At 59.1% G+C, this 107,670-nt stretch carries 130 protein-coding genes and 1 tRNA gene (1 of these 131 cut by a window edge); 66 read left to right on the top strand and 65 right to left on the bottom strand.

Annotation, left to right across the window (positions count from 1 at the left end; genetic code table 11):
- Window positions 1–74: 74 nt before the first annotated feature.
- Together ACR0NZ_RS13410 and ACR0NZ_RS13405 are read left to right on the top strand one after the other, a co-directional pair.
- Complete coding sequence (locus ACR0NZ_RS13410; RefSeq protein ID WP_480473858.1) at window positions 75–461, top strand: hypothetical protein; 387 nt, start codon at window positions 75–77, stop codon at window positions 459–461.
- Between the two features lie 33 nt (window positions 462–494).
- On the top strand, window positions 495–1,040 hold the full coding sequence (locus ACR0NZ_RS13405) for a hypothetical protein (protein ID WP_480473859.1): 546 nt from the start codon (window positions 495–497) through the stop codon (window positions 1,038–1,040).
- A gap of 4 nt (window positions 1,041–1,044) precedes the next feature.
- Here ACR0NZ_RS13405 and ACR0NZ_RS13400 read toward each other — a convergent pair whose 3' ends face one another.
- Window positions 1,045–1,809 (bottom strand): sulfite exporter TauE/SafE family protein, encoded by a 765-nt coding sequence (locus ACR0NZ_RS13400; protein WP_480519491.1) that lies wholly within the window; start codon window positions 1,807–1,809, stop codon window positions 1,045–1,047.
- Between the two features lie 144 nt (window positions 1,810–1,953).
- Here ACR0NZ_RS13400 and ACR0NZ_RS13395 point away from each other — a divergent pair, with 144 nt between their 5' ends.
- The 3 genes from ACR0NZ_RS13395 (at window position 1,954) to ACR0NZ_RS13385 (ending at window position 4,885) form a co-directional block, all read left to right on the top strand.
- Window positions 1,954–3,645: an acyl-CoA dehydrogenase family protein gene (locus ACR0NZ_RS13395; RefSeq protein WP_480519489.1), complete on the top strand. Its 1,692-nt coding sequence runs from the start codon at window positions 1,954–1,956 to the stop codon at window positions 3,643–3,645.
- Between the two features lie 252 nt (window positions 3,646–3,897).
- Window positions 3,898–4,452, top strand: coding sequence for a hypothetical protein (locus tag ACR0NZ_RS13390; protein ID WP_480519487.1), 555 nt, complete (start codon window positions 3,898–3,900; stop codon window positions 4,450–4,452).
- A gap of 40 nt (window positions 4,453–4,492) precedes the next feature.
- Window positions 4,493–4,885: an META domain-containing protein gene (locus tag ACR0NZ_RS13385; protein WP_480507408.1), complete on the top strand. Its 393-nt coding sequence runs from the start codon at window positions 4,493–4,495 to the stop codon at window positions 4,883–4,885.
- On the opposite strand, the gene recO is transcribed toward ACR0NZ_RS13385, so the two are convergent.
- Window positions 4,869–5,594: a DNA repair protein RecO gene (gene recO, locus ACR0NZ_RS13380; RefSeq protein WP_480519485.1), complete on the bottom strand. Its 726-nt coding sequence runs from the start codon at window positions 5,592–5,594 to the stop codon at window positions 4,869–4,871. The genes ACR0NZ_RS13385 and recO overlap by 17 nt on opposite strands.
- Before the next feature lie 231 nt (window positions 5,595–5,825).
- Between recO and ACR0NZ_RS13375 the strand changes: the two genes are divergently transcribed.
- Window positions 5,826–6,149 (top strand): hypothetical protein, encoded by a 324-nt coding sequence (locus tag ACR0NZ_RS13375; RefSeq protein WP_480519483.1) that lies wholly within the window; start codon window positions 5,826–5,828, stop codon window positions 6,147–6,149.
- A 37-nt stretch (window positions 6,150–6,186) separates the two neighbouring features.
- Here ACR0NZ_RS13375 and ACR0NZ_RS13370 read toward each other — a convergent pair whose 3' ends face one another.
- From ACR0NZ_RS13370 to ACR0NZ_RS13360, 3 genes are read right to left on the bottom strand one after another with little or no spacing between them, the layout of a single operon-like run.
- Window positions 6,187–6,516, bottom strand: a complete 330-nt coding sequence (locus tag ACR0NZ_RS13370) for a DUF1491 family protein (protein WP_480519481.1) — start codon at window positions 6,514–6,516, stop codon at window positions 6,187–6,189.
- The gene (era, locus tag ACR0NZ_RS13365) at window positions 6,513–7,421 is read right to left on the bottom strand and encodes a GTPase Era (RefSeq protein ID WP_480519479.1); all 909 of its coding nucleotides are present in this window, start codon (window positions 7,419–7,421) and stop codon (window positions 6,513–6,515) included. The genes ACR0NZ_RS13370 and era overlap by 4 nt, the downstream gene beginning before the upstream one ends.
- Before the next feature lie 33 nt (window positions 7,422–7,454).
- Window positions 7,455–7,583 (bottom strand): hypothetical protein, encoded by a 129-nt coding sequence (locus ACR0NZ_RS13360; RefSeq protein ID WP_480494628.1) that lies wholly within the window; start codon window positions 7,581–7,583, stop codon window positions 7,455–7,457.
- Between ACR0NZ_RS13360 and ACR0NZ_RS13355 the strand changes: the two genes are divergently transcribed.
- Complete coding sequence (locus ACR0NZ_RS13355) at window positions 7,582–8,964, top strand: multicopper oxidase family protein (protein WP_480519477.1); 1,383 nt, start codon at window positions 7,582–7,584, stop codon at window positions 8,962–8,964. The genes ACR0NZ_RS13360 and ACR0NZ_RS13355 overlap by 2 nt on opposite strands.
- Before the next feature lie 51 nt (window positions 8,965–9,015).
- Here ACR0NZ_RS13355 and ACR0NZ_RS13350 read toward each other — a convergent pair whose 3' ends face one another.
- The 4 genes from ACR0NZ_RS13350 to acpS form a co-directional block, all read right to left on the bottom strand.
- Window positions 9,016–9,492, bottom strand: a complete 477-nt coding sequence (locus ACR0NZ_RS13350; protein WP_480473869.1) for a hypothetical protein — start codon at window positions 9,490–9,492, stop codon at window positions 9,016–9,018.
- Between the two features lie 154 nt (window positions 9,493–9,646).
- Entirely contained in the window at window positions 9,647–10,324 is a 678-nt protein-coding gene (rnc, locus tag ACR0NZ_RS13345) for a ribonuclease III (protein WP_480494632.1), read from the bottom strand.
- Window positions 10,321–11,160 (bottom strand): signal peptidase I, encoded by an 840-nt coding sequence (gene lepB / locus ACR0NZ_RS13340; RefSeq protein ID WP_480473873.1) that lies wholly within the window; start codon window positions 11,158–11,160, stop codon window positions 10,321–10,323. The genes rnc and lepB overlap by 4 nt, the downstream gene beginning before the upstream one ends.
- 62 nt (window positions 11,161–11,222) lie before the next feature.
- Window positions 11,223–11,642, bottom strand: a complete 420-nt coding sequence (acpS, locus tag ACR0NZ_RS13335) for a holo-ACP synthase (RefSeq protein ID WP_209506227.1) — start codon at window positions 11,640–11,642, stop codon at window positions 11,223–11,225.
- 126 nt (window positions 11,643–11,768) lie between these two features.
- On the opposite strand from acpS, the gene ACR0NZ_RS13330 reads away from it, so the two are divergent.
- Entirely contained in the window at window positions 11,769–12,617 is an 849-nt protein-coding gene (locus tag ACR0NZ_RS13330) for a CE1 family esterase (protein ID WP_480519475.1), read from the top strand.
- A gap of 38 nt (window positions 12,618–12,655) precedes the next feature.
- Here ACR0NZ_RS13330 and ACR0NZ_RS13325 read toward each other — a convergent pair whose 3' ends face one another.
- From ACR0NZ_RS13325 to folK, 6 genes are all read right to left on the bottom strand, one after another.
- The gene (locus ACR0NZ_RS13325) at window positions 12,656–13,282 is read right to left on the bottom strand and encodes a LysE family translocator (protein WP_480519473.1); all 627 of its coding nucleotides are present in this window, start codon (window positions 13,280–13,282) and stop codon (window positions 12,656–12,658) included.
- Window positions 13,279–14,025 (bottom strand): pyridoxine 5'-phosphate synthase, encoded by a 747-nt coding sequence (locus ACR0NZ_RS13320; protein ID WP_480483761.1) that lies wholly within the window; start codon window positions 14,023–14,025, stop codon window positions 13,279–13,281. Before ACR0NZ_RS13320 ends, ACR0NZ_RS13325 begins: the two co-directional genes overlap by 4 nt.
- Entirely contained in the window at window positions 14,025–14,717 is a 693-nt protein-coding gene (locus ACR0NZ_RS13315) for a DUF2062 domain-containing protein (protein WP_480473877.1), read from the bottom strand. Before ACR0NZ_RS13315 ends, ACR0NZ_RS13320 begins: the two co-directional genes overlap by 1 nt.
- A 16-nt stretch (window positions 14,718–14,733) precedes the next feature.
- A complete protein-coding gene (locus ACR0NZ_RS13310) occupies window positions 14,734–16,866 on the bottom strand; it encodes a RelA/SpoT family protein (RefSeq protein WP_480473878.1) in 2,133 nt (710 codons plus the stop codon).
- Window positions 16,867–16,892: 26 nt separating this feature from the next.
- Window positions 16,893–17,246, bottom strand: coding sequence for a DNA-directed RNA polymerase subunit omega (rpoZ, locus tag ACR0NZ_RS13305; protein ID WP_209506215.1), 354 nt, complete (start codon window positions 17,244–17,246; stop codon window positions 16,893–16,895).
- A 94-nt stretch (window positions 17,247–17,340) separates the two neighbouring features.
- Window positions 17,341–17,910 (bottom strand): 2-amino-4-hydroxy-6-hydroxymethyldihydropteridine diphosphokinase, encoded by a 570-nt coding sequence (folK, locus tag ACR0NZ_RS13300; protein WP_480519471.1) that lies wholly within the window; start codon window positions 17,908–17,910, stop codon window positions 17,341–17,343.
- A 149-nt stretch (window positions 17,911–18,059) separates the two neighbouring features.
- Here folK and ACR0NZ_RS13295 point away from each other — a divergent pair, with 149 nt between their 5' ends.
- From ACR0NZ_RS13295 to ACR0NZ_RS13265, 7 genes are all read left to right on the top strand, one after another.
- Window positions 18,060–18,635, top strand: a complete 576-nt coding sequence (locus ACR0NZ_RS13295) for a LabA-like NYN domain-containing protein (RefSeq protein WP_267364074.1) — start codon at window positions 18,060–18,062, stop codon at window positions 18,633–18,635.
- Between the two features lie 189 nt (window positions 18,636–18,824).
- Window positions 18,825–19,775 (top strand): 4-hydroxy-3-methylbut-2-enyl diphosphate reductase, encoded by a 951-nt coding sequence (ispH, locus tag ACR0NZ_RS13290; protein WP_480494643.1) that lies wholly within the window; start codon window positions 18,825–18,827, stop codon window positions 19,773–19,775.
- Window positions 19,772–20,224: a DUF3429 domain-containing protein gene (locus ACR0NZ_RS13285; protein WP_480519469.1), complete on the top strand. Its 453-nt coding sequence runs from the start codon at window positions 19,772–19,774 to the stop codon at window positions 20,222–20,224. Before ispH ends, ACR0NZ_RS13285 begins: the two co-directional genes overlap by 4 nt.
- The gene (locus tag ACR0NZ_RS13280; RefSeq protein WP_480519467.1) at window positions 20,221–20,808 is read left to right on the top strand and encodes a class I SAM-dependent methyltransferase; all 588 of its coding nucleotides are present in this window, start codon (window positions 20,221–20,223) and stop codon (window positions 20,806–20,808) included. Before ACR0NZ_RS13285 ends, ACR0NZ_RS13280 begins: the two co-directional genes overlap by 4 nt.
- Window positions 20,801–21,268 carry a ribonuclease HI gene (gene rnhA / locus ACR0NZ_RS13275; RefSeq protein ID WP_480519465.1) on the top strand — a complete coding sequence of 156 codons (468 nt, stop codon included), beginning with the start codon at window positions 20,801–20,803 and terminating at the stop codon, window positions 21,266–21,268. Before ACR0NZ_RS13280 ends, rnhA begins: the two co-directional genes overlap by 8 nt.
- Window positions 21,265–21,888 (top strand): trimeric intracellular cation channel family protein, encoded by a 624-nt coding sequence (locus ACR0NZ_RS13270; RefSeq protein WP_267364069.1) that lies wholly within the window; start codon window positions 21,265–21,267, stop codon window positions 21,886–21,888. The genes rnhA and ACR0NZ_RS13270 overlap by 4 nt, the downstream gene beginning before the upstream one ends.
- Window positions 21,889–21,952: 64 nt before the next feature.
- A complete protein-coding gene (locus tag ACR0NZ_RS13265; protein WP_480519463.1) occupies window positions 21,953–22,555 on the top strand; it encodes a COG3904 family protein in 603 nt (200 codons plus the stop codon).
- 61 nt (window positions 22,556–22,616) lie between these two features.
- Here ACR0NZ_RS13265 and ACR0NZ_RS13260 read toward each other — a convergent pair whose 3' ends face one another.
- The 5 genes from ACR0NZ_RS13260 to def (ACR0NZ_RS13240) are packed head-to-tail and all read right to left on the bottom strand — an operon-like array spanning window position 22,617 to window position 25,073.
- Window positions 22,617–22,853: a GlsB/YeaQ/YmgE family stress response membrane protein gene (locus ACR0NZ_RS13260; RefSeq protein WP_480473887.1), complete on the bottom strand. Its 237-nt coding sequence runs from the start codon at window positions 22,851–22,853 to the stop codon at window positions 22,617–22,619.
- Between the two features lies 1 nt (window position 22,854).
- Window positions 22,855–23,091, bottom strand: a complete 237-nt coding sequence (locus ACR0NZ_RS13255; RefSeq protein ID WP_480494652.1) for a hypothetical protein — start codon at window positions 23,089–23,091, stop codon at window positions 22,855–22,857.
- Between the two features lie 10 nt (window positions 23,092–23,101).
- Window positions 23,102–24,010, bottom strand: coding sequence for a methionyl-tRNA formyltransferase (gene fmt, locus ACR0NZ_RS13250; RefSeq protein ID WP_480519461.1), 909 nt, complete (start codon window positions 24,008–24,010; stop codon window positions 23,102–23,104).
- 53 nt (window positions 24,011–24,063) lie between these two features.
- The gene (def, locus tag ACR0NZ_RS13245; RefSeq protein ID WP_480519459.1) at window positions 24,064–24,558 is read right to left on the bottom strand and encodes a peptide deformylase; all 495 of its coding nucleotides are present in this window, start codon (window positions 24,556–24,558) and stop codon (window positions 24,064–24,066) included.
- The gene (gene def / locus ACR0NZ_RS13240; protein ID WP_480494658.1) at window positions 24,555–25,073 is read right to left on the bottom strand and encodes a peptide deformylase; all 519 of its coding nucleotides are present in this window, start codon (window positions 25,071–25,073) and stop codon (window positions 24,555–24,557) included. Before def (ACR0NZ_RS13240) ends, def (ACR0NZ_RS13245) begins: the two co-directional genes overlap by 4 nt.
- Before the next feature lie 94 nt (window positions 25,074–25,167).
- Here def (ACR0NZ_RS13240) and ACR0NZ_RS13235 point away from each other — a divergent pair, with 94 nt between their 5' ends.
- Entirely contained in the window at window positions 25,168–26,340 is a 1,173-nt protein-coding gene (locus tag ACR0NZ_RS13235; protein ID WP_480519457.1) for a MalY/PatB family protein, read from the top strand.
- A gap of 17 nt (window positions 26,341–26,357) precedes the next feature.
- Window positions 26,358–26,492 (top strand): hypothetical protein, encoded by a 135-nt coding sequence (locus ACR0NZ_RS13230; protein ID WP_480519455.1) that lies wholly within the window; start codon window positions 26,358–26,360, stop codon window positions 26,490–26,492.
- Here ACR0NZ_RS13230 and ACR0NZ_RS13225 read toward each other — a convergent pair.
- Window positions 26,489–26,842, bottom strand: coding sequence for a hypothetical protein (locus tag ACR0NZ_RS13225; RefSeq protein WP_480519453.1), 354 nt, complete (start codon window positions 26,840–26,842; stop codon window positions 26,489–26,491). The genes ACR0NZ_RS13230 and ACR0NZ_RS13225 overlap by 4 nt on opposite strands.
- 212 nt (window positions 26,843–27,054) lie before the next feature.
- Between ACR0NZ_RS13225 and ACR0NZ_RS13220 the strand changes: the two genes are divergently transcribed.
- The gene (locus tag ACR0NZ_RS13220; protein WP_480519451.1) at window positions 27,055–28,044 is read left to right on the top strand and encodes a glutathione S-transferase family protein; all 990 of its coding nucleotides are present in this window, start codon (window positions 27,055–27,057) and stop codon (window positions 28,042–28,044) included.
- Here the strand turns inward: ACR0NZ_RS13220 and ACR0NZ_RS13215 are convergent.
- Window positions 28,026–28,388, bottom strand: coding sequence for a response regulator transcription factor (locus ACR0NZ_RS13215; RefSeq protein ID WP_209506176.1), 363 nt, complete (start codon window positions 28,386–28,388; stop codon window positions 28,026–28,028). The genes ACR0NZ_RS13220 and ACR0NZ_RS13215 overlap by 19 nt on opposite strands.
- Before the next feature lie 185 nt (window positions 28,389–28,573).
- Between ACR0NZ_RS13215 and cobD the strand changes: the two genes are divergently transcribed.
- From cobD to ACR0NZ_RS13200, 3 genes are read left to right on the top strand one after another with little or no spacing between them, the layout of a single operon-like run.
- The gene (gene cobD, locus ACR0NZ_RS13210; RefSeq protein ID WP_480519449.1) at window positions 28,574–29,539 is read left to right on the top strand and encodes a threonine-phosphate decarboxylase CobD; all 966 of its coding nucleotides are present in this window, start codon (window positions 28,574–28,576) and stop codon (window positions 29,537–29,539) included.
- Entirely contained in the window at window positions 29,536–30,456 is a 921-nt protein-coding gene (gene cbiB, locus ACR0NZ_RS13205; protein WP_480519447.1) for an adenosylcobinamide-phosphate synthase CbiB, read from the top strand. The genes cobD and cbiB overlap by 4 nt, the downstream gene beginning before the upstream one ends.
- Window positions 30,457–30,467: 11 nt before the next feature.
- Entirely contained in the window at window positions 30,468–31,631 is a 1,164-nt protein-coding gene (locus ACR0NZ_RS13200) for a lytic murein transglycosylase (RefSeq protein WP_480519445.1), read from the top strand.
- Window positions 31,632–31,706: 75 nt separating this feature from the next.
- Here ACR0NZ_RS13200 and ACR0NZ_RS13195 read toward each other — a convergent pair whose 3' ends face one another.
- The 5 genes from ACR0NZ_RS13195 to ACR0NZ_RS13175 form a co-directional block, all read right to left on the bottom strand.
- Window positions 31,707–32,507, bottom strand: a complete 801-nt coding sequence (locus tag ACR0NZ_RS13195) for a glycosyltransferase family 32 protein (protein WP_480519443.1) — start codon at window positions 32,505–32,507, stop codon at window positions 31,707–31,709.
- A gap of 272 nt (window positions 32,508–32,779) precedes the next feature.
- Window positions 32,780–33,130, bottom strand: a complete 351-nt coding sequence (locus ACR0NZ_RS13190; RefSeq protein WP_480494786.1) for a hypothetical protein — start codon at window positions 33,128–33,130, stop codon at window positions 32,780–32,782.
- A gap of 53 nt (window positions 33,131–33,183) precedes the next feature.
- Window positions 33,184–36,639 carry a chromosome segregation SMC family protein gene (locus tag ACR0NZ_RS13185; protein WP_480519441.1) on the bottom strand — a complete coding sequence of 1,152 codons (3,456 nt, stop codon included), beginning with the start codon at window positions 36,637–36,639 and terminating at the stop codon, window positions 33,184–33,186.
- Window positions 36,640–36,779: 140 nt separating this feature from the next.
- Window positions 36,780–37,187 (bottom strand): hypothetical protein, encoded by a 408-nt coding sequence (locus tag ACR0NZ_RS13180; protein ID WP_480483776.1) that lies wholly within the window; start codon window positions 37,185–37,187, stop codon window positions 36,780–36,782.
- 44 nt (window positions 37,188–37,231) lie between these two features.
- Window positions 37,232–38,425, bottom strand: coding sequence for an aminotransferase-like domain-containing protein (locus ACR0NZ_RS13175; RefSeq protein WP_480519439.1), 1,194 nt, complete (start codon window positions 38,423–38,425; stop codon window positions 37,232–37,234).
- A 150-nt stretch (window positions 38,426–38,575) separates the two neighbouring features.
- Here ACR0NZ_RS13175 and ACR0NZ_RS13170 point away from each other — a divergent pair, with 150 nt between their 5' ends.
- Window positions 38,576–39,346 (top strand): FCD domain-containing protein, encoded by a 771-nt coding sequence (locus ACR0NZ_RS13170; protein WP_267365974.1) that lies wholly within the window; start codon window positions 38,576–38,578, stop codon window positions 39,344–39,346.
- Between the two features lie 23 nt (window positions 39,347–39,369).
- On the opposite strand, the gene ACR0NZ_RS13165 is transcribed toward ACR0NZ_RS13170, so the two are convergent.
- From ACR0NZ_RS13165 to ACR0NZ_RS13135, 7 genes are all read right to left on the bottom strand, one after another.
- Complete coding sequence (locus tag ACR0NZ_RS13165) at window positions 39,370–40,224, bottom strand: hypothetical protein (RefSeq protein ID WP_480519437.1); 855 nt, start codon at window positions 40,222–40,224, stop codon at window positions 39,370–39,372.
- A gap of 180 nt (window positions 40,225–40,404) precedes the next feature.
- The gene (locus ACR0NZ_RS13160; RefSeq protein ID WP_480483779.1) at window positions 40,405–40,965 is read right to left on the bottom strand and encodes a F0F1 ATP synthase subunit B; all 561 of its coding nucleotides are present in this window, start codon (window positions 40,963–40,965) and stop codon (window positions 40,405–40,407) included.
- Window positions 40,966–40,970: 5 nt separating this feature from the next.
- Complete coding sequence (locus ACR0NZ_RS13155) at window positions 40,971–41,522, bottom strand: F0F1 ATP synthase subunit B' (protein WP_480494682.1); 552 nt, start codon at window positions 41,520–41,522, stop codon at window positions 40,971–40,973.
- 86 nt (window positions 41,523–41,608) lie between these two features.
- Window positions 41,609–41,833, bottom strand: coding sequence for a F0F1 ATP synthase subunit C (locus ACR0NZ_RS13150; protein ID WP_005981269.1), 225 nt, complete (start codon window positions 41,831–41,833; stop codon window positions 41,609–41,611).
- A gap of 48 nt (window positions 41,834–41,881) precedes the next feature.
- Entirely contained in the window at window positions 41,882–42,667 is a 786-nt protein-coding gene (locus tag ACR0NZ_RS13145) for a F0F1 ATP synthase subunit A (RefSeq protein WP_267366759.1), read from the bottom strand.
- A 2-nt stretch (window positions 42,668–42,669) separates the two neighbouring features.
- Window positions 42,670–43,002 carry an AtpZ/AtpI family protein gene (locus ACR0NZ_RS13140; protein WP_480473911.1) on the bottom strand — a complete coding sequence of 111 codons (333 nt, stop codon included), beginning with the start codon at window positions 43,000–43,002 and terminating at the stop codon, window positions 42,670–42,672.
- Between the two features lie 184 nt (window positions 43,003–43,186).
- Window positions 43,187–44,098: a DMT family transporter gene (locus tag ACR0NZ_RS13135; RefSeq protein WP_480494686.1), complete on the bottom strand. Its 912-nt coding sequence runs from the start codon at window positions 44,096–44,098 to the stop codon at window positions 43,187–43,189.
- Window positions 44,099–44,182: 84 nt separating this feature from the next.
- On the opposite strand from ACR0NZ_RS13135, the gene ACR0NZ_RS13130 reads away from it, so the two are divergent.
- Window positions 44,183–44,518 (top strand): ArsR/SmtB family transcription factor, encoded by a 336-nt coding sequence (locus tag ACR0NZ_RS13130; protein WP_480473915.1) that lies wholly within the window; start codon window positions 44,183–44,185, stop codon window positions 44,516–44,518.
- Here ACR0NZ_RS13130 and ACR0NZ_RS13125 read toward each other — a convergent pair.
- The 3 genes from ACR0NZ_RS13125 to ACR0NZ_RS13115 all read right to left on the bottom strand — a co-directional run bounded on the left by ACR0NZ_RS13125 (window position 44,515) and on the right by ACR0NZ_RS13115 (window position 46,843).
- Window positions 44,515–44,928: a universal stress protein gene (locus ACR0NZ_RS13125; protein ID WP_480473917.1), complete on the bottom strand. Its 414-nt coding sequence runs from the start codon at window positions 44,926–44,928 to the stop codon at window positions 44,515–44,517. The two genes, ACR0NZ_RS13130 and ACR0NZ_RS13125, sit on opposite strands and share 4 nt — an antisense overlap.
- A 125-nt stretch (window positions 44,929–45,053) precedes the next feature.
- Entirely contained in the window at window positions 45,054–45,968 is a 915-nt protein-coding gene (locus ACR0NZ_RS13120) for a DMT family transporter (protein WP_480519435.1), read from the bottom strand.
- Window positions 45,965–46,843, bottom strand: a complete 879-nt coding sequence (locus ACR0NZ_RS13115) for a LysR family transcriptional regulator (protein ID WP_209506137.1) — start codon at window positions 46,841–46,843, stop codon at window positions 45,965–45,967. Before ACR0NZ_RS13115 ends, ACR0NZ_RS13120 begins: the two co-directional genes overlap by 4 nt.
- A 119-nt stretch (window positions 46,844–46,962) precedes the next feature.
- Between ACR0NZ_RS13115 and ACR0NZ_RS13110 the strand changes: the two genes are divergently transcribed.
- Window positions 46,963–47,544 carry an FMN-dependent NADH-azoreductase gene (locus tag ACR0NZ_RS13110; protein ID WP_480519433.1) on the top strand — a complete coding sequence of 194 codons (582 nt, stop codon included), beginning with the start codon at window positions 46,963–46,965 and terminating at the stop codon, window positions 47,542–47,544.
- A gap of 72 nt (window positions 47,545–47,616) precedes the next feature.
- On the top strand, window positions 47,617–48,354 hold the full coding sequence (locus tag ACR0NZ_RS13105) for an aspartate/glutamate racemase family protein (protein ID WP_480519431.1): 738 nt from the start codon (window positions 47,617–47,619) through the stop codon (window positions 48,352–48,354).
- Here the strand turns inward: ACR0NZ_RS13105 and ACR0NZ_RS13100 are convergent, their stop codons facing one another.
- A complete protein-coding gene (locus ACR0NZ_RS13100; protein WP_480519429.1) occupies window positions 48,355–48,885 on the bottom strand; it encodes a prolyl-tRNA synthetase associated domain-containing protein in 531 nt (176 codons plus the stop codon).
- An 87-nt stretch (window positions 48,886–48,972) separates the two neighbouring features.
- Here ACR0NZ_RS13100 and ACR0NZ_RS13095 point away from each other — a divergent pair, with 87 nt between their 5' ends.
- Window positions 48,973–49,488 (top strand): hypothetical protein, encoded by a 516-nt coding sequence (locus tag ACR0NZ_RS13095; RefSeq protein WP_480519427.1) that lies wholly within the window; start codon window positions 48,973–48,975, stop codon window positions 49,486–49,488.
- 3 nt (window positions 49,489–49,491) lie between these two features.
- On the opposite strand, the gene ACR0NZ_RS13090 is transcribed toward ACR0NZ_RS13095, so the two are convergent.
- A complete protein-coding gene (locus ACR0NZ_RS13090; RefSeq protein WP_480519425.1) occupies window positions 49,492–50,379 on the bottom strand; it encodes a sulfotransferase domain-containing protein in 888 nt (295 codons plus the stop codon).
- 258 nt (window positions 50,380–50,637) lie between these two features.
- Here ACR0NZ_RS13090 and ffh point away from each other — a divergent pair, with 258 nt between their 5' ends.
- The 11 genes from ffh to ACR0NZ_RS13035 all read left to right on the top strand — a co-directional run bounded on the left by ffh (window position 50,638) and on the right by ACR0NZ_RS13035 (window position 57,498).
- Window positions 50,638–52,146: a signal recognition particle protein gene (ffh, locus tag ACR0NZ_RS13085; protein ID WP_480519423.1), complete on the top strand. Its 1,509-nt coding sequence runs from the start codon at window positions 50,638–50,640 to the stop codon at window positions 52,144–52,146.
- Entirely contained in the window at window positions 52,146–52,700 is a 555-nt protein-coding gene (locus ACR0NZ_RS13080) for a GNAT family N-acetyltransferase (RefSeq protein WP_480519421.1), read from the top strand. Before ffh ends, ACR0NZ_RS13080 begins: the two co-directional genes overlap by 1 nt.
- On the top strand, window positions 52,697–53,239 hold the full coding sequence (locus ACR0NZ_RS13075; protein WP_480519419.1) for a GNAT family N-acetyltransferase: 543 nt from the start codon (window positions 52,697–52,699) through the stop codon (window positions 53,237–53,239). Before ACR0NZ_RS13080 ends, ACR0NZ_RS13075 begins: the two co-directional genes overlap by 4 nt.
- Window positions 53,236–53,532: a chorismate mutase gene (locus ACR0NZ_RS13070; protein ID WP_209506121.1), complete on the top strand. Its 297-nt coding sequence runs from the start codon at window positions 53,236–53,238 to the stop codon at window positions 53,530–53,532. The genes ACR0NZ_RS13075 and ACR0NZ_RS13070 overlap by 4 nt, the downstream gene beginning before the upstream one ends.
- Window positions 53,533–53,627: 95 nt before the next feature.
- Complete coding sequence (gene rpsP / locus ACR0NZ_RS13065; RefSeq protein WP_209506119.1) at window positions 53,628–54,017, top strand: 30S ribosomal protein S16; 390 nt, start codon at window positions 53,628–53,630, stop codon at window positions 54,015–54,017.
- A gap of 12 nt (window positions 54,018–54,029) precedes the next feature.
- Window positions 54,030–54,665: a 5,6-dimethylbenzimidazole synthase gene (gene bluB, locus ACR0NZ_RS13060; protein ID WP_480519417.1), complete on the top strand. Its 636-nt coding sequence runs from the start codon at window positions 54,030–54,032 to the stop codon at window positions 54,663–54,665.
- A gap of 6 nt (window positions 54,666–54,671) precedes the next feature.
- Window positions 54,672–54,821, top strand: a complete 150-nt coding sequence (locus ACR0NZ_RS13055) for a hypothetical protein (RefSeq protein ID WP_162896811.1) — start codon at window positions 54,672–54,674, stop codon at window positions 54,819–54,821.
- Complete coding sequence (gene rimM / locus ACR0NZ_RS13050; protein ID WP_480519415.1) at window positions 54,814–55,317, top strand: ribosome maturation factor RimM; 504 nt, start codon at window positions 54,814–54,816, stop codon at window positions 55,315–55,317. Before ACR0NZ_RS13055 ends, rimM begins: the two co-directional genes overlap by 8 nt.
- Window positions 55,317–56,132, top strand: a complete 816-nt coding sequence (locus ACR0NZ_RS13045) for a hypothetical protein (RefSeq protein ID WP_480519413.1) — start codon at window positions 55,317–55,319, stop codon at window positions 56,130–56,132. The genes rimM and ACR0NZ_RS13045 overlap by 1 nt, the downstream gene beginning before the upstream one ends.
- Entirely contained in the window at window positions 56,129–56,938 is an 810-nt protein-coding gene (gene trmD / locus ACR0NZ_RS13040) for a tRNA (guanosine(37)-N1)-methyltransferase TrmD (protein WP_480519411.1), read from the top strand. Before ACR0NZ_RS13045 ends, trmD begins: the two co-directional genes overlap by 4 nt.
- 134 nt (window positions 56,939–57,072) lie before the next feature.
- Complete coding sequence (locus ACR0NZ_RS13035; protein WP_480473933.1) at window positions 57,073–57,498, top strand: hypothetical protein; 426 nt, start codon at window positions 57,073–57,075, stop codon at window positions 57,496–57,498.
- Here ACR0NZ_RS13035 and ACR0NZ_RS13030 read toward each other — a convergent pair.
- Window positions 57,495–58,295: a glycoside hydrolase family 25 protein gene (locus ACR0NZ_RS13030; protein WP_480473934.1), complete on the bottom strand. Its 801-nt coding sequence runs from the start codon at window positions 58,293–58,295 to the stop codon at window positions 57,495–57,497. The genes ACR0NZ_RS13035 and ACR0NZ_RS13030 overlap by 4 nt on opposite strands.
- Before the next feature lie 379 nt (window positions 58,296–58,674).
- Here ACR0NZ_RS13030 and rplS point away from each other — a divergent pair, with 379 nt between their 5' ends.
- Entirely contained in the window at window positions 58,675–59,058 is a 384-nt protein-coding gene (rplS, locus tag ACR0NZ_RS13025; RefSeq protein WP_480473935.1) for a 50S ribosomal protein L19, read from the top strand.
- Window positions 59,059–59,069: 11 nt separating this feature from the next.
- On the top strand, window positions 59,070–59,291 hold the full coding sequence (rpmE, locus tag ACR0NZ_RS13020; RefSeq protein ID WP_480473936.1) for a 50S ribosomal protein L31: 222 nt from the start codon (window positions 59,070–59,072) through the stop codon (window positions 59,289–59,291).
- Between the two features lie 54 nt (window positions 59,292–59,345).
- Here rpmE and ACR0NZ_RS13015 read toward each other — a convergent pair whose 3' ends face one another.
- Entirely contained in the window at window positions 59,346–60,956 is a 1,611-nt protein-coding gene (locus tag ACR0NZ_RS13015) for an MFS transporter (RefSeq protein ID WP_480519409.1), read from the bottom strand.
- Window positions 60,957–61,442: 486 nt separating this feature from the next.
- Between ACR0NZ_RS13015 and ACR0NZ_RS13010 the strand changes: the two genes are divergently transcribed.
- Complete coding sequence (locus ACR0NZ_RS13010) at window positions 61,443–62,252, top strand: division plane positioning ATPase MipZ (protein WP_480473938.1); 810 nt, start codon at window positions 61,443–61,445, stop codon at window positions 62,250–62,252.
- A 75-nt stretch (window positions 62,253–62,327) separates the two neighbouring features.
- Here ACR0NZ_RS13010 and ACR0NZ_RS13005 read toward each other — a convergent pair whose 3' ends face one another.
- The 3 genes from ACR0NZ_RS13005 to ACR0NZ_RS12995 form a co-directional block, all read right to left on the bottom strand.
- Window positions 62,328–62,912 carry a hypothetical protein gene (locus ACR0NZ_RS13005; protein ID WP_480519407.1) on the bottom strand — a complete coding sequence of 195 codons (585 nt, stop codon included), beginning with the start codon at window positions 62,910–62,912 and terminating at the stop codon, window positions 62,328–62,330.
- A gap of 210 nt (window positions 62,913–63,122) precedes the next feature.
- On the bottom strand, window positions 63,123–64,394 hold the full coding sequence (locus ACR0NZ_RS13000; protein ID WP_480519405.1) for an adenylate/guanylate cyclase domain-containing protein: 1,272 nt from the start codon (window positions 64,392–64,394) through the stop codon (window positions 63,123–63,125).
- Window positions 64,395–64,433: 39 nt separating this feature from the next.
- Window positions 64,434–64,886 carry a MarR family winged helix-turn-helix transcriptional regulator gene (locus ACR0NZ_RS12995; protein WP_480519403.1) on the bottom strand — a complete coding sequence of 151 codons (453 nt, stop codon included), beginning with the start codon at window positions 64,884–64,886 and terminating at the stop codon, window positions 64,434–64,436.
- A gap of 57 nt (window positions 64,887–64,943) precedes the next feature.
- On the opposite strand from ACR0NZ_RS12995, the gene hmgA reads away from it, so the two are divergent.
- The 8 genes from hmgA (at window position 64,944) to ACR0NZ_RS12955 (ending at window position 71,829) form a co-directional block, all read left to right on the top strand.
- A complete protein-coding gene (hmgA, locus tag ACR0NZ_RS12990) occupies window positions 64,944–66,299 on the top strand; it encodes a homogentisate 1,2-dioxygenase (protein ID WP_267365046.1) in 1,356 nt (451 codons plus the stop codon).
- A gap of 36 nt (window positions 66,300–66,335) precedes the next feature.
- Window positions 66,336–66,470, top strand: a complete 135-nt coding sequence (locus ACR0NZ_RS12985; RefSeq protein WP_480473942.1) for a hypothetical protein — start codon at window positions 66,336–66,338, stop codon at window positions 66,468–66,470.
- A gap of 44 nt (window positions 66,471–66,514) precedes the next feature.
- Window positions 66,515–67,771, top strand: a complete 1,257-nt coding sequence (fahA, locus tag ACR0NZ_RS12980) for a fumarylacetoacetase (protein WP_480519401.1) — start codon at window positions 66,515–66,517, stop codon at window positions 67,769–67,771.
- Between the two features lie 87 nt (window positions 67,772–67,858).
- Window positions 67,859–68,809: an MBL fold metallo-hydrolase gene (locus ACR0NZ_RS12975; RefSeq protein WP_480519399.1), complete on the top strand. Its 951-nt coding sequence runs from the start codon at window positions 67,859–67,861 to the stop codon at window positions 68,807–68,809.
- A 134-nt stretch (window positions 68,810–68,943) separates the two neighbouring features.
- Entirely contained in the window at window positions 68,944–70,554 is a 1,611-nt protein-coding gene (locus ACR0NZ_RS12970) for an FAD-dependent oxidoreductase (RefSeq protein WP_480519397.1), read from the top strand.
- 5 nt (window positions 70,555–70,559) lie between these two features.
- On the top strand, window positions 70,560–70,757 hold the full coding sequence (locus ACR0NZ_RS12965; protein WP_480519396.1) for a DUF2783 domain-containing protein: 198 nt from the start codon (window positions 70,560–70,562) through the stop codon (window positions 70,755–70,757).
- Window positions 70,758–70,768: 11 nt separating this feature from the next.
- On the top strand, window positions 70,769–71,407 hold the full coding sequence (maiA, locus tag ACR0NZ_RS12960) for a maleylacetoacetate isomerase (RefSeq protein WP_480519394.1): 639 nt from the start codon (window positions 70,769–70,771) through the stop codon (window positions 71,405–71,407).
- Window positions 71,408–71,493: 86 nt separating this feature from the next.
- A complete protein-coding gene (locus ACR0NZ_RS12955; RefSeq protein WP_480519392.1) occupies window positions 71,494–71,829 on the top strand; it encodes a DOPA 4,5-dioxygenase family protein in 336 nt (111 codons plus the stop codon).
- Here ACR0NZ_RS12955 and ACR0NZ_RS12950 read toward each other — a convergent pair.
- Window positions 71,826–73,454 carry an acyl-CoA synthetase gene (locus tag ACR0NZ_RS12950; RefSeq protein ID WP_480519390.1) on the bottom strand — a complete coding sequence of 543 codons (1,629 nt, stop codon included), beginning with the start codon at window positions 73,452–73,454 and terminating at the stop codon, window positions 71,826–71,828. The genes ACR0NZ_RS12955 and ACR0NZ_RS12950 overlap by 4 nt on opposite strands.
- A gap of 221 nt (window positions 73,455–73,675) precedes the next feature.
- Between ACR0NZ_RS12950 and ACR0NZ_RS12945 the strand changes: the two genes are divergently transcribed.
- Window positions 73,676–75,067 carry an aminotransferase family protein gene (locus ACR0NZ_RS12945; protein ID WP_480519388.1) on the top strand — a complete coding sequence of 464 codons (1,392 nt, stop codon included), beginning with the start codon at window positions 73,676–73,678 and terminating at the stop codon, window positions 75,065–75,067.
- A gap of 89 nt (window positions 75,068–75,156) precedes the next feature.
- On the opposite strand, the gene ACR0NZ_RS12940 is transcribed toward ACR0NZ_RS12945, so the two are convergent.
- From ACR0NZ_RS12940 to ACR0NZ_RS12920, 5 genes are all read right to left on the bottom strand, one after another.
- Entirely contained in the window at window positions 75,157–75,966 is an 810-nt protein-coding gene (locus tag ACR0NZ_RS12940) for a hypothetical protein (protein WP_480519386.1), read from the bottom strand.
- A gap of 68 nt (window positions 75,967–76,034) precedes the next feature.
- Window positions 76,035–76,400: a 50S ribosomal protein L20 gene (rplT, locus tag ACR0NZ_RS12935; protein WP_039523695.1), complete on the bottom strand. Its 366-nt coding sequence runs from the start codon at window positions 76,398–76,400 to the stop codon at window positions 76,035–76,037.
- Between the two features lie 15 nt (window positions 76,401–76,415).
- The gene (gene rpmI, locus ACR0NZ_RS12930) at window positions 76,416–76,616 is read right to left on the bottom strand and encodes a 50S ribosomal protein L35 (RefSeq protein ID WP_010443552.1); all 201 of its coding nucleotides are present in this window, start codon (window positions 76,614–76,616) and stop codon (window positions 76,416–76,418) included.
- A gap of 183 nt (window positions 76,617–76,799) precedes the next feature.
- Window positions 76,800–78,350 carry an alanine/glycine:cation symporter family protein gene (locus tag ACR0NZ_RS12925; RefSeq protein WP_480519384.1) on the bottom strand — a complete coding sequence of 517 codons (1,551 nt, stop codon included), beginning with the start codon at window positions 78,348–78,350 and terminating at the stop codon, window positions 76,800–76,802.
- A 13-nt stretch (window positions 78,351–78,363) separates the two neighbouring features.
- Window positions 78,364–78,801, bottom strand: coding sequence for a universal stress protein (locus ACR0NZ_RS12920; RefSeq protein ID WP_480473950.1), 438 nt, complete (start codon window positions 78,799–78,801; stop codon window positions 78,364–78,366).
- A 136-nt stretch (window positions 78,802–78,937) separates the two neighbouring features.
- Between ACR0NZ_RS12920 and ACR0NZ_RS12915 the strand changes: the two genes are divergently transcribed.
- Entirely contained in the window at window positions 78,938–79,444 is a 507-nt protein-coding gene (locus ACR0NZ_RS12915) for a winged helix-turn-helix transcriptional regulator (RefSeq protein WP_480519514.1), read from the top strand.
- Between the two features lie 32 nt (window positions 79,445–79,476).
- Here the strand turns inward: ACR0NZ_RS12915 and pyk are convergent, their stop codons facing one another.
- A complete protein-coding gene (pyk, locus tag ACR0NZ_RS12910; protein WP_480519382.1) occupies window positions 79,477–80,922 on the bottom strand; it encodes a pyruvate kinase in 1,446 nt (481 codons plus the stop codon).
- Between the two features lie 143 nt (window positions 80,923–81,065).
- Between pyk and ACR0NZ_RS12905 the strand changes: the two genes are divergently transcribed.
- The 3 genes from ACR0NZ_RS12905 to ACR0NZ_RS12895 all read left to right on the top strand — a co-directional run bounded on the left by ACR0NZ_RS12905 (window position 81,066) and on the right by ACR0NZ_RS12895 (window position 82,532).
- Window positions 81,066–81,803 carry an N-formylglutamate amidohydrolase gene (locus tag ACR0NZ_RS12905; protein WP_480519380.1) on the top strand — a complete coding sequence of 246 codons (738 nt, stop codon included), beginning with the start codon at window positions 81,066–81,068 and terminating at the stop codon, window positions 81,801–81,803.
- An 86-nt stretch (window positions 81,804–81,889) separates the two neighbouring features.
- Entirely contained in the window at window positions 81,890–82,129 is a 240-nt protein-coding gene (locus tag ACR0NZ_RS12900; RefSeq protein ID WP_267365128.1) for a DUF6868 family protein, read from the top strand.
- An 88-nt stretch (window positions 82,130–82,217) separates the two neighbouring features.
- Window positions 82,218–82,532, top strand: coding sequence for a DUF1244 domain-containing protein (locus ACR0NZ_RS12895; RefSeq protein WP_480519378.1), 315 nt, complete (start codon window positions 82,218–82,220; stop codon window positions 82,530–82,532).
- Between the two features lie 43 nt (window positions 82,533–82,575).
- Here the strand turns inward: ACR0NZ_RS12895 and ACR0NZ_RS12890 are convergent, their stop codons facing one another.
- The 3 genes from ACR0NZ_RS12890 to dgcN form a co-directional block, all read right to left on the bottom strand.
- Window positions 82,576–83,436: a D-amino-acid transaminase gene (locus ACR0NZ_RS12890; protein WP_480473955.1), complete on the bottom strand. Its 861-nt coding sequence runs from the start codon at window positions 83,434–83,436 to the stop codon at window positions 82,576–82,578.
- Between the two features lie 10 nt (window positions 83,437–83,446).
- The gene (dgcA, locus tag ACR0NZ_RS12885; RefSeq protein ID WP_480519376.1) at window positions 83,447–84,412 is read right to left on the bottom strand and encodes an N-acetyl-D-Glu racemase DgcA; all 966 of its coding nucleotides are present in this window, start codon (window positions 84,410–84,412) and stop codon (window positions 83,447–83,449) included.
- Between the two features lie 74 nt (window positions 84,413–84,486).
- Window positions 84,487–85,488, bottom strand: a complete 1,002-nt coding sequence (gene dgcN / locus ACR0NZ_RS12880) for an N-acetyltransferase DgcN (RefSeq protein ID WP_480473957.1) — start codon at window positions 85,486–85,488, stop codon at window positions 84,487–84,489.
- A gap of 295 nt (window positions 85,489–85,783) precedes the next feature.
- On the opposite strand from dgcN, the gene ACR0NZ_RS12875 reads away from it, so the two are divergent.
- The gene (locus ACR0NZ_RS12875; protein WP_480473958.1) at window positions 85,784–86,746 is read left to right on the top strand and encodes an L-malyl-CoA/beta-methylmalyl-CoA lyase; all 963 of its coding nucleotides are present in this window, start codon (window positions 85,784–85,786) and stop codon (window positions 86,744–86,746) included.
- A 54-nt stretch (window positions 86,747–86,800) separates the two neighbouring features.
- On the opposite strand, the gene ACR0NZ_RS12870 is transcribed toward ACR0NZ_RS12875, so the two are convergent.
- Window positions 86,801–87,379, bottom strand: a complete 579-nt coding sequence (locus ACR0NZ_RS12870) for a PA14 domain-containing protein (protein WP_480473959.1) — start codon at window positions 87,377–87,379, stop codon at window positions 86,801–86,803.
- Window positions 87,380–87,498: 119 nt separating this feature from the next.
- The gene (locus tag ACR0NZ_RS12865) at window positions 87,499–87,951 is read right to left on the bottom strand and encodes an Lrp/AsnC family transcriptional regulator (protein ID WP_480473960.1); all 453 of its coding nucleotides are present in this window, start codon (window positions 87,949–87,951) and stop codon (window positions 87,499–87,501) included.
- Between the two features lie 73 nt (window positions 87,952–88,024).
- Here ACR0NZ_RS12865 and ACR0NZ_RS12860 point away from each other — a divergent pair, with 73 nt between their 5' ends.
- On the top strand, window positions 88,025–88,621 hold the full coding sequence (locus tag ACR0NZ_RS12860) for a LysE family translocator (protein ID WP_480519374.1): 597 nt from the start codon (window positions 88,025–88,027) through the stop codon (window positions 88,619–88,621).
- 185 nt (window positions 88,622–88,806) lie between these two features.
- The gene (locus tag ACR0NZ_RS12855; protein ID WP_480473962.1) at window positions 88,807–89,769 is read left to right on the top strand and encodes an acetyl-CoA carboxylase carboxyltransferase subunit alpha; all 963 of its coding nucleotides are present in this window, start codon (window positions 88,807–88,809) and stop codon (window positions 89,767–89,769) included.
- Window positions 89,770–89,772: 3 nt separating this feature from the next.
- Here ACR0NZ_RS12855 and ACR0NZ_RS12850 read toward each other — a convergent pair whose 3' ends face one another.
- From ACR0NZ_RS12850 to ACR0NZ_RS12840, 3 genes are all read right to left on the bottom strand, one after another.
- The gene (locus ACR0NZ_RS12850) at window positions 89,773–90,903 is read right to left on the bottom strand and encodes a lytic murein transglycosylase (protein WP_480519372.1); all 1,131 of its coding nucleotides are present in this window, start codon (window positions 90,901–90,903) and stop codon (window positions 89,773–89,775) included.
- Window positions 90,904–91,016: 113 nt separating this feature from the next.
- Window positions 91,017–91,664 carry a GntR family transcriptional regulator gene (locus ACR0NZ_RS12845; protein ID WP_480473964.1) on the bottom strand — a complete coding sequence of 216 codons (648 nt, stop codon included), beginning with the start codon at window positions 91,662–91,664 and terminating at the stop codon, window positions 91,017–91,019.
- Between the two features lie 30 nt (window positions 91,665–91,694).
- A complete protein-coding gene (locus ACR0NZ_RS12840; RefSeq protein ID WP_480473965.1) occupies window positions 91,695–92,390 on the bottom strand; it encodes a M48 family metallopeptidase in 696 nt (231 codons plus the stop codon).
- A gap of 100 nt (window positions 92,391–92,490) precedes the next feature.
- Here ACR0NZ_RS12840 and ACR0NZ_RS12835 point away from each other — a divergent pair, with 100 nt between their 5' ends.
- The 7 genes from ACR0NZ_RS12835 (at window position 92,491) to ACR0NZ_RS12805 (ending at window position 96,371) form a co-directional block, all read left to right on the top strand.
- Window positions 92,491–92,817: a TIGR02300 family protein gene (locus tag ACR0NZ_RS12835; RefSeq protein WP_480473966.1), complete on the top strand. Its 327-nt coding sequence runs from the start codon at window positions 92,491–92,493 to the stop codon at window positions 92,815–92,817.
- Between the two features lie 144 nt (window positions 92,818–92,961).
- Window positions 92,962–93,037 (top strand) — tRNA-Ala (locus tag ACR0NZ_RS12830).
- Between the two features lie 797 nt (window positions 93,038–93,834).
- Window positions 93,835–94,176: a hypothetical protein gene (locus ACR0NZ_RS12825; protein WP_480519370.1), complete on the top strand. Its 342-nt coding sequence runs from the start codon at window positions 93,835–93,837 to the stop codon at window positions 94,174–94,176.
- A gap of 96 nt (window positions 94,177–94,272) precedes the next feature.
- Entirely contained in the window at window positions 94,273–94,704 is a 432-nt protein-coding gene (locus tag ACR0NZ_RS12820) for a c-type cytochrome (RefSeq protein WP_480473968.1), read from the top strand.
- Window positions 94,705–94,714: 10 nt separating this feature from the next.
- Window positions 94,715–95,056, top strand: coding sequence for a copper resistance CopC family protein (locus tag ACR0NZ_RS12815; protein ID WP_480494746.1), 342 nt, complete (start codon window positions 94,715–94,717; stop codon window positions 95,054–95,056).
- 2 nt (window positions 95,057–95,058) lie between these two features.
- Window positions 95,059–95,925 carry a copper resistance D family protein gene (locus ACR0NZ_RS12810; protein WP_480519368.1) on the top strand — a complete coding sequence of 289 codons (867 nt, stop codon included), beginning with the start codon at window positions 95,059–95,061 and terminating at the stop codon, window positions 95,923–95,925.
- An 11-nt stretch (window positions 95,926–95,936) separates the two neighbouring features.
- Window positions 95,937–96,371 carry a c-type cytochrome gene (locus ACR0NZ_RS12805; RefSeq protein ID WP_480519366.1) on the top strand — a complete coding sequence of 145 codons (435 nt, stop codon included), beginning with the start codon at window positions 95,937–95,939 and terminating at the stop codon, window positions 96,369–96,371.
- A gap of 671 nt (window positions 96,372–97,042) precedes the next feature.
- On the opposite strand, the gene ACR0NZ_RS12800 is transcribed toward ACR0NZ_RS12805, so the two are convergent.
- Complete coding sequence (locus ACR0NZ_RS12800; RefSeq protein ID WP_480519364.1) at window positions 97,043–98,779, bottom strand: caspase family protein; 1,737 nt, start codon at window positions 98,777–98,779, stop codon at window positions 97,043–97,045.
- 264 nt (window positions 98,780–99,043) lie between these two features.
- On the opposite strand from ACR0NZ_RS12800, the gene ACR0NZ_RS12795 reads away from it, so the two are divergent.
- Entirely contained in the window at window positions 99,044–99,394 is a 351-nt protein-coding gene (locus tag ACR0NZ_RS12795; RefSeq protein WP_480473974.1) for a hypothetical protein, read from the top strand.
- Window positions 99,395–99,506: 112 nt separating this feature from the next.
- Here the strand turns inward: ACR0NZ_RS12795 and ACR0NZ_RS12790 are convergent, their stop codons facing one another.
- From ACR0NZ_RS12790 to ACR0NZ_RS12775, 4 genes are read right to left on the bottom strand one after another with little or no spacing between them, the layout of a single operon-like run.
- Window positions 99,507–100,058, bottom strand: a complete 552-nt coding sequence (locus ACR0NZ_RS12790; protein WP_209505961.1) for a VOC family protein — start codon at window positions 100,056–100,058, stop codon at window positions 99,507–99,509.
- A 41-nt stretch (window positions 100,059–100,099) separates the two neighbouring features.
- A complete protein-coding gene (locus ACR0NZ_RS12785) occupies window positions 100,100–101,632 on the bottom strand; it encodes a sensor histidine kinase (RefSeq protein WP_480519362.1) in 1,533 nt (510 codons plus the stop codon).
- Window positions 101,617–102,309, bottom strand: coding sequence for a response regulator (locus ACR0NZ_RS12780; RefSeq protein ID WP_480519359.1), 693 nt, complete (start codon window positions 102,307–102,309; stop codon window positions 101,617–101,619). The genes ACR0NZ_RS12785 and ACR0NZ_RS12780 overlap by 16 nt, the downstream gene beginning before the upstream one ends.
- 13 nt (window positions 102,310–102,322) lie before the next feature.
- Window positions 102,323–103,849 carry a DUF4153 domain-containing protein gene (locus ACR0NZ_RS12775; RefSeq protein ID WP_480519357.1) on the bottom strand — a complete coding sequence of 509 codons (1,527 nt, stop codon included), beginning with the start codon at window positions 103,847–103,849 and terminating at the stop codon, window positions 102,323–102,325.
- A 280-nt stretch (window positions 103,850–104,129) separates the two neighbouring features.
- Between ACR0NZ_RS12775 and ACR0NZ_RS12770 the strand changes: the two genes are divergently transcribed.
- Both ACR0NZ_RS12770 and ACR0NZ_RS12765 read left to right on the top strand, forming a co-directional pair.
- Entirely contained in the window at window positions 104,130–105,656 is a 1,527-nt protein-coding gene (locus tag ACR0NZ_RS12770; RefSeq protein ID WP_480519355.1) for a malonate--CoA ligase, read from the top strand.
- Window positions 105,657–105,721: 65 nt separating this feature from the next.
- On the top strand, window positions 105,722–107,407 hold the full coding sequence (locus ACR0NZ_RS12765) for a tryptophan halogenase family protein (protein WP_480473978.1): 1,686 nt from the start codon (window positions 105,722–105,724) through the stop codon (window positions 107,405–107,407).
- A gap of 73 nt (window positions 107,408–107,480) precedes the next feature.
- Here the strand turns inward: ACR0NZ_RS12765 and ACR0NZ_RS12760 are convergent, their stop codons facing one another.
- A protein-coding gene (locus ACR0NZ_RS12760) for a glycerophosphodiester phosphodiesterase family protein (protein WP_480519353.1) crosses the window boundary here: on the bottom strand, window positions 107,481–107,670 show its 3' end. It continues 746 nt past the right edge of the window; the window shows 190 of its 936 coding nt (coding positions 747–936); its start codon lies off the right edge, out of view; the stop codon is at window positions 107,481–107,483.

The following is a 107,670-nucleotide window of genomic DNA, read 5'->3' as shown; positions in this document are numbered from 1 at the left end:
AGCTCATATGCGCACACTCACAACGCTGGATTGAGCAACCTAATCAGGCTTCTAGTCTAAGTAAACGGGGATGAGTGTCAACATGGGACTGGCTGGTTGGTATTGCGATCAGTGTGGTTCAAATGGTCGCGGACAGGCGGCGGTTGGCACAGAAAACTACAGGTAACACCATGACGGAAATCTCGAAACTCACCGAACTACGCAAATTGATGCAAAGCATGGAGCGGACGCTTGGGCTGGAAAAACTATCTCCGGTTGAGCGCGACATCTATTACGCCGCGGAAGAGCTTTCAAAATCCACTCAGGAAGTGCGTACGTTCGGGTTGATCGAGCATACGCTGGTCCAAAGCATTTCGCGCCCAACGTTTTTTCGCGCGCTGAAATCGCTGGTCGAAAAAGGCTATCTTTCACAAAGTGGCAGCGCCAATCGCGGGCGGTACATCGTTCATGCCCCCAGATGACGCGCCCCGTGCGTGCACGGTGATGTGATCGCGATGCGCGGCTGGGCGACTGACACCCTTGCGGCTTCACTGGCTTATGTTCTGGCGTCGATACTGACCTTCGCTGTGCTGATGCCAATGCAGAACGTGTTTTTTCCGGAATACCCAAGCCGGGCGAGCCTGCTGTTTTTGCCGCATGGCGTACGGGTTCTGTCGGCCTGGCTGTTGGGGTGGCGCGCAATATTTGCATTGCTGCCGGGTGTGTTCATCGTCTTTGCCTATCTGGCGGGAACGGATGTTTTCCTGCCCACCCGCCTGCTGGCAATTGCTGTCGCCGTCCTGACGGTTCCTGCGGTTTTCTATCTGCTGAAGGCTGTCGGATGGGACCTGTTCCCCAACCCGAACCGCAAACCCTGCTGGGTTTGCGTTATGGGCGTGGGCATAGCCACATCTTTTCTGGTCTCTGGCCTGACCAATCTGGTCTTTGGCAGTGCAACGGTTGAGTACATCGCGTTCCTGATCGGCGACATTTCGGGCCTGTTCTTTCTGATGCTTGGTCTGTATTTCGCGTTCCGGTTTGCAGACAGGCGACCGGACTAGAGCTTCAGCCCATCAGGCCACGCCGCAGTAGGTTCAAGCCCGCCAACAGCAAAACGAACAGCGTGGCCTTGCGAAAGCTGGCCTGATCGATACGATCCTGCAGTTTCAATCCGACCCACATCCCTAGCATGGCAGGAACGATCAGGATTACTGAAAACGGAACCGTTTGCACGCGCAGAAAACCGGACCAGACATGCGCGGCCAGCAGCATGACCGCCCCCAATCCATAGATGACACCCTGAATTCGGATCTGCTCTTTCTTCGGGGTATTCAAGGCCGTGAGATATGCAACTGTGGGGGGACCCCAAATGCCCGACATGCCACCCACGAACCCGGCGACACCGCCAACAACGGCCTCAACACCGGTTGATGGATGATTTAGCACCAGCCTGACGCCCAGAACCTGCACAAGGGCGAAGAAGGACACGAACGCGCCGATCAGCAGCAGGAAGACCGAGCCGGGCACCAGCGTGACCAGCTGTGCGCTCAGCACCAGAAAAATACCGCCAACCACCAGGAACACCCGAAACCGGCGAATAGAGCTGAGTGCGGCGCTGGCGCCCCCGCGAAAAGCCTGAACGCCATTGGTGACAAGGGTCGGCAGGATCAGCCCCGCCAAGGTCAGATCCGGCGGCAGAAACGAATTCAGGCCAGATACAAACACCATGGGCATGGCAAATCCAACCATGCCCTTGACCCACCCGGCGGCAAAGGCAACGGCGATGGCAAGTAACAGCTCTCGCGGCGACAGAAGGGAAAACAGGTCCATGCCCTCTAGATATCATCTGGATTTTCTTCTGCATTGCAAAAATGTTCAGGTAATTTTTGAACTTTTTAACGGCATAATTAGTATTTTTGTTGCGCTGCACGTGCAGCATGATATGACCAGACGACCGAGGAAAGGACGCGATTCATGGCCCATGACGGACAGGATATGACCCAAATGACAACTGATGCAGTATTGCCCGATCTTCTGGATTTGACGCGAGCCGCCGTGCCTGCTGTGGACGCCGTTTTTGAAAAAGCCCGCGCATCCGTGCGTGGCATGGTGACCGCTGAAGGCCGGGTCTCTGGCGCATTGATCGAAGCAAATCAGACCGCTGCGCATGGTCTGGCCTGGCTGGCGACATATTCGCAGTCGCTGCAACAGATGCAGCGCTGGGCAGAAGCGCTGCAAGCCGATGGCAAATTTGGTGAGATCGAGCAGTTGCTGCACCAGATCGCGTTTGGCGAATATCTGCACCAGGTGGCGGGCGGTATTCCGATGAACCAGGGCGAGGTGGTGCGTCTTCAGGATATGGGCCTTGGCTGGGACGCGCTGTCGGGCTTTCAGTCAACCGAAGTGCAGACCCTGATGGCACGGGCCAATTCTCAGGCCGCACGTAGCCGTCTGGTTGCGCTGATGCAGGATCAGGCCGGAGCTACGATGTTCGGCGCGTCTGGTCTGGATGAAGAGCTTGAGATGATCCGGGACCAGTTCCGCCGCTACGCGCAGGAAAAGGTCGAACCAAACGCGCATGACTGGCACCTGAAGGATGAACTGATTCCGCTGGAAATCATTGAAGAACTGGCGGAAATGGGTGTTTTCGGCCTGACCATCCCCGAGGAATTCGGTGGGTTCGGTCTGTCCAAAGCATCAATGTGCGTGGTGTCCGAGGAACTGTCGCGCGGCTATATCGGCGTTGGTTCGCTGGGTACCCGATCCGAGATTGCGGCCGAGTTGATCATCGCAGGCGGCACCGACGCGCAAAAGGCACAGTGGCTGCCAAAGATTGCCAGCGCCGAGATCCTGCCGACTGCCGTTTTCACGGAACCCAACACCGGTTCAGACCTTGGCAGCCTGCGTACGCGCGCGGTCAAGGACGCGAATGGCGATTACAAGATAACCGGCAACAAGACCTGGATCACCCACGCCGCGCGGACCCATGTGATGACCCTGCTGGCTCGGACCAACCCCGACAGCACCGACCACCGCGGCCTGTCCATGTTCCTGGCGGAAAAGACACCGGGCACTGACGAGAATCCCTTTCCCACCCCCGGCATGACCGGTGGCGAGATCGAGGTTCTGGGCTATCGCGGCATGAAGGAATACGAGCTGGGTTTTGACGGCTTCCATGTCAAGGGTGAGAACCTGCTGGGCGGAGAAGAAGGTAAAGGTTTCAAGCAGTTGATGGAAACCTTCGAAAGTGCGCGCATCCAGACCGCCGCCCGCGCCATCGGCGTGGCACAGTGTGCGCTGGACATCGCCATGCAATATGCGATCGACCGCAAGCAGTTCGGAAAATCCCTGATCAATTTCCCGCGCGTGGCCGGCAAGCTGGCGATGATGGCGGTCGAGATCATGATCGCGCGTCAGCTGACCTATTTCAGCGCATGGGAAAAAGATCACGGCCAGCGCTGTGACCTTGAGGCCGGTATGGCCAAGCTGCTTGGTGCGCGTGTGGCCTGGGCTGCGGCGGACAACGGGTTGCAGATTCATGGCGGCAACGGCTTTGCGCTGGAATACAAGATCAGCCGCGTTCTGTGTGACGCGCGTATCCTTAACATTTTCGAAGGGGCTGCTGAAATTCAGGCACAGGTCATCGCACGACGTCTGCTCGGGTGACCCATTCCGGCAGTCCTGTTTCCCCGACTGGCCCGGCGCTTGCGCCGGGTCTTTTTCCTGTTTTGTACAATCTGTACGCGGTCCGAACCATGCAGAGTACGTTTTGTACAAAGCAAACCATCGCCCCTCGTGGCCCGCGTGACGGTCACAAATGACCCACGTGTTTCAAAACTTCCCCCTTTGATCCCACCCCTTTCACCGGTAGAGCATCAGCCGAACACGAGACGTCGCAATTAACTTTTGGGATAACGCATGACCCGACCTTTCCTTGCTATGTGTGCTGTTCTTGCGGCTCTTGCTCTGGCGGCTTGCACCACCTCGCTGCCGACGGTGAGCCGGAGTGATGTGGACGCGCTGGCGCAATCGATCCGGGGGCTTGGGGCGGAGGTCGATCCGGCCGAGGCACAGCAAGCGGCCACGATTGCCTATGCCTATTCGCAGCAGCTGAAGCAGGACTGGAATGTCACCGACCCGGCGATCATCCACAACGCCAAGATCATCAACGGGTTCCGCGAAAAGGGCCTGTGCAATGACTGGGCCGAAGCGATGACCAAACGCCTGCGGCAGGAGAATTTCCGGACGCTGGATCTGCACTGGGCCACGTCACCGCCGACCCCGTTTCGCATCATCCACCATTCGGCATCGATCAGCGCCAAGGGGGACACGATGTATGATGGCATCATCCTGGACCCCTGGCGCAACAGCGGTGTCTTGTTCTGGGCGCCAGTGCGCGAGGATACACGATACAACTGGGCACCCCGGCTGGAAGTGCGCGAGCGGCTTCTGAACGGGTCTTTGCCCTACTGACCAGGTTCCGCAGTTACGGCTGATACGCTAGAACCCTGCCATGACACGCCTGATCCTGACCCTGCCTTTGATGGCCCTGTTTCAATGCGACAGGGATGAATCCGTTGCCGCCTATGGCGCAGCAGACCGGACATGGGCGCTGCAGGAAATCGACGGACAGCCCTTTGCCGCCAGCGCCCTGCTGCGGTTCCCAGAAGAGGGCAGGATAACCGGAAATGCCCCCTGCAACAGCTATGACGGCACGCTGAACGCGCCCTACCCGTGGTTCGAAATTCAGGACCTGAGAGCAACGCGGGCCGCCTGCGCCGGGCTTGAGGCCGAAGGGGTCTATTTCGCCGCCCTTTTGGCCATGACCCAATCCGAAGTGTCGGGTGATGTGCTGATCTTGCGCAATGAGGACGGGCACGAGATGGTGTTCACAGCCGCCGAGTGACCTGATCCACGAACCGCGCGCGCGCCTCGGGCAGTGGGTTATGCCCCAGCGCGGGGGCGACGCGGTGGTTCAGGAAATATCCGGTTGTGCGCAAAGCTTCGGCAATCTCGGCATCCGGCGCGGTGCCTTCACCCCGCAGACAGGGCGGCAGCGGCAACATCTTGTCTGCCCATTCCCCGACCCCTTTGGCACTGACGGCGCGCCCGGTCTTGGGCGACACATAGACCAGCCCCTCGGTCGTGCCGGTCGCGGCGCAGGCGGTCAGGTCAAGGCCAAAGCCAAGTTCGTCCAGCAACGCCAGTTCCCATCGCAGGTAGGCCAGCGGCCAGATCTCATCCTGTCCCAACAGGTCCATCAACCGCTCGGTTCGGGTATAGAGCGCCGGGTGCGCTTCCCGCTCGGGCAGGCAGGAGGACAAAAGCGACACGACGGCGTTCAGCCCGGACAGGGCCAGCCGCCCGGAAAACGCCGCCGCCGCGCGCGAGCGCAGGGGTTCGACCTGAAAGGTGCCGATATGTTCCTCCAGCCGCGCACGCCACAGCACATCCAGTTGCGCGCCGGGTTGCAGGATGGGTGCGATCTTGCGGCTGGTCCCGCCCCGCACCACACCAGCATGACGCCCGTGGGATTCGGTAAAGACCTCGATAATCGCCGAGGTTTCGCCGTGGCGGCGAGAGGTCAGTAGGATGCCGTGATCGCGCCAGTCCAATTCGGGGTCCTGTCCGTGATAAGTTGTGGTGTTCCCAGAAAATCGTGAAGGGTTCCGTTCTGCAATGGTTTTGCGCATCAAACGCGGAAAGATACGTGAATCGCCTGGTCCGACGGGAGGGGGCTAGGCATCTATGCGGACAAACCTTCCTGTCAAACCAACTTACAAAAGATTGCTCGTCTTTCCTGGTGAAATGTGTTTTTTGAACCTGTATCTGCAAGGTTGGAAGCAATGGATATTGAAACGGTTTACGCAGAAACTAAAGCGGTATTCCAAATTTTGCTGAATTCCAGTTTTTTGAACAGTTGCGATAACTTCAGGGAAAAGCTCGTTGCACTATCGGCTGTTACGTCTGATTTTTTCTTTGTTTGCGAACTTCTCTATGAAAATCAAAGGCTGGCAGGTTCACAGAAATACTCCTTTCAGCATTGTGTTATGTCGCATGCGATTATCGTTGCGATGCACTTATCGGAAACCCTTACACTCGACGAATTGGACAAGCATGCTGTCCTGGCCAGATACGCTGAAGACTGGGAATCTTCCCAAAATCAATAGGTAACTTTGGGCTCAAAGCCGACATTCGCCCGGCCCGCTACTCCAGCCCCTCTTCACCCAGCAGGTGCCGGCCTTGCCGGTCTTCAACCTCGATCACCCAGAGGTCGGGGTCAAAGCTGCGCTGGCGCTGGATGGCATGATCCACATCGCCTTCAAGGCCAGAGGAAAGTTCAACCCATTTCCGTTCACCGCTCATCAGATCAAAGCTGCGTTGGAAGGCGGTGGCCTGCCCGTCGAGCGTGTTGAGCTTGACCAGAACCGCGCCCGCGGTGTCATCGCCATGGGCCACGACAAAGGCGGGGATTTCCTGAAACCGGAGCCGCGCCAGATAGGCGTGCACCCAGAAATCAGCGGTCAGGCGGGTCATGCGTTGCCGTCTTTGAAATCCAGACCCATTTCCGAATAGCGCTCGGATTCCTCAAGCCAGTTGGGCCGGACTTTCACTTGCAGGAACAGGTGGATCTTGCGGTCGAGGAACTCTTCCAGTTCCGCCCGCGCGGCCTGACTGACGGCCTTGATCGTCTCGCCCTTCTTGCCGAGAACGATGCCCTTGTGGCCGTCGCGCATGACATAGATGATCTGATCGATTCTGGCCGAGCCGTCCTTGCGTTCTTCCCAGGTCTCGGTCTCGACCGTCAGTTGGTAGGGCAGTTCCTGATGCAGGCGCAGGGTCAGCTTCTCGCGCGTCATTTCAGCGGCGATCATGCGCAGGGGCAGATCGGCGATCTGATCTTCGGGATACAACCACGGGCCTTCGGGCAATTCGCCCGCCAGCCATTTGCGCAGGTCGTCGACGCCGTGGCCTTTTTCGGCCGAGATCATGAAAGTTTCGGCAAAGGGGTAGCGCGCGTTCAGGTCGCTGGTCAGCGCCAGCAGTTTCTCGGACGGCACCTTGTCGATCTTGTTGATCGCCAGCGCGATGGTGCGGCCCTGCCCGATCTCGGCCAGCCCTTCGAGGATGCGTTCAACCCCTTCGGTGATGCCGCGATGCGCCTCGACCATCAGCACGACGATATCGGCATCGGCGGCCCCGCCCCAGGCGGCAGCGACCATGGCACGGTCCAGACGGCGACGCGGTTTGAACAGGCCCGGCGTGTCCACAAAGACCAGTTGCGCATCGCCTTCCATCGCAACGCCCCGGATACGGGCGCGTGTGGTCTGCACCTTATGGGTCACGATCGAGACCTTTGCCCCGACCATGCGGTTCAGGAGGGTGGATTTGCCTGCGTTGGGCTCTCCGATCAGGGCGATAAATCCGGCGCGTGTGGTCATGTGTCTGGCAATCCTGTCTGCAACTGCGCCCCCCTATAGCAGAAAGGGGCGGCGGGCCAGAGGGATTTGTCGCATTGCGGCCCTGCGTTTGCGGTGGCAGGACAGGCGCAGGTGCCCAGCCAGTTCCAGCCCGGCCGCAAATCCTTTCAATGAGGTTGTCATGAAACGTCGCGAGTTTCTTCTTGGAAGCGGCGCCGCCGCAGGTGCGTTTGGGTTGGGCGGATGGTCGCTGGCGGCAGGTGATGCAGCACAGGAACTGGTGCTGCAACCCGCCAGTTACCGGCTGCGAGAACAGCTTACCGCGGGGATGGTCAGCCTCTCGCCCGATGCGCCGCCGCCGGTTCTGTTTGGGCGACAGGGCGAGCCTATGCGGCTGAGCGTGCGCAACACCTTGCCGGATTATACCTCGATGCACTGGCACGGGTTGCGTATTCGAAACGAGATGGACGGGGTACCCTACCTGACCCAGATGCCCATCGGCGAGGGTGAACGTTTCACCTATGAATTCACACCACCGGATGCGGGGACCTACTGGTATCACCCCCATTGCATGACGATGGAGCAGATGGCGCGCGGGCTGACCGGCGTGATGGTGATTGCCGAGCCGGACGAGTCGGGGTTCGACAGCGAACAGGTGATCAATCTGCGGGATTTCCGTCTGGACGAGGATGACGCGTTCCTGCCTGCCTATACGGCGCGGGGTGCGGCGCGGGCGGGCACGTTTGGTACAGTGCAGACCGCCAACTGGCAGAGCGAGGCGGTCTATGAGCATGCGGCGGGCAGTCTGGTGCGGCTGCGGGTGGTCAACACGGACACGACCCGCATCTACAAGCTGCATCCCGAGGGGGCCGAGACCCGGATCATCGCGTGGGACGGGCATCCGGTCGAGATCGACCTACCGGTGCCAACGGCGGATGAACCGCTGTTGCTGGGCCCCGGTCAGCGGGTGGATTTTGCCGTCCGGATGCCCGAGGGCGAAGGGCAGACGGCGGACCTGATGGCCAAGTTTCCCGGCCAGCCGCACCGCGCCATGGCGCGCTTGCGGGCTACTGGCACATCAGCGGCGCGCGATCTGAGAGAGCTGCGCCCGCTGCGTGCAAATCCCGTTGCGCGCCCCGATCCGGACCGTGCGGAATTGCATGAGTTCGTCTTTGGCTGGACGCCGGAGGGCGGTGCCCCGAATGACGGGTTCTGCGGCACGCTGGGGTATAGTTTCTGGTCGATCAACCGCAAACCCTGGCCGGGCGATGCGGCGCAGGGCACCGGGCCGCTGGCAGTATTGGAACAGGGAAAAAGTTATGTCCTGCGGTTGCGCAACGAGTCGCCGAACCTGCATCCGATCCACCTGCACGGGCTGGCCTTCGTGCCGCTGCGATCCAACCTGCGCATCCTGCCACCACTGATGACGGACACGATGCTGCTGTTGAAGGATGAGGTGGCGGATATAGCGCTGGTGGCGGACAACCCCGGCGACTGGGCGTTTCATTGCCATGTGATCGAACATCAGAAAACCGGGCTGACCGGGTTCATCCGGGTGGTTTGAACGATGAAACCCGTCGGCCCGACACCGAACCGGCGGGTTGAACGGATCAGATCACGGGTGACGGCGCAGGATGGGGTTCAGCACGGCCACAAACACGATGCCGTACAAAACGTGTCCGATCAGCGCGACCCATGTGATGCCGACAAAGTTCAGGAACGGCGGCAGACCTGCAAAGGTCGTGACACCTCCGATAGCAAATACCCACAGACCGAAACCATAGATTGCCGAGGCAACAAACATGTGGACCGGGCCCAGAACCTTGACCCAGATTGGCTGGAAAACAAGGAACCAGCCCAAAGGATAGGCAATCAGGCCGACAATGTAGAAATGCACGAAGAAACCCAGAAAAGCGTTGCTGGGAAGGCCCAGACTGGACAGCAAACTCTGCGCCAGACCTTCGGGTGACAGGTTGGCCCAGCCGATGCCTGGGCTGACGACCTGCCCCCAGAAATCGAAGGCCATGGTTGCCACAAACCCGGCAATGAACAGAAAGCCGATATTGACGAGCGAGAGTTTTGCACGTTGCATTGGATTGCCTTTATCCGTTGTTTCTCAAGTGCTTTGACCTGTCGCAGTCAGACTGATGCCAAAGCAGTTAACACCCAGATACATGTCTCGGGTCGTGGCGGCTATAGTCTTCAAGTTTGATTGAAACTTGTGACAGGCCGGGCGGCAGCACCGATCAGCTGACCCGATCCAGCAACGCCTTGGCGGCCGCCTGTTCGGCCTGGCGCTTGGAGCCTGCGGTGGCTTGTGCCTCGGTTCCGTCCTGAAGGCGGGCGGCGATTGTGAAGACGGGGGCGTGGTCGGGGCCGCTGCGTTTGACCTCGACATAGCTGGGTGGTTTCTGACCGCGCGCCTGCGCCCATTCCTGAAGCGCGGTTTTGGCGTCGCGGGCGTCGGCCTCGACCTTGTAGATACGGTCGCCCCAGAGGGCGAGAATAACATCGCGGGCAGCTTCGAACCCGGCGTCGCGGTAGATGGCGGCAATCACCGCCTCCATCGCGTCGCCCAGCAGCGCCTGTTTGCGGCGCCCACCCGAGAGCATCTCGGACCGGCCCAGTTTCAGCACCGCGCCCAGATCGATCTGGCGGGCGACATCTGCGCAGGCCTCTTTCCGGACCAGAGCGTTGAACCGGGGCGCAAGCTGGCCTTCGGAGGCTTTCTTGTCGGCCTCAAGCAGCGCGGTGGCCATGACAAGACCCAGCACCCGGTCGCCCAGAAATTCAAGCCGCTGATTGTCGGGCCGGGTCGACGATGAGACCGAGCCGTGGGTCAGCGCACGCACCAGCAGCTCGGGGTTGGCAAATTCATACCCCAAACGCTGCTGAAACGCCTTTATCTCGGCTGAGAGCTTCAATTGACCGCCTTGAAGAAGCGATCCCCGCGCCAGGTCCAGAAGAACAGCATCGACCGGCCGGCAGACGAGAACATGATCCGGTCGGCGCGACCGATCAGGTTTTCGTAAGGCACATAGCCAACCCCGCCAGCGGATTGCGGCAGGCGGCTGTCAGCCGAGTTGTCGCGGTTGTCGCCCATGAAGAAATAATGGCCCTCGGGCACAGTATAGATGCCGGTATTGTCCGAGCCCTGATTGCCGATATTCAGCACGTCATAGGTGACGCCGTTGGGCAGGGTTTCGATCAGGCGCGACTTTTCACAGGCGCCGCCAACGCCAACGGGGCCGTTTTCGCAGCGTGGGCGCAGGCGTTGCGGGCCCTGTGGTTCGGCGATTTCGGTGAATATGCCGTCAGGCTGTTGCGGAACCGGTGTGCCGTTGAGGATGATCTGCCCCTCGCGGACCTGAATGCGGTCGCCCGGCAGGCCGATCAGGCGCTTGATATAGTCGCGCCCGCTGACCGGGTGGCGGAAGACAATGACGTCGCCGCGCACGGGATCGCCGCCCCAGATGCGGCTTCCGTCGTCGCCCTGCATCCAGCCACAGAGATCTTCGGCGTCGATATTCAGGCCGACACTGGGGATGATCAGGCTGGGACATGAGGCGTAGGAATAGCCGTAGGCCATCTTGTTGACGAAGAGGAAATCGCCGATCAGCAGCGTCTGCTTCATCGAACCGGACGGAATCCAGAACGGTTGAAAGAAGAGGGTCCGGAACACGCCCGCGATCAGCAGGGCATAGACGATGGTCTTGATCGTTTCCCAGACGCCGCTTCCGGTTTTGGCTTCCTCGGCCATACTGCTCTCTCCAGTTCTCTGTGCTTGGCTTCGCTGCTACATGCGGGGGGGATGGGGTCAAGTCAAGGCTGTGTGACGTGATCTTGCAGGGGACGCGCCTCGATCACGACAAAGGCCTGTGCCCAGGGGTGGTCATCGGTCAGGGTGACGTGGATGATCGCCTCGTGACCTGCGGGGGTCAGCTCGTTCAGGCGTTCGGCGGCCCAGCCGGTGACATGCATCACCGGCTGCCCGGTGCGCAGGTTGGTGACGGCCATGTCTTTCCACGAAATGCCCATGCGCAGGCCGGTGCCGAGCGCCTTGGAACATGCCTCTTTCGCGGCCCAGCGTTTGGCATAAGTGCCTGCGGTATCCGCGCGGCGTTCGGCCTTGCGCTGTTCGGTGTCAGTAAAGACACGGTTGCGGAACCGGTCGCCGAACCGGTCGAGCGTACCCTGAATGCGGTCGATGTTTGCAAGGTCTGTGCCGATGCCGAGGATCATATGGCTCTCATTTCTCTGGTCGGGCCAATCAACGGCAATTGATGACCACACGCAAGCGGTTGGTTGCCGCATTCCGTGATATACTTTACCGGAATGTTCAATTTTTACGTTTGTGCGGGGGACGCAATGTCGAAAATTCCGTTCATGGCGATTGCGGTGGCTGGCATTGTCGTAAGCACCGTTTTACACGCTTTTGCACAGGATTGCGGAACCGGGGAAACCCCCTGTCAGGTTGGAGAGGTGTCCTATCGGGTGGTTCTGCCGGATGCCGCGCCCAAGCCGCCAGCTGTTATCTATCTGCATGGCTATGGGGCAACGGCGAATTCAGCCGTAAATCTTTCCGGCCTCGCGGCGGCCTTTACCGACCGCGGCATCGCCTTTATCGCGCCGAACGGTCAGGTCGACATTGGAAATCCCAAGGCGCTGGATTGGGGGGTGCATGATGGCTATCGCTGGCCGCGGGATGATCTGGCCGCGCTGGAGCAGATCAAGGAAGACGCCATTGCCCGTTTCGACCTGAACGCAGATCGCATTATGCTGGCGGGGTATTCACGCGGCGGATCACTGGTTTGGGACAAGGCCTGCACGGATCATTCCTTTGCCTTTGCCTATGCCTCGGCATCAGGGGCTTTTTGGGAGCCGATGTGGCGACGGTGCAGCGGCCCGGTTCACATGCATCATTCGCACGGCTTTGCAGACCGGACCGTCCCGCTGGAGGGACGTTTTGTGACCTTTGGGGACTATGATTTCGAACAGGGTAGCGTTTTGAAATCCATTGAAATTCTGACCAGAACCAATGGATGCGGGCAGATGGCGAACAGCGTTTCAACAGAAGGTGCATCCTGGCGAAAGAAGTGGACCGAGTGTCAGGACGGCTCTGTCACCCTGTCGCTGGGGCCACATGGTCACGGCAGGCAACCCGGTTGGGCAAATGCTGTTGCGGAATGGTTTCTGGAAATCTCGAGCGCGCCCTAGCGCCTCCACCGGCATTTGCCGAAATCAACTTGCCTGCTTTACGACAACCGCACCGTCAAAATCTTGTAACTCGCCAGGCCAAAAAACCCGGCAAAGGCGAAATCGAACCAGCGGCGGGCGCGGCGGTAGGTGCGGACCATGCGGGCGGATGAGAACAAAAACGCATAGCCGATGAAGATCAGCAGCGATCCTGCGTACAGCATGGCGAAATAGCCCAGCAGCATCGGCAGGTTGGCATCGCTTGGCGCGACGATGGCATAGATCGACCCCCAGCTGAGGATTGCCTTGGGGTTGGTCAGGTGGATCGCCGCGCCTTTGGCAAAAACCGTGGGCAGCGTGCCGGTGACCGGTTTACCCAGGGCGACCTCATCATCCGAGGTCATCGCGCGTTTCAGGGCCTTCAGCGCCAGCCAGCCCAGATAGGCCACGCCGACATAGCGGATCACCTCGAACAGCCAGACATTGGCCAGCATGACCGCCGACAAGCCCAGCGCCGCGGCAATGCCCCAGGCGGCCGATCCAGCGCAGATGCCAAGGGCAAAGGCCAGCCCGGCGGTGCGGCCTTCGGTCATGGCGGTTCCGGCAATGCCCATCGTGGCCGGGCCCGGAGATCCCCCGGCCATGAGCCAGGCGAACCAGATGGCGATAAAGCCGGAGGTGATCACGCGCGCGCCTCGTCCATCAGGCGGCGCATCTCCCGAATGGCGGGGGTGAGACCCAGGAAGATCGCCTCACCAATCAGGAAATGCCCGATGTTCAATTCCATGACCTCGGGGAAAGCGGCAACCGGCTTTACGGAGTCATAGGTCAGGCCATGGCCTGCATGGACCTCGAGCCCCAGCGAATGGGCAAAGGTGGACATCTGGCGCAGCGATTCAAGCTCGCGCGCGGCGGCGTCCATACGTCCTTCGGCATGGGCGTCGCAATAGGCACCGGTGTGCAGTTCGATCACCTCGGCACCGATGCGGTGCGCGGCCTCGATCTGACGCTGATCCGCGGCGATGAAGATCGACACGCGGCACCCGGCCTCGCGCAGGGGGGCGATGAAATGGGCCAGCTTGTTTTCCTCGCGCGCGACTTCGAGCCCGCCTTCGGTGGTGCGTTCCTCGCGCTTTTCGGGAACGATACAGACGGCGTGCGGTTTGTGGCGCAGGGCGATTTTCTGCATCTCTTCGGTGGCGGCCATTTCAAAGTTCAGAGGCACCGACAGAACCTCCATCAGCCCGTCGATATCGGCGTCCGAGATATGGCGGCGGTCTTCGCGCAGATGCGCGGTGATGCCGTCGGCGCCGGCCTCCTCTGCCAGCTTGGCGGCGCGCAGCGGGTCAGGATAGGCCCCGCCGCGCGCGTTGCGCACGGTGGCGACATGATCGATATTCACACCCAGACGCAGACGGCTTTCGGACATCATTTGGTTCCTTTTGCAGATTTTCGCCCCGACCTTAGCGATCTTGGCGCGGGACCGGCAGGTGTTTCTTCGGCCCGGCGTTTGATTTCTTCAAACTTTGCCTTGATCTTGGCGCGGCGGCGCAGCTGGTAGGTCAGGATCAGCGGCAGGCTGAGGTAGTAGCAGATGATGCCCGCCACGATACCGGGAATGATGCCGCCAATCATGTAGGGATAGAAAACGTCATCGTAGAACTGACCCAGCCCGTGCCAGTCGGCCACGCGGTCCGTGAACAGGGCAAGAAGATTGTCCTTGAGGTCGCCGATGGCGTCGGCAAACTTGCCCATCAGCCCCTGCGTGTCGCCTTCTTCATATTCGGTGCCCAGCAGGAAATGCCCGGTTTGCAGGCAGATCACCCCAATCGGGACATAGGTCAGGGGGTTGCCGAAGAACGTACCGCTGAGCGCGGCCAGAATATTGCCCTTGATCAGCCGCGCACCAATTGCGGCGACCAGAAAGTGCAGCCCATAAAACGGCGTGAAGGATGCGAAAACGCCCGCCCCGATGCCGCGGGCAATCCGGTCAGGGGAATCCGGCAGGCGGCGGACACGGTGTTTGACATAGTGGAAGGCGCGGGTCCATCCGCCACGCGGATAGACGAGTTCCGAAGCGACCTGAACAGGAGAGCGTCGGTCTCGGCGCTTGAATACCACCCGTGATCACCCCTTCTCAGCCAGCCGCGGTCGCGGTTTTGGTCCGGTCCCGATAACGCTCGACCGCTGCAACGTCGCTTTCAGCCTCAAGCATCAGCATCAGCGAATGCAACTGTTCAAGGTCGCGCAGTTCGACATTGATCAGCAGGCGGTAAAAATCCGGTTTGCGGTCCACAAATTCCAAGTTTGAGATATTGGCCTTTTTCTCGCCGATCAATGTGCAAATGCGCCCCAGAACCCCGGCATCGTTGCCGATGGTCAGATCCAGTGTCGCCCCATAGACGGCCGGGTGCGTGCCAGAATGCCAATGCAGATCGACCCAGCGTTCCGGCTCGCTTTCATATTGGCTGAGCTTGTCGCAGTCGATGGCGTGCACCACAACACCCTTGCCCCGGTAGGTGATGCCGACGATCCGTTCGCCCGGCAGCGGCTGGCAGCAGGGCGCGCGGTCGAATTTCTGGCCGGGCTCAAGACCGATCACCGCGCGCCGCAGCGGGATGGCATCGCCGTCATCCTGAGCCAGTTCTGGATAAACGGCCTGAACCACCTCATGAGCGGTCAGTTCGGCACTGCCCAGACGGGCCAGCAATTCATGCCGGTCTTTCAGGCGCAGGTGCTTGGCGGCGGTATCAAGCGCCTTGTCGGTGGCCTTGCGACCCACATGGTCAAAGCCCGAGCGCGCCAGTTCCTTGCCCAGCTTGATGAACCGTTCGCGATCCACCTCGCGCAGGGCGCGGCGGATGGCGGTACGGGCCTTGCCGGTGACGGCGATCTCAAGCCACGTGACCTGCGGTGTCTGCCCGTCAGCGGTGATGATATCCACGGACTGGCCGTTCTTCATCCGCGTCCAGAGCGGCACACGAATGCCATCGACCTTGGCCCCCACGCAGGCATGGCCGATCCGGGTGTGGATGGCATAGGCGAAATCGATCGGGGTCGCACCGCGCGGCAGTTTCACCACGTCGCCCTTGGGGGTGAAGCAAAAGACCTGGTCCGAATACATCTCGAGCTTGACGGCTTCGAGGAAATCTTCGTGATCATCCTCGTTGTCAAATTGCTCGGTCAGGTTGGATATCCACTTCGCCGGGTCGACGGCAAAGGGGTTTTCCGTGCGCACCCCGTCCCGGTAGGACCAGTGCGCCGCAACGCCGGTTTCGGCCACATCGTGCATCTGGCGGGTGCGGATCTGAACCTCGACCCGTTTGCCGTCGCGCCCTGAAACCGTGGTATGGATTGAACGGTAGCCGTTCGATTTCGGCTGGCTGATATAGTCCTTGAACCGCCCCGGCACCGCGCGCCAGCGCTGATGGATGGCCCCAAGCGTGCGATAGCAGTCTTCTTCCGTCTGCGTGATGATGCGGAACCCGTAGATGTCCGAGAGGCGCGAGAAGCCCTGATCCTTTTCCTGCATCTTGCGCCAGATCGAATAGGGTTTCTTGGCGCGGCCAAAGACTTCGGCCTCAATGCCTGCCTTTTCCAGCTCGTGGCGCATGTCGCCGGTAATGCGGTGGATCACATCGCCGGTTTCGCGTTGCAGCGTGATAAAGCGACGGATGATCGACTGGCGGCCTTCGGGGTTCAGGACGCGGAACGCGAGGTCTTCAAGCTCCTCGCGCATCCATTGCATCCCCATGCGGCCCGCAAGCGGCGCGTAGATATCCATCGTCTCGCGCGCTTTTTGAACCTGCTTTTCGGGCCGCATCGCCTTGATGGTGCGCATGTTGTGCAGACGGTCGGCCAGCTTGACCAGAATGACCCGCAGGTCCTTGGACATGGCCATGAATAGCTTGCGGAAATTCTCGGCCTGCTTGGTTTCGCGGCTGGACAGTTGCAGGTTGGTCAGCTTGGTGACGCCATCGACCAGTTTGGCGACCTCATCCCCGAACAGGTCGGACACCTTGCCGTAATTGGCCTTAGTGTCTTCGATCGTGTCATGCAGCAAAGCCGTAATGATCGTCGCATCATCCAGACGCTGTTCGGTCAGGATGGCGGCAACGGCAACAGGGTGGGTAAAATAGGGTTCGCCAGAGTGGCGGAATTGCCCTGCGTGCATCTGCTGGCCAAACTCATAGGCCAGCGCGAGACGTTCGGCATTCGTCTTGGGATTGTAGTTGCGGACCAGCGCAATCAGATCGTCAGCAGAAATCATCCGGCCCGCACCTTCGTCTTTGGAGCTTACCCCTGCCCTTGAGCCTCCATCAGAGCGCGCAGGAGCTTTTCTTCGGACATGTCGTCCATCGCAGGCTTGTCCGACTCGGCACCCATCAGCAGCGCCATCTGATCTTCTTCCGGCTCATCAACCTCGATCTGGGTCTGGTTGGCCTCGATCAGGCGTTCGCGCAGGGCGTCCGCGCCTTGGGTCTCGTCGGCGATTTCGCGAAGGGACACGACAGGGTTCTTGTCGTTGTCGCGGTCAACGGTAATCGCGGCACCGGCAGAAATCTCGCGCGCCCGATGGGCGGCCAGCATCACCAGTTCGAACCGGTTTGGAACCTTGTCTACGCAATCTTCAACCGTCACGCGGGCCATTGGGCGCTCTCCGTTTCTGAGTCCATGTCAGGAAGAGGTTTATCTAAGCGCGATTCCGCGCCTTGACAAGCAGGAAATGCTGCATTTGCAGGGATCACAGCGGCGTAACCGCCGCAACCTCGGACGGGGGCAGGTCGGCGACCATCTGGGAAACCGTGCGATCAAGCACAGGGTGGCGCCAGTCGGGCACAATATCCGCCATCGGCACAAGCACAAAAGCGCGGTCCTGAAGGCGCGGATGCGGCAGGATCAACTGTTCCGGTGCTTCTTGCCGCTGTGCCTCGGGCGGCAGAGTCAGCCAGCGGTCGAACAGGGCGCGGTCGGGCAGAATCTGATCGCCATAGCACACAAGATCCAGATCCAGCGTCCGCATTCCCCAGCGCTGCACCCGTTCACGACCGAACTGGTGTTCAACCTCGTGCAGTACGCGCAAAAGCTGGGCCGGGGATTTGTCGGTTTCGATCAGCACAGCCGCATTCACGTAGTCCGGACCAGCGCCAGCGGGGAAGCAGGGTGTCGCAAAAAACCGGCTGACAGAGCGAATCACTACGCCCTGTTGCGAAAGTGCGTCAATTGCGCGCTGTAGCGTTACAGCGGGCCCATTTCCTCTCAGATCGAGATTTGCGCCCAATGCCACAACCGCATTTGGCAAAGAATTGTACATATGCTACCCTATATTCGACACATTGCATACTTGCGATAACCGACAAAAGTTCTAATTATAAGCCCACCAGAGTGCGCCATATTATAACTCACACACCCACTCACTCACGTAACGCGGCGCAATCTGGATTATACCGGAAGGACCTATTTATGTTTTATAAGGACGAACGGCTAGCGCTGTTCATCGACGGCTCGAATCTTTATGCCGCGGCAAAAGCACTCGGTTTTGACATAGACTACAAACTTCTGCGGCAGGAATTCATGCGCCGTGGCAAGTTGCTTCGGGCTTTCTACTATACAGCGCTGCTTGAAAACGACGAGTATTCACCGATCCGCCCATTGGTTGACTGGCTTCATTACAATGGCTTCACCATGGTCACAAAACCGGCCAAGGAATACACCGACAGCATGGGGCGTCGGAAAGTCAAAGGAAACATGGATATCGAGCTGACTGTCGATGCCATGGAACTGGCACCGCGTGTGGATCATATCGTGCTGTTCTCGGGTGACGGGGATTTCCGCCCGCTGATCGCCAGCCTGCAACGTCAGGGCGTTCGCGTGTCGGTCGTGTCAACGATCCGCAGCCAGCCGCCGATGATTTCGGACGAGCTGCGCCGTCAGGCCGACAACTTCATCGAGTTGGAGGATCTGCGTGACGTGATCGGTCGCCCGCCGCGTGAAATGCCGACAGAGCATCGCAGCGTCGCGGTTGCAGGCGGCAGCTGATCCGGCACCACTGCCTGTTGATGGGAAAAATTCGCGCGGTCAGGACCGGAGTCCTGGCCGCGCTTCTTTAACTAAGGATTGGTGCTGAAACATCCTCTGACTAACAACGATTCGTGTCAGATGAATGACAATGTCCTGTCTGGACCAAGGCCAGGAAAAGACTTACCTGTGCCCTAAGGAGACAGCCGAATGACCAAGCCGCCACTGACACTTTACCTGGCCGCCCCCCGCGGGTTCTGCGCCGGTGTGGACCGCGCCATCAAGATCGTTGAAATGGCCCTGCAGAAATGGGGGCCGCCGGTCTATGTGCGCCACGAGATCGTGCATAACAAATTCGTGGTCGACGGGTTGCGGGCCAAAGGGGCTGTGTTTGTCGAAGAACTGCATGAATGCCCCGATGACCGCCCGGTGATCTTTTCCGCCCATGGTGTTCCGAAATCGGTACCCGCCGAAGCCGCGCAACGTGAGATGATCTATGTGGATGCCACCTGTCCCCTGGTGTCGAAGGTTCATGTCGAGGCGCAGCGCCATGCGGATGCGGGATTGCAGATGATCATGATCGGCCACAAGGGCCATCCCGAAACCGTTGGCACGATGGGACAGTTGCCAAAGGGTGATGTGCTGCTGGTCGAAACGGTCGAGGATGTGGCCACCGTGCAGGTGCGCGACCCCGACAAGCTGGCCTTTGTCACCCAGACCACCCTGTCAGTGGATGATACCAAGGACATCATCGCAGCCCTTCAGGACCGGTTCCCGGCCATTGTCGGGCCGCATAAGGAAGACATCTGTTATGCCACCACCAACCGGCAGGAGGCCGTGAAGGCCGTGGCCCCCAAGGCCGATGCGCTTCTGGTTGTGGGAGCTCCGAACTCGTCAAACTCCCGCCGTCTGGTCGAGGTTGCCTCACGCGAGGGGTGCAAATACGCGCAGCTGGTCCAGCGTGCGACCGAGATCGACTGGCGCGCTTTGCAGGGCATCGAAAGCGTTGCGGTGACCGCAGGCGCATCGGCCCCGGAATTGCTGGTGAACGAGGTGATCGACGCCTTCCGCGACCATTACGATGTCACTGTCGAGCCGGTCGAGACCGCAACCGAAAACGTCGAGTTCAAAGTACCGCGCGTGTTGAGGCAACCGGCGTGACCGGCGTGCCGAAGGCGCCGCTTTATCTTGGGTTGGCGGGACTGGTCCCGTTTGTCTGGGGCGCGCTGACATATCTGAACGGCGATCTGAACGACTGGGGCACGCATACATTTGGCCCGCGCTTTGTCGGGCCTTATGTGCAGCTGTTCTATGGCTCGGTCATCCTGAGCTTTATGTCCGGTGTTCTGTGGGGGTTTGCCACCAAGACCTCGAGCAGCAAGGCGGCGCTGTGTTATGGGCTGTCGGTCCTGCCTGCGCTGTGGGCCTTTGCCATGACGGGCGGCGGGCCGGTCACTGCGGGCACCAATCTGATCTACGGGTTCACTGGCTTGCTGCTGCTGGACGCCCTGTTTTCATACTGGCGGCTGACGCCGGTCTGGTGGATGCAGCTGCGTATCCTGCTGACCGCAGTCGTTCTGGCCAGCCTAGCCGTCGGAGTGTACCTGTGAGCGACAAACGCACAATTGATGCCTATACGAAGAGAGTAAACGAATATCTGGCCATTCCTTTGCCAGCCGAACAGCTCAAGACCCGTCAGGATTTTGCCGATGCGGTCGGTGCGGGCGGCTATGTGCTGGATCTGGGGTCAGGACCCGGATCGGACAGCGGTTTCCTGATGCGTCAGGGGCTGAAGGTGCGGGCGCTGGATGCCACCCCCGCCTTTGTCGAACATGCCCGCCGGAACGGGGTGAACGCGCATCTGGGCACGTTCGACGACGTTACCGAAACCGCCGAATATGATGGCGTCTACGCCAGTTTTTCCCTGCTGCACGCGCCGCGTGCGGATTTTCCGCGTCACCTGAAAGCGATCCACACGGCCCTGAAGCCCGGAGGCCAGCTGTTTCTGGGCATGAAGCTGGGCTCGGGCGAGCATCGTGACGATCTGGACCGCTATTACACCTATTACTCGGAAGCCGAAATCCGAGAGGCGCTGACCCAGGCCGGGTTCACGGTTGACCGCGCGGTCGAAGGAATGGGCAAGGGTCTGGCCGGGTCGTACGACGGGTTTATTCTGGTGTTCGCCCATGCCTGAGTTGTTTGCCTATACAGATGGCGCCTGTTCCGGCAATCCCGGCCCCGGAGGCTGGGGCGTGCTGCTGCGCGCGAAGAACGGGGACAGGGTTCTGAAAGAGCGGGAACTGAACGGGGGCGAGGCCGAGACGACCAACAACCGGATGGAGTTGCTGGCTGCCATCAGCGCGCTTGAGACGCTGGAGCGCCCGTCGAAGATCACCATTGTCACCGACAGCGCCTATGTGAAGAACGGCGTCACCGGCTGGATATTCGGCTGGAAGCGGAATGGCTGGAAAACCTCGAACAAGAAGCCGGTCAAGAATGTCGATCTGTGGCAGCGTCTGGACGAGGCGCAGGAACGACATGATGTGACATGGGAATGGGTCAAGGGCCATGCGGGCCATCCCGAAAACGAAAAGGCCGATGAACTGGCCCGCGCAGGCATGGCGCCCTTCAAGCCGAAAAAGGCGCAGGCGTGAGCGCGCTGACGCTGCTGGATTATGCCTCGGTTCTGATCTTTGCGCTGACCGGGGCGCTGGTGGCCAGCCGGGCGCAGCTGGATCTGGTGGGTTTTGCTTTCATGGCCTGCCTGACCGCAGTTGGCGGCGGCACGGTACGCGACCTGCTGCTGGACCGGCACCCGATCTTCTGGGTCGGCCAGCCGGATTACATCCTGATCGCCGTCGCGGCGGCGGTGTTTGTGTTCTTTACCGCCCATCTGGTGGAAAGCCGCTATAACTGGCTGGTCTGGCTGGACAGTTTCGCGCTGTCGGTCGCCGTTGCGGCCGGAACCGGTGCCGCGCTGTCACTGGATCAGCCCGGTATCATCGTCGTGCTGATGGGTGTGACGACCGGGTGTCTGGGCGGGCTGATGCGCGACGTGGTCTGCAACGAGGTGCCGCTGGTGCTGAAACAGGGCGAACTTTACGTCTCGTGCGCGTTTGTGGGGGCGTTGACGGCGGTCCTTGCGGTCAGACTGGGGCTGGAGCCTGCCTTTGTGCTGGGTCTGTGCGCCCTTGTGTGCTGGGCCTTGCGGGCCGGGTCGCTGGTGTTTGGTTGGCAGTTGCCCGTCTACAAAAGCCGCCCGCCCCGAAACTGAACCTGTCGGTGGACGCGACCGGGGCGGGCTGATAGCTGTTTGGAACGCGCAGCCCGGAGGCCAAATGCCGTTCAGACTTACATCGATTGCGGTCTCACTGGCTTTGCTGGCCTCATGCGGCGCATATTATGCACCCGTCCGCTTTGTTGCTGAGGGTGACCGGATCATCGCCTCGGGCACGATTGACGAAACAACGCTGTCCGCTTTCGAAGACGTCACCGCCGAAAACCCCAAAGCGCGCACGCTGGTGCTGCAATATATCGAGGGGTCGGTGGATGACGACGCCAATGTCATCTTCAGCCGAGAGGTGCGCAAGGCCGGGTTCGATACCGTTGTGCCATCGGACGGTCTGGTTGCCAGCGGCGGCACAGATCTGTTTCTGGCCGGACATCGCCGCGTTTTGCAACCGGGGGCCTGTGTCGGTGTTCACAGCTGGGCCGGATCGGGGCTGGTGGCGACGGAGTTGCCCAAAGATGACCCGGAACATGACCGCTATCTGGATTATTTCAGGGACATTGGTGTGGATGAGGCGTTTTACTGGTACACGCTGTATGCGGCCCCGGCCGACAGCATCCACTGGATGACCGCCGCCGAGGCGAACCGGTTCGATATGACGACGAAAGCCGCCCCGGCGCTTGGTTCAGCGCTGGAGTGCGACGAGCGCTGATCTGCTGCACTATCTTGTCGAGTGAAGGTTTCCAGGACGGAATGCGCGGCCAAGGAATATGCTAGCGGCGCAGGTAGGTCTGCCAGATCCAGATCACCAGCAATGCGCCCAGAACCGCGCCCACAAAGCCCGACATCCAGCCCATGACGGTTATCAGAAACCGCAGAACGAACCCTCCGATCAGGGCCCCGAAAACACCGATCAGCATGGTGGTTGGAATGTCCGCCTCGATCCGCATCAGGCGGGTGGCGAGGAACCCCGCGGCAGCGCCGATGATGATCAGGGCGACGACGGGCATGTCATTTCCTCCAATGCGTCGGCACGATGATCAGGGCGCCGATAGACGAGATCACCGCGTCCAGACCCGGAGGGCCAAAGCTGATGCCGAACATGATGCGGATGAAGTAGAACATGAACGCCCCGCCCACGCAGATGATGATCGACTGAAGATAGCCGTTATGGGTGAACCCGGTCTGTTCGGACAGATATCCGACAATCCCGGCAATCACGACGGTCCCCATCATCACCATGAACATCGGGCTTCTCCTAGGTCAGGCGGGTGCCGGTGGGAATGGGCCAGCCCCGCAGGAAGGTTTCCCTATCCTGCGCGCCTTTACCCGCCCGTTGCAAGCGCAGCAGTTCGACCGCGCCCTGACCGCAGGCCACGTGCAGGTCGTTGTTCAGAACCTCACCCGCTGCGCCCTGCCCGTCTGCCAGCCGCGATGCCAGCAGCTTGATGCGCTCGCCATTCATCTCGGTCCATGCGCCGGGAAAGGGTGACAGCCCGCGGATTTGCCTGTCGACCTCGACCGCCGGGCGTGTCCAGTCGATGCGGGCCTCGGACTTGTCGATCTTGGCGGCATAGGTCACGCCATCCTCGGGCTGAGGCTCGGGTATCAGGTCCGGCAGCTTGGCCAGCGCCTCGACGATCAGCGCGGCCCCCATGGCCGAGAGCCGGTCATGTAGATGCGCGGTGGTTTCTTCAGCCTCAATCGAGGTTGCCTGTCGCAGCAGGACCGGGCCGGTGTCCAGACCGGCCTCCATCTGCATGATGCAGATCCCGGTTTCGGCATCGCCGGACATGATCGCCCGGTGGATCGGGGCGGCACCGCGCCAGCGCGGCAGCAGGCTGGCGTGGATGTTCAGGCAGCCGTGTCGCGGCGCGTCCAGAATGGGTTGCGGCAGGATCAGGCCATAAGCGACGACGACGGCGATATCGGCGTTCAGCGCGGCAAACGCGGTCTGTTCGTCAGCAGATTTCAGAGAGGCTGGGTGGCGGACGGGCAGGCCCAGCGCCTCGGCCCGGGCGTGAACCGGTGTCGGGCGGTCTTTCTTGCCACGTCCGGCGGGGCGCGGGGGCTGGCAGTAGACGGCGGCGATGTCGTGCCCGGCCCTGACGAGTGCGTCCAGCACCGGGACCGAAAAATCGGGGGTTCCCATGAAGATGATGCGCATCGTTGGCTCCGGCGGTTGGGACAGGTGCCGGGCTGAAACCCGGCCTACGGTTTTCAGGTTTGTTTGCGGGCCTTGCGCAGCAGCATGTCACGTTTGACCTTGCTGAGCCGGTCGAAATACATCCGTCCGTTCAGGTGGTCGATCTGGTGCTGCACGCTGGTCGCATCGATCCCGACGAAATCGCGGCGGTCCAGCATGCCATGTTCGTTCAGGAACTTCACGATCACCGCGCGCGGGCGTTTGATTGTGGCCGAGACGCCGGGCAGGTTCGGGCTGGCCTCTTCATGTTCGCGCAGCTCGATCGAGCTGTGCAGGATTTCCGGGTTTGCCAGACGCACGGCCCGGCCCCGTTCGGCAGAGCCGTCAACAACGGCAAGCCGCAGCATCACCCCGATCTGTGGCGCGGCAAGACCGACGCCGGGCATCGCCTCCATCGTGTCGATCATGTCGTCCCAGATGGCGCGGACCTCATCGGTGATCTCGGGCACCTCATCCGCCTTGGTGCACAGGCGCTTGTCAGGCCATGGCAGGCAGGTACGAACGGTCATGCACGGGCCCGTTCGCGTTTGAGCTTTTGCATCTTGCGGGTGATCATCTGCCGTTTCAGCGGCTTGAGATAGTCGATGAACAGCTTGCCGTCCAAGTGATCGATCTCGTGCTGAACGCAGGTGGCCCAGAGCCCGTCAAAGGTTTCCTGTTGCAAGTTTCCGTCGCGGTCCATCCATGTCACATCGACCACTTTGGGGCGCGTCACCTCGGCGTATTGATCAGGGATCGACAGGCAGCCTTCCTCGTAGACATTGGTTTCTTCCGAGGCCGCGATGACCTGCGGGTTGAACATGATCAGCGGGCGCGGCGCCTCGCCTTCTTCCTTAATGCAATCCAGCACGATCAAGCGATCCAGCACGCCGATCTGTGGCGCGGCGAGGCCAACACCCGGGGCGTCATACATCGTTTCCAGCATATCATCGGCCAGTGCGCGCAGGTCGTCCGTGAGGTCGGCCACGGGGGCGCAGACCTTCTTGAGACGGGGGTCGGGATAGATCAGGATGTTACGTTTCATGAGGCTGATTTAGGGCATCGTGCCCCGCGCCGCAACGCCCCCCTTGCACCTGCCTGAATTGCGGTTAGCTTTCGACCATCAGAATGGAGCTGACATGACTTTCAACGACCAGATCGACCGCCGGGGCACCAACAGTACCAAATGGGACAAGATGGAGATGCTGTACGGCGTCTCGCCCGAGGACGGGCTGGCCATGTGGACGGCCGATTCCGATTACCCGACGGCCCCTTGCGTGATCGACGCAGTACGCAAGGCCGCAGATCACGGCGTGTTCGGGTATTCCTGGGCGCACCCGGAGTATCTGGCCTCGGTCCAGTGGTGGATGAAAACCCGCCACGACTGGGAAATTGACACGGACTGGGTTCTGACGTCTCAGGGTCTGGGCAATGCTATTGCCCTGTCGCTGGATGTCTGGACCGAGCCTGGCGATCGCATCGTGACCTTCACCCCTGTCTACCATGAGTTTGCCCATAAGGTGAAAAAGGCGGGCCGCCGGGTTGTGGAATGCCCGCTGGTGCGCGACGGCGACAGCTATGGGCTTGATCTGGAGGATGCGCAGTCGCGGCTGGACGGGTCCGAGAAGATGTTGCTGTGGTGTTCGCCGCAGAACCCGTCGGGCCGGGTCTGGACGCCAGAGGAACTGCGCGCCGTGGCCGCATTTGCCGAGCGCAACGGGCTGATCCTTGTGTCAGACGAGATTCACCACGATCTGGTCTATCCCGGTGCCAAGTTTGTGCCGATGGATGTGGCGGCCCCGGATGCGCGGCCTTGGACGGTGACGCTGACAGCGGCATCGAAGACCTTTAACATCGCCGGGCAGCACACCGGCAACATGATCATTCCCAACCCCAAACTGCGCGAGGCGATGAAGCATCGGCTGACAACGCTGGATTATGGCCCCAGCGCGTTGGGTGTGGCGATGATCACCGCCGCCTACAGCCCGGCCGGCGCGGAATGGGCAGATGCCCAGATCGCGCATCTGGAGGAAAACCGGCGTCTGTTCGACCAGACCATCGCCGAGATTCCGGGCCTTTGGTCGATGCCTTTGCAGGCGACCTATCTGGCCTGGGTCGACTTTTCCGGCACCGGCATGGATCACACCGAGTTTGTCCGCCGCCTGCGCGAGGATGCGCGGATTGCAACCTCGTCCGGGCCCGGCTTTGGCACTGGCGGAGAAACGTTTGAACGGTTCAACCTGGCCACACAACGGGCGCGGGTCGAGGAAGCCTGCGTGCGGCTGAAGCGGGCCTTTGGCGACCTGCAATAAGCCAAGCGGTGGCTGGTTTGACTGGCCTCACGATGGACCGCGCCTGCTGTCCGGGCGCGGACCCGAATGGTGAATTCCAAATCGATGGCCAGCCCTACGGCATGGTGGGCGTCACCCTGACCGAACCCGGGACGATAAAGATCCGAGCCTAGTCTTCGTAGCCCAGCAGTGCGATGGGCGCATCCGGGGCGCGGTAGAAATCCAGCGGTGCCTTGTCATGGGAGGCGGTGCTGCGCTTGAATTCGTATCGCATCTCTCCGCCTTCATCCTGATCGGCAATGATCAGGCATTGATACATAAGATTGGCCCCGTCATAGATATCGACCAACCCGCGCAGGCGCGGTGTCGTTTCCGCCTCAACCGTGAAACCATCTTTCCACAATTTGAGAATTTTATAGGTATTGTCGCCCATTTGGACACGAAGGCGACTGGCCTTTTTCAATGTGGCGATTCGGGCCGCATCCAACTCGGCGCGTATTTCCTTTGAAACATAAGTACTCATTAAATCATTCCCCCGCTAATGACCTCTATTGTGCGGGAACTGTTGTAAAAATCCAGTGAACGCGTTCACGCAACGGGCTGTGCCTGCAGTTTGTTGCACAGAAATCCCAGCATTGCCTGTGCGCGCATGCAGGTCTTGTGCGCGGGCAAATGCATAGGAACAGGCGGGGCTTGGACCTATCTTTGGCCAAACGCCTATGCGGAGGATGAGATATGGGCCTGCTGGTCGATGGAAAATGGCAAGACACCTGGTATGACACCAAATCCACGGGTGGCGCATTCAAACGCAGCGCGGCGCAGTTTCGCAACTGGTTGACCGCTGATGGCCGCGCGGGACCGTCGGGCAAAAGCGGGTTCCGGGCCGAAGCCGGGCGGTACCACCTGTATGTCAGCCACGCCTGCCCCTGGGCGCATCGCACCCTGATCTTTCGCGCGTTGAAAGGGCTGAGCGATCTGATCCCGGTTTCGGTCGTGCATCCCGACATGCTGGACCAGGGCTGGACCTTTGAGGTGGATGATCACGGTGCCACGGGTGACGGTCTTTACGGGCTGAGCCATGCACATCAGATCTATACCAAGGCGGATCCGTCCTATTCCGGTCGCGTCACGGTTCCGATCCTGTGGGACAAGGTGCAGGAGACCATCGTTTCGAACGAAAGTTCGGAAATCATCCGCATGTTCAATTCGGCCTTCAACGATATCACTGGCAATACGGACGATTACTGGCCCGAGGCGATGCGGGACGAGATCGAAGAGGTCAACACGCGCATCTATTCAGACGTCAACAACGGCGTCTACAAGTCGGGCTTTGCCACCACGCAGGACGCCTATGACGCTGCCGTACACCCATTGTTCGACACGCTGGACTGGCTGGAGGAGCGTCTGGCCCGGAACCGTTACCTGATGGGGGATCGGATCACCGAAGCCGATTGGCGGTTGTTCACAACCCTGATCCGCTTCGACCCGGTCTATCATCTGCATTTCAAGTGCAACAGGCAGCGCCTGATCGATTATCCAAACCTATGGGCCTATACGCGGGAGCTGTATCAATGGCCCGGTGTCGCCGAGACCGTGAACATGGATCACATCGTGCGCCACTATCACTACAGCCATGACAGCATCAATCCGCACCGGATCATTCCGGTGAACCCGGTGCTGGATTACATGGAGCCGCATGGACGCGGTCAGCGCCCCGCAGCGTAATGTTCGACCATCGCCGCCAGATCCTCTGGCGGCGTTTCGCTTTGAACATAGGCACAGGCATTGGGACTGTGCGCAAAAATCGACCCGTCGGAAAAGAAGGTGGTGTTGGTGACAAAAATCACCCGCGCCTCGGGGCGGCGATAGCTGGCAAAATCGGCCACAGCCAATGCGCTTCCGGTTTCCAGAACCAGATCCAGCACGATGATATCAAAATCCGTGCCATAGAGGGCCAGAATGGCGGCCTCCTGAGCGTCAACCAGCGTGACTTCGGCGTCTTGCCGCTCCAGATGTCTTTTCCAGACCCGACCAAGGTCGGGGTTACTCTCAACAATCAGAACTTTCATTTGCAACAACCTCGGCACTTGGTATGGTGAGTGGTGCCGACCCCCGTGGTCCGTGATCTCGTTATTTCCTTAACAAAGTGTTAACAGCAGCCGCACGCTTGCGTGTTCGGGCGGATTTGCTTGTGTAAATGGCAAAAATCCGCTTGAAGCACCCCGAAACCGGTCAATCCCCGCAGAGAGAGCAGATGAGTACACTTGATCACGGCTTGGACCCCCGCGCAGTTCGCGACCACGGCGGGGGGCTGGACAGGGCGATTGTCAGGTATGGTGGAACGCGCGCAGATTGGATTGATCTGTCGACCGGAATCAATCCGCATCCTTACGCAGTCGCGGGTCTGACCGCCGGAGATTGGGCCGAATTGCCGGATCACGGTGCCTTTGAACGGCTGAGTGATGCGGCCCGCAGGTTCTGGAACGTGCCGCAGGGGGCTGAGATCCTGCCGGCACCCGGTGCATCGGCTGTCATCTCTCGCATTCCGGCGCTGGCCGCGCCAGGGCGTGTCCAGATCACACTGCCCACCTATAACGAACACGCCGCCGCCTTTTCGGCGCAGGGGTGGCGAGTTCAGCCTGAGGGCGCGGCTGACGCCCGCGTGATCGTGCATCCAAATAACCCGGACGGACGTATCTGGCAGGAAAGCGACGTCTCGGCCCCGCTGACTGTGATCGACGAGAGCTTTTGCGATGTCACGCCAGAGGTATCGTTGATCGATCTGGCGGAACGTCCCGGCGTGATCGTGCTGAAGAGCTTTGGCAAGTTCTGGGGGCTGGCCGGGATGCGGCTTGGGTTTGCCATCGGGCGGCCTGAACTGATCAACCGCCTGAACGACCTGACCGGACCCTGGTCGGTGTCCGGCCCGGCCCTGCGGGTTGGGACACAGGCCCTGTCGGACGATGACTGGGCCGATGCCACGCGCGCGCGACTGGCGGATGAGGCGGCCCGGCTGGATGCGCTGATGCTGACCAGGGGCGCAAATATTGTCGGTGGCACCAGCCTGTTTCGTCTTTACAAAGTCGATGACGCCTTGGGCTGGCAGGACCGGCTGGCCCGCGCCCATATCTGGAGCCGTATCTTTCCCTATTCAGCAACCTTTCTGCGTCTGGGTCTGCCGCCAGAAAAGGGATGGGACAGGCTGGAGGCCGCGCTGTGAGCCCTGCCCTGATGCTGGTCTGCGCCCTGTGTCTGGACGCGGCACTGGGAGAGCCCGATTGGCTCTGGTCCCGCGTCAAACACCCGGCGGTGATGATCGGCAACCTGATCGGCTGGCTGGACAAGTGCCTGAACCACGGAAGCAGACGGAGGCTGAAAGGGGTGGCCGTGCTTGCCCTTCTGATCTGCGGCGCATGGGGTCTTGGGTGGGGTCTATCGCAGCTGGGGCCGGTGGTTGAAATTCTTTGCTGCGCAATCCTGTTGGCGCAAAAGTCGCTGGTTGCCCATGTCCGCGCGGTTGGTTACGGGTTGCAATCTTCGCTGGAAGACGGGCGGGCGCAGGTGGCTATGATCGTCTCGCGCGACACGCAGGATATGACCGAAGCACAGGTGGCGCGTTCCGCCATCGAAAGTGCGGCAGAAAACCTGAGCGACGGGGTCATTGCCCCCGCATTCTGGTTTCTGGTCGCGGGGCTTCCGGGGTTGCTGGTGTACAAGGCGGTGAACACCGCCGACAGCATGATCGGTTATCGCACCGAAACGTACCGCGATTTTGGCTGGGCCGCGGCCCGGTTCGACGACCTGCTGAACCTGATCCCTGCCCGACTGACCTGTGTGATGATCGTGGCGCTGTCCGGCCAATGGTCTCGCTGGTCTGAGATGGTGCGGGATGCGCAACGCCATATCTCACCCAACGCTGGCTGGCCCGAGGCCGCCATGGCCCGCGCCCTGAATGTCGCGCTGGCTGGGCCGCGCAGCTATGACGGGCAGGTGCGCGACCTAGCCTGGGTCAATGGCGACGCCCCGCGCGAGATCGGTGCATCAGAAGTTTTTCGCGCATGTGACATGCTCTGGCGGGTTTGGGGGCTTGCGCTTGGGCTCGTGTCAGTGTGGGTTGGGGCCAAACTGATATTCTGACGGACCTTTTCATGCGTATACTCTCTGGCCTGATCGCCGCTGCCCTGTTCACCTCACCTGCGCTGGCGCAATGTGGCGGTGGTTTTAATTCCTTTGTCAAAGGGCTGAAGGCCGAGGCCGTGCAGCAAGGTTTGGACAAATCAGCAGTGAACGGGTTCTTTGACGGGGTGCAGCAGGACAGCGCCGTGCTGAAGGCCGACCGGGCGCAGGGCGTTTTTCAGAAGCCCTTTGTTGAATTTTCTCGTCGTCTGATTTCTCAAAACCGGATCGAGCGCGGGCAAGCGATGTCGCGCAAATACGATGCGGTCTTTGATCGGATCGAGCGGGAATATGGCGTTTCCCGCGGGGTGCTGCTGGCCTTCTGGGCATTTGAAACCGATTACGGATCGTTTCAAGGCGACTTCAACACCCGCAACGCCTTGGTGACGCTGGCCCATGACTGCCGCCGCCCGGAGCTGTTCCGACCGCAGATCTTCGCCGCCATCGAGCTGTATCAGAACGGTGATTTCGACCCGGCCCGCACCACCGGGGCTTGGGCCGGAGAGATCGGCATGGTGCAGATGCTGCCGCGTGACATACTGGAAAACGGCGTCGATGGTGACGGTGACGGGCATGTCCGCCTGAAGAGCTCGGCCCCTGATGCGCTGATGTCGGGGGCCAGAATGCTGTCTCATCTAGGATGGCGCGCGGGTGAGCCTTGGTTGCAGGAGGTCACCGTGCCCGCGCAGATGGACTGGTCCCTGTCCGGCCCCGGCAAACCGCGTTCGGTGGCGGAATGGCAGGCGATGGGCGTTCAGGCGCGCGGCGGGTCCTTGGCCAACCTGCCCGCCTCGCTGATCCTGCCACAGGGGCGCAACGGGCCTGCCTTTCTGGCCTACCCCAATTTCGACGTCTATTTCGAATGGAACCAGAGCTTTGTCTATGTTCTGACCGCCGCTTATTTCGGAACACGGCTTGAGGGCGGCCAGATCTATGATGCGGGCAATCCCGCGCAGGGCCTGAATGGCGCACAGATGAAACAGTTGCAGACCAAGCTTCAGGCCAAAGGATATGATGTGGGCAAGATCGACGGGATTCTGGGCGCCGGAACGCGGGATGCAACGCAGGCCGAACAGAACCGTTTGGGCCTGCCTGCGGATGCGTGGCCAACGATGGAGTTGCTGGAAAAACTCTGAGCCAGCGGCCCGCACTTCTGTGGTATGACGCGAACCCCCAAGATTATTTGACGATATCGGCACCGTCGCCGCTGATTATGTGACCGGATATTTCTTGGGGTCAATTCCATGTCTTTGACAGACAATATCAATGTAACTTCCCTTTGGAGGAATACCGCCGAATTTGCTGCGAATACCACTGCGGGTTTCGCCCTGGAAGTGGTGAAACCGGGCCCAATCGGGTTCGTAGTCTTCAATGTTCTCGACCGGGTCCAGAAACCCGCGACGCGGCCAATACAAATGCCAATGCTGGCCTCGGTCGATTTCACCGGTGACCCCCAGCGCCCAGCGGGTCACGCTTGGGCCGGTTGTCGTCCACGGAAGGTCATAGAGCGTGAGTGTCTCGCCCGCCTCATAGCGTTTGACCAGTTTTTCAATGTGATCACTGCCCAACCAAAACGGGATCGGGACTTCTGACTCAAGGAAATTCAGGATCAGCTTCAGTGCCAGAGAATTTTTGGGAAGACGCAATACACAATTGTTCATCGCCTTATTGCGCCAGACGACACCAAACAGATAGTCCGGTGGAACATCCAGCGGCCGGATGCAGTAGATATCCAGATCAACCCACACATAGTCGGTTTTTTGCAGCATGTGGATACGGAAGATGTCTGAATAGACCGCCATCCGTCGTCGGCCACCGGTCAGGTTTTCGGTGGTTTCATCTGTATAGATTTCGCGGGCATCATGAACAACGACGCCTTCGGGAACATCCATGTTCATATCCAGCACGTACAGGTGGAAGACATAGCCATGATCCAGAAAGGACTGAATGCATACTCTTTCAACGCAAGATAACGGCGAACCAAACCAGAAACTTGCAACTTGAAATTCCAAAACAGCACCTCTTGCCCTAAGCCGAAACGGGGTCGCTGCTGCACTAACGAAGCGGTGCGTGGCTCGTCAACCGCGGCGGCGGTTTTGGCACGACTTACCCTGCTTTGCGCCAGCGCGCTGTGTCGAGGTGCCCACAGTTTGGTTCTGGCCTATCTTCGGGCGTGCATTTTTGGGCTAATGTTCCTGGCGTAGCCTTTGGCACCTGCCGCGGGTTCAGTACGCTGCACGGGTTGGTCCATTGCCAAAGTGACCGTCCTGAACTGCTGACTTCCTTATTCGGGCCGCACCGGGTATCGATCCCCTTTCTGATCGATCAGGATCAGCCGCTCGCCGCTGCGGACATACAGGTCGCAGCGGCTGAACCCGTTGCGGTACGCAATGCAGACGGAACCGTCATCGGCGATGGCGTAGGTTCCAAAGGCGGAATCTCCTCCCGCGTAGGTATAGGAATAGGCCCCACCGGCCGAAAACTTGGCCTGACCATCATCGTAAAAGGTCAGCGTCTGGCCTGCGAGGGCGTCAAGCTCGGCCACTGTCAGCGGGACATCGCCGGGTTTGACAGGCCAGTCGGCGGCGACAACCGGGGTGGCGGCGATGAGGGCGGAGATCAGGAAACGCGTCATGAGGCCAAGGTAGCGCGTTATGCCTGCAATCATCATAACGTTGCGGTGAGCGGTCAGGCCACCATCTGCTCGGCCTTCTTCAGATCGACCGAAACCAGCTGGCTGACGCCCTGTTCCTGCATGGTGACGCCGAACAGACGATCCATGCGCGCCATGGTCACCGCGTGGTGGGTGATGATCAGGAAACGGGTGTCGGTCTGGCGGCACATCTCGTCCAGCAGGTCACAAAAGCGGGTGACGTTGGCATCGTCCAGCGGCGCGTCGACTTCGTCCAGCACACAGATCGGGGCCGGGTTGGCCAGGAAAACGCCAAAGATCAGCGCGGTCGCGGTCAGGGTCTGTTCGCCGCCCGACAGCAGGCTGAGGGTCGAGAGTTTCTTGCCCGGCGGCTGACACATGATTTCCAGCCCCGCATCCAGCGGGTCATCGCTTTCGACCATGACCAGATTGGCCTCGCCCCCACCAAAGAGATGCTTGAACAGCATCGCGAAGTTCGAGTTCACCTGTTCAAACGCGGTCAACAGACGCTCGCGCCCTTCGCGGTTGAGGCTGGAGATGCCACTGCGCAGAGCTTTGATCGCCTCTTCCAGATCGGCCTTTTCACTGCTGAGCGTGTCAAATTCTTCCTGAACGTCCTTGCTGTCTTCCTCGGCCCGCAGGTTCACCGCGCCCATGGCGTCACGCTGGCGTTTGTGGCGGTTCACTTCGGCTTCCAGAGCATCCGCGGCGGGCATCTGGTCGGGGTTGACGTCCAGCTGGTTCAGCAACTGGTTCGGGGTCAGTTGCTGGTCTTCGGCAATCCGTTCTGCTGCCGCAAGCACGCTTTCCTTTGCCGCTTCACTGCGCGCCTCGGCTGCGGCGCGGTTTTCGCGGGCTTCTGAGGCCAGGCGTTCGGCCTCACGCTCGGCCGTCACCACTTCGCGCAACTGTGTTTCTGCTTCGGCCAGCTTGTCAGCGGCATCGGCCCGCCGGGCTTCGGCGGCTTCGATCAACTCGTTCAGCTCTTCCCGCGCCTCGGCGATTTCGCCGGGGACGGCCATAGCCTCGGTCAGTTCCTCTTCCGAACTTTCCTTGCGCTCGGCCAGTTCCGAAATCCGTTTCTCGGCCGTTTCCAGACGGTGCCGCCAGCCGCTCAGGTCCTTGGTGACCTCCTGCGTGCGTCGGGTGCGGGCGTCGCCTTCACGGCGCAGCTCATCATGGGTCGAGCGGTGGGTCAGCATGGTGATCCGCGCTGCCTCGACCGTCTGCTTGATGTCTTCAACCTCGGCGCGGGCGCTGGCAAGATCACCCAGGTCGTTCAGCGCCGCCTCGGCCTCGCGCAGTTGCACGCGGGCGGACATGGCGTCTTCCTTGTGACGGTCTACGGCGAGGGCCAGGGTTTCCAGCTTGCCCTGCGCGAGGTTGCGATCGGCCTCGGCGCGGCTGAGCTGGCGTGCGGTTTCGGCCATGCGCTGATCGGCGGTACGGCGGGCTTCGCGCGCGCGTCGGTCGGCCTCGGTCACGTCCGCCAGTTGCCGCGACAGGGTTTCATGCGCGGCGCGGGCACCGTCGGCCTGCGCCTCGATGCGGGCCAGTTCCTGTTTCAGCGCCTCAAGCTTGTTGAGCTGTTCCAGACGCAGCGCCGCCGCGCTTGGCGCATCCTCGGCCCAGGCGCGGAACCCGTCCCAGCGCCACAGGTCGCCCGAGCGCGACACAAGACGCTGGCCCGGCTTCAACGACGCCTGCAACCGCGCGCCCTGATCCGCATCGACCAGCCCGATCTGCGCGATGCGACGGCTGAGCCTGTCCGGCCCTGACACGTGCAGCGCCAGCGGGTCGACCCCATCGGGCAAGGGTTGATCGCTGTCATAGCCTGCCACCTGAACCCAGCCGGACGGGCCGTCACCTTCAACCAGCGGCGCACGGAGGTCATCGGCCAAGGCTGCTCCCAGCGCCTTCTCAAAACCCGGTTCCACGCGCAGCAGGTCCATCACCTGCCCGCCTTCGGCCGTGTCGCGTTCCACCAGCTTGGCAAGCGCGGTTGTTTCGGCGCGGATTGCACCCAATTCGCCTTCGGCCTCGGACCGTTGCGCGCGTGCCTCGGCTTCGCGGGCCTGCGTTTCATTGCGCAACTCATCTGCGGCGGCCAGCGCCTCTTCGGCGGCCTCGGCGGCTTCGCGGGCTTCTTCCTCGCTTTCCTGCGAAGTTTCAAACGCCACGCTGGCACGGGTCAGGGCTGTTCTGGCCTCATCCACGGCCAGGCGGGCTTTTTCTTCTTCGCCCTCAGAGCGTGCCAGCGTCTTGCGGCTGTCTTCGACCAGACGCTGCGCCGACTGGTGACGGGCGACCAGACGCGCCATATCTTCGGTCTGCTGCGACAGGTGGTCTTCGCGGTCCTGAAGGATCGACGCGGCTTCGCGGGCAATTTCTGCGGCTTCCGCCACCTTCGCGTCATGCCCTTCGGCAGCCTTGGCCAGTTCACGGGCTTCCCATTCCAGCCGTTCGATCATCTGGCCCGCATCGCGGTTCAGGCCGGTTTCCCGGTCGATATCCTTGCCGAGTTGATGAATGCGGCTGGTCAGTGTTTCAATGGTCTGGCGCGCGCGGGTTTCCTGATCGGTCAGTTGATCGCGCTGCACCTGCTGGCGTTGCAGGACAGCCGCGGCGATGGCCTCTTCCTCGCGCAGAGGGGGCAGGGTTTCTTCGATCCCGGCCCTTTTTGCTGCTGCGGCGCGGGCTTCGGCCTCGGCGCGGGAGGCCTCGGAAATCCGGGCTCGCAGCTTGTCTTCAGCCTGCTGGCGGGCCATGTCGGCCTCTTTCCAGCGGCGATAGAGCAGCATCCCCTCGGCCTGACGCAGCTGTTCGCCGATTTCGCGATAGCGTGCGGCCTGACGGGCCTGACGGGCCAGTTGCGCAAGCTGCCCGCCCAACTGCTCGAGCACGTCATCGACGCGGGTCAGGTTGGCCTCGGTCGCTTTCAGCTTCAGCTCGGCCTCATGCCGACGTTGATAGAGCCCCGAGATCCCGGCGGCCTCTTCCAGGATGCGGCGGCGGGCGCGGGGTTTGGCGCTGATCAGCTCGGCGATGCGGTTCTGCCCCACAAGCGCGGGGGAATGGGCACCGGTCGAGGCATCCGCGAACAGCATCTGCACATCGCGCGCGCGCACATCCTTGCCGTTGGTCTTGTAGGCGCTGCCGACATCGCGGGTGATCCGGCGCACGATTTCAAGCTGGTCGGTGTCATTGAACCCCGCGGGTGCCAGACGTTCGGAATTGTCCATGGTCAGGACAACTTCGGCGAAATTGCGGGCGGGCCGTGTGGCGGCACCGGCAAAGATCACATCCTCCATCGCGCCGCCGCGCATGGATTTGGGGCGGTTTTCCCCCATCACCCAGCGCAAGGCTTCCAGAAGGTTGGACTTGCCACAGCCGTTCGGACCCACCACACCGGTCAACCCGTCCGCGATGATCAGATCGGTCGGATCAACAAAGCTTTTGAAGCCGGTCAGTTTGAGCTTGCTGAAACGCAATGGCCGCGTGTCCCGTGATTCCTATGAATTGAAAGTCTGCGCAAGGGATGGGGTCCGAGTCAACGCAGTTGCGCAGGATATGGGAGATCAGTGCAAGTTATCCACAACATCTTGCCGAAATGCGCAGGAACACGCGTATGTCAGTATGGGCTGCATTCGAAGACCTGATAGCCGCTGTCGCCCCCGACATTTTCATAGATACCATAGTCGATACATTCATACCGGGGCGTCGAGACAGCGGTCAGCAACAGCCGTTCCCCCGCCTCGCGGTCACACCCCAGTACACCAACCGTGACAGCCGCGTCACCCAGCACGTCGAGGATCGGGCAGCCTGAAACCTGCGCCATGGCCAGCGCGGCGCGATCCCGAACAGGGCCAAGCCGCGGGGCGTATTGCGCGTTGATCCGCACCGCCTCGGCCAGATCGCCGCGCACGCGCACGTCGAACACACTACCGTTCACCGCCACGCGGGTGGCCGGAACGTCGCGGAAATGCGGGGTCCCGGCGGCGCAGGCGGCCAGCAGGAGCGGAGCGAGAAACCGGATCATGCCGCAGAGTTGCAGCAATTTGGTTAACAGAACCTTTCTGGACGTCAGGCGCGCAGAACTTCGCCTAACCGGCGGATACCTTCGCGGATCGTCGCCTCGTCCGAGTTCGAGAAGCTGAGCCGGATCGTGTTTGCCCCGCTGCCGTCTGGGAAAAACGCCTGCCCCGGCACAAAAGCCACTTTCACCGTATCCAGCGCATGCGCCAGCAGGTCAGACCCACTGATCCCGGCGGGGAGTGTCACCCAGACGAACATGCCGCCTTCGGGGCGCGTCCAAGCCACCCCGTCGGGCATGTGCTGTTGCAGCGCACCCAGCATCGCATCACGGCGCGCGCGGTAAGTGTCGCGCACTTTCGGGATATGGGTGTCAAAGCACGCTTCCGCCACCTGATGCACGGCCATCTGGTTGATGGTCGCCGAATGCAGATCCGCCGCCTGTTTCAGCAGAACCATCTGCGAGATGATCGGCTTGGCCGCAACAACCCACCCCATGCGCAGACCCGGTGACAGGGTTTTCGAGAAGCTGCCACAGTATATCGTCCGGCAGTTTTCGATCGATCCCTTGCGCTCCTGTTCCAGAGCCAGGATTGGCGGGATCGGATCGCCGTCATAGCGCAGTGCCTGATAGGCGCCGTCTTCGATCAACGCGCAGTCCAGTTCGTCGGTCAGGTCCAGCAATGCCTCACGACCCGGGCGGGTCAGGGTTTCGCCTGTCGGATTGGCAAAATCGGGCGACAGATAGGCGAATTTCACAGCGCCATCCCCTGCCGCAACCCTGAATTCATCGGCCCCCTTGTTGCCATTGAGCCGGTCAAAGCGCGGCTCATACGCGTTGAACGCGGCAAGCGCGCCCAGATAGGTGGGCCACCCGACCAAAGCCGTGTCGCCGGGGGACAGGAACAGCTTGCCCAGATAATCCAGCGCCTGCTGCGAGCCCGAGGTGATCAGGACGTTGTCCATGTCACATTCCACCCCGATTTCGCGCATGTGCTGCACCAGCCACCGGCGCAGGGGGGCATAGCCTTCGCTGACCGAATATTGCAGCGCCTGCGCCTGCATGTCCGGCCCCAATGCCTGCTGAAACGCCTGAGCGAAAGCTTCAGCCGGGAAAAGCGCGGGGTCCGGAATGCCACCTGCAAAGGAAATGATACCGGGCTGATCGAGCAGTTTCAGCAGCTCGCGGATTTCTGACGCCTTCATCCGGGAAGCCCGGGTGGCAAACAAAGGGTGATGGGACATGAGGCTCCTCCGATCTCATTTCGGCGCAGCCTATGCTTTCTCAAATTAAAGTCAACACTTCTGACCTAATATTTCAGCGGATGTGACCGGGTATTCTTGAACAGCCCCCCTGTCCATGGTCAAATGAGTTGACCAATTTCGGAACGGACCATGCCATTTCAGAAAGTTCAGACGGAAAAACTGTCACTTGCGGTCGTTCGCCAGATCGAGCTGTTGATCCTGCGCGGCATCCTGCGCCCCGGTGAGCGTCTGCCGCCAGAGCGTGAGTTGGCCGAACGAATGGGCGTGTCGCGCCCGTCCCTGCGCGATGCGGTGTCCGAGCTTCAGGAACAGGGGTTGCTGACAACAAAAGCCGGGTCCGGGATCTATGTGGCCGAGGTTTTGGGGTCAGCCTTTTCGCCAGCGCTGATCCGGTTATTCAGCAGCCATGACGAGGCCGTATTCGATTACCTGTCCTTTCGCCGCGACATGGAGGGGCTGGCGGCAGAACGGGCCGCGCGGCTGGGATCAGAGAGCGACCTGAAGGTTGTTCAGGCGATCTATGACAAGATGCGGGCGGCCCATGACCGGAACGCCGCGGACCAAGAGGCGCAGCTGGATGCCGAGTTTCACATGGCCATCATCGAAGCCAGCCACAATGTGGTAATGCTGCATATGATGCGGTCAATGTATGACCTGCTGGTGCAGGGTGTGTTCTATAACCGACGGACAATGTTCCGGCAGCGCGCGACCCGCGAGGCCATTCTGGACCAGCACAGCACTATCAACGCGGCCCTTCAGGCCCGCGATCCGGCAGCCGCACGTCAGGCCGTCGAAACGCATCTGAGTTTTGTCGAACGCTGCATGATCGATCAGCAGAAGGCCGAGCGGAACGAGGCTGTTGCGCAGCAAAGGTTGCAGCACGAAACCCGTCAGGCCTAGCGCTTTCCAAGTGCCCTCAGGGATCAGGCGGCCCCGGTCTCGGGCTGGATCAGGTGTGACGGGAAAGGTGCGCCGCTGCCTTCGCCCAGATCGTCATTCGGGGCGATGGTTGTCAGGGCCGGGTCGATGAACAGCCGCGCGCCCCGGTCCCTGAGGTGTTTGTGCAGCATCACATGTTCGCACACGAGGTCGCCTTTTTCATCCCGGCAGGAATAGCGCAGGCCACGCAAGGCGCGGGTCTTGTACAATCCTGCGCCGCCAAAGGCGCTATCGACCGGTATCAGGGGCATATCGGACGGAATGTGATACTGGCGGTCGAAAACCGCTGATTTCAGCAGAACTTTCCGCCATTTGCGGCGCCCGAACAGGGGCTTGCGCGTTGTCCGAATTCTTTGCCAGACGTCTTCGTCGCACCAGCCTGCGCAGCGCAGGGCATAGATATCGTAATAGGCCGGTTTGGAATTGGCAAAGACACCTTCCCAGCGTGGTACGGAACGTTGTGCGGCCGTCAGAACCGTCTGAGCGTCCAGACAGACATTCGGCCCGTTCAGATCAAGCACCAATGTCAGGTCGTGACCGCTGTCGCGTTCTTCCAGCCTGTTGAGGACAGCGTTTCTGGCCGCCGTGATCCGCTCGACCCGGCCCGGCAGTCTGGAGGCCAGACCATCCATGCGGACAAGGTCCACATTCGGGTCGCGGCGCGCGAATTCGGACAGAACCCGATCTGTGCGATCAGTGTTGTCGTTTGTCGCAATGGTCACGGAATAGCGGTGCAAGCGGGTGGTCAGGTCTTCGATCCTGTTGATGCTTTCGATCAGCGCGGCCCCGCCGTTTCTGACCACCCCAACAATATTCATCGAAACGTTTTCGCCTGCCACGGCCCGTCTTTCCCTGTTCTTTTTGCACCCGTCGGCCCCGAGCGGGACATTCCGACCCAAAGACGGGTACAGAATCCGAGTGATGTTCCGGTCAATACAATCAGCCCCGCCCCCAAAACAAAAGACCCGACAGCGCAATGCTCTCGGGTCATCTGCGTTTTTTACCTGTCGGTGTCCCCGTCAGTGCAGCTTGGCGCCCACATCTGCGATCGAGACCTCGATCAGCTTGTTCGCCTGCGCGGCTGTCATCTGCTTGGCCAGAACCGAGCCGGCAGCGGCAATCGCAACCGAAACGGCCTGATCGCGCACGTCTTTTACAGCCGAGGCTTCGGCCGAGGCAATCTGGTCCTGCGCAGCAGCCAGACGGCGTTCGATCGACTTTTCGAGATCGACCTTCGCCTGGTCCGCAGCCAGAGCCGCGTCCTGTTTGGCCGCCTCGACAATCGCATCAGCCTGTGCCTGCACTTCACGCTGCTTGCGCTCGTACGAGGCCAGCAGGCTGCGTGCTTCTTCATGCAGGGCGCGGGCTTCGTCCAGCTCGGCCTTGATGCCTTCGGCACGGTTGTCCAGCGCACCGCCGATCATGCCCGGCACCTTGAAGTAGAACAGGACCGCGATGAAAACGATGAAGCCCAGAAGGACCACAAAGTCGGTGTTGCCAAGCGAGAAGAACGGGCCGCTTGCAGCCAGCGCGGGGCTGGCGGCACCAACGGTCAGGATAAGGGCAAGAGTGTTCCGCATGTCACTTATCCTTTCATCTGCGTGTCAATGGCACTGTCGATGGCTTTGGCATCCGCCTCGCCGCCCAGCGCGGTGACCAGTTCAGCCGCCGTATCCTTGGCGACCACTTGAATGCTTTCCAGCGCACCGGCACGGATTTCGGCAATTGCCTTTTCCGATTCAGCCGCCTTTGCAGCGATTTCCGCATCCGCCCTGGCAATCGCGTCATCCAGACCAGCCTGGATTTCAGCACGGGCTTCGGCCGCGATACGCTGCGCTTCGGCACGGGCATCGGCCAGCGCCTTGTTATAGGCCTCTTCGGCCTCGACCGCTTTGGCCTTCAGATCTTCGGCCGCAGCCAGGTCATTTGTAATGGTCCCCCGGCGCTCGGCCAGGATCGCCGCGATGCGGGGCAGAGCCACGCGAGACAGGACCAGAAAGATGACGACCAGCGTAATGACCAGCCAGAAAATCTGGTTGGGGAACCAATCGAAGCAGAGCTGCGGCATCCCGATGGCAGAGCCATGCGAGTCGACGCACGCGCCAACTACTTCTTCGCTAATGGGTTCAGTCGCCATGATGTCCTCCGTCGGAACGTTGTCTTTACAACAGGTGGGCCGCTATGGCTTGGACCCACCTGCGCGTAAGGATCAGGTTCCGCAGATTAGACGGCGAACATCAGCAGCAGCGAGACCAGGAATGCGAAGATCCCCAGGGCTTCTGCGAATGCGATACCGATGAACAGGGTTGCGGTCTGCGAAGCAGCCGCCGAAGGGTTGCGCAGGGCGCCGGCCAGGAAGTTGCCTGCAACGTTGCCCACCCCGATTGCGGCTGCGCCGGAACCGATTGCTGCCAGGCCTGCGCCGATGTGTGCGAGATCGCCTTCCATGATGTTTCTCCTTACGAATTGGAAGTTTCGATGTTGGGTTATCGGACCTTAGTGCGAAGGATGCAGCGCATCTTTCAGATAAACACAGGTCAGAATGGTGAATACGTAGGCCTGAATGAAGGCCACAAGGACCTCGAGACCATACATTGCGGTGATCGCCAGAACTGACACAGGCGAAATCAGGGAAATTGCGGCAAAGCCTGCAAACACCTTGATCACCGCGTGGCCTGCCATGACGTTACCGGCAAGACGAATGGAGTGGCTGACGGGGCGTACGAAGTACGAGATCAGCTCGATGATCGCCAGGATCGGGCGCAGCGCCAGCGGCGCGCTGGAGACCCAGAACAGGCCCAGGAACGCGGCACCGTTCTTGACGAAACCCAGAATGGTCACGGTCAGGAACACGGCCAGCGCCAGCGGGATTGTCACGGCGAAATGCGATGTGGTGGTGAACGAGGTTGGGATCAGACCCAGGAAGTTCGCGGTCACAATGAACATGAACAGGGTCATGACATAGGGGAAGAACTTGACGCCGTCCTTGCCGCAGATGTCTTCCAGCATCTTGTAGATGAAGCCATAGGCCAGTTCCGCAATCGACTGCATCCGGGTCGGGACGATGGCGCGCTTTGACGTGCTGAGAACCAGCAGGCCAAAGATCGCCACGATGGCCAGGAACAGCCACAGGGTCACGTTGGTGGGCGTGTACCAGGCAATCTCGCCACCGAACAGCGGCTTGACGATGAACTGGTCCATCGGGTGAAACACCAGGCTGCTGGCTTCTGCTGCGTGGTCTGCGCCTTCGGCGCCGTGTGCTGCGGTGGTCTCGCTTGCCACGTTCAGTCCCTCTCGTCCTTTTCGGCCTGCATATCGGCCGCTTGTTTATCTTGAACCTCTTGCGCGCTGCGGAGCATAACCTTCACGCCCGCGACAAGGCCCAGCAATGTGAACAGCACCAGAAAGATCGGGATCGTCCCGAGCAGGCTGTCCAGCCCGTATCCGATGCCAAATCCGATCCCAAGACCGGAAACCATTTCGATGACCATCCTCCAGGCAAGCTCGCCCCCGGATATGTCACTGTCAGCGCGGGCAGCCGGTTTTCTGGCCTTTTTCGCCGCCTCGATCTTGGCCTCAAGCTGCGCCATACGCTGCTTTTGGTCGTCATCGGTCACGGACGGAATCCTCGCGCTGTCTTGCGCATGGTGCTAAGGCGCGAAAGGCGCAGAGTCAACGGCGTTGATGGTGTGAAATGACGCAGGCTAAAAAATTGTTTTTAAACAGTTATTTTTGGCTTGCTCGCCCGATCGAATTGCCTGCCTTTGGCCTGAGCGGCAGTAATCGCCCCAAAACCCATATTCAACCTTTTGGTTGATCTTTGCGCGCTAGCTGCGGCCACAGGCGTCGAACAAGGCGTCCATCGATCAGCAAGAGCCCGGCAAAAATCGCCGCCATGCCCATCAAATGTTCGGGTTGCAGAGTTTCTCCCAGAACCCAGGTTCCAAGTATCAGGGCGGAAACCGGTGCGATCAGCGTGACAGTCGAAATGTTGGTTGGCCCGACTCTGGGCAGCAACCAGTAGAAGGCAATGAAAGCGGCCGAGGTCAGCACAAATCCGATCATCAACAACGAAAGCCATGTTTCAGTGCGCTCGATCATCGGCAAGCCTTCACGCCAAAGTGCCAAGGGTAAAATTGCCAAGGCCGCCCCTGTCAGTGCCAGGGCGACCAGCACCACCGGCTGCATGTCGCGGAAAGCCCGCGCAATGTTGACAGAAAACGCGTAACATATGGGTGCGCACAGGGTCAGCAGAACCGCCCAGAACTGAGATGTTTCGCCATTGTGCAAAATCGGGACGGACAACACGACAATCCCAATGAAGCCGCACACGACGCCAAGGGATTTCAACAGCGTCGCACGCTCGCTTCCGGGCCAGAAATGCGAAACGATGACGGCAAAGGCCGGTGTTGTCGCATTCACGATCCCTGCCACGCCGGATGCGATATGCTGCTGCCCAAGCGCATAGAACGCAAATGGAGCGGCATAGCTGAGCGCCCCGAACCCCAGCAGTCCAATGGCGCGCCCGAGTGTCAGGTGAACCGGCATACGGGCGGCAATCACATAGATCCAACAGCCCAGAGCCCCAAATGCAACCCGTCCCAACGATACGGATAGCGGCCCAAGTTCGCGCAGCAATATGGCGTTGAACATGAAAGACATGCCCCACCCGATGCCAAGGACGCAGATCACCAGCCAGTATTTCAGCGCCATAGCCGCCCCCCTTGCGCATCACCGCTGCACAGTGACGTGATAGGGTAAATTGTCAAACGGGTTCTCGCCCATTAGGAAAGACCTATGTCCAACGATCTCGACACCGTGTTCGCGGCCCTTGCCGACCCCACCCGCCGCGCCATTCTGGCGATGCTGCTGGAGGACGATATGGCCGTGACGGATGTCGCCGAGCCGTTCGAGATGTCGCTGGCGGCGATCTCGAAACATCTGGTCATCCTGACTAAAGCCGGGCTGATATCACAGGAAAAGCGCGGCCGGGTGAAGTGGTGCAAGCTGGAACCCGACGCGTTGCGCACTGCTTCGGTCTGGATGCAGGGGTTCGGCCAGTTCGAACCCATCAACCTGGATGCGTTCGAACGGTTTCTGGAAGTCGAGCTTCCGATCTCGGATGAGGCCTAGCGCACGACGAAAACCGACATGCTGGCATGTTTGGCCAGATATCCGGCGTGGCTGGAAAAGATGTAGTCGGTGATCCGGGGCGCGTGGGTGCCCACGATGATCAGGTCTGCACCAATCTCTTCCGCCGCGCGGGTCAGGTCGCTGTCCACTTCGGCAGCAACATCAACCGAGTGTATCTTGCGCACCGCGACCTCGCCCGCGCCTTCTGATACAAGCTGTTCGGTGAAGTCGGCCAGTTGCTTGTCTATCTCGGCCTCGGTTTCCGAGGATGCACCCATATGGGCCCCGCTGACACTGACCAGAGTGATCTTGGCGCCTTGCCATTTTGCCACCTGCGCGGCGACATCTGCGGCCTTGCGAACCTCGGGCGGCAGGTGGCGGTCAATCGGCAGCATGATATGTTTGAACATAATCTCCTCCTTTTGTCCGCCTTCCAAGGTAGTCCTGAGACCAAGGGCCTGCCTTGATCTGGCTCAACAGATTCTGCTTTTGGAATTCGTGGGCAATCTGTACCGGTTTCAGACCGGGAGCGGCGTTACTCAGCTGCCCGGCGTTGGGGAATGGAGCGCGGGGCCTCTTCTTTCAGCAGCATCAGCAGCGCAATGACCGTCAGCGCCACACCGCCCAGGATCAATCCCGTCGGGACTGGTTTGCCCAGCGCGATTTCCCACAGGATCACCCAGCTTGGCACCAGATAGGTATAGGCCATGACCTTGGCCGACGGCAGCCGGAGCGAGGAGAACTGCACCAGGACGAAACTGGCCGCCGTTGCGAAGAATGAGATATAGAACAACCCGATCCAGACAATGGCGGGAAGGGCTGCCCAATCGGTCGCTTTCAGGTCAGACCAGCCGAACAGGACCAATAACAGGCACCCGGCAACCAGCGTACCGAACGTGAACACGAGGGCAGGTTCTCCGCGGTTCAGTCTGCGGATCATGGGGGTGTAAGTCGCGTGCGCGACGCATCCCCAGAAATAGATGATCTCGCCCTCGCCGATCTGGAAGGCGCGGAACATCTGCCAGTCGGCCCGAAAGATCACCCATAGCGCCCCAATCGCACCGATGGTCAGGGCCATTGCCATGCGCGGCGTGGTGATCTGGCGCAGCAGGACCCAGCCCGCAATGGCCGAGACAACGGGGGTCAGGGTGAAAACCGCGGCAGCGCTGACCGGCGGGGCGGTTTGCAGCCCGTAAAACATCAGGACAAAATAGGTGGCGAACAACCCGCCCAGCACCAGATACCGCCAGGGCGCCTGTGCGGCACTGCGGGGCAGACCGGTTGTCGCCAGTGCCGCCACACCAATCACCACAGCCGCAATGGCAAAGCGCACCGCATTCAAGGCCGCCGGAGCAATTTCGTTGGCAATCATCGACCCCAGCGAGAAGCTGCCTGCGACAAGGGCCGAAAAGGCCAGCATGGCTAGATGGCCACGCATCTGCGGGTTCATGGACACCAGCCTTTGGAGGCTTCTTTCAGAAAACTCAGGAACGCTTGCACCTTGGTCGTTCGGTGCAGGTCCACATGGGTCACCAGCCACAGGTTGCCGAACCATTCCGGAAGCGGGTCGATCACTTCGACCAGAGTGTCATGACGGGCGGCCTCCCAACGGGCCATAAAGCCGATACCGGCCCCGGCCAGAACGGCCTCGCGCATACAGAAATTGTTGGTGCAGCGAAAGGTGATGCGGTCGGCGGATACCGTGTTGCGCAGCCACCGGGTGAACGGCGCACGGCTGCTTTCATCGTCAGAGCTGACGAAGTGGTGGTTTCCGAAATCCTCGATGCCCGAAGGTTTGCCGTGCCGTTCGATATACGAAGTACTGGCATAGAGGCCGACTTCTTCCTGCCGGAAAGGTTGCACAACGTTGTCGGGCTGATCCGGGGCCGATCCCGCACGGATTGCAACATGCGCCTCGCCATATTCCAGCCGGAACAGGCGGTCTCCGGTCAGGTAGCGCACGATCAGCTCGGGGTGCATCTTTTGAAACTCGGTCAGCGTCGGCACCACCAAAGGCGCGATGGAGCCCAGCGACGTCACCACCAGTTCACCCGATACATCGTCACCGCGCCCCTTCATCCGGCCGACAAGCTGGTTGAACTGGTCTTCTGTGGCCTGCGCCACGCGCAGCAAATCGTCGCCCGCTTCGGTCGGGGTATATCCCCGCGCGTGGCGCTGGAACAGTTTGACACCCAACCGGGCCTCGATCGCGTCGATGTGGCGGATCACTGTGGCGTGGTGCACGCCCAGAACCTCGGCCGCGCCGCTGACGGTTCCCATGCGCGCCACCTGATAGGCGGTCCGCACCTCATCCCAATTGTCCATCGTCACACCGCTCTGTGCAATTTCTAACAATAGCTGTTGATGTATCCGAGTTTTGTTCGCAAACGCAACAGCCATATTGGGATCAGAACAAGATTTCCCTGACCTAAAGGACCCGAAAAATGGCTAAAACCATCCTGCATATAGACGCCTCTGCCCGCCGCGCGGGTTCGACCACCCGCGACCTGTCTGACCGCATTGTCCGGCAGTTGGGTGCCACCCGCATCGTCCGCCGAGATCTGGCCACCCCCCTGCCCCTGCTGACCGAAGACTGGATCGCCGCCAACTTTACTCCGGCCGAGCAGCGCGACGACCTGCAACGCGACCGGCTGGCCCTTTCGGACGCGCTGGTGACCGAATTGCAAGAGGCTGATACCATCGTTATCGGCCTGCCGATCTACAACTTCTCGGTCCCCGCTGCATTCAAGGCCTGGATCGACCTGGTCGCCCGCGCGGGCCTGACCTTTTCCTATTCGGAGAACGGCCCAAAAGGGTTGCTGGAGGGTAAACGCGCCATTCTGGCAATCGCGTCGGGCGGTACCGCTGTCGGATCCGAGATCGACTTTGCCACCAACTATGTGCGTCACGTTCTGGGCTTTATCGGCATCCATGATGTAGCGATCATCGCCGCGGATCAGATGGCGGTGAACCCCGAAGCCGCGCTGGAAAGCGCCAAAAAGGCGGTAACAGAACTGGCGGCCTGATCGCCACTGGTCATTAAGCCCTGAAACGTCCAGTCTGCTGGTCAGATGGAACTGGCGGACTGGATGGCGCGCATGAAGAAGATCGGAATTCTGGGCGGTGTGGGCTGGGCCTCGACCGTGGACTATTACAGGGCCATTGCCGAAGGTGCCGGGCGTCACTTTGCGGCGCGCGGCCACGGCGCGCCCCTGCCGATCCCTGCCATAACCATCGAATCTGTCACACAGGCCAAGACCCGCGCCCTGCGGGGTGTCGCGGGGGACGAAGCCAGCTGGGCGGCGTTTGATGCGGTGTTTCGCGACGCGCTGCTGACGCTGGAGCGCGCAGGCTGCGATTTTGGCATCATAGCGTCCAACACCCCGCACGCGCGGCTGCACGCGATCAGACAGGGTGTTTCCATGCCCATCCTCAGCATTTTCGATGCAACGGCAGAGGCCACGGCCAGCACAGGCGTGACAAACGCATTGGTGCTGGGAACAACCGTGACGATGCAGGCCACCAACTATGCGGATCGTCTGGCGGCCGAGGGCATCACCGCGAATGCGCGGCTGCCCGACCCCGAGATTTCCGAGATGCAGGCCATGATCGACAGTGATTTCTACGGTGGTGCCTCTGATGCGGCCCGGGCAAGGTTGCTGGCCTTTTGCAACAAACATGCCCGTCCCGGAACCGCCATCCTGCTGGCCTGTACCGAGCTGCCGCTGGCCTTTCCAAAGCATCTGGATGACCCGGTATTCGAGGCCGACGGGCACCTGTTCATCAACCCGTCCGCCGCGCATGTCGCCGCCGCGCTGAAACTGGCGCTAGAGTGATCAGGGCAGCCACATAACGGTGCAACCGATGCGATCGAAGAACGCCATCACGTCGGATTGTTTCATCACAACGGTACGGTCATTGACCAACGGGTGCATATAAATCACCTCGGCCCCTTGGGCGGCGGCGTCCATGAAGAACTGCACATTGTTCTGCACACCGTTGATCATCGCCAGCGGGCTGACCGCGCCGGGGCGAATACCAAGGTTCTGCAACAGCCGGTCTGCCGACCCAAAGGACAGGGCGCCGACACCCAGTTCTGCGCCCAGCGCCTTGAGGTCAATCTCGCGGCTTTGTTCCAGCGTCACCAGGTAGTTGCGCTTTTTCTTGTCGCGCAGGTACAGGTTCTTGACCCGCAACGCGTTCTCGCCCGGCACCATGAACTGGCCTTCCACGGCCTTGGAGTCCTCGACCGTACGCAAGGGAACATGGGTATGCAGGCGGTAGGGCAGCCCCCAGTCATCCAGCTGCGCCAACAGCGCGTCAGAACTGAGCGGCAATGTATCCTGAAATGTGGATGATGCGTCCATGGGGCCCTCCTGTTTGTAGCGCTCATCGCGCAACATGGCGGCGAATTCAAGCTGGGGCGGAGCAGAAAACGGTGCTAGCGTGCCGCCATGAAAGTCACACGAAACACTCCGACCCAACTGATCCTTGCCGACACGCCCTGGTTCATCGGGATCATGCTGGTCTTTTTCATACTGGCCTTTGTCGGCGCAGGTCTGGCCATGGTCAGTGACGGCGGCGAGAATATCTGGTTCGGGCTGTTCTTTGCACTAATCGGCGGCGGGCTAGGTGTCGGGGCGTTCTGCGTTTTCGTGCGGCGGGTTCAGGTCATTCTGGACCGCACAAAGAACCGCATTCTGATCCGCAGGCAGTCTGTCTTTGGCTATGAAGCGGTCGAGCATCAGCTGTCCAGCCTGTCCCATGCCGAAGTTGAAAGCTCGACTTTCCGCAGCGACAGCAGCAGTTCGACGCTGTATCGCCCGGTTCTGGTGCTGGACAAGGGAATGAGCGAAGGGCGTCATCCGATTGTCGATGCGTTCTCGAACGGGCGCGGCGCGCATAAACTGGTTGACGCGGTCAACGCATGGCTGCCCGCGCAGCAGGAAGACACGAAGGAACAGGCCTGACGATTACAGGACTTGTCCGTGCTCCAGCCAGGCTCGATCGGCCGGTGTCACCATTTCGGACAGGCGCGCGTCGTATCGGGCCATGTCATCGGCGGTCAGCTTGCCCTCCCATTTGTTGCTGGTCCCGGACGAGAAGAACTGCGCGTAATCCTGAAACGCGCTTTTGAAACCGGGCTGCTGCGAAGCGCGCCGGGCGTTTTCCTTCATGGAACCAAAGCTTGCGGCCTCAGCGATATCGTCGATCATTTCTGTTGCGATCTCGGTCCCCAAGATGTTTGCGATCCGCGCCACCTGTCCCGGCAAATCGCGGCTGAGTTCGGCGTAATGCAGGAAATGGATGTTTGGCAGATGCCGGAACGCGCAGAATGAACGGTAATGGTGGACGTATGAGGCCAGCGTCAGATCGTCGGTGCCCTTTGACGAGGCGGGCCGGTCGAGGAACATCGCGAAGGCTTCGGACAGATCATCGGGAAACAGGTAGTCCAGCCAGTCGTCTTTCATGTTTTCCACATGGCGGCGCAGCGAGAAATGCACGTCAACCGGATGACGATGCACCACCAGATAGGTCGCATCCGGTGAATAGGTGATCCCGTCCAATGGCGTGTGGGTCTTGATGCACCGTCTGTGCGTCTGTGCGGCAAGTATTCTGTCCTGCTCCTCACGATCTCTGAACCCGCAATCGAGCCAGGGTGAGACCGCGTTGTTGTACACGGCTGGATCCGCGGTTTTGGTGATCAGCATTCGTACCAGCGTCTGCGTCCACGTGGTGCCGCATTTGGGAGGCGTGCAGACAAAGATGTCGTCGGGACGGATTACGAAGTCGGACCAGATATCGGTATTCGTGACTTCACCGACATAATCCCTGGTGCGCTGCGGCAATGGTTGACTCATGACCAAACTCCAAAACTGACCCCGACCTTTGGACGCTACACCAAGTGGCCAGATGCTCAAAGCGTTTGCCTTGACTCGCAGCGCCCAGAGGCGTAGATGACCGCCAAACATCCGGAAGCGTCTTGATCTTCCGGTCCCTTGAGTCGTTCAGGGATCGCCCCCCACCAGCGAGTTTCGCCCGTGGGGGCGTTTGTGCATTTAACCGACGCATCCTATCTAGGACGCGCCATCAGATAACCGGCTAAGGAGGCCGAAGGCATGTTTGAAAATCTATCCGAACGCCTTTCCGGCGTCTTTGACCGGCTGACCAAACAGGGTGCCCTGTCTGAAGAAGACGTCAAGACCGCCCTGCGCGAGGTCCGCGTTGCCCTGCTTGAGGCCGACGTCTCGCTGCCGGTGGCGCGTGAATTCGTCAAGAAGGTGCAGGACCAGGCGACCGGTCAGGCGGTGACCAAGTCGATCACCCCCGGTCAGCAGGTCGTCAAGATCGTGCATGACGCGCTGGTCGATACCCTGCGCGGCAAGGAAGACCCCGGAAAGCTGAAGATCGACAACCCGCCTGCCCCGATCCTGATGGTCGGTCTGCAGGGTTCGGGTAAGACCACCACCACCGGTAAACTGGCCAAGCGCCTGAAAGAGAAAGAGGGCAAGAAGGTCCTGATGGCCTCGCTCGACGTTTATCGCCCGGCGGCGATGGACCAGCTGGCGGTTCTGGGCGCGCAGGTCGGCGTTGACACGCTGCCGATTGTACCGGGCCAGAAACCCGTCGACATCGCCAAGCGCGCCAAGCAGCAAGCCACATTGGGCGGCTATGACGTCTACATGCTGGATACCGCCGGTCGCCTGCATATCGACGAAGTGCTAATGGGCGAGGTCGAACAGGTCCGCAACGCGGTTGACCCGCGCGAGACCCTGCTGGTGGTTGACGGCCTGACCGGTCAGGTCGCCGTTGAGGTGGCCGAAGAATTCGACGCCAAGGTCGGCATCTCGGGCGTGGTCCTGACCCGGATGGACGGGGACGGGCGCGGTGGTGCGGCGCTGTCTATGCGCGCGGTCACCGGCAAGCCCATTCGCTTTGTCGGTCTGGGCGAGAAGATGGACGCGCTGGAGACCTTCGAGCCGGACCGGATCGCCGGACGTATTCTGGGCATGGGCGACATCGTTGCCCTGGTCGAAAAGGCCCAGGAAACGATGGAGATGGAACAGACCGAGCGCATGATGAAGCGCATGGTCAAAGGTCAGTTCAACATGAACGACCTGAAGATGCAGCTGGAACAGATGATCCAGATGGGCGGCATGCAGGGCATGATGGGCATGATGCCGGGCATGGGCAAAATGGCCAAGCAGATGGATCAGGCGGGTCTGGACGACAAGATCCTGCGCCAGCAGATCGCCTTGATCCAGTCCATGACCAAACGCGAACGCGCCAACCCGCAACTGCTGCAAGCCAGCCGCAAGAAACGGATTGCAGCCGGTTCGGGGATGGAGGTCAGCGACCTCAACAAGCTGCTCAAGATGCACCGGCAGATGTCGGACATGATGAAAAAGATGGGAAAGATGGGCAAAGGCAAGATGCTGAAACAGGCCATGAAGGGCATGTTCGGCAAAGGTGGCCCCAGCCACGAAGACTTGGCTGCCGGCATGGACCCCAAGGCACTGGAACAGGCGGCCAAAGCGATGGGCGGCAAGATGCCCGGCGGTCTGCCTGGTCTGGGCGGCGGCATGGGGCTACCTCAGGGCCTGAGCGGGTTTGGCAAGAAGAAGTAATGAACGCCATCGCCCAACATATCCCCCGACTTGAAACCGAGCGCCTGATCCTGCGCGCGCCGTCCGAGGCTGATCTGGACGCCGATACCGCGTTTTTTGCCAGCGATGCGGCGAAGTTCGTCGGTGGACCACTGCGCCGGGATGAGGTTTGGCGACTGATCGCTTCGCTGCTGGGCCACTGGTCCCTGCGCGGTTACGGGTTCTGGAGTGCCGAGGAAAAAGCCTCGGGCACTTATGTCGGGCGGATCGGGCTTTGGTGCCCCGAAGGCTGGCCCGAACCCGAAATCGGCTGGACACTGATGAACCACGCCACCGGCAAGGGTTACGCGACCGAGGCAGCACTCGCCGCACGTTCCTATGCGTATGATGCTCTGGGGTGGGAAACGGCGATCTCGCTGATTGATCGGGACAATCTTGCCAGCAAGGCCGTGGCGAAACGGCTGGGCGCGCAGTTCGAGTATCACTATGACCACCCCAAATTCGGCAGGTCCGAAATCTGGCGGCACCCCGCGCCTGCGGATCTGGAGAATGGCGGGATGGAGGCCTACGCATGACCGCGTTCACCATCCCCACCGTTGAAACCGAACGCCTGATCCTGCGCGCGCCGCATCTGGATGATCTGCCTGCGCTGACCGCATTCTTTGCGACCGAGCGCAGCCATTTGGTGGGCGGACCCCGGGACGCGCTGGAAAGCTGGGGCATGTTGGCCAGACGCCTTGGGCACTGGGCGTTGAAAGGATTTGGCCTCTGGCACCTGACCGATAAATCCAGCGGTCGGTTCGCTGGCGGCGTCGGCCTGATTGACGCCCCCGGCTGGGACGAGCCTGAACTGGGCTGGACCGTGATGGAAGATTTCGAAGGTAAAGGTTTTGCCTATGAGGCGGCGCTTGCCGCACGGTCCTATGCGGCGCGGCATCAGGGCCTGAACGGGGTGATTTCGTATATCGCCCACGAAAACGATCGATCGCGCGCTTTGGCCGAACGGTTGGGCGCAACGCTGGAGCGTGACAATGCCGAACTGCTGGGCCAGCCCTGCCAGGTGTGGCGGCACCCCAAGATTGACGTTTCGACACCCGAAAGGACCGGCCAATGAACAACCCCGTGACACGCGCGGCTGCATTGCTGAAAGAGCATCGCGAAAGCATCGACCGGCTGGATGCGATCCTTGTCTATACGCTGGGCGAGCGGTTCAAACACACACAGGCCGTTGGCAAGCTCAAGGCCGAACACAACCTTCCCCCGTCCGATCCCTCGCGTGAGGCCACGCAGATCGCACGGCTTGAAGACCTGGCGAAAGAGGCCGATCTGGACCCCGATTTCGCCAAGGCTTTTCTGAATTTCATCATTCAGGAAGTCATCCGACACCACAGGAAACACCAAGGGTGAACCAGAGGTTCAGCAACCATCAGAATTAACCGGAAAACACACCGGCCAATCAAATACACGCCTCCGGCGTGATGCCATTCAAAGGAGATACCACCATGGCAATGAAAATTCGTCTCGCCCGCGCAGGCTCGAAAAAACGTCCGTTTTACCGCATCGTCGCGGCTGACAGCCGGATGCCGCGCGACGGCCGTTTCATCGAGAAACTGGGCACCTACAACCCGCTGCTGCCGAAAGACAGCGAAGAGCGTGTGAAAATGGACATGGAACGCGTTCAGCACTGGCTGGATCAGGGCGCCCAGCCCACCGACCGTATCGCGCGTATGCTGGAAGCTGCCGGCACCCGTGACAAGGCCGAGCGCAACAACCCCAACAAGGGCACACCGGGCAAGAAAGCTCAGGAACGCGCGGAAGAGAAAGCTGCAAAGGCTGCGGAAGCTGCCGAAGCGGCTGCTGCACCGGCTGAAGAAGCGGCTGCAGAAGAATAAGCAGGCCGAAGCGTGCGGGATCAGACCTTTACTGACGCATTTCGCACGCAGTTCGATCTGTTGTTGCGGCTCCGGCGCGATGTGCGCCGGTTCCGCGGCGACGCGGTAGACGAGGCAGTGCTTGCGCGCTGCCTCGACGCGTTTCGGCTGGCCCCATCCGTGGGGCTAAGCGAACCCTGGCGCGTGATCCGCGTCGATAGCGCAGCGGCCCGGGCTGCGGCGCTAAGGAATTTCCAAACCGCCAATGATGATGCCCTGGCGGGCTATTCCGGCGACAGGGCGCAGCTTTACAGCCGCCTGAAACTGTCGGGGATGCAGGAAGCGCCGGTGCAACTGGCCGTCTTCTGCGACGACAGTACCGACAAGGGGATGGGTCTTGGCGCGGGCTCGATGCCCGAGATGCGGCGCTATTCCGTGGTCTCTGCCATCACCCTGTTCTGGCTGGCCCTGCGGACTGAGGGGCTGGGGTTGGGCTGGGTATCCATTCTGGACCCCGAACAGATGGCGCGCGATTTGGATGTACCGGACAACTGGCGTCTGATCGGGTATTTCTGTGTCGGATGGCCGGAACAGATATCTGACACCCCCGAACTTGAACAGGTTGGCTGGGAAAACCGGGCCGACAGCCTGAAGATCGAAACAAGGTAGCGCCAAATGTTCGGATTGATACGCCTTCCCATTCTGCTGCTGATCGCCTTTATTGTGGGCGTGTTCTTTGAGCGCAACAATCAGCGCGAAGCCTGCAACGGGCTTGGCGAATGGAGAAACGGGATCTGTTTGACGACGGGGGCTGCCAATGAGTGATCTGATCTGCGTCGGCAGCGTCGCGGGGTCTTATGGTGTACGCGGTGAAGTGCGCCTGAAAAGCTTCTGCGCCGTTCCCGAAGATATCGAGGCGTATTCGCCGCTGACGGATGAATCCGGCAAGGAACGCTATCCAGTGGTTCTGACGCGTACGATCAAGAACGGTTTTGCCGCCCGTCTTGGCGGCGTCGAAACCAAGGAACAGGCGGATGCCCTGAACGGTTTGCGCCTGTTTGCGCGGCGCGATCAGTTGCCCTCGTTGCCCGATGACGAGTTCTACCACACAGACCTGATTGGGCTTGAGGTCTATGACACCGGCGGCACCCTGCTGGGCAAGGTCAAATCCGTGCAGAACCACGGGGCCACGGACCTGCTGGAACTACACGGGCCGGGCCTGAAGGCGACGGTTCTGCTGCCGTTCACGATGCAGGTGGTGCCAACCGTCGATCTGGAACAGGGCCGCATCGTGGCCGACCCGCCCGAAGGCCTAATCTGATGCGACGTGTTCTGCTGCATCTGGGTTTTCACAAGACCGGCATGACGGCAGCACAGTCCTTTCTGCACGAAAACCGCGAGCTGATCTGGCCGCATTTCGCGCTGGTCCTTCCGTATAAGACCCGCAAGGCCGGGTTGAACGAAGCGGCCACGCGCCATTCGATCTATCGTCTGGATGACACGCTGGCAGGGTTTGGCGGTCAGCTGCACACGTTTTTCGACGGTCTGGATTTCGGAGCACGCCGGGGATTGATCCTGAGCGAGGAGAATTTTCTGGGCCTGCGCCCCAGCAGGAACAAAAGCGAAGGATACGGAGCCGCACCCGAACTGGCGGAAACGGTCGTCAGCGTGCTGCGCCGCCGTCTGGTGGGCGAAGAAACCGACATCACCGTCTACCTGTCGTTGCGCAATCGCGATGCGTGGTTGCGCAGCCTTTGGGCCCACGATCTTCACCTGTCGCGCATGGTTCAGGACCTGGACGGCTTTTGCGCCGATCTTGCGCATCTGCCATCGCTACAGGACACGGCGGACCGGATTATGGACCGGTTGCCAACTGTCACGGTACGGACCGCGTGGATGGAAGCGCTGAAAGGTCACCACCTTGGACTGGGCGCACCGTTTGCCGAATTTCTTGGCCTGCCACACGCGAAATCGGCGCGGCTAGTGAAGCCCGCGCATGAAAGCCCTCAGCTTTCCGACGACGTTCTGAGGGAACTGCTGGCCCTGAACCGATCATCGCTGGACGAAACGGCGTTGATCACTCAGAAAAAGGCCCTGATTCGAACCGCCCAATATGAACTGGCCCGCCAGAAATGACTGACAAACCCGGCAAATCCCATGGTCGCAAGGCGATCCGGCCCACGCTGAAACCGCGTGAGTTGATAACACCCACCCCGGACTTGCACGGCGTCTGGAAAGCCAAGATCATCACCCTGTTCCCAACCGCCTTTCCTGGCGTTCTGGGAGAAAGCCTGACCGGCAAGGCCCTGCAAGAGGGGTTGTGGCAGCTGGAAACCGTGGACTTGCGGCAATTCGGCGTCGGCAGACATCGCAACGTGGATGACACGCCAGCCGGGGGCGGCGCGGGTATGGTTTTGCGGCCCGATGTGTTGGGCGAAGCCATCGAGCACACCATGGCGGGCATTCAGGGCAACTGGCCACTGATTTACCTCAGCCCGCGCGGGCGGCGCATGGACCAGCGCATGATGCAGAACCTTGCGCGCTGCGATGGCATGACCCTGCTGTGTGGCCGGTTCGAAGGCGTGGATGAGCGCGTGCTGGAGCATTACGGTGTGCAGGAGGTCTCGTTGGGGGATTTCGTGATGACCGGCGGTGAGATTGCGGCGCAGGCCCTGATCGATGCCACGGTGCGCCTGATCCCCGGCGTTCTGGGCAATCAGGCCTCGACCGAAGAGGAAAGCTTTTCCTCGGGCCTGCTGGAACATCCGCAATACACCCGCCCGGCAGATTGGAAAGGCCGCCCGATACCCGAGGTTCTGATGTCGGGCCACCACGGCCGCATCGCCGAATGGCGTCACAAGATGGCTGAGGATATAACCCGCGAGCGGCGCCCGGATATCTGGGCCGACTATGCAAAATCCCGGTCGGATTCGTCTGAGTGACAGACCGAATTGTTGCAGACATGCCGCAGGTTCTGTGTTTGCCAGAATTCTATTTGCAGTTGATCATCTTCCAAAATATGCACGTTTGAAAGCGCTGCGTTTTCAGGGCCTTAAAACGAAAGACTAATTGCATTATGAAGAAGTTATTGCTTGGCGCTTTTCTGGTTGCCTCTGCCTGTACGACCAAACCACTGGGGATGTCCGTTCCAACGCAAGCCGGTCACAATCTGCATTCGGCGCGGGTAGCGGTCGATTCCTGTTCTCTGGAAGCTGACGAAGGCGGAAACAGCGCCGTCATCGGGGGATATGCAACGAATATCCTTTTATGGGGTATCCTCATCGGCCCTGCGATTACCGCCCCGATCCAGGACGAACTGCGCACGCAGGGCGAAATCGATCAGGTGGACCGCTGCCTGCAAGAGCGCGGTTTCGAACGCCGGGAACTGAGCGCAGGTGAATCGTTCTGGGTGCGCAACGCCTTTGGGGAAGAGCGTGAGCGCCGGTTGGACCATCTGGTTAGCGGCGGCACCATTGAAACCTACGGCGCACCAAAGACCTAACCCCCGGCCTTCCATCTGGCCCAGACGTCTGGCGTGCCATTGAAAGTGTTGATGTCCACCCGGCCCTGAACGCCCGGCACCAGACCAGTGCCGGTATATTGCCAGAATCGCCAGACCGCGCGGGGATAGACAGTGCGTGGGTGGCCTGCGACCGATCTCAGCCAGAACTCGGTCTTGGGCAGGCGCCCGATATCGGTGTCTTCATAGAAATCCACCGTGGTATAGACGATCGGGCGGCGGCCATAATGTCGTTCGAGAATGTCCAGAAAATGCTGCGCCTCGGCCCGGACGGTTCTGCCATCGGGGCGCAGCGTGCAGGTCTTGGAATGCGGCGTCCATTCCATATCCAGCACATGCGGCAGGTCTGCCCCTTTGGGCACGTTCTGGATGAACCAGCGGGCCTGTTCCCGGGCCGAACGGCAGAAATAATAATAGTGGTAGGCGCCCCAAGGCACACCGGCCGACTGCGCGCCGCGGCGGTGATCGTCGAACAGGGGATCTGCCACGTCGCCGCCTTCGGTCGCTTTCAGAAACACAAAGCTGACACCTGATGCCCGGGCCGTGCGCCAGTCAATCGGCCCCTGCCAGCGTGACACGTCAAGGCCATGGATCGGGTATTGTCCGGGGTGGCTCCCTTCCCAGTCATGGGGATCCGCGTCGCCAAAATCGGGGTAGATCACAAGCGGTGCTGTCCTGTCCACGCCCGGAACGGGTTCGACTGCCTGAGGTTTCGGGCCGCCTCGACCGCAAGACATCAGCGCAACGGCCGTTATGGCCAGCATGAATGCCAATCGCATCATAGGGTCCTGTCTGAAATATCTGCTCATATTATTTGCCTCAGAATGCCTGATCTGGCCCGCTTGGCAACGCCTTAGTTTCAGGCTGGCGGATTCCTACCGGCCTGTTGGGCAAGTCAGGGCGTTTTTCCCTTGATCCCTGCCTGCAATACCCTTAAACGACCGCAATCCGGTGCCGCGTTCTGCGACGCCGGTGTTTTGGTTTGCACCGTGGCGTGACGTCCCGTTTTCTTCGGCAGGGATGCGCCGGGTCAGGCCAGACCAAAGGAACATTCGATCTGACCTCTGGCGGGCTGTACGCAGGACCCGGTGAAGACCAAGAGCTCTCAGGCCGTGCCCAACTTCGTGGACCAACCACGAGCAGATAGGAGAAACTGCGATGGACCTGATCGCACAGCTTGAGGCGGAACAGATTGCCGCCCTGGGGAAAGACATCCCTGATTTCAAAGCCGGTGACACTATCCGTGTCGGCTATAAGGTGACCGAAGGGTCGCGCACCCGTGTGCAGAACTACGAAGGCGTCTGCATCGCGCGCAACAACGGCAGCGGCATTGCCGGTTCGTTCACCGTTCGCAAGATTTCGTTTGGCGAAGGCGTGGAGCGTGTATTCCCGCTGTATTCGACCAATATCGACAGCATCACCGTTGTCCGCCGCGGCCGCGTTCGTCGCGCCAAACTGTACTATCTGCGCACCCGTCGCGGTAAATCCGCGCGTATCGCAGAGGTTTCCAACTACAAGCCCAAAGCTGGCGCCGAAGCGTAAGGAGCGGAAAGATGAAAAAAGACATCCATCCCGATTATCACGTCATCGACGTCAAGATGACCGATGGCACCATCGTTCAGATGAAATCCACCTGGGGCAGCGAAGGCGACCAGCTGGCACTGGAGATCGACCCTTCGGTACACCCTGCATGGACCGGTGGTTCGTCGCGCCTGTTGGACGCTGGCGGCCGCGTGTCGAAGTTCAAGAAGAAATACGAAGGTCTGGGTTTCTAAACCTTTGCCAAAGTCTTTCAAAGGAAGGTCGCCAAAGGGCGGCCTTCTTTCGTTTCAGGCCCCTTTTTTCCCCGGTTTCTGATCCTTTGGTTTTGTAAGTTCAGCCGCGTCGTGCAATGGCGGAACCGGACCGCGCAACAGCAGCAGCGCGATCACCAGCCCTATACTGGCGGCGATCGCGGCCATGAGCATCGCCGCATCAAAGGCATTATCCCGCAGATCACGCAGCGCCCCGGCCAGCGCTGAACCAGTTGACGGGTCAAGCCCGGCAATCAGCTGTTCCACCTGTGTTGCCGTGCCATGTGTCAGGGCGCGCGCAAGGTCGTCGCGCTGCGTCGATCCGGCGGGCAGCGCGGTGATGACTTCTGACAGGCCCGAGCGGATGGTCAGAGCTTCGGCCAGACCGCCGACAACCGATCCCATCGTGGCCCCGAAATACAGGAATGCGTTGATCACCCCAGACCCCTGTCCGACATGTTCGTCGGGCAGCAAGCGAAGCCCAAGACGGGGCAGCAACGAAAAACAGATGCCGATGCCAACCCCCACAATGATCAGTTTCCACCAGATTTCAGCATAGCTGTCGATATTCGAGGTTGTTGTCAAAAGCAGGAAGCCGCAGGCCATCAACCCCATTGCAGCACTCACCGGCCATTGGAAACTGTATGGCGCAAGCAGGCGCGGCGCGGTGACAGAAATGACAAACATGCTCAGGCTCAGGGGCAGGATTGCCACGCCCGCCTCAACCGGTGAATAGCCGAACGCATCCGGGGACTGGACGAACACGTTAAAGTAGACAAAGAAACAGAACAACGCAAATCCCGCAAAGAACATCCCCGTTGCCGCCATAAGATAGCGCGGGTGCCGGAAGTACCGGAACTCGACCAGCGGATCGTCGCTGCGCCGCGAGGTGTAGACCAGACCGACAACTGCCAAAGCGGCGACACCCAAAGGAACGATGGTCAGGGCATTGTCCCATCCGTGTGCCTCACCGTTGCTGAGCGCGAAAGACAATGGGCCCAGCAGCAAGACAATGGCAATCGCCCCTGCGGTATCGAATTTTGCACCCTGAAGGCGCGTATCCGGGACATAGTTTTTCCTGCTGACCTGAAGGCCGATCACAAACGCAATGGCAAGCAGCACAAGGTCTGTGGCGAATACCCCGCGCCAGCTTAGAAAGTTGGCAAAGCTTCCTCCGACTATGGGCCCGACGCCTATCGCAAGGCCCACGATTGCGCCCCACACACCGGTCACACTGGCCCGTTGTTCCTCGGGCGTTGCGGCGGTCAGCAGGGACAATGAGGTGCCGAACAGGGCCGCAGCCCCTGCCCCCTGCGCGCCACGCCCGATCAGCAGCATCGCCGCGTTCTGTGAAAACAGCACCGAAGCCGAGCCACAGGCAAACACGATCATGCCAAAGAAAAAGACACCCATCTTGCCCGTGATATCCCCAAGCCGGCTTACAATCGTCACAAGGGCCGCACTGGCCACCGTATAGATCGCCATCACCCATTGCAGACCCGAGGGCGTCAGATCGAACTCGGCCTTCAGATATGGAAGGATGGTCGCAACAGCAGTTGTGTTGAAGCCAACGACCATCATGCAAATGGCCGTCATTGCAAGAACAACGCGTGAACCGCCTGAACTGTCCGCAGCAGTGTCCGGCATGCCTATGCCCCTTTCACCTGCTTTGAAGATGAACCGAAGAGGACCCGTGCAAAGCCTGCAAGGTTATTCGGTGTAAATCTGTTTGGTATTTAACCAAATTTTCCGCCCCCCGCATAGTTTTCACGATCCGGACCAAGCGGCGTCACCGCGAAAGGACCCTTTGGGAGCGCGATCTGTACATGTGTGAATCAGGCAAACGGCGCGATTGATTCCAGTGCGGATCGTTGCAGGCAGCGGTTGTTCAAGATGTTCGGGACTAGGCGCCGACACGGCGATATCGCTGCCAAGACCGTGATCGGATAGCCGATCAAGGCAGATCACCAGACTGGTGCCTTCCCGTAACCCGCGCACTGCGCTGTGTTTTCCAAAATAGAGTCCGATAATGCCAAAAAGCGCCGCTTGAGGTTCTTTTCATCGTAGGCGACACAACATATAGTGGGTGCCAACAACGTGTAGTCAAACACGGCAAGACTTGGGAATACAAGCATGGCACATATCATTGTGGTCGGGAACGAAAAAGGCGGCGCTGGCAAATCGACCGTGTCGATGCATGTGGCAACCGCACTGGCCCGACTGGGGCACAAGGTCAGCACGCTTGATCTGGACCTGCGGCAACGCAGCCTTGGACGATATTTCGAGAACCGGAACAACTTTCTGAAAAGCTCGGGCCTGACGCTGCCCGGCCCACGCCATCACGACCTGCCCGAGATTGATGCCAGCACGTTGAAACCGGGCGAGAACATTTATGACCACCGCCTGTCTGCTGCCGTGTCGCAACTGGAAAGCGACAGCGACTTTATACTGATCGACTGCCCCGGCTCTCATACCCGGCTGAGCCAGGTGGCGCATTCGCTGGCCGACACGCTGATCACCCCTTTGAACGACAGCTTCATCGATTTTGACCTGCTGGCGCGGATTGATTCAAAGGGTGAGAAAATCCTTGGCCCGTCCGTCTATTCCGAGATGGTCTGGAACGCCCGGCAATTGCGGGCACAGGCCGGGCTTAAGCCCATCGACTGGGTCGTTGTGCGCAACCGCGTCGGCACCCAGCGCATGGTCAACAAGGAAAAGATGCAGCGCGCGATCGAAATGCTGTCGCAGCGTATCGGCTTCCGCGTCGCTTCGGGCTTTTCCGAACGGGTGATCTTTCGCGAACTGTTTCCGCGCGGCCTGACCCTGCTGGACCTCAAGGATATTGGCGTCAAACAGCTGAACATCTCGAACATCGCAGCGCGTCAGGAACTGCGCGACATGATGCGAGAGCTGAACCTGCCGGGTGTCGAAGTCGATTTCTGATCAGCTGTATTGGAGGCTGGGACGCGGACTAAGCCGCCGTTTGTGTGTGATGCTTGATGTCTGTTTTTGGAGAGCTCACTTAGGAAGTAGTAACTCCCCATTCTTCAGTTGTTCTTCCAACTCTGGCCGAAAATAAACCTCTGCCTGTTGTTCTTCGCCCCGACATGCTCCGATCCACTCACCACTATACCTTTTTAGCGCGTCTCTAATGAACGACACGGCAGTGCTCTGCTGCCTCTTTGATGAAAACCCTTGGTCGATGGCGATGGGATCGTAACCGCTAGAAGTATCGAAGTGGGCTTCCCCCAGTGACCTGTAGCTATTTGTTAGTTGAAAACGATAGAGCGGTATACCGAGCGATCCTATGACCCAAGTTGTTGAATACTTTGGACCTCGATAGACGCTGGGCGGGAAGGGCCTGCCATTCTTTTGGGCAATCTGCATCCTTATGCCGTCGATCTTCATGTAGAGGAACATAACACTGTCCATCCCACGGTTTGCAAAGATGAACCGAATTGAGGTCGTTGGATCATTGGTTACAATCGCCCTGGAAAAATAATCGTACCAGAAATTCAAACCAATAGAGGATTGGTAAACACGAGGCTTGCACTCAAGTTTCACATTCGGATCAGGAACGCGTCTGTTGGAAGGTTGTCTCAAGTAATCCACCGAATTTGCTTATAAACACATTCGTTCTAGCAGACATATACACCCAGCGCAGCACAAGTAGTTTTGGCCTCAAACCAGCCCTTCGTTCAAGGCCTCACTGCCCTCGAACATCCGCTCCAACCCGCCGCTCGTACCCAGCGAAACAAAGGTGCTCCCTCACGCCTTTCAGCTTTGGAACCGCTGAACGGAACAGCCTCGGTTTCACCCGGTAACTGATGGCCCGCCGGGACTGTATACCGTGAACAGCTCTTTGGGTTCGTTCACCCCGCGCAGCATGTAGCGCCCGACCGAGATGAGGTCTTGTGCGCAGGGGCGTGCCGCGACCGCGACGTCGTCCGAGATCAGGATTCTCTGACCCAGCGACCGGTGCATTCCCGCGATTCGGGCGGCCTGATTGACGGCGGGGCCGATCACTGTGAAATCCAGCCGTGTTTCGGACCCGATATTGCCATACAGGATTTCGCCGGAATGCAGGGCCAGCGTGAATTTCGCAACCGGCAGCCCCTGCGCCTGACGTCGGGCGTTCAATTCATCCATGCGGGCTTGCAGCAAGGGCACCGCGCTGAGCGCGGCACGGGCGTCCTCGTCGATTTCGCCGACATCGAACATGGCCATCAGCCCATCGCCCATGAATTTCAGGATATTCCCACCCTTGTCGTGCACAACGCCCACGGCCACAGCCAGGTAATCATTCAGCATGTCGATGATCTCGTGGCCCGGCAGGTCTTCTGACAGGTTGGTGAACCCTTCCAGATCGAAATTCCAGATCACCGCATCGATTTGCTGCAATGATCCGCGACGAATCTCACCTGACAGGACGCGGCGCCCGGCATCACGACCCAGATAGACCCGCATCAGGTCTTCGGTCAGGTTCTGGTTCTTGGCGGATTTGAGCGCCAGCCCCAGATGCGGCAATACCGCATGAATGTGCCTGAGATCTCTGTCATCAAACCCGGACGGTGCATCGCTGGTCCAGGACATCAGGACGCCATCACTGACCTTTTTGGTACCGTCGGGGCGCATCTTTCCCGCCCCCTCATACGAGATGCCGGTGGCATAATAATCGGTCGCCCCAACCTCTCTCAGGTCGTTCAACAATGGAAAGCGGCTGGGTTCATTATGGTCGACAAGTTTGACCCGGATTTCATCCAGATCCTCGTTCAGCAGCGCATAAAGCGGGCTTTGTTGCCAGATTTCGCTGGGCATATCCGTGTTTTCAAACTTCTCGGATTCACCGCCGGTGCTTTTGTACCAGCTATATCCGGTTCCGCCATAAACCGGGTGCAAGGTTGACTGCGCCGCATGAAACCGCATCAGCGGAATGCCCATATCGACCAGACTTGTGCAGAACCCTTCCAACAACTCTTCCTGCCCGGCACCCTCAAGCCCCTTTTGGACCAACCAGTCGATCAGGGTGTGTGTGGATACCTTGGCAGGTTCAAATGACGTCATTTCAAATTCCGTATCAAGCATGACACACATCTGGGGACGGCAGGCGCCAATTACCAGTGGTCAATCCACGCCAGCCAACCGTCGCAACATCTGGCGCAGCAAGGCGGCCTCTTTTTCGCTGAACAGGCCCGACAGCGTGGCGTCATAGCTTGCGGCCACCCCGTACAAGTCGCGATACACGGCTTGCCCGGCTGGTGTCAGTGTCAGCCATTCCGCCCGCCGATCAGCCTCGTCCCGTGTGCGTTTCAGGTACCGGCGCTCCTCGAGCTTGGCAACTGCACGGCTGATCTTGGTTTTGTGCATTCCGGCCCGTTCACCAATTTCCTTGGCGGTCATTTCGCCAAACAGCCCCAGATGGAACAGCACCCGCCATTCGGTTCTGAGCATTCCGTACCGTCCCTTGTAGACAGCCTGAAATTCCAACGAGGCGCGCTCGGCTGCCTGGTTCAGCAGAAACGGCAGAAAATTCTGCAGGAAAAAGTCATCATTTTTTTCAGATTCGTCGTGTGTCATGCTTGTTAGTTACAAAATCAACTATTAACCGACAAGCAGCAAACGGAGGAATACGTAATGAACCGTCCGACGGATCCGCATTCATTGACGCAAGCAGCAACGCCTGTTGGTACCCATGCCGGTTACATGCCCGGCTTTGGCAACGACTTTGAAACCGAGGCGCTGCCCGATGCGCTGCCGCAGGGGATGAACAGCCCGCAAAGGTGCAACTACGGACTTTACGGTGAACAGCTGAGCGGCACGGCCTTTACCGCCAACCCGCCTGAACGCACCTGGTGCTATCGTATTCGCCCGTCGGTAAAGCATTCGCACCGTTACGAAAAGATCGACTTGCCCTATTGGAAATCGGCCCCGTGCATCGACCCGGACGTGATCAGCCTGGGCCAGTATCGCTGGGACCCGGTGCCGCATTCCGATGAAGGTCTGAACTGGATGACCGGGATGCGGACCATGACGACGGCCGGGGATGTGAACACCCAGGTTGGCATGGCCTGCCACATTTATCTGGTTACCGAATCCATGGTCGACGACTATTTCTTCTCGGCTGATTCCGAGTTGCTGGTGGTGCCACAGGAAGGGCGACTGCGCTTTGCGACTGAACTGGGAATCATTGACCTTGAGCCCAAGGAAATCGCGATCATCCCGCGTGGACTGCTGTACCGGGTTGAAGTTCTGGAAGGCCCGGCACGTGGCTTTGTGTGCGAGAATTACGGCCAGAAGTTTGAACTGCCGGGTCGCGGCCCGATCGGGGCCAACTGCATGGCCAACCCGCGCGATTTCAAAGCTCCGGTCGCTGCCTATGAGGATCGTGAAACCCCTTCGACCGTGACGATCAAATGGTGCGGCCAGTTTCACACCACGAAAATCGGACACAGCCCGCTGGATGTGGTGGCGTGGCACGGCAATTATGCACCCTACAAATACGATCTGCGCAATTATTGCCCGGTCGGCGCCATCCTGTTTGACCATCCCGACCCGTCGATCTTTACCGTTCTGACGGCGCCTTCCGGCCAGCCTGGTACTGCAAATATTGACTTTGTCCTGTTCCGCGAACGCTGGATGGTGATGGAAGACACGTTCCGCCCACCGTGGTATCACAAGAACATCATGTCGGAACTGATGGGCAACATCTACGGTCAATATGATGCGAAACCGCAGGGCTTCGTTCCCGGTGGCACCAGTCTGCACAACATGATGATCCCGCATGGCCCCGACAGGGAAGCCTTTGACAAAGCATCCTATTCCAATCTGGGGCCGGAAAAGCTGGACCAGACGATGTCGTTCATGTTCGAAACCCGGTTCCCCCAGCACCTGACGCCGTTTGCCGCCAATGAGGCACCGTTGCAGGACGACTATATCGATTGCTGGACATCGCTAGAGAAGAAGTTCGACGGCACACCGGGCAAGAAGTGACCCTCAGACTGGGTTACCCGGACAGCACCCGTCCTGATGGCGATGAACATACCCATTCCGGTTGCAGGCGTACTGTCGCTGCAACCAGAAAACAAAGACGGGGCCTTGGCAGCCGACCTGCCGCAACCGCGCCCGTTCTGGGCTTTGGCGCCTGTCTTTCAGGGGTTATGATCGTTTCGAACTACGTACCAAGTACAACAAAATAGGGGCAAAATATGCCTTTGATGAAATCCTGGGTGGCCTCGGCCAACGACGCGGCGCATCCGTTTCCACTGAACAACCTGCCTTACGGTGTCTTCTCGACTGAAGGCGATGATCCACGCTGCGGTGTGGCCATTGGCGACATGATCCTGGACGTTACCGCCGCCGAAGCCGAAGGCCTGATCACCCTGACCGATGAACCGCAGTTCGATCTGCCGTTCTGGAACCCCCTGATGGAGGAAGGCCCCGCTGTCTGGACCGCCCTGCGTGAGCGGCTGATCAGCCTTCTGGCGGACGGCTCGGACGAACAAAGCAAGGTCGAACCGCTGCTTGTACCACAGGCCGAAGCCGAGATGCACTTGCCCTTCGCGGTCAGCGAATACACCGATTTCTATGCCGGGCGGAACCATGCCTTCAACGTGGGCACCATGTTTCGTGGCCCGGAAAACGCGCTGCCGCCGAACTGGTTGCACATTCCGATTGGTTATAACGGACGGGCGTCCTCGGTCGTGGTGTCCGGCACGGATATCCGCCGCCCTTGGGGACAGCTGAAATCCCCCGATCAGGACCTGCCCGCCTTCCTGCCCAGCCGCCGCTTTGATATCGAGTTGGAGATGGGCGCGATTGTCGGCACGCCCTCGGATGGCCCGATCACGGTTCAGGAAGCTGACGACCACATCTTCGGCTACGTTCTGCTGAACGACTGGTCGGCACGTGATATACAGGCCTGGGAATACCAGCCGCTGGGTCCGTTTCAGGCCAAGGCAACCGCAACCTCGATCAGCCCCTGGATCGTGACCAAGGCAGCCCTCGAGCCGTTCCGCTGTGATACGCCAGCCCGCGAGTTCGCGCTGCTGGACCACCTCAAGGATTGCGGCCCGATGCTTTATGACATCGATCTGGCCGTCACCATGGCACCCGAAGGCAAAGACGCCACGACCATCGCGCGGACCAACTACAACCAGATGTATTATTCCGCCGCGCAACAATTGGCCCACCACACCACATCGGGATGCCCGATGAACACCGGCGACCTGCTGGGGTCAGGCACCATATCCGGACCAACCAAGCCCGAACGCGGATCGTTGCTGGAACTCAGCTGGGGTGGGAAAGAGCCGCTGACGCTGAACACAGGTGAAACCCGCAGCTTCATCGAAGACGGCGACACGATGACCCTGACCGGCGCGGCCAGGGGCGACGGCTATACGATCGGGTTCGGCGACTGCACCGGCACCGTTCTGCCTGCACTCAATTCCCCATTCGAGCGATGACGCACTGAGCTTCATCTTTTCCCAAATACTCCCGCCGGAGGCATCCAATCCCTGCCTTCCGCGCAACCGCAAAAGGACAAAACCAAGATGGCCAAAGCATTCGCGTCCCAGGGGGACATGTCGGAAAAGAAAATCTCGTTCACCGAAGTGGGCGAGGGGCTCTATGCTTTCACCGCCGAGGGCGACCCGAACTCGGGCGTGATCATCGGCGATGACAGCGTGATGATCGTCGAGGCGCAGGCGACCCCGCGCCTGGCCAACAAGGTGATCGAATGCGTGCGGTCTGTGACCGACAAGCCGATCACCCACGTGGCCCTGACCCATTATCACGCTGTACGGGTTTTAGGTGCCAGCGCTTTTGAAGCACAACAGATCCTGATGTCCGACATGGCCCGCGCCATGGTGGTTGAACGCGGTCAGGAAGACTGGGACAGCGAATTCCAGCGCTTCCCGCGCCTGTTCGAAGGGCATGAAAGCATCCCCGGCCTGACCTGGCCCACAACCACATTCAGCGACACGATGACCGTTTATCTGGGCAACCGCCGGATCGACCTGATGCATCTGGGGCGCGCCCATACCGCCGGTGATATCGTCATCCATGTGCCTGACCAGAACGTGATGTTCACCGGCGACATCGTCGAATATCACTCGGCCTGCTATTGCGGCGACGGGCATTTCAGCGACTGGGGCGACACGCTGGACGAGATCAAGTGGTTCGATGTCGACGCCATCGCACCGGGACGCGGCGACGCGCTGGTTGGCAAGGACATGGTCAATGCCGCCATCGAAAACACCCGCGATTTCGTCGAAAGCACCTACCGCCCCGCAGCCAAGGTTGCGGCGCGCGGTGGCAGCCTGAAAGAGGCATGGGACGCAGTCCGCGCCGAATGTGACCCTAAATTCGCCAGTTACGCGATCTACGAACACTGCCTGCCGTTCAACGTCGCCCGCGCCTATGACGAAGCCCGTGGTATCGACACGCCTCGCATCTGGACCGCCCAACGCGATCTTGAGATGTGGGAGGCCCTGCAGGGATAAGGAAAAACGGCCCAGTTTGATCCAGATCGTTTTAGGCGGCGGGATTCAGTGAAACCATATGCCAAAGGCTTCGGCACGTGCTGCCGGGGCACAGGACATGCAGCACTTTGGCGCATCTGCTTGGGGGGAAGCCCATGAACAAGATCTTTGAAACTCCGCTTTACGGCTATGAACGCAGCCCCGATCAGGACAGCCCGACGCCGGTTCGGCACAAGGTTATCGTGATCGGCGCGGGCCCGGTTGGTCTGGCCGCCGCGATTGATCTGGCGCAGCAAGGGGTCGACGTCGTGGTTCTGGACGAGAATGACAAGGTCAGTTTCGGCAGCCGCGCCATCTGTTTCTCGCAACGCACGCTGGAAATTGCCGACCGGCTGGGATGCGGACGCCGACTGGTCGACAAGGGCGTCCTGTGGGATCGGGGCAAGGTGTTCTTCGATGACCGACAGGTCTATGACTTCAACCTGCAACCGGAACAAGGTTATGCCAACCCTGCCTTCATCAACCTTCAGCAATACCATTTTGAGAACTATTTCGTTGAACGGGTCCGCGAGTTGCAGGCAGAAGGCGCACCGATTGAGATACGCGGGCGCAACAAGGTCGAGGCGATTGGCACGCATGACGATCACGTGCGGCTGGAGGTCGGGACGCCCGAAGGACCTTACACAATCGAAGCCGATTGGCTGATTGCCTGTGATGGCGCGACCTCCCCCGCCCGGCGGATGTTGGGCATTGATTTCGAAGGACGGATTTTCGAAGACAACTTCCTGATTGCAGACGTGATCATGGATGCGGATTTTCCGTCTGAACGCTGGTTCTGGTTCGATCCGCCGTTCAATCGCGGGCAATCCGCATTGTTGCATAAACAGCCCGACAATGTATGGCGCATCGACTTGCAGCTGGGTTGGGATATCGACAAGGAACGCGAAAAGCGCCCCGAGAACGTGATCCCCCGCCTCAAGGCGATGCTGGGCGATGATGTCGAGTTTGAGCTAGAATGGGTCTCGATCTATACGTTCCAGTGCCGTCGCATGGAAAGCTTCCGCAAGGGCCGTGTCCTGTTTGCGGGCGACAGCGCGCATCAGGTCAGCCCCTTTGGCGCGCGCGGGGCCAATTCCGGCCTTCAGGACACCGACAACCTGTGTTGGAAACTGAAGCTGGTTCTGGACGGGAAAGCACCTGAAACTCTGCTGGACAGCTACAACGCCGAACGCGTGTACGGGGCCGACGAGAACATCCTGAATTCCAGCCGGTCGACCGATTTCATCACCCCGAAATCCCAGATGTCGCGGATCCTGCGCGATGCGGTACTGGACCTGAGCGAGCATTATGACTTCGCGCGCCCGCTGGTGAATTCTGGCCGCCTGAGCCAGCCCTGCACCTATGATGGATCTTCGCTGAATTCTGCGGACGCGCTGAACGGCCCCGCCGGAACGCGACCGGGCTCGGCCTGTCCCGACGCTCCGCTTGGTGACGAGTTTCTGCTGCCCAAGCTTGCAGGCAAGTTCACGCTTCTGACCATCGATGCAGACGCCCCTGATGCCCTGGAAGAAGACGGGATCGAGGTCACGCGACTGGCGCTGTCGGTCAAGGATGACATGACGCTGGCCCTCAAACGCCGCTATCTGGGCGACGCGACCAGCGCAGTCTATCTGATCCGCCCGGACCAGCATGTGGCCGCCCGGCGTGACAGTTACGAAGAAAACACCTTCCGGCACGCGATCCGCAGAGCCTGCGGTAAGGAGTAAGCCCTATGTCAGACCTGATCCTAACCCCGAACATCAAAGACGCCGATGACTTTTATGCCGAACTTCTGGCCGCACATGAGGGCCTGGAAAAAGCCGACAGCGACGCGCTGAATGCGCGGCTGGTGCTGGTGCTGGCCAACCACATCGGTGACAGTGCAGTGCTGACGGACGCCCTTCGCGCTGCCGCTTTGACTGACAATTGACAGGCCCGGACGTGAGCGACGTCGTCCTTTATGACTATTGGCGGTCCTCGGCCAGTTACCGGGTGCGGATCGCCCTGAATCTGGCCGGGATCGCGTATCGCCCGGTTGTTGTCGATCTGGTCGGCGGCGCACAAAAGAGCGATGAACATATCGCTCGAAACCCGCAGGGCTTTGTGCCGGTTCTGGATATTGACGGGCTGCGGTTGACGCAATCGCTGGCCATCCTCGACTATCTGGACCGGACCCGGCAGTTGAACCTTCTGCCTGATGATCCGGCGGAACGTGCGCGTGTTCAGGCACTGGCTTATGCGATTGCGGTCGACATCCACCCAGTCTGCAACCTGTCGGTTGCGCGCTATGCTACGACCCTAAGCCATAATGCCCCCGACATGCCCGGCGACTGGATGCGGCATTTCATCAAACCCGGGTTGCAGGCGTTTGAAACCATGCTGGGGGATTTCGAACAGGCCCCCTACTGTGTTGGGTCAAAGCCCGGTCTCGCCGACCTCTGCCTGATCCCGCAGATCTATAACGCGCGCCGGTGGCAGGTTGATCTGTCGGATATGCCCCGCCTGCTGCGGGTTGAAGAGGCCTGCGCCAATCACCCGGCCTTTGTCGCGGCACATCCCGACGCACATGCGCAGGGTTAACATTGCACAGACCCTGTGTGCATGCGCAGCTAGGTTTTTTTCCTTTTAGGCCTTAGCTTTGAGCCAACAAAGCAGACGAGGTTCCTATGCCCGAGATCACCGGCTATCACGCCCATGTCTATTTCGACGCCGACACGCAGGACACCGCGCGACAGGTCTGTGAAGAGGCGGCCCGCCTGTTCCCTGTTCAAATGGGCCGGATGCACGCCCGAAACGTCGGCCCCCATTCGCGCTGGAGCTGCCAGCTGGGCTTTGCTGCCAGCGCATTCGACCAAGTCATCCCATGGCTGATGCTGAACCGGCAGGGCCTGACGGTCTTCACGCACCCGGAAACCGGTGAACATCTGGAGGATCACCGCGATCGCGCGATCTGGATGGGTGAGATGCTGGCGTTGGACCTGTCGATCTTCGACAACCTTTAACCCAGCGCCCGTGCCTGATCCCGCAGAACGAATTTCTGCACCTTGCCGGTTGATGTCTTGGGCAGGGTGCCGAACACAACCGTTTTGGGTGCCTTGAAATGGGCCATCCGGTCGCGACAGAAGGCGATAAGCTCTGCCTCGGTTGCGGCTGCGCCGGGTTTCAACTCGACAAAGGCGCAGGGCGTTTCGCCCCATTTCTCATCGGGACGGGCCACCACTGCAGCCTCCATCACCGCCGGATGCTTGTAGAGGATACCTTCGACCTCGACAGATGAGATATTCTCGCCGCCCGAGATGATGATGTCCTTCGAGCGGTCCTTGAGCGCGATATAGCCATCGGGGTGGATGACGCCCAGATCACCGGACGCGAACCAGCCACCGTGAAAGGCCTTGTCGGTAGCGTCGGGATTCTTGAGGTATCCTTTCATCACCACGTTGCCCTGCATGAATATCTCACCCATGGTTTCGCCATCAGCCGGAACCGGTTCCAGCGTTTCCGGGTCGGCCACCATCAGTCCGGACAACGCTGTATAGCGCACCCCTTGCCGCACCTTGAGGGCCGCGCGGTCTTCAGGCCCTTTGCTGTTCCATTCGTCTTTCCATGCGCAGACAACCGAAGGCCCATAGGTTTCGGTCAGGCCATAGACATGCGTGACCTCGACACCCATCGCCTCCATCGCTTCGATCACGGCCGCAGGCGGCGGGGCACCTGCCGTCATCACCTTGATCTGGTGGTCAAAGTCCTTCAACTCATCCGGAGCGTGGGCCAGCATATTCAGAACGATCGGCGCACCGCAGAAGTGGGTCACTTTCTCGTCCCGGAAAGCAGCATAGATCGGTTCGGCCCGCACCGCGCGCAAGCAAACGGAAACACCTGCATTGGCTGCCATGGCCCACGGGAAGCACCAGCCGTTGCAGTGGAACATCGGCAGGGTCCACAAATAGACCGAATGCTTGGGCATATCCCAGTCCAGCAAATCGGACTGCGCATTCAGGGTCGCGCCGCGATGGTGGTAAACCACGCCCTTGGGGTTGCCCGTGGTGCCCGAGGTATAATTCAGGGTGATCGCGTCCCATTCGTCCGCTGGCAGTGACCAGTCAAACGCGGGGTCGCCTTCGGCCAGCAGGGCATCATAGGTCAGGCGGCCCAGCTTTTCACCGCCGTCGAAGGTGGGGTCTTCGATATCGATGACCAGAATGTCATGATCGACCTGTTGCAGCGCATCTTTCACCACATCCGAAAACTCGGGGTCGACCAGCAGCGCCTTGGCTTCGGCATGGTTCAGGATGAATGCGACAATCGGCGCATCCAGCCGCGTGTTGATTGCGTTCAGAACAGCGCCCGTCATGGGCACGCCAAAATGCGCCTCGTACATTTCCGGGATGTTGGCCGCGATTATCGAAACGGTATCGCCCCGTCCAATCCCACGCGCTGTCAACGCACTCGCCAGACGCCGGCAACGGGCATAGGTTTCAGCCCAGGAATACCGGCGATCCCCATAAACCACGGATGGATAATTCGGGTAGACCTGCGCCGTCCGTTCAATGAACGTAAGGGGCGACAGGGGTGTGTAATTTGCCCGGCATTTGTCCAAATGACGCTCGTAGATATGTGTCGCTGCCATCCGCTGTCCTCCCGAAACGCAGTTTGGGCGAATTGAGCACAAAGTTCGCGTTCTGACAAACCCGTAGAAATACGGCGGCAAAACTGACTGGCGATACGGGATGATACGATCTGGCCCTATCTACATCCGGGCTTTCGCGGTGATCTGAAGCATCTTAAACACATGCCGGGATGAGGCATTTCCATATCCCGTGCACCGCTTCCTCACTGAAAGGACATGTCATGGACGGCACGTTCAACGAAAACGATCTTTCCCGCGTGGTCGAGGCCGACCGCGCCCATATCTGGCACCATCTGATCCAGCATAAACCCTTTGAAACCAATGACCCACGCATCATTGTCGAGGGCAAGGGCATGCGTGTCTGGGACCAGAAAGGCAAAGAGCATCTGGATGCGGTTTCCGGCGGCGTCTGGACCGTCAACGTCGGCTATGGCCGCGAATCGATCTGCAAGGCGGTTTACGACCAGCTGATGAAGCTGTGCTATTTCGCCAATTCGGCCGGTTCGATCCCGGGTGCGCTGTTTGCCGGGCAACTGATCGACAAGATGCCGGGCATGAGCCGCGTCTATTACACCAACTCAGGTTCCGAGGCGAACGAGAAGGCGTTCAAGATGGTGCGCCAGATCGCGCACAAGAAATACGGCGGCAAGAAAACCAAGATCCTGTACCGCGACCGGGACTATCACGGCTCGACGCTGGCGACCATGTCGGCAGGCGGTCAGGACGAGCGCACAGCGCAATACGGCCCCTTCGCCCCTGATTTCGTGCGCGTGCCGCATTGCATGGAATATCGCAAACACGAGCTAGACGGCGCACCCGAAGAGAATTTTGGCGAATGGGCCGCAGATCAGATTGAAGCCGTCATTCTGCGCGAAGGCCCCGATACAGTAGGTGCCCTGTGCCTTGAGCCTGTGACAGCAGGCGGCGGTGTGATCGAAGCGCCCGAGGGTTACTGGCAGCGCGTGCAGGAGATCTGCAAGAAATACGACGTGCTGCTGCATATCGACGAGGTTGTCTGTGGCGTGGGCCGCACCGGCACGTGGTTCGGGTACCAGCAATACGGTATCAAGCCCGATTTCGTGACCATGGCCAAGGGCGTTGCATCGGGCTATGCCGCGATTGCCTGCATGGTCACCACCGAGGAAGTCTTTGACTTGTTCAAAGACGATGCCGCGGACCCAATGAACTATTTCCGCGATATCTCGACCTTTGGCGGGTGCACCGCTGGTCCGGCAGCGGCCATCGAGAACATGCGCATCATTCAGGATGAAAACCTGTTGCAGAACTGCACGGATATGGGCGCGCGTATGACGAACAACCTTCTGGCGCTGATGGACAAGCACAAGGTCATCGGCGATGTGCGCGGCAAGGGCCTGTTCCTGGGGGCCGAACTGGTTGTGGATCGCGGCACCAAAGAGCCGGTGGACGAGAAACTGGCGCAGGCCGTTACTGCCGACTGTATGGCACAGGGCGTGATCATCGGCGTGACCAACCGCTCGATCCCCGGTCGCAACAACACGCTGTGCTTCTCGCCTGCGCTGATTGCTACGGCCGATGACATCGACCAGATCACCGACGCGGTTGACGGCGCGCTGGGGCGTGTTTTTGGATGATCCAAGCCGACTAACCGCTGATCTTAGAATCTCCAATTCTCTGAACCGGCGCGCTCTGCGCCGGTTCATTCAAGCGCAGAAGTCCAGTCTCAGTTCACCCTCTTGATTTCGACTTCGTCAAATTCAAACCTGCCGGTTCCGAATGCTGCGAGGCCAATTCCCGCGCGACCGTCCGCGCCCGAGGACGTTCGTTTTGAAAACAGCGTTTGAATGACCTTTGTTCCGTTGACATAGAAGACAACATGCGCGCCTCGCACCTTAAAGGACAACTTGTTCGGAGACTCGAGCAAAATCGCGTCATGAGTGCCCGCATGCACGACGCGCAACTGACGTCCGTCTTTTTGCAGAACGTGGAAGCGCCCCTTGCCGTCCACGGCAAATACCACATATTTTCCCGCTTTCCCGCTGCCAACCAGAATGCCAACCCCGCTTTTTCCGGACAACTCTCCGCCCACAACGGCAGATATCACCATGTCTTGCGTACTCTCCAACGAGTCCGATCCTGGAAAATTTACCCATGCCACATCGTTGAACTGAAGACTGCGGTTATCCTGCCTATTTTCCATCACAAGCTTGCCATCGGCCACATAAAACGCCCAGGGCGACTTGACCGACTGAAAGTCAATCTGCCCGCCCAGCATGAGCGTCTGGTCTTCTCCGTCAAAGGTTTCAACCAACACGTCCGGAGTATCGGGCTCTGTGATAGCGTCCTGCGACCGCGCTTCATCAGAGTAACCGACTAACGTGGCAGTCAGAACAATAAGAGCTTGTATTAATTTTTGGCAAAAAGGCATTCTGGTAATTCCATTCAATCCAAAAGAGAAGTTGATTATATAATTACAGCAATTACGTGCATTATCCAGAATGGAATACCATACTTGGTTGACGCGGAAATCCACGGGTTTCTGCCAAAGAAAAAGACCGCCCCAAGGGGACGGCCTTTCTTTCACTGTCTCTTTTCAGAGGTTCAGGCAGCCAGAGCGGCCTGAGCTTTGGCGACGATCGCGCCGAACGCTTCCGGTTCGTGCACGGCCAGGTCGGCCAGAACTTTGCGGTCCACTTCGATACCGGCCAGGTTGAGACCGTTGATGAAGCGGGAATATGTCAAAGCCTCGTCATGGCTGCGCACAGCAGCGTTGATCCGCTGGATCCACAGCGCGCGGAAGTTGCGCTTGCGGTTCTTGCGGTCGCGAGTCGCGTACTGGTTGGCCTTGTCGACGGCCTGAGTTGCGACTTTGAAGTTGCTCTTGCGACGACCATAATAGCCTTTTGCGGCCTTGATGATCTTCTTGTGACGGGCGTGAGTTACGGTTCCACCTTTAACGCGGGACATCTCTTACATCTCCTCTTAGCGGTCGTAGGGCATGTAGCCCTTGACGATCTTTGCGTCGGGGGCGGACAGGGTGGTGTTGCCACGGGCATCGCGGATGAATTTCTTGGTCCGCTTGATCATGCCGTGCCGTTTGCCGGCCTGGCCAGCAAGGACCTTACCGGTCGCAGTCACCTTGAAGCGCTTCTTGGCGCTTGATTTGGTCTTCATCTTAGGCATTTCCGTCTCCTTTTCCGGGTTCGGTTTCAGACGCGACTCGGCATGCCATCTCGGCCGGTCACGCGATCAGAAGCGCCGTTTACGCAAGTTCGGTCATACTGGCAAGGGGGTTTGGACCAGAATCTATGCTTTTTGCAGGCTGGTCAGGCACCGGGGCGACACAAGCCGCCCCGGTGATTGGACTTAGTGTTCAAATTTGCGGATTTCACCGCTCTTCAGCCTTGCGGAGTAGGACGCCAGTTCCTGCCGCACCACTTTCATCAGGAAGTAGAGGGCAAAGACGTTCACAACCGCCATCGCAAAGATCGCCGCATCCGAGAAGTCGATAACCGGACCGAGGTTGGCTGCAGCGCCGATCACCACGAAGACGCAGAAGATGATCTTGAAGATCAGCTCTTTTGTGTGACCTTCTCCGAACAGGTAGGTCCAGGCCTTCAGGCCATAGTAGGACCAGCTGATCATTGTCGAGAAGGCAAACAGGATCACCGCGATCGCAAGGATGTACGGGAACCAGCTGAACGCGCTGGCAAAGGCGGCAGAGGTCAGGCTGACGCCGGAATTGCCATCCACTGTTGCGATGGCGGAACCCGCCTCGTTCAGCATGTAGTTGCCGGTTTCAGGGTCGATGATCAGCTGTTGCGTGATGATGATCACCAGTGCCGTCATGGTACAGATCACGACGGTATCGATGAACGGTTCAAGCAGCGATACAAAACCCTCGGTGATCGGTTCCTTGGTCCGAACCGCCGAGTGCGCAATCGCCGCCGAGCCAACGCCCGCCTCGTTCGAGAATGCCGCGCGCTTGAAGCCCTGGATCAGCGCGCCGACCATGCCCCCTGCTACGCCCAGCCCCGTGAAGGCACCGGCAAAGATCTGACCAAAGGCCCAGCCGATCATGTCCGCATTCATCGCGATGATGACCAGTGCGGTGGCGACATACAGCACACCCATGAACGGCACGACCTTTTCAGTCACCCGAGCGATGGATTTCAGACCGCCAACAATGACCATGAACACGACCGCGGCAAAAACAATACCGGTAATCCAGCCCGGATAGTCGCCAACGATACCGGCAATCTGCTGATGCGCCTGGTTAGCCTGGAACATGTTCCCGCCGCCCAACGCGCCCAGAATACAGAAGATCGAGAACAGCACCGCCAGGATCTTGCCACCGGGCAGGCCCAGCTCGTCAAAGCCCTTGGACATGTAATACATCGGGCCACCTGAAACGGTGCCGTCTTCGTATTCATTGCGATATTTCACGCCCAGCGTACATTCGGTGAACTTCGACGCCATGCCCAGAAGACCCGCAAGGATCATCCAGAAGGTTGCGCCTGGCCCACCGATGCCAATGGCAACGGCCACGCCCGCGATGTTCCCCAGGCCAACAGTGCCGGACAGCGCCGTGGCCAATGCCTGAAAGTGGCTGACCTCGCCCGCGTCGTTGGGATCGGAATAGTCACCTTTGACAAGGCTGATCGCGTGACCAAAGAACCGCAACTGCACAAGCGCGAAATACAGCGTGAAAACCGATGCAGCGATGACCAGCCACATAACGATCCACGGAAAGCTGGTTCCGGGCAGCGGTGCAAAGATGAAGCTGACAAACGGTCCGGTCAGGTTTGCAAAGGCCTGATTGATTTTTTCGTCCAGTCCCGGCGCCTCTTGCGCAAGGGCAGGGCTGGCGGCAATGGTGGCGGCCGTTACGGCGCCAAGTGTTTTTAGCGTTCTCATTTTAGCCCTCCCCTCAGTTCACGACCGTAACCGGAACGTCGGCATGCATCACCAGATATTGCGTCGAACTGCCGAACAGGCGTTTCTTGATCCCGTCCGCAGATGCCCGGCCCACGACGATTTGCGAGCCTCCGTTTTCGACAGTGATGGCGTTCAGCGTTTCCGCCACATCGCCATGGCGCACAATGCCCTGCGCCTCGAAACCCGCTGCCCTGAGGGCCTCTACGGCAGGTGTCACGACACGCGACAACGCCAGATCAACCTCTTCTTCGCGGCGCTTGTGGCGCTGGGCGTTTTCTTCAGGTGTCTGGAATGTGTAAGGTGACCATTCGATCACATAAGCGACCAGCAAATCGCACGTTCCGATCAGCTTTGCCAAATCCTTGGCAAAGGCAATCGCACGCTCGCCGGTTTCAGTCCCGTCGAGTCCTATGACAATCTTTGTTGTCATTTCGTTCCTCCGTTTTTGTTGTTAAGGCCGGGGCCCACGCCCCCGGCAGGGCGGCCGGAACTTGGAACTTTTCAACAAGACCGCCCTTTGGTAAGTATTAGGAAATTTCACTAGGAATTGGAGATTTTTTTGGGCCATTTTCAGTGTAATTTATCGAATTGCGCCAAAAATACAGGGAATATTACTGATTAGCAGAGATTTAGACAATATCGATCAACGCATCCTGTACGAGCTGGAGGCCAATGGCAGGCTCTCGATAGTTGAGTTGGCGGCGCGCGTGAACCTGACCAATACGCCCTGTTCCGAGCGTGTAAAACGACTTGAGAAGAATGGCTATATCAAAGGGTACAGAGCCGTCGTCGACAAGGAAAGGATGGGGCTGGCGCTGTTGACCGTGGTGCAGGTATCCCTGGTCGCAACTGCGGAACAATCCCTTGTGAAATTCAATGAGGCTGTTCGGAATGTGTCGGAAATCGAAAGCTGCCTGATGGTGGCGGGCTCGTTTGATTATCTTCTGACCGTTCGAACGCGCGATATTGCGCATTTCCGGCTGGTTCTGGGCGAGAAGATCAACAAGCTGCCGGGGATACATCAGACCAGCTCTTTTACAGTTATGGAGATTGTAAAAGAGCCGGTTGGCTGACACGACACTCGGGCCCGAGTTTCGGAGTGCGGTTATTCCGGATCCGTGCTGTAGATCAGCCGTTCATCACAAGGGGCCACCCGCAAAATGTTGGTGGTGCCAGGAACGTTGAAGGGGACACCGGCCGTAACCACGATCTGGTCGGTTTCGGTTGCAAACCCCCCTGCCCGCGCCGCGCGGGCCGCGTTGACCACGGCGCTTTTGAACCGCTGAAGTTCGGGTGTCATGACACAGTTGCACCCCCAGCTCAGGCAAAGCCTGCGCGCGGTCCCCATCAACGATGTCATCGCGATGATCGGAACACCGGGACGTTCGCGGGCTGTCAATGAGGCGGTCGTTCCGCTTTGCGTAAAGCAGCAGATGGCTTTGATATCGGTCTTTTCAGCAATCTCTCGGGCGGCCGCGACGATGGCATCGGCCACAGTGCTTCCTTTTGCCGTGCGGGACGCGGCGATGATCTGGGAATAGGTCGGGTCGGCCTCGACCTCGATGGCGACCTCATTCATGGTCTGCACGGCCTCAACCGGATAAGCACCTGCCGCCGATTCCGCGCTGAGCATAATGGCGTCCGTGCCCTCATAGATCGCGGTGGCCACATCCGACACTTCGGCACGGGTGGGCATCGGGCTTTCGATCATGCTTTCCAGCATCTGGGTGGCGACAATGACCGGCTTGGCGGCACTACGGCACTTGCGGACCAGCCTTTTTTGAATGGGCGGCACCGCGGATACCGGCAGTTCCACGCCCAGATCGCCCCGCGCCACCATGATCCCGTCCGAGGCATCGAGGATGTCGTCGAACGCCTCGACCGCGGCGGGCTTTTCGATCTTCGACAGGATCGCGGCGCGTCCATCAGCCAGCGCGCGGGCCTCGAACACATCTTTCGCACGCTGAACAAAGCTCAACGCCAGCCAATCGACACCCAGTTGGCACACAAACTCCAGATCATCACGGTCCTTCGCCGACAAGGCCGCCAGCGGCAGCACCACATCCGGGACGTTCACGCCCTTGCGATTCGAAATCGTACCGCCCACTTCGACCGTGCAATTGGCAAAGTCTTGGCCGCAATCCTGAACGATCAGACGGATCTTGCCGTCATTGACCAGAAGGCGCGCGCCCGGTTCAAGGGCTGCAAAAATCTCGGGATGCGGCAGGCACACGCGGGTGATGTCACCGGGGGCTGAATCAAGGTCCAGACGGAACGCCGCGCCCTCTTCCAGCTCCTCCGTATCATTTGCAAAAACACCAACCCGCAGCTTGGGACCCTGAAGATCGGCCAGAATAGCAATCGGGCTGTCCAGATCCTTTTCAACCTGCCGAATGATCCTGTGGCGTTCACGTATCTCATCATGGCTGCCGTGGCTCATGTTCAGACGGAACACATCCGCCCCGGCCTCGTGCAGGGCGCGAATGGTGTCATAGTCACTGGACGCCGGTCCCAGCGTCGCCACGATTTTTACATTTCTCAGGCGTCGCATTGGTCTTGACCTCCTCATGCCGGTTCAGATTGCGCAGATCAGCTTTTGCAAAATGTTACCGCAAACACTGCTGTGGCGCTTATTGCGCAATTCCCTTTTTAAAGCAACTGCCCTACACCTGCGACAAACTAGATGACAGGCTTATGACTTACACCCCGTTTTTCGTTCACGGCGCGGATCGCCCGTCCCGGTGGCTGATCACATGCGACCACGCAACCAACACCGTCCCTCCCGAGGTCAACGACGGAGACCTTGGCCTGCCACGCGAGGATATGGAGCGCCATATCGCCTATGATGTCGGAGCGTATGAGGTATCAAAACATCTGGGCGAGATTCTGAACGCGCCGGTGATTGCCGCCAACTTCTCGCGCCTCGTAATCGACCCGAACCGAGGGGAAGATGACCCCACGCTGTTGATGAAACTGTATGACGGGTCGATCATTCCCGGCAACCGCCATGCCGATGCCGCCGAGCGCGAACGCCGCCTGGACATGTGTTATCGCCCCTACCACACAGCGTTGGCCGAGATGGCGGCACTGCCACATGCGGTAATTGTGTCGATGCATTCCTTCACGCGCCAGTTGCGTGGACGTGACCCCCGACCATGGCACATTGGCGTATTGCACACCCCGGACGAGCGGTTCTCGCGCCCTTTGATCAACCGGATGCAACAGGAAAATGACCTGTGCGTTGGTGTCAATGAACCCTATACCGGCGTTTTGCCAGGTGACGCGATTGACAAGCACTGCACCGCTTTTAGCCGCCCCAATGCATTGATCGAGCTGCGCAATGATCTGATCGCCGACCATGCCGGTCAACGGCATTGGGCCGAGCGGCTGGCGGTAATCCTGCAAGATGCGCTGGACGCCAGCGACCTTTGACCGCAAGGTTTGCTGGGCCATTCCGCCCCTCACGCCATTGTGAGCAATGCCTCTGATCCCCATATAATGCGGGAAAGGGGATCGTCATGACACATGAGTTTCTGACAACGTTTTTTGGTTGGATGGCCGCGCTTAATATCGCGGTATTGCTGTTCACCACCGTCATGATTCTGCTTTTGCAGGACTGGATCGCTGGCATTCACGGCAGGATGTTTCAGATGGATCGCGCCGACGTGAAACGAGCCTATTTCAGATACCTTGCCAACTACAAGATCCTGACACTGATCTTTTGCATCGTGCCCTGGCTGGCCTTGAAACTGATGTAGGTAGCACTGACTACAAGCACCGTTGTTGTAACGACACGGCAGGATTGTTACGTCAGAAGAAACACACACTGCCTTCCGGAGCCACAAGATGGACAAGCAAACCGAAATTGAACTTCAGGCTGCCGCATTTCGTCGGCTGCAAAAGCACCTGATGGAAGACCGCACCGACGTGCAGAACATCGACATGATGAATCTGGCCGGGTTCTGCCGCAACTGCCTGTCGCGCTGGTATCAGGAAGCGGCCAATGAAAAGGGGATCGAGATGGGCAAGGACGAGGCCCGTGAACTTTTCTACGGCATGACCATGGATGAATGGAAAGCCAATTATCAAACCGAGGCCAGCACTGAAAAACAGGCCGCCTTCAAGGTCGCGTTTGAAGAGAATGTAACAAAAAAGGGCTAGGCCCAATACGAAAAAGGCCCGCCAGATTGGCGGTCCTTTTTCTTTAGATCGCCGCCTTGCGGCTTTCGTCCAGATAAATCTCGCGCAGGCGTTTTGCAATCGGTCCCGGCGTACCGTCACCCAGCGCAACTCCGTCGATTTCAACCACAGGCATCACAAAGGCGCTGGCCGAGGTGGTGAATGCTTCATCAGCCTCTTTGGCTTCGTCGATGGTGAACAGACGTTCTTCGATTTCCATCTGCGCCTCAGCCGCCATGCGCAACACGGCCTTTCGGGTGATGCCGTGCAGAATGTCGTTGGATAGCGGGCGAGTGACAATCTTGCCGTTTTTGACGAAATAGGCGTTGTTGCTGGTGCCCTCGGTCACAAAGCCGTCCTCGACCAGCCATGCGTCGTCGCAACCTGCCTTCTTGGCCATCATCTTGCCCATCGACGGGTAGAGCAATTGCACCGTTTTGATGTCGCGCCGGCCCCAGCGGATGTCTTCGATCGAGATGATCTTGGCGCCTTTCCTGGCCGCCGGGCTGTCAGCCAGCCCGGGCTTGTTCTGCGTGAACAAAACGAGGCTGGGCTTGGTATCTGCCGACGGAAACACGAAATCCCGGTCGCCATCGCTGCCGCGCGAGACCTGCAAATAGACCAGACCTTCCTCGATGCCGTTCAGCTCAATCAGCTTGCGGTGGATCTCCAGCAGTTCGTCCTTGGTGCAGGGCTCCGCCATCTCCAGCTCGTCCAGCGAGCGCTTCAGACGGACTGAGTGACCTTCGAAGTCGATCAGCTTGCCGTCCAGCACACTGGTGACTTCGTAAACCGCGTCCGCAAACAGGAAGCCACGGTCAAATATGGAAACCTTGGCCTCGGTCTCCGGCAGGTATTCGCCATTTACGTAAACGGTACGGGTCATATTCGTCTCCTCAACCCCAAAGTGCGGCCGCAGGCGGGTGCACTCCGGCGTCGTCAAAATCCAGCGGGGTGTCGCGGTCTTCGGCCAACAGAAGCGGACCGTCAAGGTCCGTTACCATCGCACCCTGTGCCAGCAATGTCGCAGGTGCCATGGCAAGCGAGCTGCCGACCATGCATCCCACCATAATGTCATAACCTTCGGCAATCGCTGCCTTGCGCAACTCCAGCGCCTCGGTCAGGCCCCCGGTCTTGTCGAGCTTGATGTTGATGACATCATATTTACCCTTCAACTTGGGCAGGCTGGCACGGTCATGGCAGGATTCGTCAGCGCAGACTGGCACCGGGCGCTTCATCCCGATCAATGCATCGTCATCTCCTGCGGGCAAAGGCTGTTCCACCAATGCCACGCCCAGCCGCACCAGATGCGGGGCGAGGTCGGCGTAAACCTCGGCCGACCAGCCTTCGTTTGCATCCACAATGATCTTGGAATTCGGAGCACCGGCGCGCACCGCCTCAAGCCGGGGCATATCATCGGGCGTGCCCAGCTTGATCTTCAGAAGCGGGCGATGCGCGTTCCCGGCGGCCTGCGCCTGCATTGCCTCGGGGGTGTCCAGCGACAATGTATAAGCGGTGATCTCGGGGCCGGGCTTGGGCAGACCCGCCAGGTCCCAGGCGCGCTTGCCAACACGTTTGCACTCCAGATCCCACAGGGCACAATCCACGGCGTTCCGCGCGGCGCCTGCGGGCAGCAGATCCGTCAGCGTCTGGCGGGTGACATCCGCGGGCAGACCGGCAATCTCAGCCTCAACAGACTCGAGCGTTTCGTCATAACGCGCGTAAGGAACGCATTCGCCCCAGCCGTGATGGCTTCCGTCCGAAACCCGAACCGTCAGCACCTTTGCATCGGTCCGCGACCCGCGCGAGATGGTGAAGACCTGCGCCAGCCGGAACACATCGCGAGAAACCTCAATCTGCACGCACCCGCTCCTTCATCTTTTCCCAAATACTCACGCCGGAGGCGGAACAGTCCGCCACCGGCGCGTTGTTCAGATCATATTGCGGCCAGCGCGTCCACCAGCTTGCCCGAACCAAAACGGAACGGGTCGGTCGCAGGCAAGCCCATATCCTCTTCGATCTTGGCCAGATAGGCGGTCGCGTCTGCCTCGGACATGTGCTGGGTGTTGACCGAAACGCCAACAACCTGACAATCCGGGTTTGCCACCTTGGCCAGCGCCAGCGCGGTGTCGCGCAGGGCTTCCAATGTTGGCAGTTGATAGGTTGGCAAGCCGCGCATATGCGCACGGGTCGGTTCATGGCTCAGGATCAGGGCGTCCGGCTGGCCGCCATGGATCAGTGCCATGGTCACGCCGGAATAGGATACGTGGAACAATGACCCCTGCCCTTCGATCAGGTCCCAGTGATCATCGTCATTGTCCGGTGTCAGCCATTCGACCGAACCCGCCATGAAGTCAGCAATGACTGCATCCAGCGGCACACCGTCACCGGTGATCAGGATGCCGGTTTGGCCGGTCGCGCGGAAGGTCGATTTCATCCCGCGCTCACGCATCTCGGCGTCCATCGCCAGCGCGGTGTACATCTTGCCAACCGAACAGTCTGTTCCGACGGCCAGACACCGCTTGCCCTTGCGCTTGATCCCGTTGGCAATCGGATAATTGATTTCAGGCACCCGCACGTCGTGCAGTTTCCGTCCTGTTGCTTCGGCAACCGCTACCAGGTCCGGCTCATCCCGCAGCAGGTTATGCAACCCCGAGGCCAGGTCGAACCCTTCCTCAAGCGCCATGACCAGAACCTTTTTCCAGTCCTGGCTGATCACACCGCCGCGGTTTGCCACACCGATCACCAGTGTCTTGGCACCGGCTTCCTTCGCTTCGGTCAGGGTCATGTCAGCCAAGCCCAGATCGGCCTTGCAGCCGTCCATTCGATACTGGCCCACGGCGTTTTCCGGACGCCAGTCCTTGATCCCAACAGCCACTTTGGCCGCCAATTGGTCGGGCGCATCGCCCAGGAACAGCAGGTACGGTGTCTCGATCATTGCGGTCACTCCTTTGATTCCGGGGCAGGCTAGAGAAGCGATAAAACGAGCGCTTCGCGTTTTGGCCCGTCAACCACGGCCTATGCGCGAGTTTCTTGCGCAGTGTTCTCGATGTGCGCAAAAATCTTCGAAGTTTTCAAAGTGATTAAACTTTAATCACCCCACTCGGGCAGTTTTGAAGCTGCTTTCTGCAACCGCATTGCCGCATGTGCACAATCGCTCTTGCGCCGCACCGCGCAATTTAATACCTCATTGAGCAGGAAAATCGTAATTTCATTACTCAGACGAGGTCCAGATGAGCTTTCGCATCCAACCTGCCGCACCGGCGCGTCCCAATCGCTGTCAGCTGTTTGGCCCGGGGTCGAACACCAAACTGTTCCCGAAGATGGCAGCATCCGCCGCAGATGTGATCAACCTCGATCTTGAAGACTCGGTTGCGCCTTCGGACAAGGATACGGCCCGCGCCAATGTCATCGAAGCACTGAACACCGTGGACTGGGGCAACAAATACATGTCCGTTCGCATCAACGGATTGGATACCCCGTACTGGTATCGCGACGTTGTCGATGTATTGGAACAGGCGGGCGACCGTCTGGATCAGATCATGATCCCCAAAGTCGGCTGCGCGGCAGATGTCTATGCGGTGGACGCATTGGTCACCGCCATCGAACGCGCCAAAGGTCGCCCCAAACCAATCAGCTTTGAGGTTATCATCGAATCTTCCGCCGGCATCGCCCATGTCGAAGAAATCGCAGCCTCCTCGCCCCGTTTGCAGGCTATGAGCCTTGGCGCGGCTGATTTTGCCGCTTCGATGGGGATGCAAACCACCGGCATCGGCGGCACGCAGGAAAACTATTACATGCTGCACGAGGGTGCGAAACACTGGTCCGATCCATGGCACTGGGCACAGGCCGCCATCGTTGCCGCATGCCGCACCCATGGCGTGCTGCCAGTCGACGGGCCCTTCGGTGACTTCAGCGATGACGAGGGGTACATTGCGCAGGCCAAACGCTCGGCCACGCTGGGCATGGTGGGCAAATGGGCCATCCATCCCAAGCAGATCGCGCTGGCCAATCAGGTGTTCACCCCCTCGGAAGAAGCCGTGTCAGAGGCCCGCGAAATCCTCGCCGCGATGGAGCAAGCCAAAGCCAATGGCGAAGGTGCGACGGTTTACAAAGGACGTCTGGTCGACATCGCTTCGATCAAGCAGGCCGAGGTGATCGTGGCACAAGCCGAGTTGATCGCGGCCAACGGCTGATGCACAATAAAAAAGGCGCCCGACCCGGCGCCTTTTTCCAACTTTGTTCTGGTATCACCGCCCAAAAACAGCATTCGGCGTCCAGGTGAACCTTTCGCCCTTTTTACCCGACTTCATCATCAGGCAGGATGTTCCAAGCTTTTGGAAATAGATGATCTTGAGCGGGTACCACCCTGCCTTGGGCACTTCGACTTCGGTCCGCTGGTTGGCCTCACAACCCTGAATACCCGTGACATAGCCTATATTTTGGCCTCCGACGAATGCTTCTATCCCGTCATTCGACCAGGTTTCCAACTCGTAAACCCCAGGCGAGTCGAACCGCATATATCCCGTAATCTCGGCAGCAACATTGTAAGCGCCGTCGAATGTCATGACATTGTCACCCTGACTGGTGTCCCTGTAATCCAGTCCCTGCAGCGGTTGCCCTGGCTGCGCTTTGGACAGCATGCTTTTTGCCTGACTCAGATCGCGGATCTTCTTGTGTTGATTGCCTGTGCCAATGTACTTCACATTCAGCCCCGCCTTCGGAGAAGGCTGCGGGTTGGCAGGTTGCAGTTTCAGCGGGGCAGACAAGGCGGCCCCGGCAACCACTGACAAGGCAACTGCGGCCGCCACTGTTCGAACGCGTTTCATCGTAATCTCCCTGTTTGCGTGCCGTTCTGGCTGGGCATATCCCAAGGCAACGTCATTTCCATGACTTTAGGCTGTGAGTTTTCGCCCTGCAAGAGAGTGTGCCTTCACAATTCAAGACGTCACGCTCGCAAATTCTTGGGTGAATCCATGACCACATAGGATGTGATCGAGGTGACATGCGGCAGGGTCCCCAACACCTCGGTATGGAAGGTCTTGTAAGACGGCAGGTCTGCACATTCGACCCGCAGCAGGTATTCGATTGTTCCCGTGATGTTGTGGCATTCGACAACTTCCGGGGCTAGTTGGAGCGCTCGTTCAAACCCCTCCTGCGCGGCCTTCGTATGCTCGCCCAGCCCTACACCAATATAAGCGACAAAGCCGATACCCATCGCCGCCGGGTCCAGAACCGCGCGATAGCCTGTGATCACCCCGGCCCTTTCAAGCTCTTGCACGCGGCGCAGGCAGGCCGAAGGGGAAAGGCCCACACGCTCAGCCAGATCCAGATTGCTGATCCGTCCGTCACGGGTCAGCTCCTGCAATATCTGGCGGTTTATTCTGTCATTTTTCATCATTGATTGCACAACTACAGGAAACACGCACAAAAAAGCAATTTCATTTGCCGCAGAGCGGACAATACTTCGCGCCATGACTTATGACATCCTGATGGCCCTGATCGCCTTTGCCTTCGTAACCTCGATCACACCGGGGCCGAACAACCTGATGCTGATGGCTTCGGGGGCAAATTTCGGCTTTCGACGTTCGATTCCGCATATGCTGGGCATTGGGCTTGGCTTTACCTTCATGGTGCTGCTCGTCGGATCTGGTCTGGTGCAGGTCTTTGATCGGTATCCCGTCAGCTATTCGGTGCTGAAAATCCTGTCGGTGATTTATCTGCTCTATCTGGCCTGGAAGATTGCACATGCCGCGCCGGCAAGCAGCGCCGAGGTGACCGGAGTGCCGATGACATTCCTGCAAGCCGCTGCGTTTCAATGGGTAAACCCAAAAGCCTGGGCCATGGCCCTGACCGCCACCACGGCCTATACACCGGATCGGACGATGTATGCGATTGCCGTCGTGGCGCTTGTCTTCGGGGCCGTCAACTTACCGTCGGTCAGCACATGGACCGTGCTGGGACAGCAGATGGCACGGTTACTGACCAACCCACGCCGACTGGTTGTTTTCAACTGGACAATGGCTGTGCTGCTTGTGGTTTCGCTCTACCCCGTGCTTTGGCCGGAGTGAGTTTCCCCATAAGTCGATTTCAGCGATTGTTCTGCTGGGCATGTCGGGAATGTGCTGGCAAGAGAAAGAATCTCTTAATCTGATCAACGGCTTTTGACATGAACGATGCCGCTTCAGTGTCATCTAGTTGCATCTGAGGCCAGCCAGCGGCATATAGCTAGGAAATTTCACGCAGATGAGGCGTCATGACCCAGTATCTGGATTTCGAAAAACCGCTGGCCGAGATTGAAGGCAAAGCTGAAGAGCTGCGCGCGCTGGCCCGTGCCAACGAAGAAATGGATGTGGCCGAAGAAGCCGCCGCACTGGATGCCAAAGCCTCCAAGCTGCTGGATGAACTCTATCGCGACCTGACACCCTGGCGGAAGTGCCAGGTGGCGCGTCACCCGGAGCGCCCGCATTGCAAGGATTACGTGGACGCATTGTTCACCGAGTTCACCCCGCTGGCCGGTGACCGGAACTTTGCCGACGATCTCGCCGTTATCGGTGGTCTTGCGCGCTTTAACGATCAGCCGGTGATGGTGATCGGCCACGAAAAGGGCAGCGATACCAAGTCGCGGATCGAACGCAATTTCGGGATGGCCCGCCCCGAAGGCTATCGCAAGGCAGTTCGTCTGATGGAGATGGCCGGGCGTTTTGGCCTGCCTGTCATTACCCTGATCGACACTGCTGGCGCCTATCCGGGCAAAGGAGCAGAGGAACGCGGCCAATCCGAAGCGATTGCCCGGTCGACCGAAATGTGTCTGAAAATCGGCGTGCCGCTGGTTTCGGTCATCATCGGCGAAGGCGGCTCGGGCGGCGCTGTGGCGTTTGCGACCGCAAACCGCGTGGCGATGTTGGAGCATTCGGTCTATTCGGTGATCTCGCCGGAAGGCTGCGCATCGATCCTGTGGAAAGATGCCGAAAAGATGCGTGAAGCGGCCGAGGCGCTGCGTTTGACCGCTCAGGATTTGCACAAGCTGGGCGTATGTGACCGGATCATCCCGGAACCCAAGGGTGGCGCACATCGCGATCGACCGGCAACGGTTGAGTCGGTGCGCGCGGCCATCACCGCCATGTTGACTGAACTGGACGGCAAGGATGGGGCGGCCCTGATAAAGGACCGCCGTCAGAAATTCCTTGATATCGGGTCGAAGGGGCTGGCGGCGTAACCGTCAGCCACCCAACCTGCGCAGCAAAGCAACCGAAGGCTCACCTGTCACGGGCAGACCGTTGGCGCTTTGATAAGCGCTGATGGCTGTGGTGGTGTTGTTTCCGATCACGCCATCTGCGCCTTGCGTGTCATACCCCGCAGATGTCAGGCGGCGCTGCAATTCCTTGCGGTCGTCCAGCGTAAGCCCACTTGCATCCGGCCCGAACGAGGCCTGAAACGGCGCCCCGCCCGCGATCCTGTCCGCCAGATGACCGACACCGATCGCGTAGCTGTCCGAGTTGTTATAGCGTTTGATTACCTGGAAATTGCGGAACACGGCGATGCGGGGGCCCGGTATTTGCGGCTGCAACACGGCCACCGGAGTACCGGAAACACGCCCCGCCTCTCCGCCCCAGGGTTGGCCCCGCACCCAACCTGCACGCGCCAGATATGCCGCTGTCGAGGCCAGCGCATCTGTCGGATCATCTGACCAAATGTCGCGCCGCCCGTCGCCGGTGAAATCCACGGCATAGGCAAGATACGAGGTCGGAATGAACTGCGTGTGCCCCATCGCCCCGGCCCAACTGCCGGTCATGTTGGCAGGCGTGGTATCGCCGTTCTGAAGGATCTTCATCGCCGCGATCAACTGACTTTCAAAGAACTGCCCACGCCGGCCATCATAAGCAAGCGTCGACAGAGCCGATACAACTGGTACATCGCCGCGACGCGTGCCGTAGCGGCTCTCCAGCCCCCAGACGGCCACGACGATTTCCTTATCCACGCCATATTGCGCCTCGATCCGCGACAGGGTGCCGTTATGTTGCCGAAGCATCTGCTGGCCGGTGCTGATCCGTTCGTCCGAGGCCGCGATGGCTAGGTAGTCTTCGAGGCTGCGCTTGAATTCGACCTGATTTCGGTCGCGTTCGATTACGTCGGGCAAATACCCGGCCCCCTGAAAGGCACGGTCAACGGTTGTCCGGGAGATCCCCTGCGACGCTGCCCTGCCCTTGAAACCGGCAACCCAGGCATCCCACCCGGCATTAGGAACAGCCCGCATCCGGGTTGCAGGCGTGCCGGACGGAGCGGCACCGCCTGTACAGGCGGCCAAAAGCGTTGATCCGAGGCAAATGGAAAAAGTCCGGCGAGTGATCATGGTTTGGGTCTGCTCTTGTTTGTGATTTGCCGTAAGAGTAACCCAGCCGGGTTGCACAGGCCAGAACAGTGACACCTTGGACGGGCGCTTTGACAATGTCGGCAGGAAGCCGCTCAGCTGACCAGCAAACGCAGCCCCTGCGTCACATCCGAGCGCACTGCCAGCCGCAATCCCGGCTCGTCCCCGGCCTTGAGCGCGGCGATGATCAGCTTGTGATAATGTGGCGGCTCAGCGCGCCTGAGACGTCCGTAAAGCGCCCGCATCGTTGGGCCAAGTTGCAGCCAGACGGTTTCAGCAATGGCCAGCATCGCAGGGGCCTGAGCGCGCAGATACAGGGTTCTGTGAAATTCCAGGTTTGAACGGATATAGCCAACCGCATCCCGTTTGGTCACCATCTCGGCAACTGTCATGTTGATGCTCTGCAACCTATCGATCAGGGCCATGTGTGCCCTGGGCAAGGCCCGGCTTGCCAGTTCGACCTCAAGCAAGGCGCGCAAGGCAGCCAGTTCCTCAATCCGGTCATTCGTCAGCTCCGGGGTCGAAACCCGGCCCGATGTGGACAGGAACAATGCCCCTTCTGCGGCCAGGCGGCGGACCGCCTCTCGCGCCGGAGTCATTGAAACACCAAATTCCTTGCCGATGCCCCGCAGCGTCAGGGCCTGCCCCGGTGCCATCTCACCATGCATGATCCGGGATCGCAGCGCCCGGTACACCCGGTCATGTGTTGCGGTCTGGGTTTCGGAAGGGCGCGCGGTCAACATATGCTCATGTGATCACAAAAAGGCGCCACGTCAACTCGGCTCTGTGTCAAATCTGTAGCGATGCAACTCGGCCCCGTTGTCGCGCAACCAACGGCGGGGCGGCTGATACGGACCAAAGATCTTTTCAACCTGCGCCCAGAAGGCAGGCGAGTGGTTCATCTCGGCAAGATGTGCCACCTCATGCGCCGCGACATAGTGCAACACGTCAGGAGGTGCCAGAATAAGACGCCACGAAAACATCAACCCGCCATGCGAGCTGCACGACCCCCAACGCGACCGCGTGTCACGCAGGCTGAGTGTCGTGTACGAACGCCCCAGCATAGCTGCATAATCATCACAGGCGCCGGTCAACCGGTCTCGCGCCAGTTCCTTCAGGAACCGGCCCAGTCTGCGGGCCTCGGCCCCTGTCGGCACGGCAACCTCATCTGCATTCAGCATAACCCGCCGCCCGGTGGCAGGGACGATTCGGCGTGCTTTCCCCTCGATCGGGATCACTTGCCCAAACTGCACGGTGGCCATATCGGGCCGACCCTGAAGATGCTGCCGGATCCACTCTTCCTTGGTGCGCGCAAAGCTCAAGGCCTCGGATTCCGGCACGCCCTTCGGGTAAGTCAACGTGACGCGCCCATCCAGCTGGGAGATTCGCAGGCTGATACGCCGCGCCCGAGCCGATTTGCGCAATCTCAGTGGCACCGGCGGTGTCCCTGGCAATGCGTGCTCTCCCATATCGCGACCTCTCTTGCGCAAAGACTTTGACAGTGCCCTCTGCCTGTGGCAGGTGAGCTGAATCATTTAGACGACTCACCTGATATCAAGGGGATTTGACATGCCCAAGGAAGAATGGGGCGTAAAGCGTGTTTGCCCGACAACTGGTAAGCGGTTTTACGACCTGAACAAAGACCCCATCATCAGCCCCTACACTGGCGAGATTGTGGAGCTTGAAACAGTCAAAAGCCGCATGATCGCGGCGGATGCGGAAGACGCGGCTTCGGTCAAAGCACGTGAAAACACGGCGGATGACGATCTGGTTCTGGACGATGATGACAGCGTCGACGTGGATTTGGATGACGATCTGCTGGACGACGATGATGACGACAGTGATGACGTTTCACTGGACGACATCACCGACATGACGTCAGACGACGACAACTGATCAAGTAAAAGGCGATCCCCTGGGATCGCCTTTTACTTGAGAGGGACAGCCCGGACGGAAATTCGCGTCCAATTCCAATTTTGGACTTGCACTCGCAGCCGCTGTCTCCTAAACGTCCGTCCACCATACCGATGGTACAATGATGGGGCCTTAGCTCAGTTGGGAGAGCGCTTGCATGGCATGCAAGAGGTCAGGGGTTCGACTCCCCTAGGCTCCACCAAAACCTAACAGAACAACTAGATAGCAAGCATTAGAGCGGTGTGACACACAGGTGTGACACAAAATGAAGCTGCATGCGTACCTCTCACTGTCTAGACACGGCATATATTACTTCCGTTGGCCCCTGCCCGACACAAGACCAAAACCCCACACTGGACCAAGCACCACACATCGGACAGTGCATTGGGCTATCGCCCACCAGCCCCGGAAACCATCATTCCAATGGATCAGAGGCCGACGATGCACTAACAATCAAACTGGACTAGTCAAATGAGGCTGTTCACTATCAACGGCGGCCTCGTGATCAACAAACATAAACTGGCTAGACTGGTTGTTTGCGAGTGCGTCCTTGCAAAGTAGCTTACTCAAACGCCCCACAACGAGCTTCGCCGATAGCGTCATGGTGAGGTCCATAGCATCCCTCTGCACCATGGCCGTGCCAGTCACCGTGGTGATGCCTGTCCGTGCATGCGGCCATAGCTATGAGTATAGCCAAAAACGCCACCGTTCTCCGGGTTGCTTTTATGCTGTTGCTCTGACCCATTTGCGAAGCACCTTACCAACAATTTGGCAACCTACGCTTTGACACAAGTCAACACTCAACTGCAACGTCGTCCACATCTCTGCAGTTAGGGGTTTAGTACGAAGGACCTTCTCATGTTGCTAGCTACGAGGAGGCGGGCCTAAAAAGCTCGAAATTAAGTTGGTCACAATCCATAATTATAAACGTGATGGCGTTGTCATGCTTGGTCTGCTGCAGTAGCGTCCTGAACCATGGTCATCCGACGATACTCAATTGTGCTACTAGTCAGCGTTCTGGTCACCCTGACCGGTTTTGGCACCGTTGTTCATGCGCTATCAGATGGCTGCATCGGCCTTCACTGTGAAAGCCACATGCAATTAACAGAACACGCTTCCGTGGCTAAAAATAACATCGATAAGTCGTCCCCAAACAGCCACCATGACCCGGACAGTTCAGGAACCGGCGAGTGTAATCCCTCTATCTGCCAAGCCATTGTTTTGCTCGCCCAGAACGGAGAAGCCGCGCAGGATCAACGTGAAATTGATCCAGAATTTCAGATTGGAAATCAAGCCAAGCCGATTGAACCGGATAACCCATACAAGCCCCCTGACCTTTGAAGCAGCGTAAATCCTTGCGAACATCTGCGACCTGCGCGTGCCGCTGTTCGCAATGAACCGCAGCACTATAAGCTTCCAAAATGTCAGGACCAATCCATGAAAAAAAGTTACTTACTAGTCGGTGTATGCACCGTCGCTGCCGTCGCCGCTTTCATAACCCTTCGGCCCGGTTCAATCGAAGAGACTACGCCGCAGGAGGCACTTGAAGGCGATGCTATGGTCGCAATTCAGATGCCGTCAATTGAGGGCAATGCTGTAATCGGTCAGCGTGTCTTTGATGTCTCCTGCGCTACTTGCCACGGCGTCAACGCGGTCGGAGTAGAAGGCGCAGGACCGCCTCTGATCCACAAGATATACGAGCCCAGCCACCACGCTGACGAAGCCTTTCAGAGGGCGGTTTCACAAGGTGTAAGAAGCCATCATTGGCAGTTTGGTGACATGCCGCCGGTCGAAGGATTGACGCGAGGCGACGTTGCCATGGTGATCGCGTACATTCGTGAAATCCAGCGTGCTAATGGAATAAATTGAGGACAGAACCATGAAGAAGATCATAACGCTCGCAATCATGGCTGCTATTCCCAGCGGGGTACTGGCGCATTCCAAGGCCGAAGAAACGACACCTGCCAACGGGGCTACTGTAACCTCTGTGCCCGCCGAAATTGGCCTCAGCTTCACCAAGGACATCCGGTTGACACGGATTGAGATGGCCCATGAAGAGCAAGCGGCGATACGCTTGGATTTGGGGGACCAAACAAGTTTCCGTCAGGTGTTCACGATCCCATTGCCGGGCAATGGAACCGGCACCTATGTCATCGAGTGGCGTGGTTTAGGTAAAGACGGCCATGCGATGCAGGGCGAATTTTCCTTTTCCGTGGAATGAGCATGCCAGACATTTGGGGAGTTGTCGCAATCCTCGCAAAGCTGGTGCTCTACATCGGCTTTGCTGGGTCCACCGGGCTTGTCGTCGTGAAGTGCCTCTATTCCGAACTAGTCGCGCCGATAAGCCTTGCGATGAAGCGCCAAGCCATGGTCTTGGCGTGGCTTTCCCTCGCAGCAACGGTATTTGGCTTCATGCTCCGAGGAGCCGCCTTAACAGGCGGAGTTGACGGCATGGTCGATCCAGAGATGCTTGGCTTGCTTTGGCAAACATCCGTAGGCGACGTACTTGTTTATCGCCTTGCAGGCGCAGTGTTGATCCTTGTGGGACTGTCTGTTCCTCGCTTTGGCCTATGGATCGCGCTGTTGGGTGGCGCATTGGCCATGTGGTCCTTTGCACAGATCGGACATGTGCCGGAACTGGAGAGTTTTGGTGTCCAACTCTTGCTCCTGTTGCATCTTCTATGTGTAGCCTTTTGGGTGGGTATCTTTAGCCCGCTGCGGGGTATGGCTCTCATGCCTGAACACCTGACAGATGCTGCTGAACTAGGGCACAGGTTCGGACAAGCTGCTGCACTGATTGTGCCAACGCTGGTCGCGGCGGGTCTCTGGATGGCTTGGTTGTTTGTTGGCAATCTCCAAGGGCTCTTGTTCACTAGCTACGGTCAGGCTCTGTTGCTCAAAGTGTTCCTTGTGGCGCTGTTGTTGATCCTCGCCGCTGCCAACAAGCTCCGATTTGTTCCGGCCTTACAAAGCGGAGAGGCTAAAGCAGCGCAACGCCTCGCCCGATCTATCGAGGTTGAGGCAATAGTCGTATTTGCGGTTCTGGCGACAACGGCGACACTCACCAGCGTACTAACGCTTCCGAGTTAAGGTAGGTAGAGATGAACAAACACCTGTATGCACTCGCTATATGCAGTATTGGTACTAGCGTCGCTGCAGATCATGAGTTGTTAGACCGGGACCTCGCGAATGGGCAAAAACTCTACGCAGAGTACTGTGCCTCGTGCCATGGAGTTAATCTGGAAGGCCAACCCGACTGGCAAACACCCGGCAATGACGGAGTATTACCCGCCCCACCACATGACGTGACAGGGCACACATGGCACCATGATAACCAGCTACTGTTCGAGTATACCAAACTAGGTGGGGCAGACGCATTGGCAGCACGCGGTATTAAAGACTTCAACAGTGGCATGCCGGGCTTTGAGGGCACCCTGACTAACGACGACATATGGGACGTGCTGGCTTACATACGCTCCACTTGGCCTGACGATGTTCAGCAAATGCAGGCTAGTCGCAACCTTCCTCATCAGTAAAGGACAGTAGTCTGGTGTCGGTTTGGGTATACACAGTTCAACGTAGCAGGTTGAGTGCTTCTAAGTGTGACACAATGGTGAGACACTCTGCAAACCAACACACTACAATAGTGTTTACTATCAGGGCATTAGGCGTTCGGCAGCGTTTCCCCCAGGCTCCGCCAAAACCTAACAATACAACCAGTTAGCAAGCATTAGAGCGGCGCGACACACAGGTGTGACGCAAAATGAAGCTGCATGCGTACCTCTCACTGTCCAGACACGGCATATATTAATTCCGTTGGCCCCTGCCCGACGCGGCACCAAAACACCGCACCAGACTAAACACCCCGCGTAGAACCTTCGTGTGTCATTGCGTACTAGATGCCCTAATGAGACTGGTACTCTGGCACGGCGTCTTGCAGTGTGCAGCGACACAATAGCAAAGCACATAGAAGCATCGGGCACGAACCACGGCGAACTCCGCACAAAGGTGCATAAGCACTTCACTTCCAACATTGGCATCCAAACCCGTTGGAATGACCCTGACTTCTTTTTGGGGCAACCAGCGCAGATACGCAGATCCGTTGCCGAAAGCGCCTGTTCTTGCTGATCCGCCACGTGGCGAACGCGGATGCGCTTGGGCAAGCGAGCCTGTCTGCTGGGCCGCGCTACACCCATTCCGACTTCACTCAGCGCCGTGTAATTGTCATATCAAAGAAAAATGCAGCATCAAACCGACCCTGATTGGAATGCACGGTTTTGCCACTGGTAAATTCCTTCGAAAAACTCTGAGTGACCGAGAATGGTACAACTCGGGTTTTTCCAAACAGGTATCCCACGTTTCCTGAGATCCGCAGTTTTCCGTTGTCAGACAGCGATGCGCGAAACCTTTGCGGACGCGACGCACCGGTTCCAGTATTGTCTTGAGCACTAATAAGTTGAAACCCGGCGGCCGATTTGCGGTACACCACTCGCAGCATTGTTTTAGGCTTTTCGTTGGCAAGTTCGCCGCCATTGTAACGTGGGTCCGGTCGTCTTTTGAATTCGATGACATAGTCACCATAGAAGGCGTTTTGGGCGTTCTCGTTTGGGGGCGACTTGGGTACGGCCACCAGTATCTGAGGGTCTGCTTGTTGGTCGCTTTGCGCGGATGGTTCTGGTTTTGCAACATTTTTCAGAACGGCGTAGCTCTGTGCTGTGAGGTATCCGGTTCTTTCTGCGCCATTTTGCCTCTGAAACTCTTTCAGAGCTTCACGGGACCGAGGCCCGAAGATCCCATCCACTGATCCAACTGAAAACCCAAGCGCGTTCAGGCCGCGTTGAATGCTCCGGTAATCGTTTCGGTTCAGATTCAGACTGGCCTCGATGTCCGAATTCGAGCGTGGCAACGGTGCAGGCGCGTCTAGGCGGCTTTCGGTTCCAGGGGGTGAAATCGTCGTTTTCGGCGTGACGAGTGTGGCAATCTTCCGATTTGTGCGTCCGACCACATCCGTAACTTGTTGAGAATATTGCCCCGCGCGGGTGTCTGGATACAGCTGCGCGATCAGCTTCAAAGCGCCCTGCTTCGCGCTTTCGTCTTCCAGCTGCATGGCCTCGCCCAGAACACGTTGCGCCGACCGCTCGCGCTCATCGACAGGGCGAACGGCATTGGTAGCATCTGTAGTGGCATCGTCACTATTGATTGGCTCTTTGAGTGCTGCTGGGACAAGGAAAATGTCATGACCGGGCAGAGACCCATAGGTGAATGGCTCCTGATACCCATCTGTAAGTTCGTAAACTGTATCCCGCACCTTCCGGAACATTTTCCCAAGCTCCAACCCGGGTACCTCGATATGTTCAAGAAAGGCCTCTGCATACGGGCTGTTGCGACCGTCACCATCCAGCGCCAAAGTCCCGCCTCGCGCTGAATACCCGACAAGAACCCCACTGGGATCGATGCGGCCTAACCCTTGACCGATTGATCGGGTTGCAGTGGTTCGAACCATATCGCTCACGAACGGGTTGTTCCGACACGCATCCACTATGACCAGCTTCAAGCCTTTCGCAGTCGAAACGGCGTTGAGCACCGTATCCAGACGGATTGCCTCGAATTCTACGTCCTTGTCACTCCTGAGTTCGGCATTGGTCGGTATCAGGTAGTTTGTGTTGTCGATTTCGATCCCGTGACCTGCAAAATAGACTAATACCATATCCGCATCGACTACATCCTCAGAGAAGTCTCTTAAGGTCAGGCGCATTTCGCGGTAGTCGAGGTTTTGTTTTGCTGTGACATGAAAGCCGATCCTCTTGAGGGCGGCAGAAATATCCTGGGCGTCATTGGCTGAGTTTGGGATGTTTGACACATGCTCATATCGTGCATTTCCAATTACCAAAGCCACACGTTTTGCATGAGGCGTTTCCGCAAGTGCTGCGTTCAGTCCGAACATCAAAACGAAGCTCAGATATATCCACGATCCAAAGAAGCATTGGTGCAATTGGCGCGTTAACATGGCAAAATCGTCCACTGAAACCGGACCTAATATAGCATAAATGGAGTTTATGGGCGACGTTGTTGTCAAACCAACTGCTTCACTTGGGCCTTTTGTGACGTCAGCACCCACCGGACAGATTTAGGGGTTTGAGCAACGGAGGATTTCTGGTTCTCCGCAGCGGGCACTGAAAAGCCACTTGGGACTTACCGAACATTCCCGGTGTTTTGGGACGGCAATCCCTATCTGGATAAATACGATCTGCTTCTCAAGGAGCGTCCCAGCAGGTTTCGCGTGCCCTCTCTGCGCAATGTCGCGCTGACCGCGCGCTATTTCCACAATGGCTCGGTAAGAGGTCTGGAAGAGGCGATCAAAGTTATGGCCGTTTCTCAGTTGGGACGCACCCTTTGCGATGATCCTTTGGCCGACATTCGCATTGTGGCCGCGAGCGTTGAAGACACGGTTCCAGGGCTGAATATTGACATGTTCACAAATCGCACGGTGAGCCGACAAGAGGTGTCTAACATTGCCGAATTTCTGCGGTCGCTCACAGCGGCCACGCTTCCCGATTAGGTTTTTTGCATGAAGAATACCCCAGAAGGGACGTTGGATCGATCAAACGACTTTGCCAGTTTCGATTGTTGGGGATCACGATGCCCACCGCTCAGGGTAAACGACAAAAAGGTTACATCCGTGGAGTACGCTCCGAGACGATATTCTCGATCGCATCGGCAAGGTGGACGTCGGCAATCGCAAGATCACCACGTTCAACGCGCAGCCTGTGCGCTTCGGCCAGAACGTCACCATGAGTTGCACCTTCAGGCGGCTCAAAGCGGTAACTCGCAAGCTCGATCCTCAAACCCAACGGGTCGTGGAAATAGATCGAGTTCATGAAGCCCCGGTCTTTGATTGGCGTGTGCTTGATACCCCTCTCGTCAAGCCGTTCCTCGACCTGCATGAGAACCGAGCGTGACACCGCGAAGGCCAGATGATGAACCGCGCCAACCTGATCCCTGAGCAAACTGCCGGACGGTTTTCGATCTTCATTGGTGAACACCGTGATCGTCTGGCCGTTACCAGCAGCAAAGTACAAGTGACCCTGTGAATGATCGTCCAGGTTTGGTTGATCGAAGATAAGCGAAAACCCGAGAAGACCCTCCCAGAAGTCTATTGACGTTTGCCGGTCTGCACCAGTCAGGGTGATGTGGTGAATGCCCTGTGCCTGTAATTTGCGCATGTTGAGTTTCCTCCCGTTTGATGAGTTCTCACCTCGCCCGGCTAGTTGAAGGTGAGAAGAAAACAAGCGCCTTGATTGCTTGGTACAACACTGAGTTGCCCACCAATTGCTTCCATGGTCGCTTTGACAATATTCAGGCCCATACCTGTGCCACCGGCCTCTCTTTTTGTCGTAAAGAAGGGCTGCAAAATCTTGTCCTTGTTCCCTTCACTGATACCGGCGCCATTATCCGCAATTTTTAGACTGATGACACCGTCGTTCTGATAGGCTGTCAGCACGGCATTCTGCGCGCCGTGTTGCTGAGCGTTCTCGAGCATATGTGTCAGTATGATGTGCAGGGTGGGTGCCGCGACGGGCAAGGGCAAGTTATCGTTTTCAGCCTTGATGGCAAGCGCCGGGAACGTCTGAACGACCTGATCAGTGATGTCGTTCAGACAGCATGTACCGTTGATGGTACTCTGATCGGCCAGGCTGAAGGCGCGCATGTTTGCCAGCAGATCCTCCATCCGTTTTCCGCCCTTTTCTACAGTGTCCAGCAGGCGGTGCTTTTGCGCAGATGGCAAATCGTCGTCGCGCAGCAGCTCTGCCGCGCCTTTCAGGGCGGTGAGGGGTGACTTCAGCTCGTGGGTGACATGGGCGGTGTACGTTTTCAATCCGTCCTGCTTGTCCTGCAAGCGTTCCGTCAGCGATTGAAAACTACGGCTCAGATCCGCGATTTCCCGCGTGCCAAGCTGGTCTGGTGGTTCCCATGCCTTACCACCGTGGCCCGCCATCTGGCTGCGCTGGATCAACAGGTGGATCGGCCGGGTGATGAACCGCCAGAATACGTACCCGATAAGCGCCGTGGACAAAGCGACAAATGCCGCGGCCTTGGCAAGGTTGAAACGTTCGCCGTACAGAAAGCGGAAAATATGGTTCGGGGTGCGGCTCAGGTAAACCGCCCCGATCAAGGTCTGATCCACGTACACTGGCATCGCCACGAAAACGCGCACACGGGCACCGCGGCTGAGGGTATAAAGCGCAGGCGTTGCATCCTCGCGCACGCGGGTGCGCGCGACCGAGACGGTTTTCCCTGAAAGGGCCTCGCGAACCTCGTCAACATGGCCCAGCTTCTGCCCGATTTCCGCGGTTCCGGCAAACACGTTCCCATCGACATCCAGCATCCGGTAACCCGCTAGGGTTTGCGCCTGGGCGGCGTTGGCGATGCGGCTTAGCGGGGCGGCGATGGCCTGATAAACCGAACCGGGTCGGACGGTTGCGGGCCGCGCGTCCGGGCGCGGTGGCAGAACCGTTTCGCGATTGACCGACAGTGATGGGAACACCGCGTGCTCGGTTGAGATTGCACTCGGGCGCGGCGGCTTGATCCCGGCTGCATCTGCATAAAGCTCGGCATACGCCGCTGACATAACCGCAGCCTGTGTCAGCAGGCTTTCTTCGGTCTGTTGCACCAGTTGACTATCATAAAAGCGGAACAGGACCAGCCCGGCAAAGGGCAAGCACAGGACAATGCCCAGCACCAGCAGAACGATGGTCCACAATCTGGGGCGCCATTTGCGGTTCAGCCGGGCGTGCATGCACCCATCCTGAGGCCGACACCGTGAATGGTCACGATCCCCTCGGCACAGCCGGCCTGGGCAAGTTTGGCACGGACATTGCGTATATGGCTGTCAATGGTGCGGTCCGAGACGTGGATGTTATAGCCGTAAAGCGCATCGATCAGCTGCGCCCTGGACAGAACGCGGTCGGGACGGGCCATCAGAGTTGCCAGCAGCCGAAATTCCGATCCGGTCAGTGTCACGGACGTTGAAGCGAACCTGCACAGGTGCCGCTCTGCATCCAGGTGCAGGCTGCCTTGCGACAACACTGGATCGGGCTGGGCAGGTGTCGGCGCGCTGCGTTTCAGGATGGCCTTGATCCGGGCCACCAATTCGCGTGGGGAAAAGGGTTTCGTCAGATAATCATCGGCGCCCAGCTCCAGCCCGACGATACGGTCGACCTCGTCATCGCGGGCGGTCAGGAACAGGATCGGCACGTCCGAGGATTTGCGGATTTCCCTGCATACTTCCAGACCATCCTTTTCTGGCAGCCCGATATCCAGCACGATCAGATCGGGGCTTTCCTGGCGGTTTGTATCAAGCGCGGTCAGGCCGTCGCTGGCCAGAAGTGGCGCATAGCCTGCCTTTTCAATCGCGAACCTTGTTACCTCAAGGATATCCGGATCATCGTCGACAACAAGAATGCGTGCAGGCATCAAATGGGGTCCTTCAACTCTGCTGCCGATAATAGGCTTGGATCCGCCATCTCCGAAAGCCCCATTCGCGCCAATTGGTGATTGCATCCTTTTTCAGATCATATCGCATCCACGCGTCACAGACTTGCTGTCCGGTTCTGGTTTCATGATCGCGTATGGCTGGGTAAGCATCAGCACCAAGGCTGCATATGTAACCGGTATCCTGTTGCGTCAGAGCGCTGCCGTGGCTCAGATTGTAGCTGGCAATGACTGATGCAAAATTCACAAAGTTGCAGGTATACAAGACCACCAGAAGCGCTGCAAAACAACGCCGCAGAAGCCAGGTTGTACCGAAGCCGCGATGGATTTGCACCACGGTCAGCAGCAAACCGGTGAGAACCAGCGCCATCCATATGAAGGCGGCCACCCGCAAATAGGTAAGCGCATAGGCGTCGACGTAATGATGCAGCCGGATAGCAGCTGTCAGCACCAGGAACATGTTCTGCGCCAACCACATGTAAATCAGAATGCGCAACGTCCGGTCCGCACCGATCATGCTGTGAGTGACCAGAGTGAATACGCCCGCCAAAAGGGCCGTCACCACCAGCGGATAAGCGCCCCGGTGGGCATAAGCGGCATAGCTCATCCCTTGAGGCAGGGATACTCCGCCGGTCAGGATACCAAGGTCCATCACGGTTTGTACAAGGAACATCAGGTTGAACAGCAACAGCGAATTGCGCACCGAGACTGGATTGATCAGAAATGCGGCCCGGCTTGGACCTATCTTTGGCATGGTGGCGGGGCGGGCAATGCCGCCCAGCCATGGATCGGTGAGGTTTAGGAACGGCCACAGCAGCGAGGCCATCGCGCTCCAGAACAGAAGTCGCAGCCAGTAGTACCCTTCGAACAGAAGACTTGGGTCCAGCTCGGCCAGAAGGTCTTCCAGCACTGGATTGGCGGCGGCCAGCAAAGCAAGGAAGACCGCGCCCAATAGCAACGGCAAGGCCAGCGAGGCTGCGTGGCGGCGGCTGTCGGACCCAAGATCGGCGGCCACAGCGGTGCGACATGTGTCGCGTAGCAAAAGCGTCGCGCCGATGGAAGGCAGGCGCAGGGCGGTGCGCAGCAGCAGACGTTCATTTACGGTCTGACCGAAGAGCGCCCAGGTCGCCAGACTGACCAAACCAGCAAGGCTGAACAATAAAGATAGAAGCTGCAAATCGATGACTACCGGAAGGTTGGTGATCAAGGCAAATGCGGCGGCTATGAGCCACTCCTTTGCAGTCGCACGCCGGGGTTTCATCGCCATGATCGCGGCGGACAAAACCAGCATGAAGACCGTGACTGAAATGCCTAGCGGCTGTTCCCAAAACAACCAATCAGCAAGCGCAACCAGCGATGCAAGAAGCGGGATTGCATGGCGCATTTTCAGCGTGGACATCAGAGAACCACCCTGCTGTCGTCTATTGCCTCCCCATCGGGGGGCTTTGTCCATCTTTCCCAGCCACCACGCGTCCAGCACGATGCTGTCCGGTACGCCGCGAATTGTCAGTTCCTGCCTCATGTCCTGTCTCCTGCTTGCAGGTTTGTGTTCCCGGCAGATTGCCTGTGGCGCTTGCATCTTTGGCGCGACGTATCCGCAGCCTTCATGGGGCTTTCGTGCAGAAAATGTGCAGAGGCGGTGAAAGGCTTTACCAACCACGATTTCCGAGCTGCAACTCGCGCTGCGCAGTAAATGCGACGCGTCCAGACATTGAACTGCAAGCAAAAGCGCAGTGTGACACAGTTGAACCTTCCCCTGAGAAGCGGTTCGCCGTTATGGCTGAGGAAACGGAGGATCGAACATGGCCAACCCTCTCTATGATGATCTGTTTGGCATTCACGCCGGCAAAGATACGGCTTTCCTGCACCTGACAGACGGGACGACCATCACCTATCGAAACTTTCTGAGCACAGCCGCCCGGATCGCCCATGTGGCCACGCAACTGGGTCTAAAACCCGGGGACCGCGTTGCGGCTCAGGTCGATAAATCGCCTGAGGCGCTGGCGCTTTACGCGGCATGCGCGCAGGCCGGTCTGGTTTTCCTGCCGCTGAACACCGCCTATACCGTGGACGAGTTGACGTATTTCATCGAAAACAGCGGCGCATCACTTGTTGTCTGCGATGGCCGAAGCAAAGACCAACTGACCCCGATTGCCGCGCGTTTTGGGGGCAGGGTTGAAACGCTGAATGCGGACGGCTCTGGCTCGCTGATGGATTTGGCGGCTGCAATGCCAGACAGCTTTGCGACTGTGGATCGGGACGGTGAGGATCTGGCGGCGTTTCTTTATACGTCGGGCACCACCGGACGTTCAAAGGGGGCGATGCTGACCCAGAACAACCTGCTGTCCAATGCGCGGACACTGGTCAAAGAGTGGCGGTTTGCGTCCGAAGACGTTCTGTTGCACGCGTTGCCTATCTTTCACACACATGGTCTGTTTGTGGCCACGAATATCATTCTGGCGGTTGGCGGAAGCATGATCTGGCTGCCAAAATTCGACCCTGATCAGATCATTGACAGGATGCCCGGAGCCACGTCGATGATGGGCGTGCCAACCTTCTACACGCGCCTGCTGGCAGACGCGCGTTTTACCAGGGGGCTGACCGAACATATGCGCCTGTTCGTATCGGGCTCAGCCCCTCTGCTGGCGGATACCCATGCACAATTCCAAGAGCGTACCGGTCATCGTATCCTAGAACGCTATGGCATGACCGAAACCAATATGAACACCTCGAACCCCTATGACGGCGAACGTCGCGCGGGCACGGTCGGGTTTCCCTTGCCGGGGGTGGAACTAAAGATATGCGATGCAGACGGTAACCCTTTGCCGCAGGGTGAAATCGGCGAGATCGAAGTGCGTGGTCCGAACGTATTCAAGGGATATTGGCAGATGCCGGAAAAGACGGCTGCCGAGCTGCGTGAAAACGGGTTCTTCATCACCGGTGATCTGGGACGGGTCGACGAAGATGGGTATGTCCATATCGTCGGGCGCAACAAGGACCTGATCATCTCGGGTGGCTACAATATCTACCCCAAGGAAATTGAGCTGGTTCTGGACAGCCAGCCCGGTGTTCTGGAGAGCGCAGTGATCGGCGTGCCGCATCCCGACTTCGGTGAAACCGTGCTGGGCCTGATTGTTGCCGAACCTGGGCAATCTCCGGATCTCGACGCGTTGATGGATACAGTGCGCGACAGCCTGGCGCGGTTCAAACATCCCCGCACGCTTATTCAACTGGATGAATTGCCCCGCAATACAATGGGAAAAGTCCAAAAGAACATCTTGCGCGACCAGTTCAGGGACATGTTCAAAGCCGGGTCACAAGGCACATAATGGCAGAGCCTAGATAAGCGTTGGAAACTTGATATAGTCCTCAAAACCAATGGGGATAGAAGAATATGAACAATCGTTTGCGCAAGATCACCATCGTAGGTGGCGGCACGGCAGGCTGGATGACCGCGTTGATCCTGGACATGGTGTTTTCACGCACTTCATCAACAGCGGACCGGCCACATATCTGCCTGATCGAAAGCCCTAATATTTCGACCGTGGGTGTGGGTGAGGCTACGGTGCCACGCATGCCGGTCACGCTCCGTCAGGCAGGCATTTCCGAACGGGATTTTTTCCGCGAGACGAACGCGTCCTTCAAGCTGGGCGTGAAGTTCTGCAACTGGAACAAGGACCCCAAAGGAAAACGCATCGATTACGTGAACCCCTTTGCCCATGGCCAGATGTTGGAAGGGTTGGACGCCGCCGAGTATTTCCTGCGCTTTGGCAACGGAGAACGGGACTTTACACAGTCCATCTCGCCCCACGATCATCTGGGCCGTCTGTGCAAAGGCGCGCGGCAGCTGGGTCAGCCCGAGTTTGAACAGCGTTTTGGCTATGCCTATCATCTGGATGCCGTGAAGTTTGCGGGCATGCTTACCACGGTCTGCACCAAGCGCGGCGTCGAGCATATCCAGGACGAGGTACAGAAAGTCGAGCTGGATGAACAGGGCAACGTCAGCCATCTGATGCTGGAGCGCGCGGGCCGTCATGACATCGAAATGGTCATCGATTGCACCGGGTTCCGCGGTTTGATCATCAATCAGGCGCTGGGCGAGCCGTTCTTGGATTATTCGGACTATTTGCCTAATGATCGCGCCATGGCGTTGCAGGTCGAACACCGCAATCCCAACAAGATCGAAAGCCTCACGCGGTCGACCGCGCTGGGCGCGGGATGGACATGGCGGGTGCCGCTCTACAATCGCGTGGGTACGGGCTATGTGTTCTCGTCGGCGCATCGAACGGATGATCAGGCGGCAGACGAATATCTTGAATGGCTGGGTGACAGCGGTAAGGGTTTGACGCCGCGGATCATCCCGATGCGCGTCGGGCGCGTGCGCAATGCCTGGGTCAAGAATTGTGTGGCAATCGGTCTGTCCGGCGGGTTTATCGAGCCGTTGGAAAGTACCGCGATCCACATGATTGACCACGCAGTACGCTGGTTTGCAGAACACTTGCCGACGCGCGACGTCGCCCCGTCGCTGCGGGCAAGATACAACCGGCAGATGGATAAGCTTTATAACGAGGTTCTGGAATTCATCTGCCTGCATTACCGATTGGGTAACCGAAAGGATGACCCGTATTGGATCGACGCGCGAACAGAGATGAAGATACCGGATCGGCTGGCCGAGAATCTGGAATTGTGGCAGCACCGTCTGCCGATGGATCACGATGTGGAATTTGCCACGCTGTTTGATCATCGCGTGTACCAGACGGTTCTGTTGGGCAAACAGGTCTATGATACGGGTTACGGTACCGGCATCCGAGATCGTTTGCGGCCGTTGAAGAAGGTGATCTGGTTCCAGGGCATGCAGCGTGCGAAAGAGGATCTTGCGCAGATCGTCAAAGTGATGCCGGATCATAAAACGCTGCTGCGCGATATCCGGGGGGAGCTGGAAAAACCGGTCTTTGGAATGGCGAACGTGGCGAAACCGACGGTTGCGATGCCGGGCACGAAACCCGCACCTGTTACGATCCAGAACATGCCGAACTTTGCTGAAATCCAAAGCGGCGCGAAGGATTTGCAACTGTTCTAGGGGTTCTCTGCCCGTACGAAGGAAATTTGATAAACTGAAGGGCGAGGCATTCAGCCCCGGCCTTCAGGGCGGTTTAACGCCAGCTCATACCCCGGTCAGACAAGTGCCTTTGCACCCGACCCGGATAATCAGAAACAATGGCATCCACACGCAGGTCGATCATCTTGGCAATGTCTACAGAGTCATTGACCGTCCAAACCGCAACGCAAAGGCCCAAATCCTTGGCCAGTTCGACGTTTTCGGCAGTTACATCTGCATAATAC

It is taken from the genome of Ruegeria sp. AE3 (assembly GCF_056542225.1).
Note: the sequence above shows the minus strand (reverse complement) of the source record. Positions and strands in the feature narration are given on the sequence as shown.

Coding starts and splice junctions, on each gene's coding strand:
- ACR0NZ_RS13405 (WP_480473859.1), top strand. CDS start 495: ATGCGCGGCTGGGCGACTGACACCCTTGCGGCTTCACTGGCTTATGTT.
- ACR0NZ_RS13400 (WP_480519491.1), bottom strand. CDS start 1,809: ATGGACCTGTTTTCCCTTCTGTCGCCGCGAGAGCTGTTACTTGCCATC.
- ACR0NZ_RS13395 (WP_480519489.1), top strand. CDS start 1,954: ATGGCCCATGACGGACAGGATATGACCCAAATGACAACTGATGCAGTA.
- ACR0NZ_RS13390 (WP_480519487.1), top strand. CDS start 3,898: ATGACCCGACCTTTCCTTGCTATGTGTGCTGTTCTTGCGGCTCTTGCT.
- ACR0NZ_RS13385 (WP_480507408.1), top strand. CDS start 4,493: ATGACACGCCTGATCCTGACCCTGCCTTTGATGGCCCTGTTTCAATGC.
- ACR0NZ_RS13375 (WP_480519483.1), top strand. CDS start 5,826: ATGGATATTGAAACGGTTTACGCAGAAACTAAAGCGGTATTCCAAATT.
- ACR0NZ_RS13370 (WP_480519481.1), bottom strand. CDS start 6,516: ATGACCCGCCTGACCGCTGATTTCTGGGTGCACGCCTATCTGGCGCGG.
- era (WP_480519479.1), bottom strand. CDS start 7,421: ATGACCACACGCGCCGGATTTATCGCCCTGATCGGAGAGCCCAACGCA.
- ACR0NZ_RS13355 (WP_480519477.1), top strand. CDS start 7,582: ATGAAACGTCGCGAGTTTCTTCTTGGAAGCGGCGCCGCCGCAGGTGCG.
- ACR0NZ_RS13360 (WP_480494628.1), bottom strand. CDS start 7,583: ATGACAACCTCATTGAAAGGATTTGCGGCCGGGCTGGAACTGGCTGGG.
- ACR0NZ_RS13350 (WP_480473869.1), bottom strand. CDS start 9,492: ATGCAACGTGCAAAACTCTCGCTCGTCAATATCGGCTTTCTGTTCATT.
- lepB (WP_480473873.1), bottom strand. CDS start 11,160: ATGGCCGAGGAAGCCAAAACCGGAAGCGGCGTCTGGGAAACGATCAAG.
- acpS (WP_209506227.1), bottom strand. CDS start 11,642: ATGATCCTCGGCATCGGCACAGACCTTGCAAACATCGACCGCATTCAG.
- ACR0NZ_RS13330 (WP_480519475.1), top strand. CDS start 11,769: ATGTCGAAAATTCCGTTCATGGCGATTGCGGTGGCTGGCATTGTCGTA.
- ACR0NZ_RS13320 (WP_480483761.1), bottom strand. CDS start 14,025: ATGTCCGAAAGCCGTCTGCGTCTGGGTGTGAATATCGATCATGTCGCC.
- ACR0NZ_RS13310 (WP_480473878.1), bottom strand. CDS start 16,866: ATGATTTCTGCTGACGATCTGATTGCGCTGGTCCGCAACTACAATCCC.
- rpoZ (WP_209506215.1), bottom strand. CDS start 17,246: ATGGCCCGCGTGACGGTTGAAGATTGCGTAGACAAGGTTCCAAACCGG.
- folK (WP_480519471.1), bottom strand. CDS start 17,910: ATGTACAATTCTTTGCCAAATGCGGTTGTGGCATTGGGCGCAAATCTC.
- ACR0NZ_RS13295 (WP_267364074.1), top strand. CDS start 18,060: ATGTTTTATAAGGACGAACGGCTAGCGCTGTTCATCGACGGCTCGAAT.
- ispH (WP_480494643.1), top strand. CDS start 18,825: ATGACCAAGCCGCCACTGACACTTTACCTGGCCGCCCCCCGCGGGTTC.
- rnhA (WP_480519465.1), top strand. CDS start 20,801: ATGCCTGAGTTGTTTGCCTATACAGATGGCGCCTGTTCCGGCAATCCC.
- ACR0NZ_RS13265 (WP_480519463.1), top strand. CDS start 21,953: ATGCCGTTCAGACTTACATCGATTGCGGTCTCACTGGCTTTGCTGGCC.
- ACR0NZ_RS13260 (WP_480473887.1), bottom strand. CDS start 22,853: ATGCCCGTCGTCGCCCTGATCATCATCGGCGCTGCCGCGGGGTTCCTC.
- ACR0NZ_RS13255 (WP_480494652.1), bottom strand. CDS start 23,091: ATGTTCATGGTGATGATGGGGACCGTCGTGATTGCCGGGATTGTCGGA.
- fmt (WP_480519461.1), bottom strand. CDS start 24,010: ATGCGCATCATCTTCATGGGAACCCCCGATTTTTCGGTCCCGGTGCTG.
- def (WP_480519459.1), bottom strand. CDS start 24,558: ATGACCGTTCGTACCTGCCTGCCATGGCCTGACAAGCGCCTGTGCACC.
- def (WP_480494658.1), bottom strand. CDS start 25,073: ATGAAACGTAACATCCTGATCTATCCCGACCCCCGTCTCAAGAAGGTC.
- ACR0NZ_RS13235 (WP_480519457.1), top strand. CDS start 25,168: ATGACTTTCAACGACCAGATCGACCGCCGGGGCACCAACAGTACCAAA.
- ACR0NZ_RS13225 (WP_480519453.1), bottom strand. CDS start 26,842: ATGAGTACTTATGTTTCAAAGGAAATACGCGCCGAGTTGGATGCGGCC.
- ACR0NZ_RS13220 (WP_480519451.1), top strand. CDS start 27,055: ATGGGCCTGCTGGTCGATGGAAAATGGCAAGACACCTGGTATGACACC.
- ACR0NZ_RS13215 (WP_209506176.1), bottom strand. CDS start 28,388: ATGAAAGTTCTGATTGTTGAGAGTAACCCCGACCTTGGTCGGGTCTGG.
- cobD (WP_480519449.1), top strand. CDS start 28,574: ATGAGTACACTTGATCACGGCTTGGACCCCCGCGCAGTTCGCGACCAC.
- ACR0NZ_RS13200 (WP_480519445.1), top strand. CDS start 30,468: ATGCGTATACTCTCTGGCCTGATCGCCGCTGCCCTGTTCACCTCACCT.
- ACR0NZ_RS13190 (WP_480494786.1), bottom strand. CDS start 33,130: ATGACGCGTTTCCTGATCTCCGCCCTCATCGCCGCCACCCCGGTTGTC.
- ACR0NZ_RS13180 (WP_480483776.1), bottom strand. CDS start 37,187: ATGATCCGGTTTCTCGCTCCGCTCCTGCTGGCCGCCTGCGCCGCCGGG.
- ACR0NZ_RS13175 (WP_480519439.1), bottom strand. CDS start 38,425: ATGTCCCATCACCCTTTGTTTGCCACCCGGGCTTCCCGGATGAAGGCG.
- ACR0NZ_RS13170 (WP_267365974.1), top strand. CDS start 38,576: ATGCCATTTCAGAAAGTTCAGACGGAAAAACTGTCACTTGCGGTCGTT.
- ACR0NZ_RS13160 (WP_480483779.1), bottom strand. CDS start 40,965: ATGCGGAACACTCTTGCCCTTATCCTGACCGTTGGTGCCGCCAGCCCC.
- ACR0NZ_RS13155 (WP_480494682.1), bottom strand. CDS start 41,522: ATGGCGACTGAACCCATTAGCGAAGAAGTAGTTGGCGCGTGCGTCGAC.
- ACR0NZ_RS13150 (WP_005981269.1), bottom strand. CDS start 41,833: ATGGAAGGCGATCTCGCACACATCGGCGCAGGCCTGGCAGCAATCGGT.
- ACR0NZ_RS13135 (WP_480494686.1), bottom strand. CDS start 44,098: ATGGCGCTGAAATACTGGCTGGTGATCTGCGTCCTTGGCATCGGGTGG.
- ACR0NZ_RS13130 (WP_480473915.1), top strand. CDS start 44,183: ATGTCCAACGATCTCGACACCGTGTTCGCGGCCCTTGCCGACCCCACC.
- ACR0NZ_RS13125 (WP_480473917.1), bottom strand. CDS start 44,928: ATGTTCAAACATATCATGCTGCCGATTGACCGCCACCTGCCGCCCGAG.
- ACR0NZ_RS13120 (WP_480519435.1), bottom strand. CDS start 45,968: ATGAACCCGCAGATGCGTGGCCATCTAGCCATGCTGGCCTTTTCGGCC.
- ACR0NZ_RS13115 (WP_209506137.1), bottom strand. CDS start 46,843: ATGGACAATTGGGATGAGGTGCGGACCGCCTATCAGGTGGCGCGCATG.
- ACR0NZ_RS13110 (WP_480519433.1), top strand. CDS start 46,963: ATGGCTAAAACCATCCTGCATATAGACGCCTCTGCCCGCCGCGCGGGT.
- ACR0NZ_RS13105 (WP_480519431.1), top strand. CDS start 47,617: ATGAAGAAGATCGGAATTCTGGGCGGTGTGGGCTGGGCCTCGACCGTG.
- ACR0NZ_RS13100 (WP_480519429.1), bottom strand. CDS start 48,885: ATGGACGCATCATCCACATTTCAGGATACATTGCCGCTCAGTTCTGAC.
- ACR0NZ_RS13095 (WP_480519427.1), top strand. CDS start 48,973: ATGAAAGTCACACGAAACACTCCGACCCAACTGATCCTTGCCGACACG.
- ACR0NZ_RS13090 (WP_480519425.1), bottom strand. CDS start 50,379: ATGAGTCAACCATTGCCGCAGCGCACCAGGGATTATGTCGGTGAAGTC.
- ffh (WP_480519423.1), top strand. CDS start 50,638: ATGTTTGAAAATCTATCCGAACGCCTTTCCGGCGTCTTTGACCGGCTG.
- ACR0NZ_RS13080 (WP_480519421.1), top strand. CDS start 52,146: ATGAACGCCATCGCCCAACATATCCCCCGACTTGAAACCGAGCGCCTG.
- ACR0NZ_RS13075 (WP_480519419.1), top strand. CDS start 52,697: ATGACCGCGTTCACCATCCCCACCGTTGAAACCGAACGCCTGATCCTG.
- ACR0NZ_RS13070 (WP_209506121.1), top strand. CDS start 53,236: ATGAACAACCCCGTGACACGCGCGGCTGCATTGCTGAAAGAGCATCGC.
- rpsP (WP_209506119.1), top strand. CDS start 53,628: ATGGCAATGAAAATTCGTCTCGCCCGCGCAGGCTCGAAAAAACGTCCG.
- ACR0NZ_RS13055 (WP_162896811.1), top strand. CDS start 54,672: ATGTTCGGATTGATACGCCTTCCCATTCTGCTGCTGATCGCCTTTATT.
- rimM (WP_480519415.1), top strand. CDS start 54,814: ATGAGTGATCTGATCTGCGTCGGCAGCGTCGCGGGGTCTTATGGTGTA.
- ACR0NZ_RS13045 (WP_480519413.1), top strand. CDS start 55,317: ATGCGACGTGTTCTGCTGCATCTGGGTTTTCACAAGACCGGCATGACG.
- trmD (WP_480519411.1), top strand. CDS start 56,129: ATGACTGACAAACCCGGCAAATCCCATGGTCGCAAGGCGATCCGGCCC.
- ACR0NZ_RS13035 (WP_480473933.1), top strand. CDS start 57,073: ATGAAGAAGTTATTGCTTGGCGCTTTTCTGGTTGCCTCTGCCTGTACG.
- ACR0NZ_RS13030 (WP_480473934.1), bottom strand. CDS start 58,295: ATGCGATTGGCATTCATGCTGGCCATAACGGCCGTTGCGCTGATGTCT.
- rplS (WP_480473935.1), top strand. CDS start 58,675: ATGGACCTGATCGCACAGCTTGAGGCGGAACAGATTGCCGCCCTGGGG.
- rpmE (WP_480473936.1), top strand. CDS start 59,070: ATGAAAAAAGACATCCATCCCGATTATCACGTCATCGACGTCAAGATG.
- ACR0NZ_RS13015 (WP_480519409.1), bottom strand. CDS start 60,956: ATGCCGGACACTGCTGCGGACAGTTCAGGCGGTTCACGCGTTGTTCTT.
- ACR0NZ_RS13010 (WP_480473938.1), top strand. CDS start 61,443: ATGGCACATATCATTGTGGTCGGGAACGAAAAAGGCGGCGCTGGCAAA.
- ACR0NZ_RS13000 (WP_480519405.1), bottom strand. CDS start 64,394: ATGCTTGATACGGAATTTGAAATGACGTCATTTGAACCTGCCAAGGTA.
- ACR0NZ_RS12995 (WP_480519403.1), bottom strand. CDS start 64,886: ATGACACACGACGAATCTGAAAAAAATGATGACTTTTTCCTGCAGAAT.
- hmgA (WP_267365046.1), top strand. CDS start 64,944: ATGAACCGTCCGACGGATCCGCATTCATTGACGCAAGCAGCAACGCCT.
- ACR0NZ_RS12985 (WP_480473942.1), top strand. CDS start 66,336: ATGGCGATGAACATACCCATTCCGGTTGCAGGCGTACTGTCGCTGCAA.
- fahA (WP_480519401.1), top strand. CDS start 66,515: ATGCCTTTGATGAAATCCTGGGTGGCCTCGGCCAACGACGCGGCGCAT.
- ACR0NZ_RS12975 (WP_480519399.1), top strand. CDS start 67,859: ATGGCCAAAGCATTCGCGTCCCAGGGGGACATGTCGGAAAAGAAAATC.
- ACR0NZ_RS12970 (WP_480519397.1), top strand. CDS start 68,944: ATGAACAAGATCTTTGAAACTCCGCTTTACGGCTATGAACGCAGCCCC.
- ACR0NZ_RS12965 (WP_480519396.1), top strand. CDS start 70,560: ATGTCAGACCTGATCCTAACCCCGAACATCAAAGACGCCGATGACTTT.
- ACR0NZ_RS12955 (WP_480519392.1), top strand. CDS start 71,494: ATGCCCGAGATCACCGGCTATCACGCCCATGTCTATTTCGACGCCGAC.
- ACR0NZ_RS12950 (WP_480519390.1), bottom strand. CDS start 73,454: ATGGCAGCGACACATATCTACGAGCGTCATTTGGACAAATGCCGGGCA.
- ACR0NZ_RS12945 (WP_480519388.1), top strand. CDS start 73,676: ATGGACGGCACGTTCAACGAAAACGATCTTTCCCGCGTGGTCGAGGCC.
- rplT (WP_039523695.1), bottom strand. CDS start 76,400: ATGTCCCGCGTTAAAGGTGGAACCGTAACTCACGCCCGTCACAAGAAG.
- rpmI (WP_010443552.1), bottom strand. CDS start 76,616: ATGCCTAAGATGAAGACCAAATCAAGCGCCAAGAAGCGCTTCAAGGTG.
- ACR0NZ_RS12925 (WP_480519384.1), bottom strand. CDS start 78,350: ATGAGAACGCTAAAAACACTTGGCGCCGTAACGGCCGCCACCATTGCC.
- ACR0NZ_RS12920 (WP_480473950.1), bottom strand. CDS start 78,801: ATGACAACAAAGATTGTCATAGGACTCGACGGGACTGAAACCGGCGAG.
- pyk (WP_480519382.1), bottom strand. CDS start 80,922: ATGCGACGCCTGAGAAATGTAAAAATCGTGGCGACGCTGGGACCGGCG.
- ACR0NZ_RS12905 (WP_480519380.1), top strand. CDS start 81,066: ATGACTTACACCCCGTTTTTCGTTCACGGCGCGGATCGCCCGTCCCGG.
- ACR0NZ_RS12900 (WP_267365128.1), top strand. CDS start 81,890: ATGACACATGAGTTTCTGACAACGTTTTTTGGTTGGATGGCCGCGCTT.
- ACR0NZ_RS12895 (WP_480519378.1), top strand. CDS start 82,218: ATGGACAAGCAAACCGAAATTGAACTTCAGGCTGCCGCATTTCGTCGG.
- ACR0NZ_RS12890 (WP_480473955.1), bottom strand. CDS start 83,436: ATGACCCGTACCGTTTACGTAAATGGCGAATACCTGCCGGAGACCGAG.
- dgcN (WP_480473957.1), bottom strand. CDS start 85,488: ATGATCGAGACACCGTACCTGCTGTTCCTGGGCGATGCGCCCGACCAA.
- ACR0NZ_RS12875 (WP_480473958.1), top strand. CDS start 85,784: ATGAGCTTTCGCATCCAACCTGCCGCACCGGCGCGTCCCAATCGCTGT.
- ACR0NZ_RS12870 (WP_480473959.1), bottom strand. CDS start 87,379: ATGAAACGCGTTCGAACAGTGGCGGCCGCAGTTGCCTTGTCAGTGGTT.
- ACR0NZ_RS12865 (WP_480473960.1), bottom strand. CDS start 87,951: ATGATGAAAAATGACAGAATAAACCGCCAGATATTGCAGGAGCTGACC.
- ACR0NZ_RS12860 (WP_480519374.1), top strand. CDS start 88,025: ATGACTTATGACATCCTGATGGCCCTGATCGCCTTTGCCTTCGTAACC.
- ACR0NZ_RS12855 (WP_480473962.1), top strand. CDS start 88,807: ATGACCCAGTATCTGGATTTCGAAAAACCGCTGGCCGAGATTGAAGGC.
- ACR0NZ_RS12850 (WP_480519372.1), bottom strand. CDS start 90,903: ATGATCACTCGCCGGACTTTTTCCATTTGCCTCGGATCAACGCTTTTG.
- ACR0NZ_RS12845 (WP_480473964.1), bottom strand. CDS start 91,664: ATGTTGACCGCGCGCCCTTCCGAAACCCAGACCGCAACACATGACCGG.
- ACR0NZ_RS12840 (WP_480473965.1), bottom strand. CDS start 92,390: ATGGGAGAGCACGCATTGCCAGGGACACCGCCGGTGCCACTGAGATTG.
- ACR0NZ_RS12835 (WP_480473966.1), top strand. CDS start 92,491: ATGCCCAAGGAAGAATGGGGCGTAAAGCGTGTTTGCCCGACAACTGGT.
- ACR0NZ_RS12820 (WP_480473968.1), top strand. CDS start 94,273: ATGAAAAAAAGTTACTTACTAGTCGGTGTATGCACCGTCGCTGCCGTC.
- ACR0NZ_RS12815 (WP_480494746.1), top strand. CDS start 94,715: ATGAAGAAGATCATAACGCTCGCAATCATGGCTGCTATTCCCAGCGGG.
- ACR0NZ_RS12810 (WP_480519368.1), top strand. CDS start 95,059: ATGCCAGACATTTGGGGAGTTGTCGCAATCCTCGCAAAGCTGGTGCTC.
- ACR0NZ_RS12805 (WP_480519366.1), top strand. CDS start 95,937: ATGAACAAACACCTGTATGCACTCGCTATATGCAGTATTGGTACTAGC.
- ACR0NZ_RS12800 (WP_480519364.1), bottom strand. CDS start 98,779: ATGTTCGGACTGAACGCAGCACTTGCGGAAACGCCTCATGCAAAACGT.
- ACR0NZ_RS12790 (WP_209505961.1), bottom strand. CDS start 100,058: ATGCGCAAATTACAGGCACAGGGCATTCACCACATCACCCTGACTGGT.
- ACR0NZ_RS12785 (WP_480519362.1), bottom strand. CDS start 101,632: ATGCACGCCCGGCTGAACCGCAAATGGCGCCCCAGATTGTGGACCATC.
- ACR0NZ_RS12780 (WP_480519359.1), bottom strand. CDS start 102,309: ATGCCTGCACGCATTCTTGTTGTCGACGATGATCCGGATATCCTTGAG.
- ACR0NZ_RS12775 (WP_480519357.1), bottom strand. CDS start 103,849: ATGAGGCAGGAACTGACAATTCGCGGCGTACCGGACAGCATCGTGCTG.
- ACR0NZ_RS12770 (WP_480519355.1), top strand. CDS start 104,130: ATGGCCAACCCTCTCTATGATGATCTGTTTGGCATTCACGCCGGCAAA.
- ACR0NZ_RS12765 (WP_480473978.1), top strand. CDS start 105,722: ATGAACAATCGTTTGCGCAAGATCACCATCGTAGGTGGCGGCACGGCA.